Origin of the sequence: Massilia sp. UYP32, from assembly GCF_050434365.1 — a bacterium.
GTDB classification, from domain to species: domain Bacteria; phylum Pseudomonadota; class Gammaproteobacteria; order Burkholderiales; family Burkholderiaceae_D; genus Telluria; species Telluria timonae.
The window spans coordinates 57,284-139,924 of sequence record NZ_JBNDIK010000019.1; the positions used below are offsets into that span (position 1 = coordinate 57,284).

The 82,641-nt window shown below is 66.9% G+C and carries 58 protein-coding genes (1 of these 58 running past the window's edge); 23 read left to right on the forward strand and 35 right to left on the reverse strand.

Annotated elements, in window-relative coordinates; translation table 11 throughout:
- From ABIB42_RS16140 to ABIB42_RS16175, 8 genes are all read right to left on the reverse strand, one after another.
- Positions 1-1,057 carry the 5' portion of a putative bifunctional diguanylate cyclase/phosphodiesterase gene (locus ABIB42_RS16140; RefSeq protein WP_229520274.1) on the reverse strand. The gene continues 791 nt to the left of window position 1, outside the view, so 1,057 of the gene's 1,848 nt are visible here — the first part of the coding sequence; its start codon is at positions 1,055-1,057; its stop codon lies off the left edge, out of view.
- 249 nt (positions 1,058-1,306) lie between these two features.
- Positions 1,307-2,989 carry an alpha-amylase family glycosyl hydrolase gene (locus ABIB42_RS16145; protein WP_005665639.1) on the reverse strand — a complete coding sequence of 561 codons (1,683 nt, stop codon included), beginning with the start codon at positions 2,987-2,989 and terminating at the stop codon, positions 1,307-1,309.
- Positions 2,990-3,014: 25 nt separating this feature from the next.
- Positions 3,015-4,646: an alpha-D-glucose phosphate-specific phosphoglucomutase gene (locus ABIB42_RS16150; protein WP_219861122.1), complete on the reverse strand. Its 1,632-nt coding sequence runs from the start codon at positions 4,644-4,646 to the stop codon at positions 3,015-3,017.
- Positions 4,647-4,792: 146 nt separating this feature from the next.
- Positions 4,793-6,127, reverse strand: a complete 1,335-nt coding sequence (locus tag ABIB42_RS16155) for an MFS transporter (protein ID WP_005665636.1) — start codon at positions 6,125-6,127, stop codon at positions 4,793-4,795.
- A 281-nt stretch (positions 6,128-6,408) separates the two neighbouring features.
- On the reverse strand, positions 6,409-8,238 hold the full coding sequence (locus tag ABIB42_RS16160) for a DEAD/DEAH box helicase (RefSeq protein WP_005665634.1): 1,830 nt from the start codon (positions 8,236-8,238) through the stop codon (positions 6,409-6,411).
- 213 nt (positions 8,239-8,451) lie between these two features.
- Positions 8,452-11,121, reverse strand: a complete 2,670-nt coding sequence (locus ABIB42_RS16165; RefSeq protein ID WP_429248641.1) for a TonB-dependent receptor — start codon at positions 11,119-11,121, stop codon at positions 8,452-8,454.
- Positions 11,122-11,563: 442 nt separating this feature from the next.
- Entirely contained in the window at positions 11,564-13,075 is a 1,512-nt protein-coding gene (locus tag ABIB42_RS16170) for a tryptophan halogenase family protein (protein WP_219861124.1), read from the reverse strand.
- Between the two features lie 88 nt (positions 13,076-13,163).
- A complete protein-coding gene (locus ABIB42_RS16175) occupies positions 13,164-16,043 on the reverse strand; it encodes a TonB-dependent receptor (protein WP_219861126.1) in 2,880 nt (959 codons plus the stop codon).
- 411 nt (positions 16,044-16,454) lie between these two features.
- Between ABIB42_RS16175 and ABIB42_RS16180 the strand changes: the two genes are divergently transcribed.
- Positions 16,455-18,308 carry a glycoside hydrolase family 13 protein gene (locus ABIB42_RS16180; RefSeq protein WP_429248642.1) on the forward strand — a complete coding sequence of 618 codons (1,854 nt, stop codon included), beginning with the start codon at positions 16,455-16,457 and terminating at the stop codon, positions 18,306-18,308.
- The gene (locus ABIB42_RS16185; protein ID WP_429248643.1) at positions 18,305-21,211 is read left to right on the forward strand and encodes an MGH1-like glycoside hydrolase domain-containing protein; all 2,907 of its coding nucleotides are present in this window, start codon (positions 18,305-18,307) and stop codon (positions 21,209-21,211) included. Before ABIB42_RS16180 ends, ABIB42_RS16185 begins: the two co-directional genes overlap by 4 nt.
- A gap of 3 nt (positions 21,212-21,214) precedes the next feature.
- On the opposite strand, the gene ABIB42_RS16190 is transcribed toward ABIB42_RS16185, so the two are convergent.
- The 4 genes from ABIB42_RS16190 to ABIB42_RS16205 all read right to left on the reverse strand — a co-directional run bounded on the left by ABIB42_RS16190 (position 21,215) and on the right by ABIB42_RS16205 (position 24,723).
- A complete protein-coding gene (locus ABIB42_RS16190; RefSeq protein ID WP_005665625.1) occupies positions 21,215-22,201 on the reverse strand; it encodes a diacylglycerol/lipid kinase family protein in 987 nt (328 codons plus the stop codon).
- A 75-nt stretch (positions 22,202-22,276) separates the two neighbouring features.
- Positions 22,277-22,792: a GNAT family N-acetyltransferase gene (locus ABIB42_RS16195; RefSeq protein ID WP_040775904.1), complete on the reverse strand. Its 516-nt coding sequence runs from the start codon at positions 22,790-22,792 to the stop codon at positions 22,277-22,279.
- Positions 22,793-22,826: 34 nt separating this feature from the next.
- Positions 22,827-23,354 carry a GNAT family N-acetyltransferase gene (locus ABIB42_RS16200; RefSeq protein WP_040775250.1) on the reverse strand — a complete coding sequence of 176 codons (528 nt, stop codon included), beginning with the start codon at positions 23,352-23,354 and terminating at the stop codon, positions 22,827-22,829.
- A 64-nt stretch (positions 23,355-23,418) separates the two neighbouring features.
- The gene (locus tag ABIB42_RS16205; protein ID WP_005665622.1) at positions 23,419-24,723 is read right to left on the reverse strand and encodes an amidohydrolase family protein; all 1,305 of its coding nucleotides are present in this window, start codon (positions 24,721-24,723) and stop codon (positions 23,419-23,421) included.
- Between the two features lie 185 nt (positions 24,724-24,908).
- Between ABIB42_RS16205 and ABIB42_RS16210 the strand changes: the two genes are divergently transcribed.
- From ABIB42_RS16210 to ABIB42_RS16220, 3 genes are all read left to right on the forward strand, one after another.
- Complete coding sequence (locus ABIB42_RS16210) at positions 24,909-25,637, forward strand: phasin family protein (RefSeq protein WP_005665620.1); 729 nt, start codon at positions 24,909-24,911, stop codon at positions 25,635-25,637.
- Between the two features lie 124 nt (positions 25,638-25,761).
- Positions 25,762-27,525, forward strand: coding sequence for an ABC transporter ATP-binding protein (locus tag ABIB42_RS16215; protein WP_005665617.1), 1,764 nt, complete (start codon positions 25,762-25,764; stop codon positions 27,523-27,525).
- Positions 27,515-29,308 carry an ABC transporter ATP-binding protein gene (locus ABIB42_RS16220; RefSeq protein ID WP_005665615.1) on the forward strand — a complete coding sequence of 598 codons (1,794 nt, stop codon included), beginning with the start codon at positions 27,515-27,517 and terminating at the stop codon, positions 29,306-29,308. The genes ABIB42_RS16215 and ABIB42_RS16220 overlap by 11 nt, the downstream gene beginning before the upstream one ends.
- Before the next feature lie 7 nt (positions 29,309-29,315).
- On the opposite strand, the gene ABIB42_RS16225 is transcribed toward ABIB42_RS16220, so the two are convergent.
- Both ABIB42_RS16225 and ABIB42_RS16230 read right to left on the reverse strand, forming a co-directional pair.
- The gene (locus ABIB42_RS16225) at positions 29,316-30,083 is read right to left on the reverse strand and encodes a DUF2243 domain-containing protein (RefSeq protein ID WP_071361531.1); all 768 of its coding nucleotides are present in this window, start codon (positions 30,081-30,083) and stop codon (positions 29,316-29,318) included.
- 10 nt (positions 30,084-30,093) lie between these two features.
- Positions 30,094-30,411: a hypothetical protein gene (locus tag ABIB42_RS16230; protein ID WP_157225459.1), complete on the reverse strand. Its 318-nt coding sequence runs from the start codon at positions 30,409-30,411 to the stop codon at positions 30,094-30,096.
- On the opposite strand from ABIB42_RS16230, the gene ABIB42_RS16235 reads away from it, so the two are divergent.
- On the forward strand, positions 30,410-32,485 hold the full coding sequence (locus ABIB42_RS16235; protein ID WP_219861132.1) for a diguanylate cyclase: 2,076 nt from the start codon (positions 30,410-30,412) through the stop codon (positions 32,483-32,485). The two genes, ABIB42_RS16230 and ABIB42_RS16235, sit on opposite strands and share 2 nt — an antisense overlap.
- A gap of 36 nt (positions 32,486-32,521) precedes the next feature.
- Here the strand turns inward: ABIB42_RS16235 and ABIB42_RS16240 are convergent, their stop codons facing one another.
- Positions 32,522-33,076: a porin family protein gene (locus tag ABIB42_RS16240; RefSeq protein WP_005665609.1), complete on the reverse strand. Its 555-nt coding sequence runs from the start codon at positions 33,074-33,076 to the stop codon at positions 32,522-32,524.
- Positions 33,077-33,588: 512 nt separating this feature from the next.
- On the opposite strand from ABIB42_RS16240, the gene ABIB42_RS16245 reads away from it, so the two are divergent.
- The 4 genes from ABIB42_RS16245 (at position 33,589) to ABIB42_RS16260 (ending at position 37,451) form a co-directional block, all read left to right on the forward strand.
- A complete protein-coding gene (locus ABIB42_RS16245; RefSeq protein ID WP_005665608.1) occupies positions 33,589-34,569 on the forward strand; it encodes a fumarylacetoacetate hydrolase family protein in 981 nt (326 codons plus the stop codon).
- A gap of 80 nt (positions 34,570-34,649) precedes the next feature.
- Positions 34,650-35,417 carry a MipA/OmpV family protein gene (locus ABIB42_RS16250; protein ID WP_005665607.1) on the forward strand — a complete coding sequence of 256 codons (768 nt, stop codon included), beginning with the start codon at positions 34,650-34,652 and terminating at the stop codon, positions 35,415-35,417.
- Positions 35,418-35,467: 50 nt separating this feature from the next.
- Positions 35,468-36,166 carry a response regulator transcription factor gene (locus ABIB42_RS16255; protein ID WP_005665606.1) on the forward strand — a complete coding sequence of 233 codons (699 nt, stop codon included), beginning with the start codon at positions 35,468-35,470 and terminating at the stop codon, positions 36,164-36,166.
- The gene (locus tag ABIB42_RS16260) at positions 36,159-37,451 is read left to right on the forward strand and encodes a sensor histidine kinase (RefSeq protein ID WP_005665605.1); all 1,293 of its coding nucleotides are present in this window, start codon (positions 36,159-36,161) and stop codon (positions 37,449-37,451) included. Before ABIB42_RS16255 ends, ABIB42_RS16260 begins: the two co-directional genes overlap by 8 nt.
- On the opposite strand, the gene ABIB42_RS16265 is transcribed toward ABIB42_RS16260, so the two are convergent.
- The 6 genes from ABIB42_RS16265 to ABIB42_RS16290 all read right to left on the reverse strand — a co-directional run bounded on the left by ABIB42_RS16265 (position 37,448) and on the right by ABIB42_RS16290 (position 45,694).
- Positions 37,448-37,771, reverse strand: a complete 324-nt coding sequence (locus ABIB42_RS16265; protein WP_005665604.1) for a hypothetical protein — start codon at positions 37,769-37,771, stop codon at positions 37,448-37,450. The two genes, ABIB42_RS16260 and ABIB42_RS16265, sit on opposite strands and share 4 nt — an antisense overlap.
- 73 nt (positions 37,772-37,844) lie before the next feature.
- A complete protein-coding gene (locus ABIB42_RS16270) occupies positions 37,845-38,480 on the reverse strand; it encodes a hypothetical protein (protein WP_174348341.1) in 636 nt (211 codons plus the stop codon).
- An 8-nt stretch (positions 38,481-38,488) separates the two neighbouring features.
- Positions 38,489-42,157: a tubulin-like doman-containing protein gene (locus ABIB42_RS16275; protein ID WP_005665600.1), complete on the reverse strand. Its 3,669-nt coding sequence runs from the start codon at positions 42,155-42,157 to the stop codon at positions 38,489-38,491.
- A 19-nt stretch (positions 42,158-42,176) separates the two neighbouring features.
- Positions 42,177-42,647, reverse strand: coding sequence for a hypothetical protein (locus tag ABIB42_RS16280; RefSeq protein WP_005665598.1), 471 nt, complete (start codon positions 42,645-42,647; stop codon positions 42,177-42,179).
- A gap of 18 nt (positions 42,648-42,665) precedes the next feature.
- Entirely contained in the window at positions 42,666-44,162 is a 1,497-nt protein-coding gene (locus ABIB42_RS16285) for a hypothetical protein (protein ID WP_229409751.1), read from the reverse strand.
- Between the two features lie 17 nt (positions 44,163-44,179).
- Positions 44,180-45,694, reverse strand: a complete 1,515-nt coding sequence (locus ABIB42_RS16290; RefSeq protein WP_005665595.1) for a hypothetical protein — start codon at positions 45,692-45,694, stop codon at positions 44,180-44,182.
- Between the two features lie 237 nt (positions 45,695-45,931).
- On the opposite strand from ABIB42_RS16290, the gene ABIB42_RS16295 reads away from it, so the two are divergent.
- The 10 genes from ABIB42_RS16295 (at position 45,932) to ABIB42_RS16340 (ending at position 62,675) form a co-directional block, all read left to right on the forward strand.
- Positions 45,932-46,972 (forward strand): hypothetical protein, encoded by a 1,041-nt coding sequence (locus ABIB42_RS16295; protein ID WP_005665593.1) that lies wholly within the window; start codon positions 45,932-45,934, stop codon positions 46,970-46,972.
- 122 nt (positions 46,973-47,094) lie between these two features.
- The gene (locus tag ABIB42_RS16300; protein WP_229409750.1) at positions 47,095-48,210 is read left to right on the forward strand and encodes a sensor histidine kinase; all 1,116 of its coding nucleotides are present in this window, start codon (positions 47,095-47,097) and stop codon (positions 48,208-48,210) included.
- A gap of 76 nt (positions 48,211-48,286) precedes the next feature.
- Positions 48,287-49,726: a serine hydrolase domain-containing protein gene (locus tag ABIB42_RS16305; protein ID WP_005665591.1), complete on the forward strand. Its 1,440-nt coding sequence runs from the start codon at positions 48,287-48,289 to the stop codon at positions 49,724-49,726.
- 99 nt (positions 49,727-49,825) lie between these two features.
- Positions 49,826-52,189, forward strand: a complete 2,364-nt coding sequence (locus ABIB42_RS16310; RefSeq protein WP_429248644.1) for a M1 family metallopeptidase — start codon at positions 49,826-49,828, stop codon at positions 52,187-52,189.
- Positions 52,190-52,281: 92 nt separating this feature from the next.
- Positions 52,282-54,627, forward strand: a complete 2,346-nt coding sequence (locus tag ABIB42_RS16315; protein ID WP_005665589.1) for a M1 family metallopeptidase — start codon at positions 52,282-52,284, stop codon at positions 54,625-54,627.
- The gene (locus ABIB42_RS16320) at positions 54,624-55,118 is read left to right on the forward strand and encodes a DUF6702 family protein (RefSeq protein WP_429248645.1); all 495 of its coding nucleotides are present in this window, start codon (positions 54,624-54,626) and stop codon (positions 55,116-55,118) included. The genes ABIB42_RS16315 and ABIB42_RS16320 overlap by 4 nt, the downstream gene beginning before the upstream one ends.
- A gap of 20 nt (positions 55,119-55,138) precedes the next feature.
- Positions 55,139-57,181, forward strand: a complete 2,043-nt coding sequence (locus ABIB42_RS16325) for a TonB-dependent receptor (RefSeq protein ID WP_429248646.1) — start codon at positions 55,139-55,141, stop codon at positions 57,179-57,181.
- An 86-nt stretch (positions 57,182-57,267) separates the two neighbouring features.
- Entirely contained in the window at positions 57,268-58,011 is a 744-nt protein-coding gene (locus tag ABIB42_RS16330) for a 2OG-Fe dioxygenase family protein (RefSeq protein WP_071363767.1), read from the forward strand.
- Positions 58,012-58,372: 361 nt separating this feature from the next.
- On the forward strand, positions 58,373-59,539 hold the full coding sequence (locus tag ABIB42_RS16335; protein WP_005665582.1) for an efflux RND transporter periplasmic adaptor subunit: 1,167 nt from the start codon (positions 58,373-58,375) through the stop codon (positions 59,537-59,539).
- Between the two features lie 10 nt (positions 59,540-59,549).
- Positions 59,550-62,675 (forward strand): efflux RND transporter permease subunit, encoded by a 3,126-nt coding sequence (locus ABIB42_RS16340; RefSeq protein WP_005665579.1) that lies wholly within the window; start codon positions 59,550-59,552, stop codon positions 62,673-62,675.
- Here ABIB42_RS16340 and ABIB42_RS16345 read toward each other — a convergent pair.
- The 7 genes from ABIB42_RS16345 to ABIB42_RS16375 form a co-directional block, all read right to left on the reverse strand.
- Positions 62,672-63,064, reverse strand: a complete 393-nt coding sequence (locus tag ABIB42_RS16345; RefSeq protein WP_219861142.1) for a diacylglycerol kinase — start codon at positions 63,062-63,064, stop codon at positions 62,672-62,674. The two genes, ABIB42_RS16340 and ABIB42_RS16345, sit on opposite strands and share 4 nt — an antisense overlap.
- On the reverse strand, positions 63,042-63,797 hold the full coding sequence (locus tag ABIB42_RS16350; RefSeq protein ID WP_429248647.1) for a phosphatase PAP2 family protein: 756 nt from the start codon (positions 63,795-63,797) through the stop codon (positions 63,042-63,044). The genes ABIB42_RS16345 and ABIB42_RS16350 overlap by 23 nt, the downstream gene beginning before the upstream one ends.
- A gap of 1 nt (position 63,798) precedes the next feature.
- Complete coding sequence (locus tag ABIB42_RS16355) at positions 63,799-65,436, reverse strand: phosphoethanolamine transferase (RefSeq protein ID WP_005665574.1); 1,638 nt, start codon at positions 65,434-65,436, stop codon at positions 63,799-63,801.
- A gap of 88 nt (positions 65,437-65,524) precedes the next feature.
- Positions 65,525-66,766 carry a sensor histidine kinase gene (locus tag ABIB42_RS16360; protein ID WP_005665573.1) on the reverse strand — a complete coding sequence of 414 codons (1,242 nt, stop codon included), beginning with the start codon at positions 66,764-66,766 and terminating at the stop codon, positions 65,525-65,527.
- Positions 66,753-67,442, reverse strand: coding sequence for a response regulator transcription factor (locus tag ABIB42_RS16365; RefSeq protein ID WP_005665572.1), 690 nt, complete (start codon positions 67,440-67,442; stop codon positions 66,753-66,755). Before ABIB42_RS16365 ends, ABIB42_RS16360 begins: the two co-directional genes overlap by 14 nt.
- A gap of 72 nt (positions 67,443-67,514) precedes the next feature.
- Entirely contained in the window at positions 67,515-69,539 is a 2,025-nt protein-coding gene (locus tag ABIB42_RS16370; RefSeq protein WP_429248648.1) for an LTA synthase family protein, read from the reverse strand.
- A 154-nt stretch (positions 69,540-69,693) separates the two neighbouring features.
- The gene (locus tag ABIB42_RS16375) at positions 69,694-70,485 is read right to left on the reverse strand and encodes a DUF883 family protein (RefSeq protein WP_429248649.1); all 792 of its coding nucleotides are present in this window, start codon (positions 70,483-70,485) and stop codon (positions 69,694-69,696) included.
- Between the two features lie 444 nt (positions 70,486-70,929).
- Here ABIB42_RS16375 and ABIB42_RS16380 point away from each other — a divergent pair, with 444 nt between their 5' ends.
- Entirely contained in the window at positions 70,930-71,814 is an 885-nt protein-coding gene (locus ABIB42_RS16380; RefSeq protein WP_005665569.1) for a cupin-like domain-containing protein, read from the forward strand.
- 10 nt (positions 71,815-71,824) lie between these two features.
- On the opposite strand, the gene ABIB42_RS16385 is transcribed toward ABIB42_RS16380, so the two are convergent.
- The 7 genes from ABIB42_RS16385 to ABIB42_RS16415 form a co-directional block, all read right to left on the reverse strand.
- Positions 71,825-73,756 (reverse strand): alkaline phosphatase D family protein, encoded by a 1,932-nt coding sequence (locus tag ABIB42_RS16385; protein ID WP_005665568.1) that lies wholly within the window; start codon positions 73,754-73,756, stop codon positions 71,825-71,827.
- A gap of 90 nt (positions 73,757-73,846) precedes the next feature.
- Positions 73,847-74,269 carry an EamA family transporter gene (locus tag ABIB42_RS16390; protein ID WP_005665567.1) on the reverse strand — a complete coding sequence of 141 codons (423 nt, stop codon included), beginning with the start codon at positions 74,267-74,269 and terminating at the stop codon, positions 73,847-73,849.
- A gap of 22 nt (positions 74,270-74,291) precedes the next feature.
- The gene (locus tag ABIB42_RS16395; RefSeq protein ID WP_005665566.1) at positions 74,292-75,047 is read right to left on the reverse strand and encodes an ABC transporter ATP-binding protein; all 756 of its coding nucleotides are present in this window, start codon (positions 75,045-75,047) and stop codon (positions 74,292-74,294) included.
- A complete protein-coding gene (locus ABIB42_RS16400; RefSeq protein ID WP_005665564.1) occupies positions 75,048-76,007 on the reverse strand; it encodes an iron chelate uptake ABC transporter family permease subunit in 960 nt (319 codons plus the stop codon).
- On the reverse strand, positions 75,997-77,007 hold the full coding sequence (locus tag ABIB42_RS16405) for an ABC transporter permease (protein WP_051205062.1): 1,011 nt from the start codon (positions 77,005-77,007) through the stop codon (positions 75,997-75,999). The genes ABIB42_RS16400 and ABIB42_RS16405 overlap by 11 nt, the downstream gene beginning before the upstream one ends.
- Before the next feature lie 46 nt (positions 77,008-77,053).
- Positions 77,054-78,004 carry a siderophore ABC transporter substrate-binding protein gene (locus ABIB42_RS16410; protein ID WP_005665560.1) on the reverse strand — a complete coding sequence of 317 codons (951 nt, stop codon included), beginning with the start codon at positions 78,002-78,004 and terminating at the stop codon, positions 77,054-77,056.
- A gap of 49 nt (positions 78,005-78,053) precedes the next feature.
- Positions 78,054-80,138 (reverse strand): TonB-dependent receptor domain-containing protein, encoded by a 2,085-nt coding sequence (locus ABIB42_RS16415; RefSeq protein WP_005665558.1) that lies wholly within the window; start codon positions 80,136-80,138, stop codon positions 78,054-78,056.
- 147 nt (positions 80,139-80,285) lie between these two features.
- Between ABIB42_RS16415 and ABIB42_RS16420 the strand changes: the two genes are divergently transcribed.
- Together ABIB42_RS16420 and ABIB42_RS16425 are read left to right on the forward strand one after the other, a co-directional pair.
- A complete protein-coding gene (locus ABIB42_RS16420; RefSeq protein WP_005665557.1) occupies positions 80,286-81,017 on the forward strand; it encodes a response regulator in 732 nt (243 codons plus the stop codon).
- A complete protein-coding gene (locus ABIB42_RS16425; protein ID WP_005665555.1) occupies positions 81,017-82,393 on the forward strand; it encodes an ATP-binding protein in 1,377 nt (458 codons plus the stop codon). Before ABIB42_RS16420 ends, ABIB42_RS16425 begins: the two co-directional genes overlap by 1 nt.
- Positions 82,394-82,641: the final 248 nt, after the last annotated feature.

An 82,641-nucleotide genomic window follows, 5' to 3' on the forward strand; every position in this document is an offset into this window, starting at 1 on the left:
CGCGCATGGCTTCGCGCAACTCGTACCGCAGGCGCGCGCGCGCCATCAGCGCCGCATCGTACTCGTGCACGACGCTGGCGCCCTGCTGCTGGCGGATCGAGGACATCGCGATGTCGGCGGCATCCAGCAAGCCGTCGGCGCTTTCCTCGCACGGCAAGGCCTGGCGCCGGATGCCGATGCGCGCATGCAGGGTGTGCATGCAGCCCGGCTCCACCTCGAAGGGCTGGTCGATGGCGGCGCACAGGCGCGCGAGATGGGCGTCGATCTCCTCGGGGCGCGCGAGCAGGGCGAACGCGAACTGGTCGGCGCCGAGGTGGCCGAGCAGCGCGCCGTCGGCCCAGTCCTCGATGCGCTTGCCCATCAGGCGCAGGATGCGGTCGCCCGTCTCGCGCCGGAACAGGTCATTCACCTGGCGAAAGCCGATCAGGTCGACCATGCCGACGGTGACCAGCGCGCCCTCTTCTTCCAGCAGCAGGCGTTGCAGGTGGTGCAGGAACACCGCGCGGTTGAACATGCCGGTGACCGGATCGCAGTAGCGCAGTTCGAGCAGGTCGGCCGCGATCCGTCCCAGCAGCCGCAACTGGGCGGCCTGGGCGACGTCGAGCGTGCGCGCGCTGGCGCTCATCACCCACAGGTTGCCCAGCAGGTGCTCGCTCTCGCCGCGCAGCGGAACGGCGGCGTAGTGACGGCAGCGCGGCGGCTCGGCCACCAGCGGATTGGCCGCGAAGCGCGGATCGAGGCTGGCGTCAGGCACCTCGAACCAGTCGCCCCCGACGTCCAGGGCGCGGTCGCAGAACGACCCTTCGCGCGGAAGGAAGCTGCCCTGGATGCCGATGTGCGACGGCAGCCAGATGCGCGACTTGAACATCAGGCTGATGCCGCCGATCTCGGCGCCGCTGGCCTGCACGGCCAGGCGGGTGATGTAGTCGAGCTTGGGGTCGGGCGATTCGGTCAGGACTTCGTCGCCGTCCTCGCCGCCCAGCGCATGCAGGCCCGGTTGCGGCGCGACGTTCTTCACCTCCAGGCGCGCCCGCCCCCGCACCAGGCGATAAATCATTCTTGCTCTGCTCATGCTGCGCATGTTCTCTCCCCTCTCGCGTCGGTCGGCATTGACGCGCTGCGGCCGCACGCTCATCGGCGGCTGGTCCGCAAAACATGAATGTATTAGCAGCTTAGCAGTGTTCGCTCAGAGGCAGCGCGGCGCGGCCGGGAATTCCGCGCGGCAGGAAATCATGCGGGTCGCATGACATGGGATAGCAAATTGGCGCACGGCGCACAGTCGCCGCCGTGCGCCGCGATGCCAACATCAGTCCTGGGCGATCAGCGCCACCGGAGCGGCGGTGTCGAAGCGCACCTTGCCGCCCTTGACCACGGCGGTCTTGCCGGTGTACCAGTCGCGCACCGTGGCGCCGTCGTGGAACACGCCGCCGACCTGGATCGTGGCCGGCTGGCCTCCTGGCAGGTCGAGCGCCACCACCACGCGGTCGCTCACGCCATTCTTTTCCCAGGTGCGCTTGAAGGTGTACGGGCTATGGCTGATCATCTGGTGCGCACCTGCGCCGACCGCCGGGTGGGCGGCGCGGAAGCGTCCCAGGCGCGCCCAGTGCGCGCGGATGTCGGCCACGCGGTGCATGCCACGTTCCGCGTTCGATTTCAGCTCGTCCCAGTTCATGAACGAACGCAGGGTGGCGTCGCCCTCGGCGCCTTCGACGCGCAGGATGCGCGCGGTCTCGTCGCCGTAGTAGATCTGGGCGGCGCCCGGCGCCAGCAGCAGCTTGTTGGCCGATTCGAACGGGCGCTCGCGCAGCGGATCGAAGGGACTGCCGTCGTCGTGCGAGCTGATGTAGTTCAGGACCGAATAGCCCTTCATCTCGCCTTGCAGGATCCTCGAATAATCCGAGAAGATCTTTTCGTAAGGCTGCCTGGCGTCGCTGCGCAGGCTGAAGCTGATCATGCTGTCGAAGCCCTGATCCAGGTAATCGACGACCTCGCCGCCGCCCAGGTCGAACTTGCGCGCGTGCTTGATCTCGTAGTTGTAGACCTCGGACACCATCCAGAACTTGTCTTCGCCCAGGCGCTGCTTCGGATTGGCGCGCTTCCAGTCCTCGAAGGCGAGGCTGGCTTCCTGCTTGAGTTCCTTCCACAGTCCGGGCTCGGTATGCTTGACGGTGTCGGCGCGGAAGCCGTCGATGCCGTACTTGCGCACCCAGTCCGCATGCCACTTCATCAGGTAGTAGCGCGGCGCGCGCGGATAGCCGGTGCGCTTGAAGAAGTCGTCCAGTTCCTTGACTTCGCGCTCGTAGCGCCCTTCCTTCTTCCATTTCGCCGCCAGCTGCGGCGGCAGCTCGACGTTGGCATTGCTACCGGTGAGGAAGTCCGGCAGGTTCGCCACCAGCGTGCAATCCATCGTGGTGCGCGCGTCCTTGTAGGTGCACTGCGGGCCGGTGCGCACCCACGCTGCCGGCCACACCGGATCCTGCTTCGTCACCGGCCCGGTGTGGTTCATCACCACGTCGAACACGATGCGGATGCCGTTCGCGTGCGCCGTGTCGACCAGCTCCTTGAGCTCGGCCTCGGTGCCGAAGGCCGCGTCCAGCGCGGTGAAGTCCTTCGCCCAGTAGCCGTGGAAGCCGTAGCTCTTGCCGGTGCCCTCGTCGGTCGAGCCGTGGATCTGCTCGACGACCGGCGTGAACCAGATCGCGTTCACGCCCAGGTCGTTGAAATACCCTTCCTTGATCTTCGCCGTGATGCCGGCGATGTCGCCGCCCATGAAGCCGCGCATCGTCGCGGCATCGTCCTTGCGGCCATACGCCTTGTCGTTGGCCGGATTGCCGTTGTTGAAGCGGTCCGTCAGCAGGAAGTAGACGGTCGCGTTCTCCCAGACGAAGGGTTTGCCGGCAGGCGCTTTCGTTTGTGCGATGGCGGACGAGACGGACGACAGCGCGCCGAAGGCGATCAGCATGGAGGCGGCAAGGACGGGTAATTTCATGCGGTTTCCTGTAGGTGGGTGGGTGTCAGGTGATGACGGTGGGTTCGTTGCGGCCGGTGCGCCGGCGCAGGCCGGACACGCTCTCGGCAACGGCGATCAAGCCCTGCAAGGCTTGCTGGGTGTCCAGGTCGTGGCGCGCCGGATCGGCCTCGTAGCGCTCGAGATAGAGACGGACGGTGGCGCCTTCGGTGCCGGTGCCGGACAGGCGGAACACGATGCGCGAACCGTCGCTCATGATGATGCGCACGCCCTGCCCCGTGGAGCACGAGTTGTCGACCGGGTCGTTGTATTCGAAGTCGTCGGCCTGGGCCACGTGATGGCCGTCGAGCGTCTGGCCCGCCAGCTCCGGCAGGCGCGCGCGCAGCGCATCCATCATGGCGGTTGCCGCCGAGGCCTCGACCGCCTCGTAATCGTGGCGCGAATAATAGTTGCGGCCGAAGCGGGCCCAGTGCGCGCGCAGGATCTCCCCGACCGACTGGCGCCGAACGGCCAGCAGGTTGAGCCAGAACAGCACGGCCCACAGGCCATCCTTCTCACGGATGTGGATGGAGCCGGTGCCATAGCTCTCCTCGCCGCACAGGGTGGCGAGGTTGGCGTCCATCAGGTTGCCGAAGTACTTCCAGCCGGTGGGCGTCTCGAAGCAGGAGATGCCGAGCGCCTCGGCCACGCGGTCGGCCGCTTGTGAAGTCGGCATCGAGCGCGCGATGCCGGTAATGCCGTCCGCGTAGCCCGGCGCCACGGTGGCGTTGGCGGCGATGATGGCCAGGCTGTCCGACGGCGTGACGGCGATGCCGCGGCCAACGATCATGTTGCGGTCGCCGTCGCCGTCGGAGGCGGCGCCGAAGTCGGGCGCATCCGGCGCCGCCATCGCCGCGACCAGGTCGGCGGCATTGACCGGGTTCGGATCGGGATGGCCGCCGCCGAAGTCAGGCAGCGGCTGGCCATTGACCACGGTGCCGGCGGGCGCGCCCAGGATGTCCTCGAGCACCGCCCTGGCATACGGCCCCGAGACCGCGTGCATGGCGTCGAAGCGCATCCGGAAGCCGCTGGCGAACAGCGCGCGGATCGCATCGAAGTCGAACAGGCGGCCCATCAGCTCGGCGTAGTCGGCGACCGGATCGATCACCTCGATGGTCATGTTCTCGATGCGGGTCGTGCCCAGCCGGTCGAGGTCCACGGCCGGCGCATCAACGATGCGGTACTGCGTCAGCGCCCTGGTGTGCTCGTAGATCGCGTCGGTGATCTTCTCGGGCGCCGGGCCGCCGTTCTCGATGTTGTACTTGATGCCGAAGTCGCCATCCGGCCCGCCCGGGTTGTGGCTGGCCGAGAGCACGATGCCGCCATGACAGGCGTGCTTGCGGATCACGCAGCTCACGGCCGGCGTCGACAGGATGCCGCCGCGGCCCACCAGCACCTTCTCGACGCCGTGCGCGGCGGCCATGCGCAGGATGGTCTGGATCGCCTCGCGATTGAAATAGCGGCCGTCGCCGCCCACCACCAGGTGACGGCACTTGCCTTCGCCCAGGGTCAGGAAGATGGATTCGACAAAATTCTCGAGGTAGCCGGGCTGCTGGAACTCGGTCACCTTCTTGCGCAGGCCCGAGGTGCCGGGACGCTGCCCGGCGAACGGGGTGGTCGCGACGGTCTGGATGGTCATGCTGTGCTCCTGTCTGGGTAAGTTTGCGCTCACATAGTCACCCCGACCAGGACTGGTCAGGGCGAATATGTTAGTAAAACATTACGATACGACAGCCGCAAAAATGACGGCGCGCGTGGGCGGGTGGTTGGCGGAATCCGCCTGGATCAGGCCTTCGAGACCGGCGCCGCCTTGTCGGTGACGAACAGGGTCAGGAGCGCCGCGACCAGCATGCAGCCGCCGCCCAGCACCAGGGTCAGCACCGCATGGCCGTCGAACAGGTGCTTGGTGATGCTGCCCAGCAGCAGGCCGCTGACGATCTGCGGGATCACGACGAAGAAGTTGAACAGGCCCATGAAGTAACCCATGCGCTTGGCCGGCAACGCACCGGCCAGGATCGCGTACGGCATGGTCAGGATCGAGGCCCAGGCGATGCCGATGCCGATCATCGGCAGCACCAGCATCTGTTTGTCGGTGATCAGGAACATGCTGGCCAGCGACAGTCCGCCGATGACCAGGCAGGTCGCGTGCACGATCTTGCGCGAGGTGGCGCGGGCAAACACCGGCAGGATGAAGGCGGCCAGCGCCGACACGCCGCTGTATACCGCGAACATGATGCCGACCCAGTTGCCGGCGTCCTGGTAGGCGCTCGATTGCGCATCCGTGGTGCCGTAGACGTTGTCGGCGATCGCGGTGCCGGTATAGATCCACATCGCGAACAGCGCGATCCAGGTGAAGAACTGCACGAAGGCCAGCTGCACCATGGTGCGCGGCATCTTGCCGAAGCCGCCCAGGATCTCGACGAACATCGTGCCCACGCCGCGCGAGGCCTTGCGCTCCCTGTGGAAGGCGTCCATGTCGGGCGGCGGCAGTTCGTCGGCGAACAGCACGGTCCAGCTCACGGCCAGGAAGAACACCAGGCCGCCGGCGTAGAACGAGTAGCGCACGGTGTCCGGGATCACGCCGCCGACGGCGGCGTTGGACACGCCCATGCTCTCGAAGAAGGTCGGCAGCAGCGAGGCGATGACGGCGCCGCAGCCGATGAAGAAGGTCTGCATCGCGTAGCCCGCGGTCTGCTGGGCCGGGTCGAGCTTGTCGCCCACGAAGGCGCGGAACGGCTCCATCGACACGTTGATGGCCGCGTCCATCATCCACAATACGGCAACCGCCATCCACAGCGCGGTGGAGTTAGGCATCAGGAACAGCGCGATCGCCGCCAGCACGGCGCCGATGAAGAAGAAGGGACGGCGGCGGCCCCATTTCGGGTGCCAGGTATTGTCGCTCAGGTAGCCGATGATGGGCTGGACCAGCAGGCCCGTGACCGGCGCCGCCAGCCAGTACAGGGCCAGGTTGTCGGGATCGGCGCCAAGGGTGGCGAAGATGCGGCTGGTATTGGCGTTCTGCAGCGCGAAGCCGAACTGGATGCCGAAGAAACCAAAGCTCATGTTCCACAGCTGCCAGAACGACAGGCGCGGCTTCCCCACGGTCGATTGCATATCCATTGTGTGTCCCCAATCTGGCCCGGCAAACGGGCTTCTCTCGTGTGTGATTGCACGGCCGCTCGCTAAAAGCGTGCCGTCAGTGCCTTGTGCAGGATGCGGTGCGAGGCCGGAAGGGACGAAAAAGGACGACTACAGTCCGGCCAGCGTATCTGTAGCAAAATAACATGGTGGTTTCTGAGTGTCAATCGTGGTGTCCTCATAGTGAGGACACCACGACAACTCAGCATCAGGGAAGAATTTTGTAGTCAAACAACAGCGAGCGCGATTGTTCGACTACATGGTTACGCCTGACCTTTGCGATGCGGCTTCTTCGCGGTCGGCTTTTCACCCAGGCGACGCTCGACGCCCTTCGCGGCATATGGCTTCTTGGCCGGCGGCGTAGCCGGGGTTTCGCCGTCGCGCGTGATGGCCAGCTGGCGGCCCGCGACCCAGATGGTCTTCAGGTGCTCGACCAGGTCCTTGGGCATATCGTCCGGCAGATCCAGGGTCGAGTAATCGTCATAGATCTCGATGCGGCCGATATGCTTGGACGGGATATTGGCTTCGTTGGCGATCGCGCCGACGATATTGCCCGGCTTGGCGCCATGGGCGAAGCCGACTTCGATGCGGAAGGTGGCCATGCCCGGCTCGGGATCGCGCATCACGCGCTCTTTCTTGAAGCCAGGCTCGCGTGCGGGACGCGCCGGACGCTCTTCCCAGTCGCCGCGCGGCGCACGCGGCGCGCGTTCCTGGGCGCCGCCACCGAACTCGCGCTGCGACGGCACGAACTCGGGACGCGCTTCGCGATCAGGCTTGGTCAGCAGCAGCGGCTCGTCGCCGCGCGCCAGCTTGGCCAGCGCGGCCGCGATATCGATCGCCGGCACATTGTCGTCGCGCTCGATGTCTTCGATCAGCGAACGGAACACGTCCAGGCCACCCTCGGCCAGCGTGGTGCGGATCTGGTCCTTGAAGCGGGTAATGCGCACTTCATTGACCGCCTTGATGGTCGGCAGCTCGAGCGGCGAGACCGGCTGGCGGGTAGCGCGCTCGATGGCTTTCAACAGGCCGCGCTCGCGCGGGGTGATGAACAGGATCGCGTCGCCGCTGCGCCCTGCCCGGCCGGTGCGGCCGATGCGGTGCGTGTAGCTCTCTGGATCGGACGGCACGTCGTAGTTGATCACGTGGCTGATGCGTTCGACGTCGAGGCCGCGCGCCGCGACGTCGGTCGCCACCAGGATGTCGATCTTGCCGTTCTTGAGCTGCTCGATGGTGCGCTCGCGCTGTTGCTGGGCCATATCGCCATTGATGGCGGTGGCCGCGAAGCCGCGCGCCTGCAGCTTGGTCGCCAGTTCCTCGGTGCCCAGCTTGGTGCGCGCGAAGATGATCATGCCGTCGAACGGCTCGGCCTCGAGGATGCGGGTCAGCGCGTCGAGCTTGTGCATGCCGGCCACCAGCCAGTAGCGCTGCTTGATATTGTCGGCGGTGCCGGTCTTGGCGGCCACGGTGACCTCGGCCGGATCGCGCAGATAGGTTTTGGCGATGCGCTTGATCGCCGGCGGCATGGTGGCCGAGAACAGCGTGGTCTGGCGGCCTTCCGGGGTTTGCTGCAGGATCTGCTCGACGTCGTCGATGAAGCCCATGCGCAGCATTTCGTCGGCTTCGTCCAGCACCAGGGTGGTCAGCTGCGACAGGTCGAGCGAGCCCTTCTCGATGTGGTCGATGACGCGGCCCGGAGTGCCGACGACGACGTGCACGCCGCGGCGCAGGCTCGACAGCTGCGGACCATAGCTCTGGCCACCGTAGATCGGCAGCACGTGGAAGCCCTTGATGTGGGCGGCGTAGCTCTGGAAGGCCTCGGCGACCTGAATCGCCAGTTCACGCGTCGGCGCCAGCACCAGCGCTTGCGGAGCGGTTTTCTTGACGTCGATATTCGACAGGATCGGCAGCGCGAAGGCCGCGGTCTTGCCGGTCCCGGTCTGGGCCTGCCCCAACACGTCGCGCCCTTCCAGCAGCAAAGGAATGGTGGCAGCCTGGATCGGCGACGGCGTTTCGTAGCCGACGTCTTTCAATGCTTTCAGAACAGGCGCCGAAAGATTGAGGTCGGAAAACGATGGGATTGGGGTGTCAGACATAAAGGAGTTGCTCTTAAATAAGTAGAAACGAAAGCGATAGTTTACACCGTCGCCCCGCGCAAGGCGCTAAATAGGGCGCTGCGTGGACTAAACAGGCGTGGATTATGAGGCAAAACCACAGAATCCGAAAAAAACAAAAAGCCCTTGCAGGCGAAACCTGCAAGGGCTGGCAGACGCCGCGCTGGGCGGCGTGCCGTTCAACCAGTGTATTGCTTACAGCTTGTAGTTCAGGCCGAGCAGCATCTGGCGGCCATACTTGCTGTAGCCGCGCGGACGGTCTTCGGTGCCGGCGTAGCTGCGGAAGGCGGTGTCGGTCAGGTTATTCACCTGGAACAGCACCGACAGGCCTTCGATCTGCTTGAAGTCGTAACCCAGTTGCAGGTCGACCACTTTATCAGCTTTCACGTAGGTCAGCTCGGTTGCGCCGCCGATGCCGCCGATTTCACCCACGAAGTCGCTGCGGTAGCGCTGGCTGACGCGGGCCGAGAAACCGTCTTTCTCGTAGTAGGCGGTGACGTTGAACACGCGCTTGGACAGGCCCGGCAGCGGGATCCCGAGGCTGCCGAAGCGCTGGTCGACGATCGAGATCTCGCTGTTGGTGAACGAGGCGTTGGCGGTGATGCCGAAGCCGTCCAGCATCGGGTGGATCATGTCCAGCGGGGTCGAGGCCGCGAACTCCAGGCCCTTCAGGGTGCCGCCTTCGCCGTTCATCGGCTGGGTCATGGTGCCGATATTGGTCAGGGCGCCCTGCAGGTTGAACTCCGAGAAGTCACGCGGCACGGTCACGCTGTAGATATACGAGGACAGGTCCTTGTAGAAGCCGGCGGCCGAGATGTAGCCCTTGTTGCCAAAGTATTTTTCGTACGACAGGTCGACCTGCTTGGCGCGCCATGGATCGAGCTGGGCGTTGCCGCCGTTGCCCCATGGGGTGCCGGTGGTCTGCGCGGTCAGGCCGACTTCCAGCGCGGCGTTCAGCTGGTTCAGCTTGGCGCGCGCCAGGGTCTTGCCGGCGCCGAAGCGGATGAACTGCTGGTCCGGCAGGCTCCAGGCCAGGTTCACGCTCGGCAGGTAGTCGGTGTATTTCTTGCCGTCGGTCAGCGGCACCAGGTCGGCGAACGGCCAGGCGCGCAGCGTGTTCGCGGTCGAGCTCTGGTCGGTGTCGATCACCTGGATGCCGATGTTGCCGCGCAGCGGCATCGACATCAGTTCGGTGTCGATGTTCAGCTTGGCGTAGCCGGTCTTGACCTTTTCTTCGATCGACCAGTTCTTGGTCGCGCCCCATGGCACCAGGACCGATGGGGTGAACGGACCGAAGTTATTCGCCAGCACCGCGTCGATGTCCCAGCTCAGCGCATTCTGCAGCGCGTACAGGTCCTGCACACCGTTGAGCACGCCCGGCGCGAAGGTGCCGTCACCCAGCTTGGTGAAGCCGGTTTCCAGGTGTTCCTTCTCCTTCTCGCGCTTGGAGTGGTTGTAGCCGACTTCCAGGCTGCTGAACGGACCGTCGGAGAACTTGCGCTCGAGGCTGACACGGAACGACGTCATCTTGTCGGTCATGTTCGGGGCGTTGACATAGCCGTCGCCGAACTGGCCGCCGATGGCGATCTGCGACGGATCGTCGTACACGCCCGACAGCGACAGTTGCGGAATGGTGCCGCCGTTGTAGCTGTAGTCCAGGGTCTGGCGCACGGCGCGGCCGGCGTTGATCTCGATCAGCTCTTCCTTGTGGTCAGCCTTCGAGCGGCTGATGTCGATGATGCCGACCCAGTCGCCGCTGCTGTAGCGGTTGTTCCAGCCGAAGGCGGTCAGCTTGTCGTCGCGCGTCATGCGGTTGTTGCGCACGACCGGATTGACGTTGTTGGCGGTGCCGGCGATCGCGGTGCCGTTGACCACGGTCGCGTTCGAGAAGCGCACTTCGCCGTCGTCCTTCAGCGGCATTTCGATGCCGCGGCGGATTTCTTCCTGGTCGAAGCGCGAATGATAGACGTCGAAGGTCGAGCTGAAGTTGCGGTTCGGACGCCATTCCAGCACACCCATCAGGCCGTCGCGCACCTGGTCGCCGGTGGTGGCCATCGACTTCATGCCCTTTGGCACTTTGACGGTCGAGCCCGGCACGACGTTGGTGTCGTCCACCCAGTCCCAGGTCTCGAACTGCTGGTGCACGTTCGGCTTGTCCTGGCGCGCATAGCCGATCGCCACGCCGAGCGTGCGGTTGGCGAACTGGTCGATGTAGGAAGCGCTGATGCGGCTGCCGGTGTCCGGCGAACCGGCGCTGATCGAGCCTTTCGAATTCTTTTCGCCGCGCACGTTGACGGTGATGACGCGCTCGCGCAGCGACAGCGGCTTGATGGTCTGCAGGTCGACCGTGCCCGACAGGCCCTGGCCGATCACGGCCGCGTCGCCGGTCTTGTACACGGTGACGGCGCTGATCAGTTCCGACGGGTACTGGTCGTATTCGACGGTGCGGTCCGAGCTGGTGGTGACCTGCTCGCGGCCGTTCAGCAGCGCGGTCGACAGGTCGCCCGAGGTGCCGCGGATGCTGATCGACTGGGCCTGGCCGTTGACGCGCTGGGTCGACAGGCCCGGCAGGCGGGCCAGCGATTCGGCGATCGACACGTCCGGCAGCTTGCCGATGTCTTCCGAAGAGATGGCTTCGACGATGCCGGTCGATTCACGCTTGACGGCGATCGCATCTTCGATCGCGCGGCGGATGCCGGTCACGGTCACGGTGGTCACCGGCGCATCCGGGTTCAGGTTGGCGGTCTCACCGGTGCTGGCGGTTTGCGCGTGGGCGCTGCCGGCCAGGACGGTGACGAAGATGGCGCAGCCGGCGGCAACCGGGCTCAGCTGGAATGCGGCACGCTTGGTGGCGATGTTTTTCATGTGTCCCCTCAGATAGAACGATGTATTCCCGAAAACAGCCCGTCGGCCGGCCGGGATCGGCTTTTTGCGACAAAATCAACGTTGGCCGGGATTCTGTATTAAAACTAGATGCACTGTCAACGGGAGTTACTTGTAGCAATGATCATGGCACGTTTTTGCCTAACAGGCCGTAAATCCAAGGTTTTTCCGTTGTTTATGAGCTACATGGCAATTCATCGATTCTGTAGTCGCGCTACAAATGCCCTAAAAACCAGCATGGAATTGCCACAATGCACCATCGTGGTGCATATCTCGTAGTAAATCATTCAGATCGTTTGGATTGCTGGTGGAACACTGAAAATTTGCTACAAATAGAAGGTTGACTGTCGGCCCGGGCTGGATGCAGACGAAAAAAAAGCCGCCCAACCGGGCGGCCACCTGGTGCTGCCGGCTTGAAGAAAATCTAGGCCTTGCGCGCCGCGCAATGCCTGGCGATGTACTCGTCATGCGACGGCATCACGTCCACGCACTTGCGGATCACCTCGCGAACGCTTTCCATGTAGTCGGCGATGTCTGCCTCGGACTGGGTATCGGCCAGCGGGTGGTAGCCGTCGATCGGCATGTTCTGCCCTTCGAACACCTGCAGCCAGCCGACTTCCGAGAACAGCTCGTTATCGACGCGCACCACCTTGCCGCGCGAACGGTACAGGTCCATCTTCTGGCGCAGCGTCTCCGGAATCGCCATGTTCGCGCACTCGCGCCAGTAGGCCGAGTCGGTGCGCTGGTTCAGGTGGTAGTGCAGGATGATGAAGTCGCGCACGCGCTCGTATTCGAAGCGCGACTGGCGGTTGAACTCCTCGCGGTCGACGTCGCTGAAGCGGCGGTCCGGGAACAGCTCGACCAGGCGCGCGATGCTCGACTGGATCAGGTGGATGCTGGTCGATTCGAGCGGCTCCAGGAAGCCGCTCGACAGGCCGATCGCCACCACGTTGCGGTTCCAGGCCCGCTTGCGCATCCCGGTCTGGAACTTGATCAGGCGCGGCTCGGCCAGCGCGCGGCCGTCGAGGTTGGCCAGCAGCGTCGCCGCCGCCTCGTCGTCGCTGATGAAGCGGCTGCAATACACATGGCCGTTGCCGGTGCGGTGCTGCAGCGGGATGCGCCACTGCCAGCCCGACTTGTGCGCGGTGGCGCGGGTGAACGGCGTGATGGCCGGCACCGATTCGCAGGGCACGGCCAGCGCGCGGTCGGCCGGCAGCCAACCGGTCCAGTCCTCGTAGCCGGTCTCGAGCGCCTGCTCGATCAGCAAGCCGCGGAAACCCGAGCAATCGATGAACAATTCTCCTTCGATGCGCTGGCCGTTGTCGAGTTCGACCGCATCGACGAAGCCGTCCGGCTCGCGCCGGGTGGCGCGCGCGATCTTGCCCTCGATGCGCACCACGCCGCGCGCCTCGGACAGCTTTCTCAGGTACTTCGCGTACAGGCTGGCGTCGAAGTGGTAGGCGTAGGCGATGTCGCGCAGCGGCGAATTCGGCACGTCCTGGCGCGCCGGCATGAACTTGCCGGCCTTGGCCGCCATGCGCGTGATCGAGTATTCCTCGAGCGGCGCGGCCTTGCCTAGACCCCGCATCTTGTGCCAGTACTGTTCGAACGGCACGGTGGCCAGGTCCTGGCCCATACGGCCGAAGCCGTGCATGTAACGCTCGCCCAGCTTGCCCCAGTTGACGAACTCGATGCCCAGCTTGAAGCTGCCCATCGTCTCGCGCATGAATTCATTCTCGTCAATGCCGACCACGCGGTTGAAGCGCTGGATCATCGGGATGGTCGCCTCACCCACGCCGACGATGCCGATCTCGTCCGACTCGACCAGCCGGATATTGTAGCGGCCATTGAGCATGCTGCTCAGTGCCGCCGCCGTCATCCAGCCGGCGGTGCCGCCGCCGACGATCACGATGTCCTTGATTGCCTGGTTTTCCATATTCTCTATTCCTGCCGTCTCTTCCAAGAAAAACAACCCCCGGGGCCGAAGGCCGCGAGGGTTGCATTGTAGTCCTGCCTGCCTGCGATCAGAACTTGTAGTTGGCGCCGAACTGGTAGGTGCGGCCGTACACGACGCGACGGGTGATCGAATCCGGATTGTCCGTGTACTCCTGGTACGGCGCGTTGTTCCAGTTGTTCGCCTGGGCGAACACCGACAGGCCCTTGGCGAAGCCCTTCTGGATCTCGTACGACACCTGGAAGTCGACGATGGTCTCGCCTTTCACGAAGGTGTACTGCAGCGTGTCAGAGAAGTCCGGCGACTGGCCCAGGAAGTCCGAACGCTTGCGCGCCGCGGCGGCGATCTGGAAGCCGTTCTTTTCGTAGTACAGGCGCAGGTTGCTGACCTTGCGCGACAGGCCGGGCAGCGGGATCGACTGCGCCGCCGTCTGCACGTTGCCGAAGCCGAGCGCCGGGATGTCGATCGCGGAACTGGTGTACGAGTGGTTGGCCAGCACGCCGAAGCCGTCCAGCCACGAGTGCACCATGTCCAGCGGCACGTTCACCGCCAGCTCGTAGCCGCGGATGCGGCCGCCTTCGCCGTTTTCAGGACGATTCAGCACGCCGATGGTCGAGCCTTCGAAGGTTCCCGAGGTCGGCAGCGGGGTGGTCGACGTGACCCATGGCGCGAAGTCGTATTCCGACGGCGTGCGCAAGATGAAGCTGTCGAGCTTCTTGTAGAAGCCGGCCACGCTCACATAACCTTTCTTGGCGAAGTATTTTTCGTACGACAGGTCGAACGACTTGGCTTCGAACGGCTTGAGCAGCGGGTTGCCGCCACCGCCGCTGATGAACGGGTTGGCCACGCTGGTGTTCACGCCAAAGCCGATGCCGCCGCGCAGGTCGTCCAGGCTCGGACGCGACAGCACCTTGGCCACGCCCATGCGCAGCACCTGGTCGTTGTTCAGGTCGAACGACAGGTTCAGGCTCGGCAGCACGTTCCAGTAGTCGGCGGTGTCTTCGGCGCGCACCACCGGGCACGAGGCCGCGGTCTCGCCGGTGCAGTTGCCGCTGTTGTAGCCGCCGCCGGTCTGCTTGGTGTGCACGAACTGGGTGCCGACGTTGCCGCGGTAGTCGAAGCCGAACAGCTGGCCGTTCAGGTCGCCCATCACATAGGCGGTCTGCACGGTTTCCCTGACGTCCCACAGCTTGGTCAAGATGTCGGCATTGACCTTCTCGGCCAGCTCGTACACGGCGCCCAGCGAACCGAGCGGGTTCCAGGAAGCGACCGGGATGCCGGTGGTGCCGGCGGTGTTCGGGGTGCTGCCCGGCATCGGCACGGCGCCGTACAGGTCGCCGCCGACGATCATCAGGCGGCCCTCCTCGCCGGTGCGGCGCTTTTCGCGGTCGGTGAAGTTGTAGCCGACCTGGAAGGCCGAGACCGGACCCCACTCGACGTTGCGCTTGGCGTTCAGGCGGATCGCCTTGAGCGTGTCCGCGATATGGGGCTGGGCCAGGTAGCCGGCCTGCGCCAGCGGCTCGGCCGCGGTGCCCGACCAGCCGTTCACGTCGGTCAGCTGGGCGACGTTCGGATCGGCATAATTCAGGCCGGTGCGGTAGGCGACATCGGCGTAGTTCAGGCCATTGAAGCCGGTCCACGAGATCGTGTCCAGGTTGGCGGCGTTGCCCGGCAGGCCGGCGGTGGTTTCATAACGCGAGCTCAGCTTGGTCGCCTTGGACCAGGTGAGGTCGGCGCTGGTATTCCAATCGCCCAGCTTCAGCTCGTTCTTCCAGCCGACCGTCTTGAGGTCGTCCTCGGCCGCTTCGATGTGGTTGCGGATGACGGCCTTGTAGTTGGTCAGGGTGCCGCTGGTGGCGATGCCGTTCGAGACCGTGACGTCCTGCAGCACGCCGACCGGGTCGTAGCGGCCCGATTCGTTGTTGCCGATCGCGCCTTCCAGGCCGGTGCGCTTGAAGCCGGTTTCGCCGGCCGAGTAGAACAGGTCCAGGGTCGAGCGGAAGTTGCGGTTCGGGCGCCACTGCAGCGAGGCGAAGGCGCCGTCGCGGTTGTGGTAGCCGGTCTCGGTGTCGGCGGTGAAGCCGGTCGGCACGCGCACGTTCTGCCCGTTGTACGGCAGCTCGGCCGTGTTGCCGCCCCAGGCGTCGAACTTGCGCTGTTCGCCGCCGGTCTCGTCGTACGAGGTCAGGCCGACCGCGATGCCGAAGGTGCGGTTGGCGAACTGGTCGATGTACGACAGCGAGAAGCGGTCGCCATCGCCTTCTTCGGCGGTGCGCACGCCCAGGCGGCTCTTCTTGTAGTTGACGGCGACGACGCGCTTGCCGAAGTCGAGCGGCTGCACGGTCTTGAGGTCGATGGTCGCGGCCAGGCCCGAGCCGATCACGCTCGCGTCCGGGGTCTTGTAGATCACCACGCCGCCCATCAGCTCGGACGGGAACAGGTCGAATTCAGGATTGCGGGCGTTACCGGTCGAGGCCATTTCGCGGCCGTTGAGCAGGGTGCCGTTGAAGCTCGGCGACAGGCCGCGCACCGAGATCTCGGACGCGCGTCCCGAACCGCGGCTGCGCTGGGCGGTCACGCCCGGCAGGCGCGCGATCGATTCGGCCACCGAGGAATCGGGCAGCTTGCCGATATCTTCGGCCGAAATCGCTTCGACGATGGAATTGGAATTGCGCTTGACCGAGATCGCCGCTTCGATGCCCTGGCGGATGCCGGTCACGGTGACGGTGGACACGCTCGGGGCCGGGGCCGGGGTGGCGATGACTTCGCCGGTAGCGGCGGCGGTCGGGGTGTTCGGCGCGACGGCAGTCTGCGCTTCGCTGCCGGATGCCTGCGCGAAGGCCTGGCCAGCCAGCGCCGACAGCAGGACGGCGCAGCCCGCGGCGAACGGGTTCAACGGGAATGCGGTACGCGCCGACTTGCCGGCGCGCCTGGTGGCGGTAGCTTTCATGTGTCTCCTCGGTGAAAGGCGGGGCTCATTGCCCGACAATTTTTATCAGCCCCCGACTACGCTGCTGTACTAAAACTAGATCTTGCAGTCGGAAAACTGTGTGTATTGAGCATGATCGCAGGTTTCGAAAAAAACAGTGTCGCGCGCGTTGTAACTGGGCTACGAAAATCCGCGCATTTCGCCGTGCCGCCGCAATATTTGCACCGTTTCTAAAGGAAATCTTAAGATTCAGTAAAGGTTCTCGACCGTAGTTCTACTAGAGGCAGGACCGGTGTATTGATTGTTGGCAGCTGATTTCTATAGTACGCTTTCGCCAACACAACAACACTTTGCGCCCGTTTCGCATTCTTCCGGCATAGGTTTGTAGTCTTACTACCTGGCCTATGATAGCGATAGCAGCGCCCCATAATCATGAGACAACTCCTCGCCAGCCTCGTGCTCGGCGGCGCTTCGCTCGCCGTCCACGCCCAGACCTCCGACATCGCCCGCATGGAGCCGCCCTTCTGGTGGGCCGGCATGCAGCACGCCCAGGTGCAGCTGATGGTGTATGGCGACAAGATCGCCGACCTGGACCCGTCGCTGGCGTATCCGGGCGTGCGCATCGCCTCGGTGACCCGCACCCCGAACCGCAACTACCTGTTCATCGACCTGGCGCTCGACCCGAAGGTCAAGCCCGGCAGCTTCGACATCGCCTTCAAGGGCGCGGGCCGCACGGCCAGCTACACCTATCGCCTGCTGGAGCGCGAAGCGGGCTCCGCCGAACGCCAGGGCTTTTCCAGCAAGGATGCGATCTATCAGATCATGCCGGACCGCTTCGCCAACGGCGACCCGTCCAACGACAGCGTCGACGGCATGCCCGACAGACTCGACCGCAAGGGCGGGCTGGGCCGCCACGGCGGCGACATCAAGGGCATCATCGACCGCCTCGACTACGTCGCCGGCATGGGCTTCACCCAGCTGTGGCCGACGCCGCTGGTCGAAAACAATATGCCGGGCTACTCCTACCACGGCTATGCGGCGACCGACCTGTACAAGATCGACCCGCGCTACGGCAGCAACGAGGATTTCAAGCGCCTGTCGCAGGAAGCGAAGAAGCACGGCATCGGCATCATCCAGGACGTGGTGCTGTCGCACATCGGCAGCCAGCACTGGTGGATGAAGGACTTGCCGGCGCCGGACTGGATCAACTACACCGACAAGTTCGTGCCGACCCAGCACTACCACACGGCGGTGCAGGACCCGTACGGCTCGAAGGAAGACGCCGACAACTTCACGCGCGGCTGGTTCGTCAAGAGCATGCCCGACATGAACCAGTCGAATCCGCTGGTAGCGAATTACCTCATCCAGAACAATATCTGGTGGATCGAGTACGCGGGCCTGTCAGGCCTGCGCATCGACACCTTCGGCTATTCCGACAAAGCCTTCCTGGGCGAGTACACGAAGCGCCTGATGGCCGAATACCCGAACCTGAACCTGGTCGGCGAGGAATGGTCGACCAAGGTGCCGGTGGTGGCCTACTGGCAGCGCGGCAAGCAGAACTTCGACGGCTTCCAGGCCTATACGCCAAGCCTGATGGACTTCCCGGTGGCCGAGGCGATGCGCAAGGCGCTGGCCGACAAGAAAGGCGGCAACGTCTTCACCGACGTCTACGAGACCCTGTCGCTCGACTACCTGTATCCGGAGCCGGGCAACCTGGTGCTGTTCGCCGACAATCACGACATGTCGCGCATCTACAGCGAAGTGGGCGAAGACTTCGACAAGTACCGCATGGCGATGATCTTCATGATGACGGCGCCGCGCATCCCGCAGTTCTACACGGGCGACGAGATCCTGATGACCAGCGCCGTCGGCGAACGCAACGACGCCACCTACCGCACGCCGTTCCCGGGCGGCTGGGCCGGCGACAAGGTCGATGCGTTCAAGGGCGTCGGCCTCACGACCAAGCAGCGCACTGCACAGGATTTCGTACGCAAGCTGGCCAACTGGCGCAAGGGCCAGCCGGTCATCCATCACGGCAAGATGATGCATTACGGCCCGCAGGACAATACCTGGGTCTACTTCCGCTACAACGATGAGAAGAAGGTGCTGGTCGCCTTCAACAACAATGCCAGGGAGATGTCGCTGGACGTCGACCGCTTCCGCGAAATGCTCTCCGGCGTGGCCGGCGGCACCGATGCGCTGACCGGCAAGACCTATGACTTGCGCGAGAAGCTGGTGCTGGCGCCGCGCGCGGCCATCGTCCTCGAGCTGGACGCGCCGCGATGAAGCGCCATGCCATCGCCCTGGCCGCCCTGCTCTCCTGCAGCATGTTGCCAACCCACGTCCTTGCCCAGAACATCGACGGCCTGTACGTGCGCGGCGCCTTCAACGGCTGGGGCACGGCCAGTCCGCTGGCGGCCAGGGGCGACGGCATCTACCAGGCCGACGTCGAGGTCATGCCCGGCAACCACGCCTTCAAGCTGGGGACCGGCGACTGGAGCGCCGAATGGGTGATCGATCCGGATCGAAGCACCAGCGTCAAGCCCGATACCGACTACCGCCTGGCGCGGCAGTCCGGTCCCGAGACCTTCCTGTTCGTGCGCCAGCCGGGCACCTATCGCTTCACGATCGATGCGCGTAATCCCGCCAGGCCCGCGCTCAAGGTGACGCGCATCGCCGACGCCCAGCGCGGCGGCGGCCCCGATCCGCATGCCGGCCACGCGGCCCAGGCATCCCAGCAATGGCCGACCTGGGACGGCAAGGTCGAGACCGTGCGCTACTCGACGCCGGATGCGGATGCGCCGCTCCGCCGCTACGTCCAGTCGAGCACCATGCTGCTGCGCGATCCCGGTCCGCAGCACGTCGAATACGCCGAAGAAGACGGCCTGCCGCGCGTACGCAGCGGCAACCTGGCCTTCGACGCCCTGTTCGCGCTGGCCGGCCGCGAGATGCGCCAGAACTCGGTCAGCCAGATCAAGGACGGCAACTACAACGGCGGCAACGCGATCGACTGCGACTGCTTCGCCACCGGAGAAAAATGGGCCTACGTCTGGACCCGCGACCTGTCGTATGCGGCCGACCTGGGCCTGGCCCTGCTCGACCCGCAGCGGGTGCGCAATTCGCTCGATTTCAAGCTCTCGGGCTGGCGCCCGGACATCACCGCCGCGGCGCAGATCCCGGGCACGCCGGACGGCCTGCAGATCGTGCAGGACACCGGCAGCGGCGGCAGCTGGCCGGTCAGCACCGACCGCCTCACCTGGGCCCTGGCGGCCGAGGAAACGCTGCGCACCCTGCCCTCGTCCGAGCGTGCGCAATTCGCGGCGCGCGCCCTGAAAGCGCTGTCGAACACGATCGAGATCGACCGCGTGGCGGCCTTCGATCCGATGTCCGGCCTGTACACGGGCGAGGAATCCTTCCTCGACTGGCGCGACCAGACGTATGCGGCCTGGATCCCGGGCGACCTGGCCTCGATGGCGAGTTCGAAGGCGCTGTCGACCAACGTCGTGATGTACCAGGCGCTGAACCTGGCCGCGAAGCTGGCGCGCGAGCACCAGGATGACGACAAGGCGCAGCGCTACGCGCGCTGGGCGCAAGCGCTGAAAAGCGCGATCAACGACCGCCTGTGGCTGAAGGACGAGGGCATGTACAGCAGCCTCACCGCCGGCCACCTGGACGACGCGCCGCTGCACAAGTTCGACTGGCTGGGACAGGCGCTGGCCATCGTCAGCGGCGTGGCCGACGACAGCCAGGCGCGTTCGATCCTGGCGCGCTATCCGCACGGCCCGCTGGGCGCCCCGATGATCTGGCCGCAGCAGATTGGCGCGCCGGTGTACCACAACCGCTCGAGCTGGCCGTTCGTGACCGCCTATGGCCTGCGCGCAGCGAGCCAGGGCAAGAACACGGCGGTGGCCGACCTGGCCTACGCCGGTCTGATGCGCGGGGCGGCGGTCAATCTGTCGAATATGGAAAACCTCGAGTGGCTCTCCGGCCAGCCGCTGCTGCTCGACGAGCACAATCCGGCCTTGAGCGGCCCGGTGATCAACTCGCGCCGCCAGCTGTGGTCGGTCGGCGGCTATCTCGGCATGGTGGTCAAGAATGTGTTCGGCGTGGAGACGCTGGACGACGGCATCGCGCTGCGGCCCTTCGTCACGTCGAAACTGCGCCGCGAAACCTTCGGCGCCACCAACGAGATCGCGCTGCACGACCTGCGCCTGCACGGCAAGCGCATCGACGTGCGCCTGCAACTGCCTGCCGCGAGCGAGAAAGACGGCTATTACGCCGTCGAGCGCATCGTCCTGAACGGCAAGCAGGTCGCCGGCAGCATCCGCCTGGCCGACCTGGCCGACAGCAACCGCATCGAGATCACGCTCGGCAAGCTGGTGGCCGGCCAGCAGGACATCCGCCGCGTCAACGCCAATCCCCATGAAGAAGCCAGCGCCGTCTTCGGCCCGCGCGAGCCGACCATCGACGGCCTGGCGCGCGCGGCCTCCGGTCCGGTCACCTTGCGGATCGGCGCCAACGGCAATGCCGCCGCCGTGCGCTACCGCGTCTACCGCGATGGCAAGCTGGTGGCCGACAGGCTGCCGGCCGGGGCCTGGACCGATGGCAAGGCCAGCGCCACCGCCTGCTATGCGGTCGAGGCCGTGTACACCGACAGCGGCAACGTCAGCCACCACAGCCAGCCGCGCTGCGTCGACGCGGGCATCGAGATTCCCGTGACCGACGCACGCATCGCCTCGAACCTGAAGGTGACGGCGCCCGATGCGCGCTTCACCCAGCCGCACCTCAAGGACTGGGGCAAGCCGGGCGACCGCTTCGCCGTCGACGGCATCCGCATCGAGCAGCCAGGCGACTATCGGCTCCAGGTGCGTTACCACAACGGCGCCAACCAGGTGAACCTGGGCATCAGCGGCGGCGTGAAATGGCTGGCGCTGAAGGATGGCAGTGGCCGCGTCGTGGCCCAGGGCGTGATCCAGCTGCCGCATGCGCCGCTGCTGCAGAAGGACACGCCGAGCGTGTACTCGACGCCGCTGGCGGCGCGCATCGAGGCGGGCAGCTACCATCTGGAGATGACGGACTTCTACAATATGAGTTATCTCGACAGTAACCGCAGCTTCACCGGCGCCGGCGGCGCCGAGCCGTCGAACCGGTTCGATATCTACGGCGTGCGATTGTTGCGGGTGAAATAAGCGTCACGCGGTCTCGAACGTGCCCTCGACCGGACGCGGCTTGCCTCGTCCGCTCGAAGACACCAGCAGCTTGAGCCGCCCTTCGAGCACCCTGAACTCGAACGGCGTCGCCATCTTGCTCACCTCGCCGTCGGCCGCCACCTTCAGGCGCTTGCGTCCATAGAACGACGGCGTGCGCACCGTCATGCTCTTGAACGCGAAGGCGACGACATCGTCGCCCGCGCCGAGCTTGCCGAAAGCGCCGCGGATCAAGAGGCCCAGCAGCCCGAGCTTGCCCATCGGTTTGGGCGCCAGCGCCACCAATTGACCCTCTTGCACCGCCTCGGTCAGGTCTTCCATCCCGACCTGCTCCATCTGCAGTCGATTATTACCCACGAACAAGGTCGTGGTGCGCAAGCGTTTTTCCTTGCCGTCGAGTTCGAGCGTGATGCGCAAGTGGCGGTGCGGCCGCAGCGCCATCTTGATCGCCGACAAGAAGGCCACGAGGCGGCTGCGGCCATATTCGCGCTTGTCGTGCTCGCGCTCTTCGAGCAGCGCCGGATACAAGCCCACACTGGCATTGACCAGGAAGATCTTGTTGTTGAGCATGCCGATCTGCACGGGTCTTACTTCGGCGCGCAGCATCGCGTATACCGCCTCGGCCAGGTCTTCCGGGATGCCGTGGGTGCGGCCGAAGTAATTGAAGGTGCCTTGCGGCAGCACGCCGAACAGGCAGCCGGCCAGCACCGCCTGGTGCGCGACCGTGTTGATGGTGCCGTCGCCGCCGGCCGCGACCAGCACGCCGCCGCTGGCGAGCGCCTTGCCGGCCATCTCGCGCGCGATGTCTTCGAGCCGTTCGGGATTGCCCACCACTTCCAGGTGGCAGACGCGGCCCGACTTGTCCATGACCTCGCGGATCGTCGAGATGCGCTCCTCGGTCTCGGAATGCCCGGAACCCGCATTCAGGACGATGTAGAAATGGGCCTCTGGCGGCAGCGCGGTGGATGGCATCGGGGTCGTTTCGCTAAGGTGGGCGTCGTGGATGCGCCATCGTATCACTGTCGATATCCGCGCAAGGTGCGCTACTCAACCATCCAGATCGGCCAGGTAGACGTCCACCTGCGGCTGGCCGGGGGCCAGGCTGGCGCGGCGATCGAGGCGCAGGCCCAGGCGCTGCAGCAGCGCGATCGAGGCGGCATTGCCGGGGGCGACGATCGCCGCCAGACGCCGGATGCCCAGCCGCGCTGCCAGGCCCACCACCGCCTGTCCCGCCTCGAAGGCGTAGCCGCATCCACGGTGCTCCGGCAGGAAGGCATAGCCGATGTCGACGTGTTCCAGGGTGTCGCGCTTGACCAGGCCGCACAGGCCGAGCGGCGCGCCGTCCGCCAGCCGCTCGACCAGGTACAGCGAATGGCCGTATTTCGCCTGCATCGCGATCGGTCCTTCGTCCAGGCCGCGGCGCGCGGCGTCGACGGTGCGCAGCTTGCGGTCGCCGATATGCTCGATGAAGGCGGGGTCGTTCGCCAGCGCCAGGTAGAACGGGGCGTCGTCATGGGTGACGAGGCGCAGGCGCAGGCGGTCGGTGGTGAGAATCTCGGTCATGGCCGAGATCATACGCCTGGTGATTGACTTTTTGCTACTCGTCCGCGGTCGGCCAGTGGTCGGGGTCTTGCAGCAGCTGGTACATCACGTAGGCGTCGACATAGCCCAGGCGCTTGTGGCGGAAGGCCTTGGGCAGCGTGCCCACGATGGAAAAGCCCAGTTTCTTCCACAGCCCGATGGCGGCGGCATTGGTGCTGACCACATGGTTGAACTGCATCGCCAGGAAGCCCTGGCTGCGCGCTTCAATCAGGCTGTGTTCGCCCATCAGGCGGCCGATGCCCGCGCCCTGCGCCGACGGGCTGACCATGTAGGAGGCGTTGGCCACGTGGTGGCCGCGCCCGACCTGGTTCGGCACCAGCCGGTACATGCCCAGCACGCGCCCCGCCGCGCTCACGGCGACGAAGCTGTGCACGCCCTGGCCCAGCCAGTAGTGATGGCCGGCCTCGCGCGAGGTCGCGGTGGTGAAGACATAGCTTTCACCGGCCATCAGGTGGGCGCAAAAAATGGTCCAGATCGCCTCGAAGTCGGCTTCCACGGCGGGACGGATTTCAATATCTCTCACAACAATCAGTATGCAAATGCCAGAACTCGGCGGTCAGTTATTTTGCCTGAAATCTCACAAATAATCACGGAGCACCCTGGTTTGCGGGCTTGTTGCTTTGAGGCAGCCGAAAGTCGACGCCATCGGGCCGCCCATCGAGATACAGGCGGCTGGCAGCTGGCGGCGCCTCGGCCACCACCCGGCCGCGCCGCAGCACGAGGCGGCGCGCCGCGCGCAGGCGGATCGCCTCGACCGGCGAACCAGCGTCCAGGATCACCAGGTCGGCATGGCAGCCCGGCGCCAGGCCATAGCCTTCGAGCCCGAGGATGCGCGCCGGCGTCTCGGTGATCGCCCCGAAGCAGGCCTGCATCGCCTCCAGCCCCGTCATCTGCGCCACGTGCAGGCCCATGTGCGCCACTTCGAGCATGTCGCCCGAGCCCATGCCATACCAGGGATCGAGCACGCAGTCGTGGCCGAAGGCGACGTCGACGCCGGCCGCCATCAGCTCGGGCACGCGGGTCATGCCGCGCCGCTTGGGATAGGTGTCGTGGCGGCCCTGCAGCGTGATGTTGATCAGCGGGTTCGCGATCGCCGCCACGCCGCTTTCCGCGATCAGTGGCAGCAGCTTGCTCACGTAATAATTGTCCATCGAGTGCATCGAGGTCAGGTGCGAGCCGGCCACCCTGCCCTGCAGGCCGAGGCGCTGGGTCTCGTATGCCAGCGTCTCGATATGGCGCGACAGCGGATCGTCGCTCTCGTCGCAGTGCATGTCCACGCGCAGCCCGCGCTCGGCCGCGAACTCGCACAGCAGGCGCACCGATTCGGCGCCTTGCGCCATGGTGCGCTCGAAATGGGGGATGCCGCCGACCACGTCCACGCCCATGGCGATCGCGCGCTTCAGGTTGTCGAAGGCGGTCGGGCTGCGCAGCAGGCCATCCTGCGGAAAAGCCACCAGCTGCAGGTCGAGGTAAGGCGCCACCCGGCGCTTGACTTCGAGCAGGGCTTCCACCGCCAGCAAGCGGTCGTCGCAGACGTCGACGTGGCTGCGGATCGCCAGCAGGCCGCGCGCCACCGCCCAGTCGCAATAGCGCAGCGCGCGCTCGACCAGGGCGTCCTGGGTCAGCGCCGGCTTGAGCTCGCCCCACAGGGCGATACCTTCGAGCAAGGTGCCGCTGCGATTCACGCGCGGCAAGCCATAGCTCAGCACGGCATCCATGTGGAAATGGGCGTCGATGAAGGGTGGACTGACCAGGTCGCCGGCGGCATCGATTTCGCGCGCGCCCCGGGCAGCGAGGCGTGGCGCGAGGACGGCGATGCGGCCGTCGGCGATGCCGATATCGATGTCTTGCCGGCCGTCGGGCAAGGTCGCGTTGCGAATCACGAGATCCATATCAACTCCCTTATTGATCGGTAAATTGTAGCAATTCGGGCACATGGTCCTTGAGAAAAATCAAACAATGCTGCGATGCAATATTACCCTTGGTAAATAAGCCATCTTTGTGCTTTGCAACCCCAGCAAATCGTGGGTACACTGGTCGATATTGCAGCGCGCCATACTGACCGATAGGAAATCCAATGACTTCACTTCCCGAGCAATTGTCCGCAGCATCTACCAGGCAACTGAGCGCCCAGCTGGATGCGCAGTTTCGCTTCTTCAATACCTTCGCCACACAGGCGCTGGACAACGCCAGCCGCCTCATGTCGCTCAACCTGTCGGCCTCGCGCGATTCGGTCGAGCGCTCCTCGCACACCCTGCGCCAGCTGATCGAAGCGACCCAGCCGCGCGACCTGCTGGTGCTGCGCACCCACGCCGAGGAACAGGTGCGCAGCCTGTTCAACTATGGCCGCGAACTGGCCAACATCACCGCCAACGCCCAGCCATACGGTTTGCGCACGATCGCGGCCGAGGCCGCGTCGCCAGCCGCGCCGCCGGCCGTGCTCGCGTCGGTCATGCGCGAAGCGCCGATCGCCGAGGTCGTGCAGGAAGCCCCGAAGGCCGCCGCCAAGGCCGCCGAAGAGGCCGCGGAGCAGATCGAGGGGGCCATCGAGCAACTACCCGAAGCGGCAGCCGCGCCGCAGCCCTTCGTGGTCGAGCAGCCCGAGCCGATCGCGAGCGCGGCAGAGGTGCAGGCGACCGTCCTCGACGAGCCCGTTCCGGTGTCCGAACAGAAGCCGATCGCCAAGGCCGTCGGCAAGGGCGCGCCGAAGGCGGCAGCGGCGCCGCAACCGCTCGCGGCTCCGGTCGAGGACAAGGATTCGACCACGGTCACCCGCATCGGCACGTCGTCGAAGCGCCGCAAATAGGATGCGCGACAGGATGCGCGAATAAGGCGGCGAAATGCGTCGCGAAATGCGCCGGATAGGCAAAACGACTACACTAGCGGGCTCTGGCCCGCTTTTTTTTCGGGCGCATTTCCAAGGATTTCGAATGAGTTTGTCCAGGCTGATCGGCGGCTTCGTACGCCGGCATTGGCAATCCTATGCCTCGTCGGCCGTCATGCTGGTCGGCGTCGCGATCTGCACCGTCCTCATCCCGCGCAAGGTCGGCGCCATGGTCGATGCCCTCGCCGCCAACCGCCTCGGCCAGCACGACCTGCTGCTCGGGATTGCCGAACTGGTCGCGCTGGGCGTGGCGATCTACGTGCTGCGCGTCTGCTGGCGCATCCGGCTGTACTCGGCCGCCTACAACCTGGGCGTCGAGCTGCGCACCCGCCTGTACGCGCGCCTGGCGGCGCAGGGCCCGGCCTTCTACCAGCGCCAGCGCACCGGCGACCTGATGGCGCTGGCCACCAACGACATCGACGCCATCGAGATGGCGGCCGGCGAAGCCTTGCTGGCCGCCTTCGACGGCACGCTGACCCTGGTGATGGTGCTGGGGATCATGATGCTGGGCGTCGACTGGCGCCTGGCCCTGGTCGCGCTGCTGCCGTTCCCGCTGATGGGCCTCGCGTTCTGGTATATCTCGACCCATATCCACACGGCCGAAGGCGATGCGCTCAAGCGCTTCTCGGCCCTCAACGATCACGTCCAGGAATCGCTGTCCGGCGTGCGCACCCTGCGCGCCCTGGGCCTCGAAGGGCGCAGCGCCAGCCAGTTCGGCGAACTTGCCGGCAACGCCGCGCAAGCCAGCCTGACGGCGCAGAAATGGGAAGCCGCCTACGAGCCGGCGGTCGGCCTCACGCTCACCGCCGCCACCGGCCTCACGCTCGGCCTGGGCGGCTACCTGGTGTGGCAGAACGAACTCACGGTGGGCGCCCTGACCAGCTTCACGATGTACCTGGGCCAGCTGATCTGGCCGATGTTCGCGGCCGGCTGGGTGCTGACCCTGATCGAACGCGGCCGCGCCGGCCTGGCGCGCCTGCAACCGCTGCTCGACGCCCCGCTCTCGGTCGAAGACACCGGCACGGTCGAGCAGGTCGGCCAGGGCGCGCTGGTGCTGGACAAGGTCACCTTCGCCTATGGCGGCGCGCAAGCGGATCTGCGCCAGCCGGCGCTCGACGCGGTGTCGCTGCGCCTCGAACCGGGCCAGACCCTGGGCCTGGTCGGCCCGACCGGTTCCGGCAAGTCGACCCTGCTGCGGGTGCTGCTGCGCCAGGCCACGCCGCAGGCCGGCCGCGCCGAATGGGCCGGCCAGCCGCTCGAGGCCTATCGCCTGTCGGCCTTGCGCAGCGCGACCAGCTGGGTGCCGCAAGAGTCCTTTTTGTTCTCGGCCTCGATCGCCGAGAACATCGCGCTGGCCCGTCCCGGCGCCTCGCGCGCCGAGGTGATCGCGGCGGCGCAGATGGCCGACATCCACGACGACATCCTGCGCTTCCCGCACGGCTACGACACCCCGGTCGGCGAAAAAGGCATCACCCTGTCGGGCGGCCAGCGCCAGCGGGTCGCGATCGCGCGCTCGCTGCTGGCCGCCAGTTCCCTGCTGCTGCTGGACGACGCCCTGTCGGCGGTCGACACCGGCACCGAGACCCGCATCCTCGAGCACCTGGCCGAGCTGCGCCAGGCGCAGCCGGGGCGCGCCGCCATCATCGCCAGCCACCGTCTGTCGGCGGTGGTCGCGGCCGACCACATCGTCGTGCTCAAGGCCGGCCGCGTCGTCGAAGCCGGCACCCACGATCAACTGCTCGCGCTGGATGGCTGGTATGCCAGCCAGTGGCGCTACCAACAACTGGAGGCCAGCCTCGATGCAATCTGACGCAACGTCCGTGGAGCGCGGCGAATTGCGCAACCAGGCGAAGCTGGCCACGCGCCTGCTGCGCCGCGCCGCCGCCCCCGAAAAACGCCACCTGGTCGTCGCCACGCTGTGGCTGATCCTGGCCGCGGCCTTCGAAGTCCTGGGGCCACTGCTGGGCAAGGCCCTGATCGACGACCACCTGCTGCCGCGCCACCTCGACTGGACGCAGATGACCCTGCTGCTGGGCGGCCTGGTGGTCACCGGCTGGATCTCGAGCTGGGTGCGCTACCTGCAGCTGATCCGCCTGTCGGGCCTGGCGATGCGCTCGGTGCAGCGCCTGCGCGAATGGGTCTATGGCCACGTGCTGCGCCTGCCGATGGCCTTCTTCGATCGCGCCATCACCGGCCAGCTGGTCAGCCGCGTGACCAACGACACCGAGGCGGTCAAGACCCTGTACATCCAGGTCCTGTACGTCATGCTCGACAACTCGATCGTCCTGGTCGGCACCATGATCGCGATGGCCTGGCTCGACTGGCGCCTGATGCTGATCGTGCTGACCCTGGTGCCGGCGGTGGTGGGCATCGTCTGGCTCTACCAGCGCCTGTCGGCGCCGGCGGTCACCCGCGCGCGCGCCCTGCGCAGCGACATCAATGCCCAGATGGCCGAGTCGATCGGCGGCATGAGCGTGCTGCAGGCCAGCAATGCCGAAGTGCGTTTCGGCGAGCGCTTCCTGGGCACCAACCGCAGCCACTACACGGCGCGCGTGGCCGAGCTGCGCGCCAACGCCTTCCTGCTGCGGCCCGCGCTCGACCTGCTCAACGTCGCCCTGCTGGCGCTGGTGATCTTCGCCTTCGGCCAGCGCGAGATCGGCGCGGTCGAGGTGGGCGTGCTGTACGCCTTCGTCAGCTATATCGCGCGCGTGGTGGAGCCCCTCATCCAGATCACGATGCAGTTCAGCGGCCTGCAACAGGCGGTGGTGGCGGCGGCGCGCGTGAACACGCTGCTCGATGAAGCGGGCGCGCCGGAACACGATCCCGCGCGCGCGCAGGATGAAGCGGCGTTCGTCGCCGGCGCGCCGGCGGTGCGGGTGCGCAACGTGGAATTCGCCTACGTGGCGGGCCAGCCGGTGCTGCACGACCTGTCGCTCGACGTGCCGCAGGGCGCCTTCTTCGGCATCGTCGGCCACACCGGCAGCGGCAAGTCGACCCTGCTGTCGCTGCTGCTGCGCTACTACGTGGCCGGTAGAGGCAGCATCGAGATCGGCGGCCTGCCGCTGGCCGGCATCGGCAACGAGCGTTTCCGCAACGAGGTCGGCCTGGTGCCGCAAGACCCGTTCATCCTGGCCGCCACGGCGCGCGAGAACATCGACATGGGCCGCGGCCTGCCCCTCGAGCGCCTGCAGGCGGCGGCGCGCGCGGCCCACGCCCACGACTTCATCGCCGCGCTGGAAGACGGCTACGAGACCCAGCTGGGCGAAGGCGGTTCGCGTTTGTCGTCCGGCCAGAAGCAGCTGATCGCGATCGCGCGCGCGCTGGCGGGCGAGCCGCGCATCCTGCTGCTCGACGAGGCGACCTCGCGCATCGACAGCGCCACCGAGCAGATCGTGCAGGAAGCCCTGGAAGAATTGCGCGGCAAGGTGACCATCATCGCCATCGCGCACCGCCTGTCGACCATCCGCGAAGCCGACCGCATCATCGTGCTCAACCACGGCAAGATTACCGAGGCCGGACCGCACGAGGAACTGATGCGGATCGAGGGCGGCTTGTATCAGCGGCTGTATTTGTTGCAGCAGATCGCGGTCTGAATTTGTTCTAGATCCGGCTCCAGTTGAAACAACCGGCCGGCGCGCCGCTGCCGCTCACCAGCAGCGCGCCGTGCCGGTACAGATCCCAGCGGCGCGCTTGCGGCACCGCCACCACCACCACGCCCATGGCGCGGTCGCTCCACACCAGCCGGCCGTCGACCGCGTCGAGCGCCGCGAACACCCCGCGCGGGCCGGCGCCGGGGTGGAACACGACGGTGGTCAGGTCTTGACCCGGCGGCGGCATCAGCGCCCAGGCGCCGGCGCCGACCGTGCCGGCGGCCAGCAGGGCCATCGCCGCGGTGGCGTTGCGCATCCCTTTGCCGCTACCGCCCCCTCCCTGGCGGCGCAGCCAGCGCCAGCCCAGCACCAAGGGCACGATGCCGAACACGGCCAGCCAGAGCAGATCCCACAACAGCGGATTCGGGCTGTCGATGCGGATGCGGTGGATACCGAGCAGCCAGTGCGACAGCAGCGCGTCGACCGTGTGCCAGACACCGAAGCCCACCAGCAGCGCACCCGCCAGCGGCCGGCCCCAGTCCACGCCACCACGCCGCTGCGCGCGCCACAGACCGACCAGGCCGGCCAGCGCGACGACGTACATCAGCAGGTGGAAGTAGCCGTCCCACAACACCTGCAGGCGCAGGTCGTCGATGCCGGGAACCAGGCTGAGCAGATGGTGCCACTGCAGGATCTGGTGCAGCAGGATGCCGTCGAAAAAGCCGCCGAGCGCAAAGCCCAGCGTCGCGCCCCACCTGGCCCATGGCGATCTCAACATATCCATCTCCTCAACGCTGTCCCGCAGCCAGTATAGAAGGTGAAGCGGAACGGCATCGCACCATTCCCTCAACAAATAAAGTGTGATTTTCTGATCGACGGTATATGTCGAAATACAACACTTCGTTCCATGCGGCAAGCATGCGCGGCGGACGGTTTGGCCTGGATTGGCGGGCTTTCTGGACAAATGGCAGGGGCTCGGCCATTGCTGCGCGAGCCTGTGTCATTTTTGTGACATTTAAAGAGAAAGTGAAATTTCTACTTTGCAACAGCCATATAATGGACCAAACAACTTCCGCCGGAACGACCGGCCCGACGAGAACCGGCATGTTGGCTGTCCTGCACCGCGCATTCGCGCGCTCCCGCTCCCACGCACTGGCGCTGGCCTTGTGCGCGGCATCGGCGTTGGCGTTCGCCGATGACGCCCTGTCGCTGGACCAGCGCATTGCCGAAATCCGCGAACTCAACCGCTTCGTGCCCGAGCGCGCCCTGCCGAAGCTGGAAGCGCTCGAGGCGCAAGCCCGCAAGGCGCCGCTGACGCAGCGCATCGAGTTCCTGAACCAGCTCGCCATGGCGCGCCACGGTCTCGGCCACCATGGGCAGTCCTTCGCGCTGGCCAACGAGCTGATTGCGCTGGGCCGTGAATACGATCATGCCGGCGCGCTGGCCAAGGGCCTCCTGATGCAAGGGTATTCCGCCTTCGCCCAGCATCGCCCGGGCGAGGCGCACCGCCTGGTCTGGGAAGCGGAAAAACTGGCCAACACCACCGACGACATCGACCTGCGCGTGCGCGCGGCCATCTCGTCGGGCGAATCGCATGCCGAGGAAGGCAATCTGCCGCGCGCCCTCGAACGGCTGCAGGGCGCGGCCGCGCTGGCGCGCGCGCAGGGCGAGCCGGTGCACGTGGTCATGGCGCTCAATTCGCTGGTACGCCTGTATGCCCAGATGCGCGAACCCGAGAAAGGCTTCGTCCTGCTCGACGAGGCGCTTGCCGCCGCCGAAAAAGCCAGGTCGCCCGGCCGCATGGCCACCATCCGGAACGCCGAGTACGGGCTGGCGATCGACACCGGCCAGCGCGAACGCGCGCTGCGCGCGCTGCAGGAAGGACTGGCGCTGGAACGCTCGATCGGCGCCAACAAGCGGGTCGTGGTGTCGCTGATCAACCTGTCGGATTTCTATCTCAAGACCGGGGACTTCAAGCACGCGGCAAGCTACGCCGAACAGGCGTTGGCGGCGGTGGGTCCGCTGAACGACCGCGCGCTGGACGCCACCGCACACCTGAACCTGGGCCAGGCCTATCTCGGCACCGGCCGCCTGGCCGAAGGCAAGCGCCAGATCGAGATGGGCATGGCCGGCTACGAGGAAATCGGCGACAAGCCGGAACTGCAGACCGCGCTGGTCGAATACGGCCTCGCGCTGGAACGCGCCGGCGACCTGGCCGGCGCGCTGCAAGCCTACCACCGCGAACGCAAGATCTCCAACGAGCTGTTCGAACGACGCCGCCAGCAGGCCATGCTCGACCTGCAGGAAAAGTACGAGGGCGACAAGAAGCAGCGCCAGATCGAGCTGCTGCGCAGCGAGAACCTGATCAAGTCGACCGAGATCGACAACCGCCGCCTGCAACAGCGCGTGTGGTGGCTGCTGGTGGCGGTGTTCGCGCTGGCGGCGACCGTGGTGGGCCTGCTGTACCGCAAGGTGCGCCACGCCAACGCCCAGCTGCACGAAAAGAACCGCGAACTCAAGCAGCAGAGCGTGCGCGATCCGCTGACGGGGCTGTACAACCGCCGTCACTTCCTCGAGTACATGCGCATGCCGCCGGAGGCCCAGGCATCGGGCGGTGCGCCGGGTGGAGCCCCGGGTGGAGCCTTATTCCTGCTCGACGTCGACCACTTCAAGAACATCAACGACACCTATGGCCACGCGGCCGGCGACGCGGTGCTGACCACGATCGCGGCGCGCCTGTGCGAAATCCTGCGCGAGACCGACATGATCGTGCGCTGGGGCGGCGAGGAATTCCTGGCCTATTTGCCGACGGCGCCGGCCGGCAAGGCCGGCTTGGACGAGGTGGCCGAGCGTATCCTGGGCGGCATCGGCGCGACCGTCGTCGACCATGGCGGCACGGCCCTGAGCGTGAACGTCTCGATCGGCTATGCGCCCTTCCCGCTGTCGGTGGGCAAGCAGAGCCTGGCATGGGAACGGGTGGTGAACCTGGTGGACATGGCGCTGTACCTGGCCAAGTCGCACGGGCGCAACCGGGCCTATGGCGTACGCGGCTTCGCCGACGACAGGCTGGCCAGCATCGATGCGATCGAACAGAACCTGGAGCATGCCTGGCGCGCCGGCCAGGTCGACCTGTCGGTCGTGATGGGAGAGCGCGAGCTGCCGCGCGCCGCGAACGGCTGAACGTCCGCGGCGCAGGGCTGGCGCAGGTCTAATGCATCAGAAGCCGTACTGCAGGCCCACCGACACGACGTCGGCCTTGGCGCCCATTTCCTTCTTCTTGCCGTAGCGTTCGTATTCGCCGAACAGCGCCACGTTCGGCGCCAGCGCGTACTGCACGCCCAGCGCGGCATAGGCGCCGGTGTCGCGATCGGTATAGCTGTCACCCATGAACGAGGTCTTGGTCTCGTTATACGATGCGCCCAGCTTGCCGTAGGCCGAGAGTTCGGCGTTCACCGGCATCGTGTACTTCGCCGCGGCATAGGTGCGCGAACTCTTCACCCGGGCGTCCGCGAATCCCGGCGCCCACGCGACGTTGAAGTCCTCGTTGCCGAAGCGCGAGTGGCCGACTTCCACCGCCCAGTTCTGGTCGATGTTATATCCGCCGAAGATCTTGCCGCCGGCTTGCCAGTCATCCGTGGTCTGGTTCTTGGCGCCGGAAACGGCGGCGCCGATATAAGGGCGCGACGCGCCGCCGTCGGCGACGACGGTCTGGGCTTGTGCGGAACCGATGGCAGCGACGGTGGCTGCGAGCGTGATCAGGATTTTTTTCATGATGTCCTCTGTCTGGTCTGGTTCGCAATTCCTCATTGAATTGCGTATTAGAAAGGTAGCACCAATGGCAAGCCGAGTTGAACCGTTGATGCGTAAGCGGTTGTAACGAATACCGGCTCGAACATTCGTCGACCGGACAGGTGCCGCGACTTGTCGCGACATTGCGCGCCGTTCGCCGCACGTTCCGTGCCGATCGGGCATATGCATTGCGTTACCTCTGGATACAACTTGGCGATGATCCCTTGCCTGAGCGGCGCCAGAGCGCCCGGCGAAGATCGGATATGCACGACAACGTCGCGACATCGCCTCGCTACGATGCCGGCTCGTTCATCACCTGGAGTCCACCATGTTCCGCCTTCGTACCGTCCTTTCCAGCGCCAGCCTGGCGCTCGCCGCTGCTACTACGCCGGCGGCGCCGCCGGACGCCGCCGCCCCGACGCTGGCGCCCCTCGCGCAGGCCCATACCTTCGCCCAGGTGCGCCAGGGGGGGGCGGGTCCACACCCTGCTGGCATTGAAGCTCGGCGCCGGCAAGCTCACCGCCATCGACCTGAGCGCGGTCAGCGGCTCGTACAGCCCCGACGCCTTCGACGTCATCAACCGCTTCGATGCCGCCGCCCTCGACGGCCTGGCGCGGCAGGCACAGGGCCCCGTCAGCCATCCGCTCGAGCGCCTGCTCGGCGTGGGGCCGCGCGGCCTGGCCCACATCGCCGCCGGCACCAATTACCCGGCGCACGGCAAAGAGGTCGGCATGCACGAAGCCTTCCTGTTTCCCAAGCTGTCCGCGGCCGGCGCTCCCCGCGCGAGCGTCGCCGCCGTCCCCGGCGCCCTGCTGGACTACGAGGTGGAAGTGTGCGCGCGCTTCGACCGCGAACTGCGCTCGGGCGCCGATTTCGACGCCGCCCGCAAGGGCTTCTTCCTGTGCGGCGACTTCTCGGACCGCGCCACGCTGGTGCGCAACATCAACCTGGCCAATCCCGCCTCCGGCGACGGCTTCGCCGACGCCAAGAGCGGGCCTGACCGCTTCCCGGCCGGCGCCCTGCTGGTGGTGCCGCGCGACTGGAAGGCCTTTCTGCAGGGCGTCACCATCGCGACCCACGTCGACGGCCGCCAGCGCCAGCACGCCCGGGCCGGCGACATGATCAAGGACCTGCGCGCGATCGTGACCGAGACGCTAGGCGAGGCGACAAGCCGCACCTGGTCGTATGCGGGCGGCCGCATCCCGATGGTCGCACGAAAGGCGATCGGCACCGAGAGCGCGGTGCTGACCGGCACCGGCGATGGCGTGGTGTTCCAGGAGCCCGCGCCGGACGTGATCAAGGCGGTGATGGGCGCAAAGGACCGCGCAGCGCAACTGGCGCAGATCGAGCGCTACCTGGCCAGCGAGGCCGCCAAACGCATCTATCTGCAACCCGGCAACCGGGTGCGCCATTCGAGCAACTACCTCGGCTGGATCGACGCCGCCGTCGTCGCGGCCGGCGCGCCTTCAAAATAAGCCGCCGCGCCAACGACATTTCATCGACACGCCTGCCGCATAGTGCAGGCACGCATTCACGACCATCGACAGGACTATCCATGAAGCCTCTTTTCCTCTTCGCCACCCTTCTTGCCATTTCCAGCCTCGCCAGCGCGCAGCAACCGTCGCGCTGGGGCCTGGGCGTCGGCGCCGCCGTCTCGGACTCGGTGTATGCCGGCGAAGGCACGCGCGTCACGCCTTTCCCGCTCGTGTCCTACGAGGGCGAGCGCTTCTACTGGCGCGGCATTCAAGGAGGCGCCCACCTCGTCAAGCGCGGCGGCTTCGCCCTCGACGCGACCTTGTCGGCCCGCTTCGACGGCATCGACAGGGACGATTTCGGCGTGCTCGAGCTGGCCGAGCGCGGCATCGACCGCGCCTTGCTGGAAGACCGCGACGACGCCTTCGACCTGGGCCTGGCCGCCAGCTGGCGCGGCGCGCTGGGCCAGCTCGACTTGGGCGTCAAGGGCGATGTCACCAGCGCCAGCAAGGGGATTGAAGTCAACCTGAGCTATGGCTATCCGTTCCAGTGGGGCGCCATGCGGATCACGCCGAACGTCGGCGTGTCGCACCTGTCGAAGAAGCTGGCCAATTACTACTACGGCACGCTGCCCGGGGAAGTCGCGCGCGGCGTGGCCAGCTACCAGCCGGGCAGCGCGGCGGTGGCCCGCATCGGCGTCGACGTGGTGCGCCCGTTCGCCGGCAACTGGGTCTTCATCGGCAATGTCGGCTACCGCAAGCTGCCGACGAAGCTGTCGGACAGCCCGCTGGTGGAGAAGGACAAGGACGGCTCGGTGTCGGCCTTCATCGGCTTCAGCCGCGGCTTCTAAGGTTTGGTGCGATACTGCTCCGGCCATTTCAACCGACCTCGTTGCGCCCCATGATCAAGCAGCCCCTGAGCATACTCATCATCGAAGACAACGCCGGCCTGGCGGCGAACATCTACGACTACCTGGAAGCCTGCGGACACCATTCCGACGCCGCGCCGGACGGCGAATCGGGCCTGGGGCTGCTGGCCATCAACCGCTACGACGCCATCGTCCTCGACTGGATGATGCCGCGCATGGACGGCATGACCATGCTGGGGCGGCTGCGCCAGGAAATGAAGTCGCGGATACCGGTGATCGTCCTCACCGCGAAGGACCAGCTCGAGCACAAGCTGCACGGCTTCCTGACCGGGGCCGACGACTACGTGGTCAAGCCGGTGGCGCTGGCCGAGCTGGAAATCCGCCTGCGCGTGCTGGTGCAGCGCACGCGCGGCGCCGTGGCCGAATCGCAGGTGCTCGAAGTGGCCGACCTGCGCTTCGATCTCGGCACGCTCGAGGTGAGCCGCGCAGGCAAGGTGGTGGCGATGACGCCGGTGCGGCGCCAGCTGCTCGAACTGCTGATGCGCCGCTCGCCCGCGCTGGTGCGGCGCGAGGAACTCGAAACCCTGATCTGGAAGGACGACGTGCCCGACACCGACGTCCTGCGCTCGCACATGCACATGCTGCGCAAGGCGGTCGACGGCGAATCTCCGCGCAAGCTGCTCAAGACGATCGCGGGCAGCGGCTACCGGCTGGGGCTATCGGATGAATAGGCGCATCCGCGGCATGTCGAGCCTGCAGCGCAAGATCAGCGCCATCTTCGTCCTGTTCTTCCTGACCATGGCCCTGGGCCTGACCGTCCAGGGCAACCTGAGCCAGCACCTGATCGTGCATCCCTTGTGGGAGGAACTGCTGGAATCGAGCACCGCCCGGATGCGCGCGGGCGGCAAGCCGGCGCCCGGCGAGGAACAGCCGCCGACGGGCCTGGTCCGCGGCTGGCGCCTGGGCGCCGGGCCGATTCCGGCCGACATGCCGCCCTATTTCGCCGCGCTGCGGCCCGGCTACTACGACGAAGAGCGGATGGACAGCTACGAGTCGGATCTCAGCCATGCGGTGCTGGTGACGCCGGTCGGCGACGGCGAACGCATCGTGATGGCGGTCGACATCACCGACCTGGAAAACTACCAGAACAATATGGCCCTGGTCAGCGTGCTGATCGCGGTGCTGAGCGCCGCGATGATCGCCGGTTCGATCGCCTGGGTCTACCGCAGCCTGCGGCGGCCGATCGGCGTGCTGGCCCAGCGGATGGAAGAACTCGATCCCGAGCAGCCGTCGCAGCGCCTGGCGACCGACTTCGCCCTGAGCGAACTGCACGACATCGCCGTCATCGTGAACGGCCACCTGGAACGGGTCGAGCGCTTCATCGAGCGCGAACGCAGCCTGCTCGACCAGGCCAGCCACGAATTCCGCACGCCGATCGCCGTCATCGCCGGCGCCGTGGACGTGCTCAAGCTGCATGACCTGCCGCCGGCCGCCGGCGCCCCGCTGGCGCGCATCGAATCGACCGCCGAGAACCTCACCGAGATCATGGCGGCGCTGCTGTTCCTGTCGCGCGAGGACGGCAAGGCGCCGCTGGAGACCACGCGGCTCGATGCGCTGCTGCTGGCGCTGATCGACGACCACCGGCATCTACTGGACGGCAAGGACGCGCACTTCGTCGTCGAAGCCCTGGAACCCCTGACGGTGAACAGCCCGGAAGCGATCGCGCGCATCGTGGTGGGCAACCTGCTGCGCAACGCGGCCGAGAACAGCTACCAGGGCGCCATCCGCATCAACCTGGTCGAGGGGCGCCTGAGTATCCAGGACAGCGGCGCAGGTTTCGACACGGTGGCCGCCGCGCGGCGCTACACGCAAGCGCTGCGCACCTCGGCCAAGCAGGGTGGCGGCCAGGGCCTGGGGCTGTTCCTGACGCGCCGGGTGTGCGAGCGCTTCGGCTGGACCTTGGCGATCTCGTCCGACCCCGCGCACGGCACGCTGGCGGAGATGACGTTTATTTAATCGTCTTCCCTGATCTCGTCCGCCTGTTCCTGGATCTTCTCGCCGGCGCGTTCCACCGACTTGCCGACTTCCTCGGTCGCGCGGTCCAAGCCGCGGCTGGCTTCCTCGGTCGCGTCCCTGACCTTGTCGCGCGCCTCGTCGACCGCGTCGTCGACCCTGGCCAATTCGTCCTGCACCGAATCGGTGACCTTGGCGCTGGCATCGTCCAGCGCCTTGCCGATGCGTTCCGCCGGCCCGGCGCCGTCCTCGTCGCGGCTGCAGCCGGCCAGCGCCATGAGCATCACCGGCACCAGCAGCGCCCTTGTCATGCTTGCCTTCATTCCCTGCTCCTTGCGGTTTTCTCGACGCCTTGCATGATACACCGGGCCATCCGGCGTGGATGTGCTTACAGCTTCATCCGCCGCGCTTCGGATCGGCCAGCGGATGGCTGCGCCGGCGCCGCTCTTCGCGCGTGCAGGCGGCGGCTGCGGCATTGAGCGCATCCTGCACCTTGCGCAGCTGCGCTTGGCTCGCGCGCGTCTTGCGCAGCGCGATCAGTTCGTCCTGCGCCTCCTTCGGCTTGCATTCCTTCGCCAATGCGATCGCCGATGTCATGCGGCGCTCGATGCGCGCCGCCGTCGGCTTGGTCAGCATCCAGGCCAGCCATAGCAGGCCGAGCGCGATCAGCCACCAGCGCAGGCGGATCGGCTTGCGCGCTGGAGCGGCCGGACGGGGCGCCGCACTCGGGCGGATGGGCGGCGCTGCCGGTGGTGGGGGCGATCTGGGCGGTGCCGGCGGCACTGGCGGTGCTGGCGGTGCTGGCGGTGCTGGCGGCGCTGGCGGCGCTGGTCGCGGAGCCGCCGCAACCGGGGCTGGCGGGGGAGCGGCGGCCGGCTCCGGCCGTTTCGCCAGGCTGGGCGCCGGCGGCGCGATCGGCGCGGCGGCCGCCTGCTGCGCCGTGCCGCACCAGGGACAGAATGCGACCCGGCGCGGAAAGGCGCGTCCGCAGCCGACGTTCACGCAGCGAAAGGTGGACAGTGCTTGCTCCATGCCTGTTCCTAGTCCGGATCCGGCACGCCGTCGTCGGGATCGGGTATCCCGTCATCGGGCGTGCGGCCTAGCGCAGTTGCCAACTCGGGCAGCTCACCCACCGTGCTCCACTTGCCGATCTTCGGATGCCAGCGCATGTCCCAGGCGCGGGTGGCGTGGTCGATCTCGCCGCGCGCGGCCTGCTGCGCGACCTCGTCGACCGTGAACGGCCCGCGCTGGGCGCCGCCGATGAACAGCTTGAAGCGTGGCGTCGCGGTCGGCAGCGGTGGCGGCGCGACCGGACGCGGCGCCAGCGCCTGCGCCGCCGCTTCCTCGTCCGCCAGCAGCGCGGGCAGGATCACGCGCTTGTCGACCGCGCGCTCGACTTCCCAGCCGTAGGCGTCCTGGCTCGAGCCGGGAACGGCCTCGGTCCAGCGCTCGACCTGGCCCAGCAAGGCCTCGATGCGCGCCGGCCCCAGGGCCGGGTCCAGCGCCTGCGCGCGCCGGATCCAGCTGTCGTACAGGCGGCGCGCGGTGATGTTCGGCAGCGAGGGCGATGGCAGCTGGGCGCCAGTCTCGTCGACTTCGAGGCGCGGTTCGTATACGCGCAGCTGGTAATAGCGCATCAGCGCCGCCAGCAGCATCAGCCGCTGCGGGCCGAGATGCGCCAGGCGCGCCTGGACGGCCGCGATGATCCCCTCGCGATAATAAGGCGGCAGGCCGTTGGAGCGGATCGCGAACTCGTTGCCGACCTGGAGCCATTCGCCGGACCCCGCTTCGACCTCGAACAGGTACTGGCCACGCGGCTGGAAAGCGGCCTCGCGGTCGCCCAGCTCCGCTTTGCGCCGGATGACGCCGAGCGCGATCGCCTGCAAATACCACTCGTAATCGTCGGCCAGCCGTCCCAGCTCGTCCATCGACGGCGAGATCGGATGGCGAAAACGCGTGGCGTCGAAATGCAGGTGGGTCGGGATCTTCGGGTTCTCGATCTGGTACGAGGCGCGCCAGGTCGGCAGGCCGCGCAGCACCGTCATCGGATAGCCGGACAGCTCGATATAGCACACCGCCCTGCCGCTCACTCCGGTGTTGACGATCGACACCAGCTCGCCATGGAAGTAACCGGTCGGCACGGCGGCGCGGATCTCGGCCTCCATGCGCCGCCACGACACGGGATCGCCCACGCCGATGAAGCACTTGAACTGGTCGGCGTTCGGCGTGAACTCGGCCGAGAAGCGCGCATTCACCCACGGCATCGCGCTGCGGATCCACTCGGCGAAAATGCGCTGGCGCTCCTGCGGCGACAGGGTCGATAAACGTTCGAGCAGCGGATCGGCGCTCTCCTGCTGATCCAGCCCCTGGCTGGACAGCTGCAACTGCGCACGGCGGAACAGCTTGAGCAGCAGCTCGGCGCGCAGGCGTTCGTCGCCCAGCTGCGGAAACAGGCGCGCCGAACCGCCGAATTCGAGCAGCACTTCCTCGCTCCAGATGCTGGTGTCGCCGGTAAGTCTCACCGGCGCCGGCGTCGTCTCGACGCCGAGCTTGATCGTGGTCGCATGTTCCTGGCGCGCGTCGGCGCGCAGTTGCATGATGCGCTGGTCCACCGCCCCGAGCATCGCCTGCACGGCGCGCCGGCCTTCCTGGAATTCGCCGGCGATGCCGCTCCACTGCGCATGGCCGTGTTCATCGGTGGATTGCGGATCGCCCAGCCAGCCGGATAGCGAGCGCATCACTTCGATCGCCTGGCCGGCCGCCACCGCGAGCAGGTGGAAGCGCAGGTAATCGGCCAGGTCGCGCTTGAGGTGGCCCATCACTTCGCGCGCCTGCGGCTCCTTGCCGAACAGGCGAACGGCGGCCTGGCCCAGGTTGTTCAGCGATTCCTCGACCTGGCGCGTGCGCAGCGCGTCGCGGATGTCGCGGTAGCGGCGGCCATTGCGCTCGGCATGCGCCAGGTCGCGCTGCGCCAGGCGCGCCTTGACCTGCTCCAGCAACGACAGCACGAATTCCAGCCCGCCCTGGCGGCGGTCGTCGAGCAGGGCGTACAGGCGCTCGCGCACCCTGCCCTTCACGCGGTTCGTCAGTTCGCCGGTATGGCGCTTGATGCGGTCTTCGCTGGTCTCGGCGGTGGCGCCGGCCTCGCGGATCGCGTCGCGTTCGAGCTGCGGCAGCAGTTCTGACACTTTTTCGCGCCACAGCTTGACGTCGTAGGACGCCATGATGCGGTCCATCTCGAGCTGGACCCGGCTTTCCACGCGCTCGAGCAGCGAGCGGCCGTCGCGGTCCTGCAGCAGCGCGGTCGTCAGCGCGTACTCGGTGAACGGCGTGACGTCCACCGAACCCTTGCGCAGGTCGGGGAACTCGTCGAACGGCCGCTCGGCCATTTCCATCTGCTCGCGCATGAAGGCGTCGCGCTCGGCGTCGCCGGCGCGCCGCGCCGCATTGTTCCCCGCATTGTTCCCCGCATTGTTCCCACTTACGCCATCGCTGCCGGCCAGGCCGAAGAAGGCCTTCACCATCAGCGCCGCCAGTTCATAGGCGCGGATGTCTTCGTGCAGGCTTTGCTGGGTGTCGAGCACCGACTGGCCGAAGCTGGAATACGCCTTCGAGTACGACAGCCGCATGTCGCCGAAGCGCGCCTCGGGCACGCGCGGGTTGTACGGACCCAGCTTGTGCTGCTGCTGGTTGACCGCCACCGAGCGCTTGCGGTTGGCGAAGTCCGCCGAGGCGAAGTCTTCGAACAGCGTGTCGGCCACCATCTGGTAGACGTCCTTGACGTCGAGCGTGGCCTTATTGGCCAGGTTGGCGGTGTCGACGAAATACACGTCGTCGTAGGGCGCGCCGCGGCCGGCGATGCTATCCGGGTCCAGCCACGTGATATTGGCGTTCATGTCGCGCATCGCCGTCTCGAGTTCCATCAGGGTGGCGTAGGCATTCGCTTCGGTGCGCTCCTTGTTGGCCTTGGCGAAACCGGACGGCATCAGCAGCACCAGGTCGACCTGGCTGTCGGACACTTCCTGGCGCGCGATCGCCTTCGACAGCCAGCCCAGGTCGAGCACGCTGCCGGCGCCAGTGCCGCCGGCGGCGGAGGCGACGACCACGATCCTGAATTTCGAGGTGTCGACCTGCAGCCCGAGGCGCTGGTAATTCTCCTTGCGCTCGATGCCGGCATTGCTGCTCAGGTAGTTCAGCGCGCCCTTGATGCGGCCGCGCAGCTTCGGATACTTGTCGAACAGGTAGAGCCGCGCCAGCGCGCGGATCTGGCCCGCGCCCTTCGACGGATCGATGCCGAGCGAGCGCAGCTTCTTGGGCCGCAGCGGCATCCAGCTCTCGATCAGCGGAAAGCGCGCCAGGCTGTCGTCGGACTCGTGGTATTGCGGCAGGTCGAGCGGCTCGACCAGGCGTTCCTCGTCGGAGAGGCGCACCAGTTCGTACCAGGGATCGGTGCGCTGCGACTTGCCCTCGTCGATCACGGCATTGCTGTCCAGGTCGAAGTGCAGGAAGCGCGCCACCGGGAAGTCGGCGATCGATTCGACCCGGGTCGGATGGCGCCGGTTCCAGACCGCCGCCAGGATGCGGCGCCGGATACGCATCATGACTTCCATGCCGGTGCCGCCGGCGCCGATGAACAGGGTCGGCCGCAGGTCGACCTTCAGTTCGGCCGGGCGGCTGTTGATGCTCGACGGGTTCGGGAATTCTGCCATGGTGTGGAAACTCCCTTTGTTAACGACGGCCGATGAACAGTGACGCGACCAGCGCCACCAGGCCCACCGCCACCAGCGGGCCGGTGACGGCGAAGGTCAGGAAGCGGCTGGCGTTGATGATGGCCAGCACCGCCGCCGCCGACAGGAAGCCGAGGCCGACGAACAGCAGCCAGCCGGCGTTGCCGGCCGAGGAAGGCGCCACCCGTTTGCGCACCAGATGGTGGACATAGGCGCCGCGCACGAAGAAGTAGACGCTGAGCAGGATCAGGAACACGATGCCGCCGATCGCCAGGTCGCGGTCGGAAGTATCGGCGACCGGCAGAGTGTGCGGGTCGACCGGCATCACCTCGACCGGACGGGTGGCGGTATCTGGCAGGGTCTGAGGCATGGTCTGCTGAACTGCGTCCTGCGGCGAAGCCGATTCCTCCGGCAGCTTGAAGCCGGGATCGGCGGGCGATGGAGCATCTGTCGGTGGCTGGGCTGCCTGCATGGTCTTTTTCCTTCCTTGTTATGGGCGGCCGAGCCGCACGTGCGCGCCTTCGCGCACATCGAGCAGCCGATGGCCGAACAGCGTTGTCTTCAGTTGCGCGACCTGCTCGCCATGGCGGTCATGAACAGGCTGGGTGGTGCCGGGGCGGCCGCGCAAGGTGCGCGCTTCTTCATCCACCAGCACCTGGGCCGTGCGCGGCCTGGTCCAGGCCCAGGCGCCGGCGGCGAGCAGCGCCAGCAGCGCCAACAGGCCACCCACGAGCGCCAGCAGCGGTCCCATGCCATAGTGGACGCGCACCTCCACCGGCAGCACCGCCGTCGACGCCTGCACCCGCGCCGGCGGGATGAAGATATCCGGCAGCGGGTCGCCCGGGAACAGCGCCGCCATGCGCTGGCGGAAGGCCTGCGACAGCGCCAGCTTCTGGTCGGCCAGGTGCAATTCGATCCGGCCCGGCAGCACGTAGGCCGAGCCCGCGGACTTGAGCGCGGCCAGCGACCATTTGTCGGGCATCTGCGCCACCGGCAGCGGCATTCTCGAACCCAGCGGCGCCGGCTGTCCGGGCGCCAGCGCGCGCACGCGCTGGGTATCGAGCACGATCGGATGGCTCTCGCCGGCAAGCAGGGAGCGCGCGCTCAGGGTGGCGGATCCGATCGTGTACGGATACATCGTGTTTTCCAGGTTCCACTCGATGCGCGCCTGCGGCGTGCGCGCATCGGAAGCGACGTCGGCGCGCAGCACGCCGCCCGCATCCGCGGCGAACGTGACGCCGGGCGCATTGACCACGCGGCGCGGCGCGAGCCGCACCGTGTCGCGGTCGAGCGGCTTGAGGCGCGCCGGCGGCTCGGTGATCACCCGGGCGATGCGTCCGGAGGCCAGCAGCGCATCGAGCGCCGCCGCGCCTTGCGGCCCGACCGCGAAGGCGTACACCATCAGTCCGTTTGCGCTGTAGTGCTTGCCCTGGACCGGCATGCGCAGCGGGAAGGCCAATGCCTTCGTGATCGCGTCGCCGCCGTGGATCAGCGCATAGAATTCGCGGTTGCGCGCGGCCGTGGCCTGGTCGTTGTCGGGGCTGTTGCGGTTGTTCGTCACCAGCCAGACGATGCCGGGCCGGCCCTGGAGCACCTGCCCGGTCGCGGCGCGCACCGCTTCGCCCAGGTCGGTGTCGGCCAGCGCAGCGCCGCCGGGCTTGCGCGCCGTGTCCAGGCTGGCGATGGCCTGCGCCACGCGCGCGCGGACCGGTTCCTCGCCTGCCTTGAACGACAGCAGCGCGCGCGGCGACGGCGCCCCCTCGCGGGCCTGATTGAAGCTCGCCAGCACCAGCGCATCTCCCGGCTGGACCACGCTGCCCGCCAGCGCCGCCACCAGCGGCTTGAAGGGCGACCTGGGATCGCTGTAGAACGGCTCCATCCAGCCGGAGTTTTGCACCAGGAAGACGTGCGGCACGGAAGGCGACGCAGCTGCGGCGCACAGCGGCGCGCCGGCCAGCAGGGCCGCCGCCAGTGGACGTGCGATCATCTTCATCATCGTCGTGATCACAACGGCTCGTCCAGGCGCCAGCCGCGCATCTGGTTCCAGTCGGGATGGTGCAGCCACAGGCAGCCGCCCGCCACCACCGGCACGCACTCGAGCGGACGGGCCAGGCGCGCGATCTCGTCCAGGATCACGTTGCGGCGCCCGATCCACTCCACCGTGGTGCGTGGAATGACGCGCGCAGGCGTGCTCACGTCTGCTCCGGTCCCCAACGCTTCTTCGGCGCGGAAGTTCGCCTTGTGAAAGCGCAGCACCAGGCCGCTCGGCTGGCTGCGGTTGTTGTTGAAGCTGCGCAGCAGCGGCAGCACCAGCGTGTCGTCGTGGTGCGGGTCTTCGACGTGCTCGTTCGACCACGGCTCGTCCAGCACCGGATGCCCGCGCCGGAACAGGAAGTTGGCGAAGCCCAGGCGCGCGCCGTCGATCGCCATGCGCGCCGGCAGGTGATCGGGGCCGGCGCCGAGTTCGAGGTAGGAATAACCCTGCCCATCGTGCCCGATCTGCCACAGGCGGCCGTCGCGGCTCTGGGTCGGCCCGCCAAAGTCCAGGCGCGGTTGCCAGTGCAGCGGCCATGGAGAAAATTGCGGCGCCTCGCCCGGGCGCCAGGTGAGCTGGCCCTGGGCGTGGAGCCAGAACAGGCGGCCGTCGTAGCCGAGCGGACGGCTCCAGCCGCCCGCCGGCGCATCGGGACATGCATACTCCTGCGCTTCATCGATGTCGAGGCGCATACTCCACAGGCGCACGCCATCGATGCCGCCCGCGAGGCAGGCCAGGTGGCGTCGCATGAGGCCGGGCGCGGCCACGATGGGCGCGGCCAGCATGCTCTCGGTGCGGTAGGTTTCGCTGACCGGGTCGATCCAGAGCCGCTGCAGGCCGTCCAGGCCGGGGACCACGCCGGCCTCGCCGCGGCGCGGGTCCAGCGCCGGGATCCAGGCGTGGCTGGAGGCGGTGAACACCAGGCTGGCGGCGCCCGCTTCGGGCGTGAGCACATGCCAGCTTCCGCCCAGCGGATCCCAGTACTGCAGCACCCCACGGGTGTGGGCCAGCGCCAGCAGGCGCTCGCCGGGAAAGCCGAAGCCTGCGGCGGCGAACACCGAACAGGCGTTGGGCGGCGCCGGCATGGTCAGGTCAAAGCGACCGGGCGTCGGTGCGGCCGGCCGTTCTTCGAGGCTGTCGCCAAGCGGCAGTGACGTGACCGGCAAGCCGTGCGGCACGTGGCGCGGCAGCACGTCGTCGCCGCCCGGGCCCCACCATCCGCGCACACGCGCCGGCGCGCCACCCAGGCGCAACAGCGGACGCCCGCAGCGCGGACAATAGGCGAATCCTTCGGGATAGATCGGAGAACAGCGACAATCGAGGGGCAGCGAGGCGCCGAGCACGTGGGCGACGTCGGGCAGGCGCCGGCGCGCGCGGCCCTGCCAGTCGACCGGGCCCAGGCCCGCGCTGGCGAGCAGGGCGAACTCGCCGCTTGCCTCGTCTTCCTGCCAGATGCTGGCAGGCGTTTCCCATCTGTACGCCATTGCTACCTTTCGCTCTGCCAAATAATTTGTTGAAACGGATTGGGCTCTCAGTCTTTGCTATTGCTCAAATGATAGCTCCGCGAACTGTCGCGCGGCGCGCCGTTCACGAGGTAGCGTCGCGCGATCCCGGACGCATCAATAATCGAACTCATCGCGTGCCCAGGCGGGGAACTTTCGGCATACCTACGTATAATGGCCGCCTGCCATTCCACCTTTTGTTGCCCTCCCGATTCCGCCATGACCGCCGCAGATCCCCACGCCGACCTCCCTTCGCACGCCATCGATGCCGCCACTAAACATCTGCATGACGTGCTGACGATCGCGCTCGAACACGGTCCGGGGGAGCGCGCGCTGGTGGTGTACGACACCCGCACCGGACTTTCTCGCGCCCTGCTCGAAGGCTACCGGCGCAACCTGCCGCAGGCGACCTTCATCGACTTCGACGGCGTGACGCCGGAAGCGGTGCTGGCGGCGTTTCGCACGATGGCGACGGGTGAGCTGGTGGTGCTGCTGCAATCGTCGAACTTCCGTCTCGACGGCTTTCGCATGCGGGTCGAGCTGTTCAAGCTCGACCTGAAGGTGATCGAGCACGTGCACCTGTCGCGCATGCCGGGCATCCAGGGCGAGCACTACATCGACGCCCTGGCCTATGATCCGGCGTACTTCCGCGGCACCGGCCGCGCGCTCAAGGAACGCATCGACCGCGCGCCGCACGGCCGCGTGGTCGGCGGCGGCGAGACGCTCACCTTCGCCTCGCCGTTCGAGCCGGCCAAATTGAACATCGGCGACTACAGCGACATGAAGAACGTCGGCGGCCAGTTCCCGATCGGCGAGGTGTTCACCGAAGCGCTCGACCTGGAAGCGGTGCACGGCCGGGTGCAGATCCACGTGTTCGGCGACACCAGCTACCGCTCGAACCGCCCGGACGTGCCGGTGACCCTGGTGATCGAGGCCGGCCGCGTGGTCGCCACCGAGAACGCGACGCCGGAATTCCAGCAGGTGCTGGACAATATTCGCGCGGACGAAGGCGAAGTCTGGGTGCGCGAGCTGGGCTTCGGCCTGAACCGCGCCTTCACGCGCGAGCTGCGGGTGGACGACATCGGCACCTACGAGCGCATGTGCGGCATCCACCTGTCGCTCGGTGCCAAGCATGGCGTGTATCCGAAGCCCGGCTTCAAGCGCAAGGATGCGCGCTACCACATCGACGTGTTCGCGGTGACCGATGCGGTCTGGCTGGGCGAGGAAAGGGTGTACCAGGACGGGTGCTGGCTGGCCTGAAGCAACGCTTCCAGGCCGCGACCTGCATGCTATGATGGGATTTTCATTCCGTCTTTTGCACCATGCCGGATTCGCTTTCCAGCCATGTGAGGGAAATCCAGTCCATCGCTGCCGTGCCGCGCATGCTGGAAACCGTCGCTGCCCTCACCGGCCTGCGCTTTGTCTGCATCGCCCACGTCACCGCGACCAGCTGGACCACTTGCGCTGTGTACGACCAGCTGGGATTCGGCCTCGTCCCCGGCGCCCAGCTTGACGTCACCACCACGCTGTGCGAAGAAGTGCGCGAGACCAGGGCGACCATCGTCATCGACTGCGTCCGCGACAGCGACTGCTACCGTGACCACCGCACCCCGCGCATCTACGGCTTCCAGAGCTATTTTTCGATTCCGATCTTTCGTCCTGACGGGTTCTATTTCGGCACCTTGTGCGGCCTCGATCCAGAACCGAGGAAGCTGAGCGAAGGCGCCATCGTGCCGGCCCTGACGCTGTTTGCCGAACTCATTTCGCACCAGCTCGAGACCGAACGCTCATTGAACGCGACCCGCTCGGCCCTGCTGTCCGAGCGCGAAACGGCGGAGCTGCGCGAACAGTTCATCGCGGTGCTGGGCCACGACCTACGCACACCGCTGGGTGCGATTCTGGGCGGCGCCGAACTGTTGGCGCGCCGCCACGACGATCCGGTCACCAGGAAGGTGGTGGAACGGATGCGAAGCAGTGCACTGCGCATGACCGGGCTGGTCGACAACGTTGTCGATTTCACGCGCGGGCGCATGGGGTCCGGGCTGGCCCTCGATCTATCCCGGCACAACGACGTAGACCTGGTGCTCGATCAGGTGGTCGACGAACTGCGCGGCGTATATCCCGATCGCGCGATCACCAGCAGCATCGCGCGCGGCATCGACTTGCGCTGCGATCCGCAGCGGCTGGCGCAGCTGCTGTCCAATCTGCTCAAGAATGCGCTGGTGCATGGCGACCCAGCACATCCAATTGCGGTCGAAGCAGGCATTGACGACGCCGGCTTCATTCTCGTGGTAAATAACAGGGGGCCGCAACTCGGTCCGGACATCATCGCCCAGCTCTTCAAGCCTTACTGGCGCGCTATTTCGCGCCCCGGTGACGAAGGCCTGGGACTGGGCCTGTACATCGTCGACCAGATCGCCCGCGCCCACGGCGGCGCCATTGCGGTGCAGTCCGACCACGAATGCACCACCTTCACCTTCAGCATGCCGGCCGCATAAAATCCGTCCGTCGCTTGTTCGCCCCGTCCGGCATCTTCATACTGTTGACCATTTGTCCACATCATATGGAGAGCCCATGTTTGTCAAGCAGCCTGCCGCACCGCGTCTGCGTTCCCTCCTGATTGCCAGCCTGGCGACGTTCGCCACCCCCTTCGCCCATGCCGATGACGCCGCCATCGCCCGCATCGAAGCCGGCCTGCGTCCGGCCGTCGCACTGGCGAACGCAGCGGTCAAGACCGAAAGCCTGCAGGACGCGATGACGCGCCTGAAGGTGCCGGGCGTGAGCGTGGCCGTGATCAAGGACGCCAAGGTCGCCTGGGCCCGCGGCTATGGCGTGGCCTGGATCGGCGGGCCGGCGGTCACGCCGCAGACCCTGTTCCAGGCCGCCTCGGTGAGCAAGCCGGTGGCCGCCATGGCCGCCCTGCGCATGGTCGAACAGGGCAAGCTCGATCTCGACGCCGGCATCGACACCGCCCTCACCTCATGGCGCCTGCCGGAGGGCAAAGGCAAACCCAGTGTGCGCCAGCTGCTATCGCATACGGGCGGCATGAGCGTGTCGGGATTCCCCGGCTACGCCGCGGGCAAGCCGGCGCCGACGCTGGTGCAGGTGCTGGATGGCGCCTGGGCCGCCAATACCAAGGCGATCAGGGTGGATGCGGCGCCCGGATCGGCATTTCGTTATTCGGGTGGCGGTTATACGGTGCTTCAGCAGGCCATGATCGATCGCAGCGGCAAGCCCTTCGACGTGCTGCTGCGGGAATCGGTCCTGGCGCCGCTGGGCATGAGCGACAGCAGCTTCTCGCAGCCGCTGCCGGCGACCTTGCAGGCACAGGCCGCCCGCGCCCACGACAAAGACGGCAAACCCTACCAGGGCGGCGTCCACACCTACCCTGAGCTGGCGGCAGCGGGACTCTGGACCACGCCGCAAGACCTGGCCAGATTCGCGATCGCGATCCAGAACGGCGCGGCAGGCGGCGACAACGGCGTGATCTCCCCAAGCATGACGCGCACCATGCTCACCCCGGTCATGAACGACTACGCATTGGGCCTGCATATCCAGGACAAGGGCAAGGGCTTCGGCCATAACGGCAGCAATATGGGCTTCAAGGCCTTGATGGTCGCATCGACCGAAGGTGGCGATGGCGCGGTGATCCTGACCAACGGCGACAATGGCGGACCACTGGCGGACAGCCTGGTGCGCGCCATCGCCCACGAGTACAAGTGGTCCTTCAACCAGACCCGCCTGCGCCCGGCGGTCGAACTGGCGCCAGGGCAGAAGAAGGCCCTGGTCGGCAAATACCAGATCGAAGGGCTGGGCGGCTTCGAGATCGCCGAGCGCGAAGGCCGGCTGATGATCGCCAACCGCGACGCGCCATGGGAGCCGCTGTATGCCGAATCCGACAAGGTGCTGTTCATCCTGTCGCGTCCGATCGAGCTGCATCGCCTTGACGCCGACAGCGGCGTGTCGGTGCTGGGAGCCTCCTCCCGCCCGTACAAGCGCGTCGGCGGCCGGTAGGAATACTTATATTTCAGGATTTTTACAAATCCCTTGAGCAGTTGATTAATATCAGGATTAGAATTCTTTTCTAATATCAACTACAGATCCAGGGGAATCATGTTTCGTTTGCCTATCGGCGTGGCAGCGCTATGCCTTGCCACGTCGGCGTTCGCAGCCGCGCCCTTCGACGACAAGTTCCGCCAGCTCGACGAACTCCTGCCAACGCCTGGCGCGATCCGCACCGCTTCCGGCGCCCCGGGCCACGCCTACTGGCAGCAGCGCGCCGACTACACGATCCGCGCCACGCTCGACGAGAACAAGCGCGCGCTCACCGGCGCCGGCACGGTGACCTACCATAACAATTCCCCGGATACCCTCAAGTATCTGTGGCTGCAGCTGGACCAGAACATCTACAAGCCGGGTTCGGACGCGCGCCAGAGCGCCACCCTCCCCTCGCGCAACGCCTGGACCGGCGCCACGCCGCAGACGGGCCTGAAGTTCGACGGCCTGCGTTCGCTGCTCGAGCAGCGCACCTTCCCCGGCGGCTTCGACATCCTGGCGGTGAAGGATGCGAACGGCCGCGCGCTGCCGCACACCATCAACAAGACGATGATACGGATCGACCTGCCGCAGCCGCTCAAGCCCGGCGCGCGCGTGACCTTCAGCGTCGACTGGCGCTACAACATCAACGAGCAGAAGGTGCTGGGCGGGCGCGCCGGCTACGAGAAGTTCGACGACAACAACGACCTGTTCGAGATCGCCCAGTGGTTCCCGCGCATGGCCGCCTACTACGACGTCTACGGCTGGCAGCACAAGCAGTTCCTGGGTTCGGGCGAGTTCACGCTCGAATTCGGCGACTACGACGTGCGCATCACCGTGCCGGCGGACCACGTGGTCGCGTCGACCGGCGAGCTGCAGAACCCGGGCGACGTGCTGACCGCCGCCCAGCGCGAGCGCCTCAAGCAGGCGCGCACGGCAAAAAAGCCGGTCATCATCGTGACCCAGGCCGAGGCCGAAGCGGCCGAGAAGGCGCGCAGCGCGGTGAGCAACGGCGCGACGAAAACCTGGCACTTCAAGGCGAAGAACGTGCGCGACTTCGCGTTCGCCTCGAGCCGCAAGTTCATCTGGGACGCGCAAGGGGTCAAGAGCGGCGACGTCGACGTGCTGGCGATGTCCTACTACCCGAAAGAGGGCAATCCGCTGTGGGAGAAATATTCGACCCAGGCGATCATCCACACCATCGAGCAGTACAACAAGTATTCCTTCGACTACCCGTATCCGACCGCGATCTCGGTCAACGGCCCGGTGGGCGGCATGGAATACCCGATGATCTCGTTCAACGGTCCGCGGCCAAGCAAGGACAAGAAGACCGGCGAGATCACCTATTCGCAACGCACCAAGTATGGCCTGATCGGCGTGATCATCCACGAGGTGGGCCACAACTACTTCCCGATGATCGTCAACTCGGACGAGCGCCAGTGGACCTGGATGGACGAAGGCCTGAACACCTTCGTGCAATACCTGGCGCAGCAGGCCTGGGAAGAGAACTGGCCGGACAGCCGCGGCGAGCCGCGCCGCATCACCGACTACATGAAGAGCCGTAACCAGGTGCCGATCATGACCAACTCGGAGTCGCTGCTGCAGTTCGGGAACAACACCTATGCCAAGCCGGCCGCCGCGCTGAACGTGCTGCGCGAGACGGTGCTCGGCCGCGAACTGTTCGACTTCGCCTTCAAGGAATACGCCCAGCGCTGGAAATTCAAGCGCCCCACCCCGGCCGACTTCTTCCGCACCATGGAAGACGCGTCCGGCACCGACCTCGACTGGTTCTGGCGCGGCTGGTTCTACACCACCGACGCGGTCGACGTGAGCGTGGACGGCATCACCGAATACACGGTCTCGAGCCAGGATCCGGAGGTCGAGAAGGCCCTGCAGCGTGCGCGCCGCGCGGAGGAACCGGTCTCGGTCACGAGGCAGCGCAACGAGGGGATGGCGCGCCGCGTCGATGCGCATCCGGAGCTGAAGGACTTCTACAACGAGAACGACGACTTCACCGTCACCAACAAGGACCGCAACCGCTACCAGGAAAAGATGGCCGGCCTGGAGGACTGGGAAAAGGCGCTGCTCAAGGAAGGCAAGCACCTGTACCTGGTGGACTTCACGAACGTGGGCGGGCTGGTGACGCCGCTGGTGGTCGAGATCGAACTCAAGAGCGGCAAGAAGACCATCGAACGGATTCCGGCCGAGGTGTGGCGTTATTCGCCGGCGAAGATCACCAAGCTGTTCGTGACGGACGAACCGATGGTGGGGCTGACCCAGGATCCGTACTGGGAGACGGCCGACGTCGATGTCAGCAACAACAGCTGGCCACGCAAGGCCACGCCGTCGCGGCTGGAGCTGTTCAAGACCGAGCGCGATCCGAACAACCTGATGCGCGACTTTAATACGAAGCTCAAGACGGAAGGGGCTTCCGGTCAGTGACCGAGTACTGATCCTGTTGTAGAACGCGTGGACGGCCTAGCCGTCCACCCTACGCCGGCGCCTGCCGGTGTTTTACTTTCTGTTGTCACCACATGAATCTCAAGCACCTGCAGGCGACCATCGCCGCCCTCGTTCTTTCCGCCTCCGCCAGCGCCGCCGGCCCCGTCTTCGACGACAAGTTCCGCCAGCTGGAGGAACTGCTGCCGACGCCGGGCGAGACCCGCAACGCGGCCGGCGCGCCCGGCCACAAGTACTGGCAGCAGCGCGCCGACTACCGGCTGCGCGTGACGCTCGACGAGAACAAGCGTTCATTGAGCGGCTCGGGCACCGTGACGTACCATAACAATTCGCCGGATACCCTGTCCTACCTGTGGGTGCAGCTGGACCAGAACATGTTCCGCAACGATTCGGATAACCGCAATATTTCCACCTTGCCGTCGCGCGACGCCTGGCAGCCGCGCGGCAACGATGGCGTCAAGTTCGACGCCCTGCGCTTCACGCTCGAGGCGCGCAAGTTCGACGGCGGCATCCACATCGCCAGCGTGACCGGCAGCGACGGCAAGCCGCTGCGTCACACGATCAACAAGACCATGATGCGGATCGACCTGCCGCAGCCTTTGAAGCCCGGCGCGCGCACCTCGTTCGACGTGGCCTGGAGCTTCAACATCCCCGAGATGAACGTGCTGGGCCGCCGCATGGGCTTCGAGCGCTTCGACGACGGCAACGACATCTTCGAAATCGCGCAGTGGTTCCCGCGCATGGCGGCCTACTACGACGCGGCCGGCTGGCAGAACGCGCAATACCTGGGCGACGGCGAGTTCACCCTCGAATTCGGCGACTACGACGTGCAGATCACGGCCCCCGCCGACCACGTGGTGGCGTCCACCGGCGAACTGCAGAACCCGGGCGACGTGCTCACCGCGGTCCAGCGCGAGCGGCTCAAGCAGGCGCGCACGGCGAACAAGCCGGTCATGATCATCACCCAGCCGGAAGCCCAGGCGAACGAAAAAGGCCGCGCCACCGGCACCCGGACCTGGCGCTTCAAGGCGCAGAACGTGCGCGACTTCGCCTTCGCCACCAGCCGCAAGTTCATCTGGGATGCGCAAGGCATCAAGAGCGGCAAGCAGGACGTGATGGCGATGTCCTACTACCCGGCCGAGGCCAATCCGCTGTGGGAAAAATATTCGACGCCGGCCGTGATCCACACCATCGAACAGTACAACAAGTATTCGTTCGACTACCCGTATCCGGTCGCGATCTCGGTCAACGGCCCGGTGGGCGGCATGGAATACCCGATGCTGTCGTTTAACGGGCGCCGTCCGGTGAAGGACGCCAAGACCGGCGAAATGACGTATTCGAAGGCCGCCAAGTATGGCCTGATCAGCGTGATCATCCACGAGGTCGGCCACAATTACTTCCCGATGATCGTCAATTCGGACGAGCGCCAGTGGACCTGGATGGACGAGGGCATGAACAGCTTCCTGCAGTTCCTGGCCGAGCAGGCCTGGGAAGAAAACTACCCGTCGCGCCGCGGCGAGGCGCGCGACATCGTCTCGTACATGCGCAGCACCAACCAGGCGCCGATCATGACCAATGCCGAGTCGACGCTCCAGCGCGGCAACAACGCCTACGCCAAGCCGGCCACGGCCTTCAATATCCTGCGCGAGACCATCCTCGGCCGCGAACTGTTCGACTTCGCCTTCAGGGAATACGCCGAACGCTGGAAGTTCAAGCGCCCGACCCCGGCCGACTTCTTCCGCACCATGGAAGACGCGTCCGGCACGGACCTCGACTGGTTCTGGCGCGGCTGGTTCTACACCACCGACGCGGTCGACATCAGCGTCGACGGCATCACCGAGTACACCGTCAGCAGCCAGGATCCCGAGGTCGAGAAGGCATTGCGCCGCGAGCGCGCCAACGGCGAACCGGTGTCGGTCATGGACCAGCGCAACAAGGGGATGGCGCGCCGCATCGACGCCCATCCCGAGCTGAAGGACTTCTACAACGAGCACGACGAGTTCACGGTCACCAACAAGGACCGCAACAAATACCAGGAAACCATGGCCGGCCTGGAGGACTGGGAAAAGGCGCTCCTCAAGGAAGGCAAGCACCTGACCCTGGTCGACTTTGCCAACAAGGGCGGCCTGGTGATGCCGCTGATCGTCGAGATCGAACTCAAGAGCGGCAAGAAGATCATCGAGCGCATTCCGGCCGAAGTATGGCGCTATTCGCCGAAGCAAATCACCAAGCTGTTCGTCACCGACGAACCGATCGTGGGCCTGACCCAGGATCCGTTCTGGGAAACCGCCGACATCGACACCAGCAACAACAGCTGGCCGCGCAAGACCGCGCCGTCGCGCCTGGAGCTGTTCAAGACCGAGCGTGACCCGAACAACCTGATGCGCGACATGAAGACGCCATTGAAGGGCGCGCAATGACAGTGCGCGGTTTCAAGACGCTGTGCCTCGCCCTGCTGCTGTGCGTCAGCACAGCGGCGAGCGCGCACCGCTTCCACTTCGGCATGACCGACATCTCGTACAACGAGCGCACCAGGAGCACCGAGATCGTCCACACCTATACGGCGCACGACATCGACGCCCTGCTGCTGAACCTGTACCAGCGCCAGTTCGACCTCTCCGACCCGGAAGACCAGGACGTGCTGCGCCAGTACGTCGAGCGCCACTTCTGGCTCGCCGGCCCGGATGGCAAGCGCCTGCCGGCCAAATGGATCGGCATGACGGTCGACGCCAACAGCGTCGTCATCTACCAGGAACTCGACAACACGCCGCTGACCCGCGCGGCCACGATCCGCCAGGGCGTGCTGAACGACTTCCTGCCCGAGCAGGTCAACACCGTCAACCTGGGCGCGGGCGGCGCAGTCCGTTCCCTCACCTTCACCCGCCAGGCGCTCGAGCAGCCGGCGCAGTAAAAAACACCTTCCCGAACGCCATGATTCTTCGTCCTATCGCCTGCGCGCTGGCCGCGCTGTCCGCCACGTCCGCCGTCCATGCCGACGACTTCCAGCTCCAGCGCGTGCTGGTCGAAGGCGCCCGCGCCTCCCAGCTCGGGATCGCCGATTCGGCCGGCGCCGGCAGTGCCGGCGCGAAGGACCTGGCCGGCCGCATCGCCTATCGCCCGGGCGAGCTGCTCGAGGTCACGCCCGGACTGATCGCCAGCCAGCACAGCGGCGAAGGCAAGGCCAACCAGTTCTACCTGCGCGGCTTCAACCTCGACCACGGCACCGACCTCGCGACCTGGGTCGACGGCATGCCGGTCAACCAGCGCAGCCACGCCCACGGCCAGGGCTGGACCGACCTGAACTTCCTGATCCCGGAGCTGGTCGGCCGCCTCGACTACCGCAAGGGCCCGTACTCGGCGCGCGAAGGCGACTTCTCGTCGGCCGGCGTGGCCTCGCTCACCTATGCCAACCGGCTGGTGAAGGACGTCGCCTCGGCCACCGTCGGCCAGGACGGCTACCGGCGCGCCATGATCGCCGGATCGCCCGCGGTGGCGGGCGGCAGCCTGCTGTACGCGCTGGAAGCGATGCATAACGACGGCCCGTGGACGCGGCCGGACGACTACCGCAAGTTCAATGCCGTGCTGCGGTTCAGCCAGGGCTACGCCAATAACGGCTGGAGCGTCACCGCGATGGGCTATCGCGGCGATTGGAACTCCACCGACCAGATCCCGCTGCGCGCGGTGCAGGATGGCCGCATCGGGCGATACGACCTGGTCGACGACAGCGACGGCGGCGAGGCGCGGCGCTTCAGCCTGTCGGGCGTCTGGCGCCGGACCGACGCCGATTCGGCCAGCAAGGTGAGCGCCTACGCGATCCGCAACCAGCTCGCGCTGTTCTCGAACTTCACCTATTTCCTGAACGACCCGGTGAACGGCGACCAGTTCGCCCAGCCGGACCGCCGCGTCACCACCGGCATCGACGCCACCCACACCTGGCACATGCACCGCACCGAGGAGCTGTCGTCCGACCTGACAGTGGGCGCGCAGCTCCAGAACGACAATATCTTCAACGGCCTGTACGACACGCGCCGGCGCCAGCGCATCGCGACCACGCGCGAAGACCATATCGTCGAGACCAGCGGCGCCGTCTTCATCGAGAACGCGACCCGCTGGAGCGACGCGCTGCGCACGGTGGCGGGCGTCCGGGCCAGCAACTACCGCTTCCGCGTGGACGGCGACCGCCTCGAGAACGCCGGCAAGGCGCACGACACGCTGGTCACGCCGACCCTGAACATCGTCTATGGCCCGTGGGCCGCGACCGAGCTGTACGCCAACTACGGCCACGGCTTCCACAGCAACGACGCGCGCGGCACGGTGGCGACCGTCGACCCGAAGACCCTGGAGGCGGTCGACCCGACGCCCGGCCTGGTGCGTTCGCGCGGGTTCGAGTTCGGCGTGCGCACCGAGGCCATCCCGAAGATGCAGACCTCGCTGGCCGTGTACCGGCTCGACTTCGATTCCGAGCTGACCTATATCGGCGACGCCGGCAATACCGAAGCAGGCGATCCGAGCCGCCGCTACGGCATCGAGTTCTCGAACTATTACCGCCCGCTCAAGTGGCTGTCGATCGACCTCGACGCGGCCTGGGCGCGCGCCCGCTCGCGAGGCGAAAACCTCGAAGGAAATCGCATTCCCGGCGCCATCGAAGGCGTCGCCCAGCTGGGCGTGACGGTCGACCCGAGCGGCCCGTGGTCGGGTTCCCTGCGCCTGCGCTGGTTCGGCCCGCGTCCGCTGATCGAGGACGACAGCGTGCGCTCGCGTTCGAGCCTGACGCTCAATGGCCGCATCGGCTACCGGCTGGCGAACGACCTGCGCCTGGAGCTGGAAGGCTTCAATCTCACCAACCGGCGCGCCTCGGCCATCGACTACTTCTACGAGTCGCAGCTGCAGGGCGAGGCCGCGCCGGTGGCCGACGTGCACTTCCACCCGATCGAGCCGCGCTCGCTGCGCCTGACCCTGGTCAAACAGTGGTGACGACGCCTGCCGGCTGTCTGATCCAGCGCATCGATCGTTCGGCGGGGGCGGTCACCCGTAAAGACGAAAAGTGCTACGCTAGCGGGATGACTACATTGCAAACGCAACTCCCTTATCTCGCGCCGTCACAGCTGACGGACGCCCTGCGCAGCACCGGTTACGCCGTCCTGCGTCCTGCCGACGTCGCCGCGCTGGCCGGCTGCGGCATCGGCGAGCTGGACTCGCTCGTGCCGAGCTGGGACCGGCTCGAGCTCGACGAATACCTCAAGGACGGCGGCCGCTACCGGCGCCGGCGCCATTCCTGCTTCATCGACGACGCCGGCCAGTTGACGCAGACGCCGCACCGCGCGCACTGGCAACCGGTCGAGTACAACGCGCTGCACGGCGGCATGCACCGCCTGTTCGCGCCGATGGAAGCGGCCACCGTCGCCAATCCGGCCTGGGACAGGCTGCTGCGCGCGCTGGGCGCGGTCTGTTCAACGGTCGCGGGCCAGCAGCGCTGGTTCGTCGAAGCGCACCAGTTCCGGATCGACACCGCCGACGGCATCGGCCGCCCCACGCCCGAAGGCGCGCATCGCGACGGCGTCAACTTCGTGGCCGTGATCCTCATCAATCGCAAGGACATCAAGGGCGGCGAAACGCGCGTGTTCGACGCCCATGGCCCGGCCGGCCAGCGCTTCACGATGCTCGAGCCCTGGACCCTGCTGCTGCTCGACGACGCCGCCGTGATCCACGAATCGACGCCGATCCAGCCGCTGGGAGAACACGGCTACCGCGACACGCTGGTGCTGACCTGGCGCGCCAACGCCTTCCAAGGCGAAGACGCCTGAATCTCTTCCATAAGCAAAAAAAAACGCCCGCGAACCTGGTGGTTGGCGGGCGGGAATCCAATTTTCGGAGAAAACTGGAGGAGACGGTTCCAATATAGTCTTTTTTATTGTGCAGTGCAATACGGTAGAAGTACTGTAGTTGTTTCAATAGAGGAAGCCCTCTAAACGGGGCCGGCGGCCTGGGCGTTTGCGGCAGTGCGCCATTTCCTTTTCCCCGATACTCCCTCCTTTTCGGCCGCCTTTCGGGCCAACGAACCGCTCCGCCTACGCAGGCGCACCGGCCATGGCACGGCGCGTGCGCACCTGCCTGCCGTATCGCTTTTGCTACACTTCTTTGCTATAGCCAAAAGACATAGAGACCATGATAAACACTCGCGCTCCGCGTACGCTCGTCATTGCCCTGGGCGCCGCCGCCCTGTGCGCCACTATCGCATTCGCCACGGCCAACCGCGCCACAGCGGAGGATGCAAAAGCGCCGCCGCGCCCCGCCCTGAGCGTCACCACGGCCCGTCCCGCCACCACCAGCCTGCCGATCAACCTCACCGCCAACGGCAGCATCGCCGCCTGGCAGGAGGCGGTGATCGGCAGCGAATCGAACGGCCTGCGCCTGGCCGAGGTGCGGGTGAACGTCGGCGACGTGGTCAAGAAGGGGCAGGTGCTGGCGGTGTTCGCCGACGAGACGGTGCGCGCCGAGATCGAAGGCGCGCGCGCCGCGCTGCTCGAAGCCCAGGCCAACCAGAAGGAAGCGAAGGCGAACGCCGACCGCGCCCGCGCGCTGGAAAGCTCCGGCGCGCTGAGCGCACAGCAGGTCACCCAGTACGTCACCGGCGAAATGACCGCCGCGGCGCGCGTGAAATCGGCCCAGGCCACCCTCACCCAGCAGCAGTTGCGCCTGAAGTATACGCAGGTGGTCGCCCCCGACGGCGGCGTGATCTCGGCGCGCAGCGCCACCGTCGGCGCCGTGGTGGGCGTCGGCACCGAACTGTTCCGCATGATCCGCCAGGGCCGCCTCGAATGGCGCGCCGAAGTCGTGGCGCAAGACCTGGGCCGCATCAAGCCCGGCAGCCGCGCCGTCGTGCGCGCCGCCAGCGGGGCCGAGATCGCCGGCAAGGTGCGCACCGTGGCGCCGTCGGTCGATCCCCAGACCCGCATCGCCCTGGTCTACGTCGACCTGCCGCCGTCCCTGTCCAGCGACATGCCGCTCAAGGCCGGCATGTTCGCCAGCGGCCGCTTCGAGCTGGGCGCGTCGAACGCGCTGACGGTGCCGCAGCAGGCGGTCGCCGTGCGCGACGGCTTCAGCTACGTGTTCCGATTGAATGCCGACAGCCGCGTGAGCCAGGTGAAGGTGAACCTGGGACGCCGGCTGGGCGAGCGGGTCGAGGTGGTCAGCGGCTTGACCCCCGACATGGCGATCGTGGTCCAGGGCGCCGGCTTCCTCAACGACGGCGACCTGGTGCGCAATATCGCCGGTACGGCGCTCCGGGCGCCGCCGGCGCCGGGGGCCACCCGCGCCACGGCCGCGCGCTGAGGACGACGCGATGAATTTCTCCGCCCTCTCGATCCGCAATCCGATCCCGGCGATCATGCTGTTCGCCCTGCTCACCGTGGCGGGGCTGCTGGCCTTCAATGCCAGCAAGGTGCAGGACTTCCCGGACATCGAGCTGCCGATCGTGACCGTCACCGCGACCCTCGACGGCGCCGCCCCGGCCCAGCTCGAGACCGAAGTCGCGCGCAAGATGGAAGACTCGATCGCCACCCTGCAAGGCATCAAGAACATCTATACCCGCGTGCTGGACGGCGTGGCCACCATCACGGTCGAGTTCATCCTCGAACGCGATCCGGCCGATGCCGTCAACGACGTGCGCGACGCGGTCTCGCGCGTGCGCGCCGACATGCCGGCCGAGATGCGCGACCCGACGGTGACCAAGACCGCCACCGCCGGCCGCGTGGTCTCGACCTTCACCGTCGCAGCAAGCCAAGGCTCGGGCCTGGACGACCAGGACCTGAGCTGGTTCGTCGACAACGACGTCTCCAAGCGCCTGCTGAGCGTGCCCGGCCTGGGCGCGGTAAAACGCGTGGGCGGCGTGACGCGCGAAGTGCGGGTCGAACTCGACGATCAACGCATGGCGGCGCTGCGCGTGTCGGCGCTGGATGTGTCGCGCCAGCTGCGCAATGTGCAGCGCGAGGCGCCGGGCGGGCGCGGCGACGTGGCCGGCGTCGAGCAGTCGGTGCGCACCCTGGCCACCGTGCAGACCGCGCAGCAGCTGGCGGCGATGGACATCCCGCTGCCGGACGGCCGCCACGTGCGCCTGGACCAGGTGGCGAACGTGACCGACACGGTCGAGGAGCAGCGCGCGCTGGCCGAACAGGACGGCCGCAAGGTGGTCGCCTTCGAGGTGTTCCGCACCCGCGGCGCCGGCGAGATCGACGTCGCCACCGGGGCGCGCGCCGCCATGGAACAGCTGGGCAAGGAAAATCCCAAGCTGGTCATCAAGGAAGTGATCGACAACTCCTACTCGGTCGAAGAAAACTTCGACGCCTCGATGCACATGCTGTACGAAGGCGCGCTGCTGGCGGTGCTGGTGGTGTGGTGGTTCCTGCGCGACTGGCGCGCGACCCTGATCGCCGCCGCCGCCCTGCCGCTGTCGGTGATCCCGGCCTTCCTGGGCCAGTACCTGTTCGGCTACACCCTGAACATGGTGACGCTGCTGTCGCTGGCGCTGGTGGTCGGCGTGCTGGTCGACGATGCGATCGTCGAGATCGAGAACATCTCGCGCCACCTCCACATGGGCAAGACGCCGATGCAGGCGGCGCTGGAAGCGGCCGACGAGATCGGAATGGCGGTGATCGCCACCACCTTCGCCCTGGTCGCCGTGTTCCTGCCGACCGCCTTCATGGGCGGCATCCCCGGCAAATTCTTCAAGCAGTTCGGCTGGACCGCGGTGCTGGCCATCCTGGCGTCGCTGCTGGTGGCGCGGCTGCTCACGCCGATGATGTGCGCCTACCTGCTCAAGGCGCCGAAGAACGCCGGCAAGCCGGGCCACGAGCCGCAGGACGGCCCGCTGATGCGCCGCTATCTCGCCGTCATGCGGTGGTGCCTGCGCCGGCGCGGCCTGACCATGCTCGGCGCGGCCCTGTTCTTCGTCGGCTCGCTGGCCCTGGTGCCGCTGCTGCCGACCGGCTTCATGCCGCCGGCCGACCGCTCGCAGAGCCAGGTCAACGTCGAGCTGCCGCCGGGCGCCACCCTGGCCCAGACCCATGCGGTGGCCGAGCAGGTGCGCCAGCAAGTCATGAAGGTGGCCGGTGTGCAGAGCGTGTTCAGCTCGATCGGCGGCGGCTCCAGCGGCGACGCCTTCTCGCCCGGCGCGGCGGCCGAGGCGCGGCGCGCGGTGCTGACCATCACCACCGTGCATCGCAGCGAGCGCGACGTGAAGCTGGGCGTGATCGAGAACCACATCCGGCAAACGCTGGTGGACATCCCCGGCGCCCGCTTCACGGTCGGCATACCGGACGCCGGCACCAAGATGCAGCTGGTGCTGCGCAGCGACGACGCGCAGGCGCTCACCGCCGCCGCACGCCAGGCCGAGCGCGAGCTGCGCACCCTGCGCGGCATCGGCAACGTCAGTTCCAGCGCCTCGCTGGTGCGCCCCGAGATCATCGTGCGGCCCGACTTCGCTCGCGCGGCCGACCTGGGCGTGACGGCGGCGTCGATCGGCGAGACGGTGCGCGTGGCCACCGCCGGCGACTACGAGCAGTCGCTGGCCAAGATGAACCTGGACGAGCGCCAGGTGCCGATCCGGGTCAAGCTGCCGGACGCGGTGCGCGCCGACCTCGACGCCATCGGTCGCCTGACGGTGCCCGGCGCGAACGGCCCGGTGCTGCTGTCCACCGTCGCCGACATCACCATGGAAAGCGGCCCGGCCCAGATCGACCGCCTGAACCGCAGCCGCAACGTGACGCTCGACGTCGAGCTGTCGGGCCGCGCGCTGGGCGAAGTCAATGCCGAGGCGCGCGCGCTGCCGGTGTTCCAGTCGCTGCCGTCGTCGGTGACGATCGCCGAGCTGGGCGACGCGCAAGAGATGCAGGCGCTGTTCAACAGCTTCGGGGTGGCGATGCTGATCGGCGTGCTGTGCATCTATGGCGTGCTGGTGCTGCTGTTCTCGGACTTCATGCAGCCGGTGACGATCCTGGCGGCGCTGCCGCTGTCGATCGGCGGCGCATTCGTCGCCCTGCTGTTGACCAGCAATGCGCTGTCGATGCCGACCATGATCGGCCTGATCATGCTGATGGGGATCGTGACCAAGAACTCGATCCTGCTGGTCGACTACGCGATCCTGGCGCGCGAAGCCGGCATGGAGCGCTTCGAGGCCCTGGTCGACGCCTGCCACAAGCGCAGCCGCCCGATCGTGATGACCACCATCGCCATGGGCGCCGGCATGCTGCCCCTGGCCCTGGGCTTCTCGGGCGACCCGAGCTTCCGCTCGCCGATGGCGGTGGCGGTGATCGGCGGCCTGATCACCTCGACCTTATTGAGCCTGCTGGTGGTGCCGGCCGTCTACACCTATATCGACGACCTGGAGCACTGGCTCAAGCGCCACGGGCGCAGGCTGCGGCGCCAGCCGGCGCCGCGGCCCGCGAAGGCCGAGGAGCACACGCCCGGCTAGCCGAACAGCAGCGGCAGCACGAGCACGCCCCAGGTCAGGGCAGCGAGCATGACGGCCAGCGCGACGGCCGCGCTGCCCAGGTCCTTGGCGCTCTTGGACAGAGGATGGCGCTCGAGTGAAATGCGGTCGACCACCGCTTCGATGGCGGAATTGAGCAGCTCGACGACCAGCACCATGACCAGCACCGCGACCAGCGCCAGCCGCTCGAGGGCCGGCAGCGGCAGCAACGCGGCCACCAGCATGGCCGGCAGGGCCACCATCAGTTCCTGGCGAAACGCATGTTCCGAGCGCCATGCGAACTTCAGGCCCTCGGCCGAATAGCGGGACGCGGACAGTATCCGTCCCAGGCCCTGCTTGCTCTTGAATTCACTGATCTGCTGTTGCGACATGGACGGTTTCCGGTAAGGGGTTGGATGGCCGCGCCCGCGGGGCGGCGACCAGGAACAGGACGATGGCGCAGGCGATCCAGATCGACCACAGGGTGTGGGTCATGAAATGGGCCCCGCGCAGCTGCTGCAGATAGCCGACCGCCGCGCCGAACGCGAGCGCGAGGACGGCCACCGCGCCCGCCATGCGCGGGCGCGCCGGCAGCCAGTACACCGCCATCGACAGCAGCCACAAGGCGCTCGAGGCATGCCCGGCCGGCAGGCATTGTCCGGCGACGGCGCCGGCGGGCAAGGCCTCGAACAGGCGCACATAGGGCTGGTCGCCGCCATAGCGCAGCAAGTCCCATGGACAATGCGAGGTGCTGAACCGCTTCAGCATGCTGATCGCCAGCGGCACCAGCAGCGCCGACAGCGCGACGAAGCGCAGCCGCAGGCGCGCCTGCCCGCTCATGGCGGCGCGTGGCCAGGCCAGGTCGGCCAGGGCGCGCCCGATGAAGCCCAGCGCGAGCAGCATCAGCAGCCATTTGAGGATCACGTGGCCGAAGGTCTCGGCCAGCCAGGCATGGCGCCAGGGGAAGACGCCGCTGGCGGCATCGAACACCGCATCGGCCAGCGCCAGGTCGAGGTCGGTGCAGCGGCCGATCCAGAAGATGACCGGCGCGGCGGCGGCCAGCGCCGCCGCCATGCGCCGGATGGCCCGCGCCGGCAGCAGCGCGGCAGAAGTGGCGGCGCCCATCTCACACGCCCCGCACGCAGGCATGGAAGATGTCGAGCCGCGGATTGAGCACCGCCGTGTTCACGTCGAGCATGCCCAGCACCGAGTGGAACACGTTGTCGTGCGACAGCGGCTGGTCGCGGCGCTGGCCCAGGCAGCGCCGGTCGATGCGGAAGCGCTCGCTGAAGCCGTCCGACATCCACAGCATCATCGGCACCTCGGTCTGCTCGCGCGGCGCGAACAGATAGGGCGTGCCGTGCAGGTAGACGTTGTTCTCGCCCAGCGATTCGCCATGGTCCGAGAAGTACAGCATCGCGGTGTCGACGTCCTCGTCCTGGGCCAGCGCGCGCAGGCGGTCGATGGTCGTGCTCAGGAAGTAGTCGGTGTACAGGATGGTGTTGTCGTAGGCGGCGCGGATCGATTCGCGCGAACAGGTCTCGAACTGGTTGCTGGTGCATACCGGACCGAAGCGGCCGAAGGCGCGCGGATAGCGGCTGGCATAGGCCGGACCATGACTGCCCTTCTGGTGCAGCACCACCACCATGTCCCTGCCGCCGCGGCGCAGCAGTTCGGGCCAGCCGTCGAGCAGGACTTCGTCGTGGCATTCGGCGTCCGCGCAAGGGCTGCCCGGCTTCGGCCGCGCCAGGTCCTCGTAGCGCACGCGGTCGCACACGCCCTTGCAGCCGGAGTTATTGTCGCGCCAGACGACGTCGAAGCCGGCATGCGCGAGCACGTCGAGCAAGCCTTCCTGGCGCTCGGCCTTCGACTGGCTGTAGTCCTCGCGGCCGAAGGCCGAAAACACGCAGGGCACCGAGACGGCGGTGGCGGTGCCGCAGGAACGCACGCGCGAGAAGTTGAGCAGGCCGCCCTGGCGCGCCAGCAGCGGATTGGTGTCGCGCGCATAGCCGTTGAGCGAGAAATTCGCCGCGCGCGCCGTTTCGCCAACCACGATCACGGTCAGCGTGCGGCGCTGCGCGCCCTTCCACGCGGCGCCCTTGACGGCGTCGCGTCCGAGCGGCGCGACCACGATGGGGGCCGCCCAGCGCGCGCGCAGGTAGCCGTGCGTCGCCTGGATGAAGTTGGTCGGCGTGAGCAGGAAGCGCAGTTCGCGATGTTCATGCAGCGCCGGCGCCAGGCTCTTGTACAGCAGCGCCAGCAGCACCAGCGCCAGCATCAGCGAGCCGCCGGCGATGCCGGCGCGTTCGAGCAACCCGCGCGCGCCGCGCGGGAACGCGATCCTGGCGCGCCAGATCGCCCACGCGGGCAGCCCGCCCAGGAGGCCGATCCTGGCCGCCATCTGCCAGCTGACCAGCTCCGTGGCCTCGCGCGTGTCGGTCTCGAACACGTTCTGGATCATGGCCTTGTCGATGACGATGCCGTAAGTCGCGATGAAATAGCTGGCGGCCGATGCGGCCAGCACCAGCGCGATCAGCAAGGGCTTGGCGACGGGGCGGAAGCTGGCCAGCGTCAGGCAGGCGTTGAAGAACAGCACCACGATCAGGAACGAGCCGGCCAGCAGCGGCAGGCTGTCCAGCGAGAAGCCGCCCGCGGCGCTGCTCAGGACCGCCCAGAACTTGATATTGCCGACGCTGGCCAGCAACAGCGCCACGGCCAGCACGAGCACCGGCGCATCGATTCTTCTTGCGAACAGCTTTTCCATCCTCTCCATCCTTCGGGGGCAAGGCAGCGCACGGGCTGCATTGCCTGAAGGATAGAAAAGCCGGGGTCAGGCGGCCGTCAAGCCGACGTCAGGATTGCGTGAACTCGGCCGCAAAGACGATGCTGAAGCGGCTGCCGCCACCCTGGCGATTCGCGTAGACGAGCGAGGCGCCCAGGTATTCGCAGATGCGCCGGACCAGCGACAGGCCGAGTCCGGTCCCGGCCGAACCGCTGGAGGGGATCGCCATCGCGCCTTCGCCCAGCGTCAGCCGCACCGCATCCGGCAGGCCGCGTCCGGTATCTTCCACCGTGACGCGTCCGGGCTCGATCACGACCGTCACCTCGCCCTGTTCGGTGTACTGGCAGGCATTGCGCACCAGGTTGGCGATCGCCGACGCGCACAGTTCGGCCGGCGCGCGCACGCTCACGTCGGCGCTGCCGACACAGCGCAAGGTCACCGGCTTGTCCGCCACCATGGACTGGTAGCGCTCGGTCTCGCGGCGCGCGATCTCGCTCACCGACACCGGCGCGAACGCGCCCAGCTCGGGCGCACGCGCCAGCAGCAGCAGGACCGTCACGCACTCGGTCGCTTCCTGGGCGGCGCGGTAGATGCGTTGGGCGGGCGCGCGCACCGCCGGGCCTTGCGCGCCTTCGATCAGGATCTCCGCCGCGCCCATGATGACCGTGAGCGGCGTGCGCAGTTCGTGGCTCACGTCGCCCGTGAAGAAGCGTTCGCGGTCGAGGAATTCGCGCAGCTCGGTGGTGTGCGCATCCAGCGCCCGCGCCAGCACGCCCAGCTCGTCGACACGCTCGGTATGCGGCGACGAGAAGTCGCCATGCCCGACGGCGTCCGCGAGTTCGCGGATGGGCGTGACGATGCGCCTGCCGACGAAGCGGCCCAGGAACAGCGCAAGGATGACGAAGCCGGCGAAGAAGGTGGCGAACATCGAATACACGAGCAGCTCGATCTGCTCGTAGTCGCTTTCGTGGTCGACCACGACGTAGGGGCCGAGCTCGTCCGCGCCGGACAGCACGTGCAGGCCGATGCCGTCGATCTCGGCCTCGGACACGCCGGCCGGCAAGCCGCGCAGCGAGCCCGGTATGTCCGCGCCGCGATGAAAGCGCAGGCCGGCGGGAAGATCCGCCGGCAGTCCCGCCGCGGCGCGCGGACGGGCCCATTTCTCGACTTCGGCCAGCCGCTCGTCGACCAGGTGCACCTCGATGCCCTCGACCACCAGCGCCGCCAGCACGGCAAAGAATACCGACAGCACGACGCCGAACAGGATGAAGGCGCCGACGATGGGTCGGCTCAGCGAATCAACCTTGCGCATCGGGCAAGGCGAGCCGGTAGCCCACACCCGGCACGGTATGGATCAGGGAGACGTCGAACGGCTTGTCGATGGCCTGGCGCAAGGCGTGGATATGGGTGCGCAAGGCGTCGCTCTCGGGGCGGTCGTCGCCCCACACCGCCTGCTCGAGCGCTTCGCGCGGCACGATACGCGGCGCCGCCGCCATCAGGCAGCGCAGCAGGATGTAACCGGTCTTGGTGAGCACCACCCTGGTGCCGTTGCGCGAGGCATCCTGCTGGTCGGGATCGAACACCAGGCCGCCGAAGCGCAAGGCGGGACTGAACGCATGCTGCCCGCCCGCGCGCCGGGTCAGCGCCTTCAGGCGAACGTCGAGTTCGACCAGCGAAAACGGCTTGACCAGGTAGTCGTCGGCGCCGCTGTCGAAACCGGCCACCTTGTCGGGCAGGCTGTCGCGCGCGGTCAGCATCAGGACCGGCGTCTGCGTGCGCAACTCGGTGCGCAGTTTCTGGCACAGTTCGAGGCCGTTCAGGCCAGGCAGCATGACGTCGAGGACGATGACGTCATAGCTGTTTTCGGATGCCAGCGCGAGCCCGCCATAGCCGTTGCGGGCGGAATCGACCGTGTAGCCCTTCGGCTCGAGGAAGCCGTATAGATTGGCCAGGATGTCGGGATTGTCTTCGACGATGAGGATGCGCATGCGGATATTGTAAGTGGAAATGACGGGTGCGCCGGGGCTGCCGGCCACCCGCCTTGCGCGGACCAGGAATTGCTAGCGCGTCCGGTAGCGCTGCTCGCGGTACAGCAGCGACGGCAGCATCACGTGCGCCATCGCGCGGTCGACCTCCCCCGTGGAGGGCGTGCCGCTGCCGGGATCGAAGCCGCCGCTGGCCGCGTCGTAGCGCGCGGCGAGCGGCGCCTGGCCGGGCCGCAGCACGGTCGCGTGCGATCCCTCCAGGTAGGCGAAATAGTCGTTGAACTGGATCAGCGCGCGGCCCGGCGTCTTCGCGTCCTTCGCGAAATCGCGCCCGATCATCGGGTGCGTGCTCGATACGCCCAGCAAGGACAGCAAGGTGGGAGCGAGGTCGACCTGGCTCGCGATGGGGGCGATGCGCTTCGGTTCGACGTCGGCGCCCAGGATCAGGCCCGGGATGTGGAATTTCTTGATCGGCACCAGACTATCGCCATAGACGCGGTTGTCGTGGTCGGCCACGATCAGGAACACGGTGTCCTTCCAGTAGGCCTGCTGCTTCGCTTCGCGGATGAACTTGCCCAGCGCGTAATCGGCATACTTGACCGCGTTGTTCACGGTCTGCTTGTCCGGGTCGTGCAATGTGATCTTGCCGTCCGGGAATTCGAACGGCTCGTGGTTCGAGGACGTGAAGATCAGGCTGAAGAACGGTTTATCCTGCGCATGCAGTTTCTTCAAGCGCTCGAGCGACTTGTCGAACAGGTCTTCGTCCGAAGCGCCCCAGCTGGCGACGAATCGCGGCTGCATGTCGCCGATATCGACGATGTTCTGGAAGCCATTGCCGGTAAAGAAGCTGCGCATATTGTCGAAGTGGGCTTCGCCGCCATACACGAACTCGGTGTGATAGCCCTGGCGGCCCAGCCCGTCGGCCAGCGTATAAAAATTGTTCTGCGACAGAGACAGTTTCACCGTGCTGCGCGCCGGCGTCGGCGCATAGCCGGCCACCACCGCCTCGATGCCGCGCACCGAGCGGGTGCCGGTGGCGTACAGCTGCTCGAACCACCAGCCCTCGTCCTTGAGCTTTTCCAGCTCCGGCGTCACCGGCAGGCCGCCCAGCGATTGCACGAAGGTGGCGCCCAGGCTTTCCTGCAACACGATGACCAGGTTGAGCGGTTTGGCGCGCTGGACCGCGGCCTGCTGGTAATGCAGGGTCGGCAGTTCCGGATTCGGGAAACGATAGTCGCGCAGCCAGGGCGCCGCCTTGACCTCGGTAAACACCTGTTCGCGCGGAAAGTCGCCATAGATCTCGGACGACTTGGCCTCGTTGCCCATCGAGCGGACCGCATCGAGCACCGACCAGGCCGAATTGATGACGAGCGAATTGACCATCGCATCGCCGGTCAGCGCGAACATGGCCGGGTTCGCCGGACGATGGCCGGTGGTGGAGCGGATCTGCATGAAGACCAGCAGGCACAGGATGGGCCAGACCAGCAGCAGCTTGCGGCTCGGCCACAGCGTCATGCCGGCCGCAGTCCGCTTGAGCAGGCGCACCAGGGCGACGCCGAGCACGATGGTCAGCGCGCAACCCAGCAGCAGCGCGGTGCGAAAGCCATGCCACAAGGTCGAGAACACTTCTTGCGGATAACCCAGGTACTCGATGAACAGGCGGTTCGGCCGCGCATCGTATTGCATGATGAACTGGGGCGTGGCCACTTCCATGAACACGATGAAGATCAGCGCGAAGCCGGTCCAGGCCACGCTGGCGCGGCGCCACAGGCGGGCGCTGCGGGCGTGCGCCAGCAAGGGCGCCAGCAGCAAGGGGACGGCGAGGAAATAGCCAAGCAGGATCAAGTCGGCGCGCACGCCCTGCAGCAGGATCTCGGGCACGATGCCGGTCGCAGCCACACGCGGCCATTGCCATGCGAGTAATGCGATCCGAAAAGCCGACAGGACGAGCAGCCCGATGCACAACAACTGGACCAATGGCGCGAATGGACCGGCCCATTCGGTGAGGCGCGCCAGTCCGGCGGCGCGCTGGCGCGTAGTTGCCGGAGCGCTATTGATGCCCTTGGGCAGATGAAGTTTCTCGATGTTCATGATAGGCATGCTAGGTTGCATGCTGTCATCGAGATGTTAGTGAGGCGTTAAGGAAGCGTTAAATAGTGCGACGAGGAAAAGCGAGAATGAAAAAAGCCCGGCCGGCGAAAGCCGGCCGGGTCATGCGAGAAGCGCGCCGACGGCCCGCTTCTTGTCATCACGATCAGTCGCGGTAATCGCGGTAGTTGCGATATTCGTGACGGTCGCTCGAGCCACCCAGCAGCTTGGCCAGGATGAAGCCCACGCCGACCGCGGCCAGCAGCGCGCTGCCCGGGTTGTTCTTGACGTATTCCTTGCCCTGGGCCGACAGGTCCGAGCACTTCTCGCTCAGCTGGGCCGAGCCGCCACCGAATTTCTCTTGAGCCGAGCTCAGCAGACCGGTGACCTTGTCGACGCCGGCGTGGGCGCGCGAAGCCAGGTTGTCGACGACAGGCTGGGCGGCTTGCGCTGCCTTGTCGATGCCTGCGTGCACCTTGTCTGGCGAGATCGACGAGATCGCTGCCTTGATGCCGCCCGACGATTTATCGCCGTTCGCATCCGACGACGAAGCCGACGACGAGGACGACGAGTCCGACGATGGGGTCGACGATTGGCTCGACGACGATGCGCCCAGGCCACTGTTGCCCAGCGAACCGGTGCTGCCTGCCGCCGAGCTCATGTTCGACGACGACGACTGCGAGCCGATCGACGAGGACGACTGCGACGACGGCGAACCCGGCGCCGAGCCCGAGGTCGACGAGCCGGTGCTGCCCAGGTTGCCGCTCGACGAAGCGCTTTGCTGGCTCGACGACGATGGCGACGAACCCGTGCTGCTCAGGTTCGACGACGCGCTCTGCTGGCTGCCCGACGAGGCGGTGGTGCCCTTGTTCAGGCTGGAATCCTGGCTTTTGCCGATGCTCGAACCGGCCTTGTTGGCGTCAATGCCTTTACCCTCGGTAGACTTTTGATTATCCATGATGTATCCCTCATAAAATGTGTGACCAACGCGGAGTAGACCGATATTCGACTATCACCACATTCTTCCTTGATTCAGTCCGATACATGACGCGGGAACGAAAGCTGCCTGCGGTACATCAATGGCTGCGCGGCTTCATGCCTAAGATCAGTTTATTGATTCACTGACCTCAAACCACCGCAAAGGTTCCATCAATGTCCCAGGCTCATCGTCCCTATCTCGGGGCGAGCGCCCTTCCAGGGCTCCGTCACGAGCGCAGTATCGAACCAACTGCGTCGCGATACAAAAAATACAATGGACCAGTACTAAGAGACCGTGCGCTGACTAACAGAGCCGTTCCATCCGCCTCAAAAGCTGCTTTTTATCAATGAGCAGCGGGATGAAACGCGTGTTGGCAGTACCATACGGGGTTTCGTCTTATCCGGGCGTCCAGTACGACATGACATGGCAGTAGAAAAAGTTACAGGCAGCCGCCTGCCGCCGCGCCAGGCCCTGCCGGCGGCGGCCGATGCGGCGGCGAAAAAGCAGGCCGAGGCCGAGAAAGCGGCGCAGGTGCGCGGCGTAGCCTCGATCGCTTCGATGCGCGACGCCATCCGCCAGGCCGCGCGCCAGCTTCCCCCGTTCACCGCCGTGCCGCGCCTGGCCCGGCTGGATGCGGCCGGCTTTCGTGCGCGGGCGGCGGCCGGCATGCCCTTCCTGGTCACCGGCATCGTCAAGCGCTGGCCGCTGGCCAGCCTGACACCGCAGGACTTGCGCGCGCAGTTCGGCCATCTGCCGGTGCGTGCGCGCGTCGGCGACTACGTCAATACGGCCTTCGCGCCGGATCGCGCGATGCGGGACATGTTGCTGCGCGACTACCTCGACCTGACGCCGCCCGACGCCACATCGGACCTGCCGCCCTATGTGGGCAACCTGTCGCTGCGCGAGCTGAACCGGCTGTGCCACTGGCCGACCTGGTTCGACAAGATGGGCCCTCCCCGCTTCTGGATCGGCCCGGCGCGCACGGTGACCCCGCTGCACTGCGACTACGACGACAATATCTTCGCCCAGCTGTGGGGGACCAAACGGATCTTCCTGGCGCCGCCGCACCATGACGCCTTTCTGTATACGCGCGAGGCCAATCCGCTGCTGTTCGGCTCTCCGTTCGACCCGGAAGCGCCCGACTTCGACGCCTTCCCGCTGGCGCGCCAGGCGGCGCTGGTCGAGATCATCGTGGAGCCCGGCGACATGCTGTACGTGCCGGCCGGCTGGTACCACCAGGTGCGGGCGCTGAGCTTTTCGCTGTCGTCGAACCGCTGGGCGCGCGGGCAGCCGCTCGCGCTGGGCTAGGCCACGCGGCCTACGCGGCCCGCTGCGATTCCTCGGCCGCCGGCGTGGCGGCGTCGGCGTCGTCCGGCACCAGGAACTCGGTCGACGGCCGGCCGTCGGCATTGTGCTGCACGATGCGGCGCGGGCGGCCATGGGCGTCGAGCCATACCTGGCCGATGCCGGCGCCGTTCCACAGGCGCTCGCCGCGCGTGCGCTGGTCGGGCAGACGCGGGCTGAGGGCCAGGTCGCGCCGCTTGGTGAACCAGTTGAGCGGAGAGCGCGGCGAATACAGCCAGCGGTTCAGGCGGTCGAGCCAGTCGAGCAGGCGGCGCGGGAATTCGTTCTTGATGCCGCTGCTGGTGATCTGCCACACGTGCTGCGGGCGGTCCGATTCGCGCACCTCGACGTCGTAGACGAAGGAATAGTGCACGTCGCCCGACAGGATCACGTAGTTGCCCGGGGTGCGCGAGTGGCGGAAGATATTGAGCATGCTGCTGGCCGCGCCGCGATGCGCCATCCAGTTCTCGGCGTCGACCGTGAGGGCCAGCCCGGCGAAGGTGGCGATGCGCTGCACCACCTCGATCAGCTTGACGCCGAACATCGGCGCCGCCGAGACGATCACGGCCGCGGTCTCGTCGAGCAGTTCGTGCTGCAGCTCGGTCAGCGATTCCCAGTCCATCAGGCCCGAGGGATGGCCGGGCGTGCGCCGGTTGCGCCAGCGCCGCGTGCGCGTGTCGAGCACGATGATGGCGGGCTGGGTGCGCAGCATGTAGTCCCACTGGCGAAACGCGAGCAGGTGCTGGATCAGTGCGTCCTGCGCGCCCGGGTCGAGCCGGCCGCGCGCATCGGGCGCGGCGGTCAACGCCGCCATGGCGTCGAGCGCCTCGCCGAACACGTCGGGCCGGTTGCCCCAGCCCTGGCACAGCATATAGGCCGCCAGCGCATTGCCGATGATGCGGCGCGAGAACGGGTGCCCGTAGGCGGTGGTCTCCCACTTCGCCGACAGGTTCCAGTCGTCGGTGATGTCGTGGTCGTCGAAGATCATCAGGGTCTGCACGTGCGCCATCAGGCGCGCGGCGGCCGGCAGGTCGGCGCAGAAACCCTGCAGCGCCGCGCCTTCGCGCCGCCAGCGTTCGACGTGCTTCGGCGTCAAGGGCGGCATCGGCGGTTCGCCCACGATTTGCCACGGCGCCGGCGACCACACCAATAAATACATCGCCATCACCTCGGCCAGCGTCACCAGGTGGTTGTGGGCGTTGGCGGTGGTGAAGATCGGCTTTTCCGAGCCGCCGAAGAAGCGGTCGCGCAAGTCGTCGTTCGACTTGAACGCGGGCAGCAGGTCTTCGCGCCGGTAATAGCCGGCCGGGTGGGCATACAGCGCCTCGCTGTCTTCCACCACGGCGCCTTCCAGGCATTCGCCGTACAGGCCCAGGCGTTCGATGAGCGCATGGATGGCCGCCAGCATCGGGCCGGCCACGTCGTCGGCATACACCTGGTCGCCGCACAGCATGAGCATGGCGGGCCGCGCGTCGGCATCCCTGGCCTGGCCGGCCAGCAGCGCGTCGGCGCAGGCCAGGCCGTCGCGCGAGCGGTGGTGCGGCTTGCGGCAGGAACCGTAGAGGATGTCGTCCATGCGGCTGCGCAGCACGAAGCTGGGCCGGTCCGCCCCCGCGTGCAGCAGGTGCGGCGCCCAGTGCGCGATGCCGGCGCCGCCGTCCAGGACCAGGTCGTACTCGACCAGCACGTCCTGGGACAGCGGCTCGTCCAGCGCGACGTCGATCAGGTGCACGTATGCATGGCGGCCGACGCGGACGACGCGGCACGCCGCGCCGTCGAGCCGCAGGCGGCGCGCCGGGCCGCCCTGCGGCGCCAGCGCCAGGGTCAGGTCGAGCGCGTCGCTGCCGACGAGCCACAGCACCAGGCGGCCCGGCTCGAGGCGGCGCAGGATGGGGCCGGCCAGCACGGGCGGGAGGTCGGTGGAAGGAACAGTCTGGATCAACGCGGCACGGTCTTCAAGGGATACGATCGGCCGAGTGTAGCAGATGGCGTTCGCTCATCCGCGCGCGATCACGAGCAGGCCGGCGACGATCAGCCCGCAGCCGGCCAGCTTGGCCGGCGTGAGCGCCTCTTGCAGGAACAGCCAGCCCAGCACCATCGCGATCACCACGCTGCCCTTGTCGATCAGGGCGACGGTGGACACCTGCCCTTCCTTGATCGCCTTATAGTAGAAAATCCACGACAGCGCGGTGGCCACCGCCGAACCTGCCAGCCAGGCGATATTGGCCGGGGTGAGCGCCTGCAGCTCGCGCGCCGGCACCACGGCGGCCGCGAACAGCAGCACGAACACGAACACGAAGCAGGTGCGCACCGCCATGCCAAGGTCGCCCGAGATGCCGGTGAGGCCAGGCTTGGCGATGACGGCCGTCACGCCGGCGAACAGCATCGACAGGAAGGCGTACACCACCCAGCGTTCCATAGCCGTCCTCGTCAGTAACTCATTAGTAATAAACGCAGATGCGCTGGCCGTCGACCTCATGCACCCGGATGTCGAGCTGGTACAGGTCGCGCAGCACCTCGGGCCGGATCAGCTCTTGCGGGGTGCCGTGGTAGGCCACCTTCCCGCCGCGCATGGCGACAATGCGGTCGGCGTAGCAGGACGCGAAGTTGATGTCGTGCAGGACCAGGATCACGGTCTTGCCCAGTTCGCGCGAGGTGCGGCGCAGCAACCCCATCATGTCGACCGCGTGGCGCATGTCGAGGTTGTTGAGCGGCTCGTCGAGCAGCACGTAGTCGGTGTCCTGGCACAGCACCATGGCCACGAAGGCGCGCTGGCGCTGGCCGCCCGAGAGCTGGTCGAGGTAGCGGTCGGCCAGCGCTTCCAGGCCCAGGTAGCCGAGCGCGCGTTCGACGTGAGCCGCATCCTCGACCGTCGGCCGGCCCTGCGTGTGCGGATAGCGGCCGAAGGCGACCAGGTCGCGCACCGTCAGGCGCATCGGCAGGTGGTTGTCCTGGCGCAGGATGGCCAGGCGTTTCGCCAGTTCCTTGCTATCGCCCTTGACCACGTCGATGCCGTCGACCAGCACCCGGCCCGCGCTCATCGGCAGCAGGCGGCTGATCATCGACAGCACGGTCGACTTGCCGGCGCCGTTGGGGCCGATGATGGCGGTGACGCCGCCGGCCGGCAGGGTGAGCGTCACGTCGTCGACGACCACGGTGTCGGCATAACGCTTGCTGATATGGGAAATCTCGATCATCTAGGACTTTCTACGGGTGATCAGGAACAGGAACAGCAGGCCGCCCACGAACTCGATGACGACGCTGACGGTGGCGTTCAGTTCGAGCACGCGCTCGAGCAGCACCTGGCCGCCGACCAGGAACACCACGCCCCACAGCACCGCCATCGGCAGCAGGTAGCGGTGCTTGCCGGAGCCGGCCGTCACATAGGCCAGGTTGCTCACCAACAGGCCGAAGAAGGTGACCGGGCCGACCAGGGCGGTCGACACCGACACCATCACCGCGATCAGGGCCAGCGTCAGCATCACCGTGCGCCGGTAATCGATGCCGAGGTTGACCGCGATCTCGCGGCCCAGCGTCAACACGTCGTACTGGTGGCGCAGGCGCCAGGCCAGCAGCGAGGCCAGGCCGATGGCGACCGCCGCCACCCACAAGAGGCCCGTCTGGATCGTATTGAAGGACGCGAACATGCGGTCTTGCAGCACCATGAACTCGTTGGGATCGATCAGGCGCATCACGAAGCTCGACAGGCTGCGGAACAGGAGTCCGAACACGATGCCGGCCAGCAGCATCAGGTGCAGGCTGTGCGCGGCGCCGTTGAACAGCGCCCGGAACAGCAGGCAGGCGAAGCCCGTCATCAGCACCACCTCGATCGCGAAGCGCAGGTTCGGGTTGCCCGTCTCCGTGAGCGGATCGAGGCCGAGGCTGAAGATGATCGTGGCCTGGATCAACAGGTAGAGGGCGTCGAAACCCATGATCGACGGCGTCAGGATGCGGTTGTGGGTGATCGTCTGGAACAGCACGGACGAGACCGCGATCGCATACGCCACCAGCAGCATGGCGGCCAGCTTGGCGCCGCGGAACGGCAACACGAAGTCCCAGTTGCCGCCGGCGCCGATCAGCATGAAGGCGGCGACGACGGACAGCGCCAGCGTTGCGAGCAGGGCCAGGCGCGCTTTGGGGGATATATCAAGCGTCACGTGAACGACCTCGCAGCAACAGGAACAGGAACAGCGCGCCGCCGATGATGCCGACGACCGTGCCGATCGGGATCTCGTACGGATACACGACCAGGCGGCCAATGATGTCGCAGGCCAGTACGAACAGGCCGCCGAGGAGCGCGACCCAGGGCACCGAGCGGCGCATATTGTCGCCGAACAGGATGCTGACCACGTTCGGCACGATCAGGCCCAGGAAGGGAATGCTGCCGGCCGTGACCACCACCACCGCCGAAATCGCCGACACGATGAGCAAGCCATAGAAGGTCAGGCGCTTGTAGTTCAGCCCCAGGTTGGTGGTGAACTGCTGGCCCATGCCGGCCACCGTGAAACGGTCGGCCGCGACCCAGGCGGCGAAGGCCAGCACCGCGCCGAGCCACAGCAGCTCGTAGCGCCCGCGCAGCACGCCGGAAAAATCGCCCACGGTCCAGGCGTGCAGGGTCTGCAGCATGTCGTAGCGGAAGGCGAAGAAGGTCGTCACCGCCTGGATCACGCCGCCCAGGATCAGGCCCACCAGCGGCACCAGGTAAGGTGAGCGCAAGGGGATGCGGCGCAACAGGCCGAGGAACAGGAAGGTGCCGGCCATCGCGAAGGCGGCCGCCACCAGCATCTTGCCGAACACCGGGGTATCGGGCGCCAGCAGCGCCAGCACCAGGACGCCCAGCGTGGCGGCCTCGATGGTGCCGGCGGTGGACGGTTCGACAAAGCGGTTTCGGACCAGCATCTGCATGATGAGGCCCGCCACGGCGAGGGACATCCCGGCCAGCAGCAGGGCCAGGGTACGCGGCAGGCGGCTGACGACCAGCAGTTGCCAGTCGGTCGACTGCGTGCCCGCGAGCAGGCCGGCGAAGCTGAAGTCGCCGGCGCCGATGGCCACGCTCAACGCGACAAGCGCCGCCGTCAGTAATAACGGCAGCGCCAGCCAGGCGTGCGAGATGTGACGAGGGGCACGCGCGCTGGCGTGGCCCCCGGCTTGGCGCATCATGGCGCCCCGCCGCAGAGCGGCGGCTTGTTTACAACCATTGCAATCAGCGTCCCGCGGTGTTCAGTGCGCGCGACAGCTGGTCGACGTTCTCCTGCAGCGCGGTGATGCCGGCGCCGCCCAGGGTGTACCAGTTCAGGCCATCGAGGTAGACCACGCGCTTGTTCTTCCAGGCGTTCGACTGGCGCACCAGTTCGTTGTCCAGGAATTTCGCGGCGGCGGTGCCTTCGCGGCCGATGGCGGCGTCGCGGTCGATCACGAACAGCCAGTCGGGATTGGTCTTCTGGATGAATTCGAAGGAGATCGCCTGGCCGTGGTTCGAGGTGTCGAGCTTGGCCACCGCCGGCTTGATGCCGAAGGTGTCGTGCAGGACGCCGAAGCGCGAGCCCGGACCGTAGGCGCTCATCTTGCCGCCGGTGGTCAGGACGATCAGGCCGGCGCCGGCCGTTTCGGCCTGCTTCTTCAGGGCGGCGATCGAGCTGTCCAGCTTGGTGGTAAGTTCCTTGGCGCGCGCCTGCTTGCCGAACAGGCCGGCCAGGGTATTCACGTTATTCTTGGCGCTGGCCACCAGGTTGGTGCGGTCCGGGGTCAGGTCGATGGTCGGGGCGATCTTGGCCAGCTGCGCGTACTTGGCCTGCGAACGGCCGCCGACGATGATCAGGTCGGGCTTGGCGCCGTGGATTTTTTCATAGTCCGGCTCGAACAGGGTGCCCATCTTGGGGGCGCTGTTGTAGCGCGCCAGGTGGCGCGGCAGCGGACGCGCGGTGGTGCTCATGGTCGGCACGCCGGCGACATTCACGTCCAGCGCCGACAGGTTGTCCAGCGTGGTGGCGTCGAGCACGATGACCTTCTTCGGATTGGCCGGGACCGCGGTGGTGCCGCTGGCATGCTTGATCTGCACGGTGTTCTGGGCTTGCGCAGGCAGCGCGCCGAAGGCCAGGGCGGCGCCGACCGCCAGCACTGCGCGGCGGCCTTGGAAGATGTTCTTGATGGTCATGTCGGTATTCCTGTCTCGTTCAACAAATGGGGTATATAAAAGCGTGTGGTCAGAAGCGTGTGGTCACCCCGAGCCACAGGCGGCGACCGTCGCCGACCGTGTTGTAGGTCAGCTCGTCCAGGCGCTTGTCGCTGACGTTGAACAGCGCGGCCTTGATGGCGACGCTGCGGCTCCAGTCATAGGTCATGCCGATGTCGCCGATCGTGTAGTCGCCGTATTCCTTGGCGCCGTTGGGCAGGGTCACGCCATTGCTGCCCGACCGCGCGGCGGCATTGATCTCCTTGCCGTTGTAGGTGACCGAGGCCCACAGGTCGAGCGCGTCGGTGACGTTCCAGTCGGCGCGCAGCGTGCCGCGGTGCTTCGGGGTGCGGGTCAGCGCATAGCCGGCGTAGGCGCCGCCCTTCTGTTCCGAATCGGTATAGGTGTAGTTCGACTTGAACGACAGCGCGCGCAGCGGCTGCCAGGTCAGGCCCAGTTCCAGGCCCTGGATCGTGGCGTCGTCGATGTTGTAGCTGTACCAGAGGCGGTAGTTCGGGTCTTCCGACCAGCGCGCGATCGAACCGTCGTCGTTGTAGATCAGCGCGTTCGCCACCTTGTCCTTGAAGTCGGTGTAGAACAGCGTCGCATTCGCCTGGATGCCGGCCTTGTTGTTGTAGTGGGCGGACAGCTCGTAGCTGGTGCTGGTCTCGGCCTTCAGGTCCGGGTCGCCGATGATGACGCCGCAGGTGCCGTTCGGGCCATAGGTGCAGCCGCCGCCGCCGGTGGTGTAGGCATAGCCCGGCGCGATGTTGCGGATTTCCGGCGCGCGGAAACCGCGCGAGACGCCGCCCTTGATCGTCACCGCGTCGCTGGTATGCCACACGGCGTACAGGCGCGGCGACCAGTGGTTGCCGTAGATTTCGTGGTCGTCGGCGCGCAGGCCGGCGGTCAGCGCCAGGGTGTCGGTCAGGCTCCATTCGTCTTCGACGAACAGCGCCTTCTGGATGATGCTGAAGTGCTCGTCCACGCCGGTGCGGCGGCCCGGGTTCTGGTCTAGGAGTTCGCCGCGGTTGTACTGGCCGCCGATCACCAGGAAATGGTCGCCCAGGCGGGTGTTGAGCTTCGCGTCCAGCACCGTGTTCTTGATTTCCGGCGCGCGCGTGTTGCGGATGTAGTCGCCGGCGCGGTCTTGCGCGTAGGTCTCGCGCTGGCCTTTTTCCTGGGTCAGGGCGACCTGCGAGGTGGCCCAGCCCCAGCGCCCGTTGTGCGACAGCGACCAGTGGTCGCGGCTGTGTTCCTGGCGGGTGTTGGCAGCGTTCGGCGCCAGCACGCCACCCGCCGAGCTGTGTCGCTTGAGCTCACTCTTGCCGGCTTCGAGCAGCACGTCGTGGGCGGCGTTCGGGGTCCAGGCCAGGCGCGCGGTCAGGTCGCGGTCCTTGGCGCCGTTGAAGCCGTTCAGGATCTCGTCCTCGGTGCGCTTGTTCTGCTTGCCCCACAGCTGCAGGCCGAGGACGTTGCTGGCGATCGGACCGTTCAGGAAGAACTGGCCCTGGGTCGAGTTGCCCGAATCGCTGTGTTCCTGCAGGGTGCCGTCGACGCCGAGCGAGCCGCCCCAGGCCTTGGCGACCTTGCGCGTGATGATGTTGATCACGCCGCCCATGGCGTCGGAGCCATACAGCGAGGACATCGGGCCGCGCACGACTTCGATGCGCTCGATCGCCTCCAGCGGCGGAATGAAGCTCTGCTCGTAGCCGGCGTTGCCGTTGGTGCGCGCGTCGCGCGTCGACTGGCGCTTGCCGTCCACCAGGATCAGCGTGTATTGCCCCGGCAGGCCGCGAATCAGGATATCCTGTTCGTTGGCGACGCCGGTGACGGTGACGCCCTGGACGTCGCGCAGCGCGTCGGTCAGGTCGCGAAACGGACGCTTTTCCAGGTCTTCACGGGTGATCACGGTGATGCTGGCGGGAGCGTCGGTGGCCGACTGCTCGAAGCCGGCGGCGGTCACGACGACGGTCGGCACGGTGCCGGACGCGCCGGCGGCTTGCGGGTTGAAATCCGGTGCTTCCGGTGCGGCGTGGGCGCTCAGGGCCAGGGCGCCGTGGAGCGCCGCCGCGATGGTCGTCCGTTTGAACCATGCCGTTGTCGTGTGCTGCATACGCTTCGTTCTTTCTCTGTCGCTCAAAATTCTTTTATACGGCGAACACCTATTGCCAGGCCCGTTCGCGGTGAATGATAATGATTATCATATGCAATTAACCGCCAGAAAGTTTGTCAAGTTGTGGCAAGTCTTGATATTCCAGCAATGAATCCTGTTTCCACTTCATCCCGTATCCTCGTGGTCGACGACCACGCCGACATCCGCGACCCGCTCGCCGCCTTCCTGCGCCGGCACGACCTGGAGGTGCTGACCGCCGCCGACGCCGCGACCGCGCGCACGCTGCTGCGCCAGCATCGGATCGACCTGGTGGTGCTCGACGTCATGCTGCCGGGCGAGGACGGCCTGTCGCTGTGCCGCCACCTGGCCGAGACCAGCAGCACGCCGGTGATCCTGCTCACTGCGATGGCGAGCCAGGAAGACCGCGTCGCCGGGCTCGAGATCGGCGCCGACGATTACGTCACCAAGCCCTTCGATCCGCGCGAACTGGTAGCCCGCATCAAGGGCATGCTGCGGCGCCTGAGCCGCGCCGCGACCGGCTGGCACGGCCGCCGCTACGCCTTCGGCGACTGGACCCTGGACATGGCCAGGCGCGAGCTGGTTGACGCCGGCGGCGAACCGGTGGCATTGAGCACGTCGGAATTTCGCCTGCTGGGCGTGCTGGTCGAGCGCGCCGGAAAGGTGCTCAGCCGCGACGAGCTGCTCGACCTGACGCGCGACGGCGAGGTGCAGAACTTCGACCGCAGCATCGACAGCCAGGTCAGCCGGCTGCGCAAGAAGCTGGAAAGCGATCCGCGCCGGCCCCGCCTGCTCAAGACCTCGTGGGGCGACGGCTATGTGTTCACGGCCGACGTCAAGCCGCTGCCGGCGGCAGGCTGATGCGCCTGATCCCGAAGACCATGGGCGGCCAGCTGGTCGCGACGCTGCTGGTGGCCGTGCTGCTGGCGCACGCCGCCGCCATCGTGGCGCGCCAGCTGGCCCCGGACGCCATGCATCCGCTGGCCGCGCGCTACATGCTCGACCGCATGGCCGGGATCTACCAGTCGCTGCGCCTGTCGCCGGACAAGGGAGAAGAGATGCTGGCCGCGATCGGCTCGCCGAGCGCGCGCTTCTGGCTGGCCAGCGGCGCCAGCTCCACCAGCCTGGCGATGAACGAGGCCGAACGCAAGCAGGCGCAGGCCCTGGCCGAGCGCCTGTCCGGCATGTCGGCGTCGGCGCCGGCGCCGCGCAGCTGGGTGCAGCTGACCGACCATGCGCCGGGCGACGATGGCGTCAAGCAGGCCGGCATGCTGGCCTCGGTCGAGCTGCCGGACGGACGCTGGCTGGTGGGCTACCAGCAGTCGCCCGGCGGCAGTCCCTGGTGGCGTCCGCTGCACTTCTCGATCCCGGTGAGCACCCTGCCGGTACTGCTGGTGGCGCTGCCCTTCATCGGCCGCATCCTGCGTCCGATCCGCGCGCTGGAGCGCGCCGCCGAGCGCTTCAGCCGCGGCGAGCACGACGGCCCGCTGCCGGTGACCGGGCCGCGCGAGGCGCGCGAGCTGACGGTCGCCTTCAACACGATGGCCGAGCGCCAGCAGCGCTTCATCGAAGACCGCACGCGCATGCTGGCCGCGATCAGCCACGACCTGCGCACGCCGATCACCTCCCTGCGCGTGCGGGTGGAACTGATCGACGACCCCGAGCTGCGCGCGGCGATGATCCGCACGCTCGAGACGATGGGCCTGATGGTCGAGCAGACCTTGCGCTTCGCGGCCGAGGACTGCGTCGGCGAGCCGTCGCAGGACGTCGACCTGGCGGCGCTAATGCGCGAGCTGGCGGCGGAGCTGGCGCGTCCCGGAAAGCGCATCCGCTACGCCGGCCCGGACCGGCTGCCCTACCGCTGCCGCCCGATCGCCCTGCGCCGCGCCGTGGGCAACCTCGCCGAGAACGCGATCCGCCACGGCACCGAGGTCACGCTGTGCGCCAGCGCGCCGGGGGATGACCGCGACGTGATCCTGGCCGTGATCGACAACGGCCCCGGCATTCCCGAGGCCGAGCTGGACCGCGTCTTCGAACCTTTCGCCCGCCTCGACAGCGCCCGCTGCCGCGACACCGGCGGCGACAACGGCCACGGCGGCGCCGGCGGCAGCGGCGTCGGCCTCGGCCTCTCCATCGCCCGCTCCTGCGTCGAAGCCCACGGCGGCACCCTCACCCTGACCAACAACACCCCCGGCCTCACCGCCACCATCACCCTCCCACCTGACTATTCCCAATGAGGGTCAGAGTAGAATTGTTGAGCAATTTCTCCGCAATCCCGATAATGAGGGTCAGAGTAGAATTAATTCCCAATAACTCGCAATCAACTATTATCCGGGCCATGTTCACAGCGCCCGCTTTAAAAGAAATTGCAAAATAATTCTACTCTGACCCTAATGCCGCTAAGTTAAGGTTTTCTCGATAGCCGTTTTTCTGGATACCGTTGAGCTACTGCCTTAACGACGCGGTCAAATTTTCGTCCGGGTCG

What these genes read in the sequence shown, in the direction of transcription:
- ABIB42_RS16145 (WP_005665639.1), bottom strand. Translation starts at nt 2,989, where the DNA reads ATGAAATTACCCGTCCTTGCCGCCTCCATGCTGATCGCCTTCGGCGCG.
- ABIB42_RS16150 (WP_219861122.1), bottom strand. Translation starts at nt 4,646, where the DNA reads ATGACCATCCAGACCGTCGCGACCACCCCGTTCGCCGGGCAGCGTCCC.
- ABIB42_RS16155 (WP_005665636.1), bottom strand. Translation starts at nt 6,127, where the DNA reads ATGGATATGCAATCGACCGTGGGGAAGCCGCGCCTGTCGTTCTGGCAG.
- ABIB42_RS16160 (WP_005665634.1), bottom strand. Translation starts at nt 8,238, where the DNA reads ATGTCTGACACCCCAATCCCATCGTTTTCCGACCTCAATCTTTCGGCG.
- ABIB42_RS16165 (WP_429248641.1), bottom strand. Translation starts at nt 11,121, where the DNA reads ATGAAAAACATCGCCACCAAGCGTGCCGCATTCCAGCTGAGCCCGGTT.
- ABIB42_RS16170 (WP_219861124.1), bottom strand. Translation starts at nt 13,075, where the DNA reads ATGGAAAACCAGGCAATCAAGGACATCGTGATCGTCGGCGGCGGCACC.
- ABIB42_RS16175 (WP_219861126.1), bottom strand. Translation starts at nt 16,043, where the DNA reads ATGAAAGCTACCGCCACCAGGCGCGCCGGCAAGTCGGCGCGTACCGCA.
- ABIB42_RS16180 (WP_429248642.1), top strand. Translation starts at nt 16,455, where the DNA reads ATGAGACAACTCCTCGCCAGCCTCGTGCTCGGCGGCGCTTCGCTCGCC.
- ABIB42_RS16185 (WP_429248643.1), top strand. Translation starts at nt 18,305, where the DNA reads ATGAAGCGCCATGCCATCGCCCTGGCCGCCCTGCTCTCCTGCAGCATG.
- ABIB42_RS16190 (WP_005665625.1), bottom strand. Translation starts at nt 22,201, where the DNA reads ATGCCATCCACCGCGCTGCCGCCAGAGGCCCATTTCTACATCGTCCTG.
- ABIB42_RS16195 (WP_040775904.1), bottom strand. Translation starts at nt 22,792, where the DNA reads ATGACCGAGATTCTCACCACCGACCGCCTGCGCCTGCGCCTCGTCACC.
- ABIB42_RS16205 (WP_005665622.1), bottom strand. Translation starts at nt 24,723, where the DNA reads ATGGATCTCGTGATTCGCAACGCGACCTTGCCCGACGGCCGGCAAGAC.
- ABIB42_RS16210 (WP_005665620.1), top strand. Translation starts at nt 24,909, where the DNA reads ATGACTTCACTTCCCGAGCAATTGTCCGCAGCATCTACCAGGCAACTG.
- ABIB42_RS16215 (WP_005665617.1), top strand. Translation starts at nt 25,762, where the DNA reads ATGAGTTTGTCCAGGCTGATCGGCGGCTTCGTACGCCGGCATTGGCAA.
- ABIB42_RS16220 (WP_005665615.1), top strand. Translation starts at nt 27,515, where the DNA reads ATGCAATCTGACGCAACGTCCGTGGAGCGCGGCGAATTGCGCAACCAG.
- ABIB42_RS16225 (WP_071361531.1), bottom strand. Translation starts at nt 30,083, where the DNA reads ATGTTGAGATCGCCATGGGCCAGGTGGGGCGCGACGCTGGGCTTTGCG.
- ABIB42_RS16235 (WP_219861132.1), top strand. Translation starts at nt 30,410, where the DNA reads ATGTTGGCTGTCCTGCACCGCGCATTCGCGCGCTCCCGCTCCCACGCA.
- ABIB42_RS16230 (WP_157225459.1), bottom strand. Translation starts at nt 30,411, where the DNA reads ATGCCGGTTCTCGTCGGGCCGGTCGTTCCGGCGGAAGTTGTTTGGTCC.
- ABIB42_RS16240 (WP_005665609.1), bottom strand. Translation starts at nt 33,076, where the DNA reads ATGAAAAAAATCCTGATCACGCTCGCAGCCACCGTCGCTGCCATCGGT.
- ABIB42_RS16250 (WP_005665607.1), top strand. Translation starts at nt 34,650, where the DNA reads ATGAAGCCTCTTTTCCTCTTCGCCACCCTTCTTGCCATTTCCAGCCTC.
- ABIB42_RS16255 (WP_005665606.1), top strand. Translation starts at nt 35,468, where the DNA reads ATGATCAAGCAGCCCCTGAGCATACTCATCATCGAAGACAACGCCGGC.
- ABIB42_RS16260 (WP_005665605.1), top strand. Translation starts at nt 36,159, where the DNA reads ATGAATAGGCGCATCCGCGGCATGTCGAGCCTGCAGCGCAAGATCAGC.
- ABIB42_RS16265 (WP_005665604.1), bottom strand. Translation starts at nt 37,771, where the DNA reads ATGAAGGCAAGCATGACAAGGGCGCTGCTGGTGCCGGTGATGCTCATG.
- ABIB42_RS16270 (WP_174348341.1), bottom strand. Translation starts at nt 38,480, where the DNA reads ATGGAGCAAGCACTGTCCACCTTTCGCTGCGTGAACGTCGGCTGCGGA.
- ABIB42_RS16275 (WP_005665600.1), bottom strand. Translation starts at nt 42,157, where the DNA reads ATGGCAGAATTCCCGAACCCGTCGAGCATCAACAGCCGCCCGGCCGAA.
- ABIB42_RS16280 (WP_005665598.1), bottom strand. Translation starts at nt 42,647, where the DNA reads ATGCAGGCAGCCCAGCCACCGACAGATGCTCCATCGCCCGCCGATCCC.
- ABIB42_RS16285 (WP_229409751.1), bottom strand. Translation starts at nt 44,162, where the DNA reads ATGATCGCACGTCCACTGGCGGCGGCCCTGCTGGCCGGCGCGCCGCTG.
- ABIB42_RS16290 (WP_005665595.1), bottom strand. Translation starts at nt 45,694, where the DNA reads ATGGCGTACAGATGGGAAACGCCTGCCAGCATCTGGCAGGAAGACGAG.
- ABIB42_RS16295 (WP_005665593.1), top strand. Translation starts at nt 45,932, where the DNA reads ATGACCGCCGCAGATCCCCACGCCGACCTCCCTTCGCACGCCATCGAT.
- ABIB42_RS16300 (WP_229409750.1), top strand. Translation starts at nt 47,095, where the DNA reads ATGCTGGAAACCGTCGCTGCCCTCACCGGCCTGCGCTTTGTCTGCATC.
- ABIB42_RS16305 (WP_005665591.1), top strand. Translation starts at nt 48,287, where the DNA reads ATGTTTGTCAAGCAGCCTGCCGCACCGCGTCTGCGTTCCCTCCTGATT.
- ABIB42_RS16310 (WP_429248644.1), top strand. Translation starts at nt 49,826, where the DNA reads ATGTTTCGTTTGCCTATCGGCGTGGCAGCGCTATGCCTTGCCACGTCG.
- ABIB42_RS16315 (WP_005665589.1), top strand. Translation starts at nt 52,282, where the DNA reads ATGAATCTCAAGCACCTGCAGGCGACCATCGCCGCCCTCGTTCTTTCC.
- ABIB42_RS16320 (WP_429248645.1), top strand. Translation starts at nt 54,624, where the DNA reads ATGACAGTGCGCGGTTTCAAGACGCTGTGCCTCGCCCTGCTGCTGTGC.
- ABIB42_RS16325 (WP_429248646.1), top strand. Translation starts at nt 55,139, where the DNA reads ATGATTCTTCGTCCTATCGCCTGCGCGCTGGCCGCGCTGTCCGCCACG.
- ABIB42_RS16330 (WP_071363767.1), top strand. Translation starts at nt 57,268, where the DNA reads ATGACTACATTGCAAACGCAACTCCCTTATCTCGCGCCGTCACAGCTG.
- ABIB42_RS16335 (WP_005665582.1), top strand. Translation starts at nt 58,373, where the DNA reads ATGATAAACACTCGCGCTCCGCGTACGCTCGTCATTGCCCTGGGCGCC.
- ABIB42_RS16340 (WP_005665579.1), top strand. Translation starts at nt 59,550, where the DNA reads ATGAATTTCTCCGCCCTCTCGATCCGCAATCCGATCCCGGCGATCATG.
- ABIB42_RS16345 (WP_219861142.1), bottom strand. Translation starts at nt 63,064, where the DNA reads ATGTCGCAACAGCAGATCAGTGAATTCAAGAGCAAGCAGGGCCTGGGA.
- ABIB42_RS16350 (WP_429248647.1), bottom strand. Translation starts at nt 63,797, where the DNA reads ATGGGCGCCGCCACTTCTGCCGCGCTGCTGCCGGCGCGGGCCATCCGG.
- ABIB42_RS16355 (WP_005665574.1), bottom strand. Translation starts at nt 65,436, where the DNA reads ATGGAAAAGCTGTTCGCAAGAAGAATCGATGCGCCGGTGCTCGTGCTG.
- ABIB42_RS16360 (WP_005665573.1), bottom strand. Translation starts at nt 66,766, where the DNA reads ATGCGCAAGGTTGATTCGCTGAGCCGACCCATCGTCGGCGCCTTCATC.
- ABIB42_RS16365 (WP_005665572.1), bottom strand. Translation starts at nt 67,442, where the DNA reads ATGCGCATCCTCATCGTCGAAGACAATCCCGACATCCTGGCCAATCTA.
- ABIB42_RS16370 (WP_429248648.1), bottom strand. Translation starts at nt 69,539, where the DNA reads ATGCCTATCATGAACATCGAGAAACTTCATCTGCCCAAGGGCATCAAT.
- ABIB42_RS16375 (WP_429248649.1), bottom strand. Translation starts at nt 70,485, where the DNA reads ATGGATAATCAAAAGTCTACCGAGGGTAAAGGCATTGACGCCAACAAG.
- ABIB42_RS16380 (WP_005665569.1), top strand. Translation starts at nt 70,930, where the DNA reads ATGGCAGTAGAAAAAGTTACAGGCAGCCGCCTGCCGCCGCGCCAGGCC.
- ABIB42_RS16390 (WP_005665567.1), bottom strand. Translation starts at nt 74,269, where the DNA reads ATGGAACGCTGGGTGGTGTACGCCTTCCTGTCGATGCTGTTCGCCGGC.
- ABIB42_RS16395 (WP_005665566.1), bottom strand. Translation starts at nt 75,047, where the DNA reads ATGATCGAGATTTCCCATATCAGCAAGCGTTATGCCGACACCGTGGTC.
- ABIB42_RS16405 (WP_051205062.1), bottom strand. Translation starts at nt 77,007, where the DNA reads ATGCGCCAAGCCGGGGGCCACGCCAGCGCGCGTGCCCCTCGTCACATC.
- ABIB42_RS16410 (WP_005665560.1), bottom strand. Translation starts at nt 78,004, where the DNA reads ATGACCATCAAGAACATCTTCCAAGGCCGCCGCGCAGTGCTGGCGGTC.
- ABIB42_RS16415 (WP_005665558.1), bottom strand. Translation starts at nt 80,138, where the DNA reads ATGCAGCACACGACAACGGCATGGTTCAAACGGACGACCATCGCGGCG.
- ABIB42_RS16420 (WP_005665557.1), top strand. Translation starts at nt 80,286, where the DNA reads ATGAATCCTGTTTCCACTTCATCCCGTATCCTCGTGGTCGACGACCAC.
- ABIB42_RS16425 (WP_005665555.1), top strand. Translation starts at nt 81,017, where the DNA reads ATGCGCCTGATCCCGAAGACCATGGGCGGCCAGCTGGTCGCGACGCTG.